Origin of the sequence: uncultured Winogradskyella sp. (assembly GCF_947498005.1) — a bacterium.
Taxonomy (GTDB): Bacteria; Bacteroidota; Bacteroidia; order Flavobacteriales; family Flavobacteriaceae; genus Winogradskyella.
The window spans coordinates 692059-793130 of sequence record NZ_CANMIW010000001.1 but is presented as its reverse complement, the minus strand read 5'-3'; the positions used below and the strand labels follow the sequence as shown (position 1 = coordinate 793130).

Genomic DNA, 101072 nt, shown 5'->3' with positions numbered 1-101072 from the left:
TCAAACAAGGCCGTTGCTGACGCATTATAACAACTTGAGTCTCCTGAACTCTCTACTCTTACAAATATTGGCTCTGGGTTAACTGTATTGGTATATAATAATGGTAAAGCATTATCGCCTGAATCTGCATCTTCAAAATTTAAATGGTAACTAACCGTGAAATCTGTAGACGATTGACTTCCTAATATTAACGCCGTCTGTGTGCTTAAATCAAATTCTTCAAAGCCATTATTACTCGAATCATCACATAACTCTAAGTCTGAAACTGGATTGATTGTGGGTTGAAAAGCAGCTGATAACGTAAAGGATGTAAAGTCTACACAAGTTGCCGAATTATCCGATAGTCTTGCCCAAATAGTCTGTGGGTTAGATGTATTTGTATAAGGACTTGTTAATGCGCCAACATTATCAATAGCGTCTTGTTCTGTTAAAAAATAAGACACCATAAACTCTGTTGGATCTTGATCTCCTATAATATCATCATCATTATCCGTTAAATAAAATTCGTCTGTACCAGTTGCACTACAAACTACTAAATTTGAACCTGGATTAGCCGTTGGATTTTCTCTAAATTCTATTAAAATTGGATCCGCAGAACCAGTACAAACACCTGAAAAATCAAAATCAGCATAATAAACACCAGGTTCAGTAACCGTAATAATTGAAGTAGTTTCACCATCAATTACAACATCATCTTTATACCAAACATGCACTGCTGCATCTAAACCAGAATCCAATACAATTTCTGAACCATAACATTCCGCGGTATTAGCAGCAATAGTAATATCATCACCTAAATTACCACCTAAATTAAAACTACCTGCCTTAATGAACACGCCTGAATCATAATTGTTATCTCTATCATCGCCAATCACTAATTTAATAGTATAACTTTCTCCAGGAACAACAGCTGATTGAGCTGTAAAGACTATAGTCCTTCCATCAAACGAAATTGGAGGTCCATTATTTGGTGTATAAGCACCAAAATACTGATCGTTTATTCCTCCACACGAGGCTCCATTATCTGGATGAATATTAGTTACTAATATTGGCGTTGTAGAATTGGGAAGTACAGCTAAGTTTGTTGTATTTCCTGATGAATCGGTCAATAAAAAAGCAAAGGCATCAGAAAAAGTGCACTCAAAACTTCCCATATCATATTCTTCAGAAGCCATTAGAAAATCAAAACTAATGCTATTGGCAGTAGGTATAAAATCAAACTGAATAAATGATGCGTTATTTGAGTTAATACCAACTGCAGTATCTAAATCAGCATCACCTGGCCATGCTCCAGATCCATCTCCTAAAAAGGTATTTGGTCCTCCTGCTTGACTAGCATCTCCACTTGTAAGTAAAATTCCATCTTCAAACGGAAAATCTAAGCCATTACTATAAAAATACCCAATACCATTAGGCTCTGTGTTGCTATAAGTTGTTCCTGTTGATGATATAATATTTGATACAGCAGCACAAGGGCTATCAATTAAAATATCCTCTACTAATTCTTCTGTTGTAAAAGTATCTTGATCCACAACAACATTTGGTCCCAAAACAAAAACTAACATTGAAGCTGTATCGCTACAACCTTGCGGATTAGTATCAGAAACAGTAAGTGTCACTGTGTAAGTTCCTGGTGACATAAAAAGATTAGAAACATTTTCACCTGTTGCTGTATTTGCATCTCCAAAATCCCATGTGTAAGTTGCACCTGTACCATCTAAAGAAAAAATGGCACTACCAGAAAAATTAACTGTTTCGCCTGGCAAAATCCCAATAACTCCAGAGCCATTTGGTGCTGGAGTTGTACTATCTATAGAAGCCATAATATCTTGACAAGGTGCAGCACAGAATATTTCTGCAATCCACCCTGTAATATTACCTGAACCATTACTGGTAAATACAAATGTTAAACACCCTGACACATTTGTATCTGATGCAGACACGCTACCAGGAGAGACAACTCCAGAATATGAGCCGATTAAGTCAGCGGTTATATCATCTCCATCATAAATAGATAAAATATCTTGATTAAGTTGTGTACTGAACTCTAAAAAATTTACAATAATAAATTCATCGTCATTCTGAGGGCAAATTGTAATAGTATAATCCTCATCATTTGAATAATTACCAAATTCTCCCCCAGAATCGAAAAACCTATCAGGAGCACACTTGCTTACAGTTCCATTTTGCATCGAAATATCTTGGGCATAACCAAAAAAAGAAGATAAAATTATTATGAGATATAGTATTTTTTTTACCATGAATTGAATTTTAAAAAAATAATTGTTTCTTTTTAGAACCTATAAAACACTCTGTAAAGTGTTAAGTTGGGAATTTAACCAAAATACATGAATCAAGACTAATTTTTCAATTGACAAGAATGTTAATAAAGTTTAACTACAAAAAAAGCCGACATACTGAATATTAGTTTAACATTATCTACAGTATTTTAACTTCAAATTCTACAAATCCTATTAAATATTAACAAAAAACCTAAAAAAGGTATACAGATCTAAAACATATAGACCTGATACCTTATCTATTTTTAAGTTCTTTAATTTAGATAATTTTCTTAATTGTACGACGCTTATTTTTAAGTGAAGTCAGCTTTGTATCGTCTTTCATTTTTTTATCTAAAAAACTTTTTATTCTCTGTTTTAAACAATCTTTACTGCCTTGCGTTGACAATCCATTTTCTTTGCAAAACTCTATTAATTCAAATTTTAAGCAACAGCTGTAATTAAGGTTTGTTTTTAAAACCTTATTATCAGGTTGCTCTGTTTGATAAAACATAATTACTTAATTTTATAATTTAAACAAACGCATATGCTTTAAGAACTATATCCTAAGCGTTACTAACATTTTTTACTTCTCACTCTCATTAATATTGTTGCTGTACTGCATCCGTTACAATTAAGAATTCCGAACGTCTATTTTCAGCATGTTGTTCTTTTGTACAACCATTAGAGCAATCTACTTTAGGTTCAGATTCACCTTTACCCATACCTGAGATACGCGCTTCTTCAATCCCTTGAGAAATCACATACTGTACTGTAGTTTTTGCTCTTCTATTAGAAAGGTTGGCATTATAAGATTCTGGCCCTCTACTATCTGTATGAGACGTTGCTTGTATAACCATTTCAGGATACTTTTTCATTACTTGTACTAATTTATCCAATTCAAATGCGCCTTGCGCAGTGATGTTAGATTTATCAAATTCAAAGTAAATAGGAGCGAGAACAACTTGTTCTGGTTCAATAATTTTCTCGATAGGGTCTAATGAAATTTGTACATTATTCTCTTCATCTGTAGTTCCTTTTACTTGTACTTTTTTACTTTCAAAATCTTCCATTACCACTTCTAGTTCCGTGTCTTTTTCACACTCCACAATAAATTCAGCAATACCTTGGTCATTCGTTGTTTTAGAAACTACTTTATTACCTTCATCATCGTATAATGAAACAGCAGCACCACTAATTGGTTCTCTTGTTTTATCATCTAAAACAGTAGCTGTAATCATCACATCACATAAAGGTTGTAATTTTTTGAACGTATAGATATCATCACTTCCTTTACCACCTTCTCTGTTAGAAGAGACAAACCCTTCACCAGTTTCTTCATCAATGATAAACGCAAAGTCATCTGCATTACTATTAATAGGAATACCAACATTTCTAATTGGAGCAACCTTACCATCAATCTCTTTAGTGTAAAACACATCTAAACCACCTAATCCTAAGTGACCGTTAGAAGAAAAATAAAGTGTATTTGTACTGCTTACGTATGGAAACATTTCTTGTCCTTCCGTATTTATTTTCTGACCTAAATTTACAGCCTCACCTAAAGTACCATCGTTATTGATTTCAGCGTTGTAGATATCAAAGTCTCCATAACCACCTGGTTTGTTTGATGCGAAATATATTGTTTTACCATCTGCACTAACCGCTGGGTTTTTAACAGAATAGTTTTGACTGTTAACTGATAAACTTTCTATAGTATCCCAATCATCACCAAGTTTAGTGGCTTTAAATAAATACAATTGGCTATAACGTGTATTGCTTAAAGAATCTTTTTCATAAGTTTTTTCAAAATAACTTTCTCTAGAGAAATACATAGTGTTGCCATCTGGAGAAAATGACACTAAACCTTCGTGAAATCTTGTATTTACTTTGTTATTGGCTAAAACAGCTTCTTGGTAAGTATCATCTGTATTTTTAGTAATCGTATAGATATCTAAAAACGGCTGATCATTCCAACCATAGGTTTTACGACTATCATTACGTCCCGAAGTAATGTATAATTTATCACCTTGAAGTGTTCCACCAAAATCAGATTGAGTAGAGTTAAAGTCAGCATTCTGAACATTAAACTTTTTACCTTGTTCTAAAATCTTAGGAAGGTAATCTGGATTTTTTCTATATGCCATAGCTCTATCATCTGCAGGACGCATTGTCGCAAATTTGTCCATTTGTGTATTAGATTCAGCGTATTTGCCATTTGCTTTAAGCATTTGAGCATACTTATAAACCATCTCTGGTTTTTCTGAAGTTTCTAATGCTTTAGCGTAGTAACGCTCCGCAGATTCTGTATCAAAGATGTTATAATAACTCTCTGCAAGCTGACCGTAAACGTAAGCATCAGCTTTACCGTCTTCAACTAATTTATAATAGCTTTCAGCCGCTTTTACGAATTCAAATCTTGCAAAATGCTTATCTGCTTTTTTAGTGTTGCTATTTTGAGCAGTTAAGCAAAAGCTACTGATCAACGTAATCAATAATAATGTTTTAAAGTTTTTCATAATTGTTTAGCTTAACTGATTAAAAGTATCTTGGTGAACGAGAAACACGTTTCGGGAAATTAAGGTCGAACAATAAGAAGACCTCATGAGATGCAGGTGCATAGGCTTTAATATCCGAAGAAATAAAGTCATGAGCATAACCCACTCTTAAAGATGGTGTTAATGCAAAATTCACCAATGCAGAAAAGGAATCATCTAATCTGTAAGAAGCTCCTATTTCAAACTTTTTATAAAATCTAGCATTAACGTTAACATCAAAAGATGTTGGTGCATCAAAGGCAGATTTAATCATTACAGAAGGTTTAAGTTCTGTATTCTCAGATAAATCAAACACATAACCACCAGTTAAGAAATAGTGTTGTGTTTCAGAGCCAATTTTAAGACCACTATCATCTAAGTGTACTGAAGATAATAGATTAGGTACAGATAAAGACACATAGTATTTGTCTGTATAATAAAAGAAACCAGCACCAATATTAGGGGTTGTTTCGTTAATATCTTGATTTAGGAAAGGGTCAGTTGAATCAATAACATCAATACCTGCTAAACCAATATCGTGAAATGTTGCACCAGCTTTAATACCAAATGCCAGTCTGTGTTCACCACCTAATTCTAATGTATATGATAAATCTACATAAGTATTCGTTTCTTTTACTGGTCCTATTTGATCTGCAATAACAGATAAACCAAGTCCGAGGTTATTACCTATTGGTGCATGCCCAAAGAACGTTCCCGTTTCTGGTCCGCCATCAATTTTAGACCATTGGTTTCTGTATAATAATCCAAAAGAAAGATTTTCTTTTGATCCTGCATAAGCAGGATTAATGATATTCATATTATACATGTACTGCGTGTACTGAGGGTCTTGTTGCCCATGCATTTGAAATGCTAAAAGCAAAACCGCTATAATAGAGAGTTTTTTCATTATATTAAGTTGATTCTGTTAGTTGATTATCTGTTAATATATACCCAAGAACTTTTTGACTTAGCGCCTCCTTCGTAAATAACAGTATAGAAATAAGTTCCTACAGGAAGCTCATCTCCATCATCTGTTTGGCCATACCATTCATTAGTGTAATTGTCTTTAGAATATACTAATGTTCCGTTTCTATTGAATATTTCCAGTTTTGTAACATTGAAACTTCTTAAATCGAAATTATCATTCTGTCCTGGTGAAACACCTGGTGATATGCCTTGTGGGAATACACAAATACCTGACTCAGTAACTGTCACTTCACTCAAACCAAAACATCCTGTATCATTAAAAACAACCTCAACCTCATACAAACCTCCCTCCAACACGGGAAGACTTAAAGTGTTCTCATCTAAAATAATACCGCCATCACGATACCAATAAACTGTCACTTCAGATGCAGCATAATTTTCTGGAATTGCATCAATAATAAATGGTGAAGATGCATTAGGACAAATTTCATATTCAATATCTAAAGAAAAACTTGTAATAGGATCTACACCTATTATCAAATTAAAACTATTAGTAACAAAACAATCTGTAAAATCAACAGACTCCATCCTAACATATAAAGTTTCGCCAGAACTATCATATAAATCAGGCAAAGCTCCTATTGCAGCAATAGCATCCGCCTCTGAGAGGTAATAAGAAACTAAAAACTGTGTTTCATCTTGACCATTTAGGATATCAACATTATGTGCTTCTAAATCAAAACTCGCAACGCCATCACCATCATTATCACATCCAAACAAATCTACACTTTCTGCTATATGACTAGGATTAGTAAGTATTATAAAAAATGACGTAGTAGCAAAACAACCAGAAGTATTACTTTCTATTCTTGCATAAATAATTTGAGGGTCTGAAACATTTTCATAAACAGTAGGTAATGGACTAGAATTAGCTATAGCATCTTGCTCATTTAAATGGTATGTAATAGTATATTCTGAAGCAATTTGATTACCTAAAATATAAGGGTTATTTTCTGTAAGATCAAAGAATGCTTGGTTTGTTGCGGAACACTCTAATAAATCATTCGCCGGATTTGCAATAGGAGTTTCTAAAAACTCTACAGTAATTTCGTCACTTATAATACATTGATTAGAAAATATTACTTGAGCTGTATAAACACCTGGCTCACTAACCGTTAAAATAGAACTTGACTCTTCAGAAATAAGTAATCCATCTCTATACCAAACATGCTCTAAATTTGGAGCTTGTGTATCTAAAACTACAGGCTCATTTAAACAACTTGCGGTACCTGCGTCTATTGTAAAATCATCTCCTAGAGTTAATTCTCCAATTTCAAAACTACCTGCTTCAATAAAGATCCCAGTATCAAATTGTGAGTCTGAATCATCAGCAACCACAAGTTTTATATGATAAGTTTCTCCAATATTAACTGCGGATTGAGCTGTAAAAACTACCGTTCTACCATTATAATCCATTGGTGGTAAATTGTCAGGTGTATATTCCCCAAAATATGCTTCGTTAATAGCAGGACAATCATCATTACTAGGATGAACCGTTGTTACTAAAATTGGTGTTGTAGTATTTGGAATAACGGCCAGATTAGTTGTGTTATCATTAGAATCCGTTAAGAAAAAAGCAAAAGCATCTGAATACGTACACTCATAACTACCACCATTGTATTCTTCCGATGCCATTAAAAAATCAAAACTTATATTTTGAGAATATGGCACAAAATCAAACTCTATAATCGTAGCGTTTCTAGAATCGACTCCTAAAATAGTATCTAAATCAGTATCACCAACCCATTGGCTACCTGATGAATTTATTGTATCATCATTGGGGCCTGCCGCATCTTCCGCATGCCCAGTACTTAGCAATAACCCTTCGCTAAAAGGAAACTGATCACCATCCATTGAAAAATAACCTATTCCGTTAGGGTTAAAAGGGTCAAAGCTTGTACCTGTTGTAAAGGTAATATTTGATACGTTAGCACAATCACTAGCGAATAATACATCTTGCACCAATTCTTCTATAGTGTAAGCACTATCACTTACTTCAATACTATTAAATCCAGGTCTAATGCATAAATCAAAACTTACATCCTCATCCTCAGAACCTTCTGAAAATACTCTTATATAATAAGTATCACCAATGACTAATTGTGGTGTTACACTAGGACCACCATCCATACAATATAGCTCATTTAGAGCACCACAAGAACCTTCATAAACAGCATGATTGAGACCTGACGCCACATCATTTTCAACAATATTTAAAAACTCAATTATTTGCGTATCATTAATAGCAACAAACTGAAACCACACATCATCATCTGCATCACCATCACAAGAAACCGCTGCCACATTAGAAGGGCTTGCCGATAAAATTGTACCATAAGCCAGCTCTGTGCATGAGTCATCTGTATTAACAGTTACTATTGTTGCCGAATCACAATCATCATTATCAGGAATACAACTCCTAACTAATATTGGCAAACTATTAAAAACACAATTAGCATCTTGATTATTAGTTAATGTATATATAATATCTGTGAAGAAAGGGAAAGGACCAATTTGATAGGTACCAATAGCATTAATAGTAGCTGTATTGGTATCGACATTATTAGATATAGTAAGTGATGTAGCACTACCTAAAGACGTAACGTTAACATCTATTAGAAATTGACTACCGTTATCACAATCATCAACAATAGTGTATGTCGCTTCTGAATTGGTACATGTTGCACAAGCAACTGTATAAGTAATTCCACCATTCATAGGAGCATCTCCATTTGCACAACTACTTGGCACAAAATCATCTGACGCAATATAAAATGATATGGTATCTCCTGTAGATGTGTATGAAAGACCTGAAAGATTACCTTCATTACCGAAAAAATAATCATCATAAGGCACAATAAAAGTTCCATCAGTATCTATAACAACAAGTGGATCCCAACCTTCATCAATAAATCCTGAATAAAAATTCAATGTTAATGCTGAACCATCAATACTGGTAAATGTGAAAATTTCAGGATTAACAACACCATTATCTCCATAACACATTGTTTCTGTTATAGGACCAGCTGAACAATCTATAATAAAATCTGTTTTTATTGGTGTCGTAAAAAGTAAAGGACCTGCCCAAATACTATTTCCATTGGTACAATTTGCCCTAACATAGACTTCATAATCTGTACCAAATAACAATCCGTTTTCTGTAACATTTTGCACTAATGATGTTGTACCTGATGTTGGTGTACCAGTACCTTCAATTTGTATTGCATATTCCCATGACGTTTCACTGTCATTAGCAATCCAAGAAAAATCTACTGATGCACTTATATCATCAGAGTCTACGCCATCAACAGATACTGTAGGAGAAGCACAGATTGAACCACACGTTTCCACACGCACTAAATCAATTGACATATCCCCTCTAAAATTATCTGTTCTAGTTTGTTTAAACTCTAAATATATGGATTGCCCTAAATATGAATCTAAATTAACACCTACTGGCACCCATGGTTCGCCACCTGAAGTTTGTAGCTGACCACTCCATGTAAATAGATTAGTAAATGGCCCAGAAATTGAATTAGAAATTCCAACTTCTAAAGTTCCCATACCTTCACCATAGGCATGCATATAAAAAGAAAGTTCTGCCTCATCTGTTGCAGTTGTAAGATCAATAACAGGACTAATTGCTGAAGCGGATAAAAGTTGTGCATTACCCGAAGCTTCATAATTCATATAATTAGCACCACTATACGCAGAATCTGGTCCTGTACCTGAACTATTTGCATTACCTGGCACTTCCCATTGTCCTCCGTTGTTTGTATTTGTTAAATCACCTGTCCAACCATTGTAATCATCAAATTCTGCTTCAAATACAAAAGAAGAATTATTAGAGGGACAAGTTACACCTACTGGAGGATTGATTGTTTGACTTAAAGCTTTTGTGCTACATAGCATACACACAATAATTAAGCTAAATGTTAGGATTAAATTTTTCATTTCATTTTTTTATTAATTCAACAGAAATAATATAATTAACACCTTCTTTAAGGTGTATTTATTAATAAGAAAGCCACCCAAAAAATCAGTGGCTTTCCGTTATTGATTTCAGCAATATTTAATCTTTTATTACTCTAATAGTCTTAACAACACCAGCAATAGAAACTTTTACAAAATAGGTACCTGTTTGTAAACCTGATAAATCTAACTCGCTATTAACTGCATTAGGCATCTTTTCTAATACTTGTTGCCCTAACATATTGTACACGTTTACAGTATCAATAGTATTTATAGCATTTAATGTTAGCGTATTTTTAACTGGATTAGGATAGTAAGTGAATGTGCTTTGATTATCTATATCGTCAATTCCTAAAGTAGCACAAGTTACATCAGCTACCCATCCACCATATTCAATACCACCATCAGAACTAAACTCAATAGTTAATGCACCAGAGACATCTGTAGACGTAAAAGAATCACCTACACTAAGCACACTAGATGCTACAGAAGGTAAAGTTCCGTTTCCACTTTCTTGACCACATAATGTCTGCGCTAAAACAGGATATGTATTATCGGGACCGTTATATATAGTTAAGTAATCATAACATCCTCCTTGATCTCCAATATCAAAATCATCTGCTTCTAAATCGACAAAAGTAAATGTAATAGTCACTGCCTCACCTGCAGTATCTGGCATAATTGTAGTTGTTGTAAACTCTGAACTAGAATAATCATTACTAGCTCCACCTGAATCAGTAAAATTACCACCACAAGAAGGCGGAATAATTGCTGTCGCAAAAGCATAAGGACCAACCCATGAAGAATTACCATCTACACCACAATCTGTTTGAACGTAATACTCGTAATTATTATCAGCAACTAAACCTGTTAGGTTATAAGGATTGGAAATTCCTGTAGCTGTAGCAACACCAGTTACGGTTTCTCCTGCAGTAACATCTACAACCTCAATATTCCATGATGTTGCTGTACCACTAGCCCAACTTAAATCTGCTGTAGTCGTTGTAATATTTGATGCTGCAAGCGTTGAAGGCGGTATACAGGATGGCGCTTCTTCAAAAGAAACATCATCAATTGCTAAATCATCATCAAAATCACCTGGATCTAAAACTTCAGAAAACGTAAATCTAGCTTGTGCTGGACCTGTAAATGTTAAACCAGCTATATCAATAATTTTTAATTCCCAACCAACTGTATTTGTGTTATAAGTAGCCATGAGATTCCAAGAACTTCCATCCCAAACCTCAACATCTAATTGTGCATTTAGAGAATCTTCAGAATCACTTATTTCGTAAAAACTTAGAACCGGTGCTGCAAGTGTACTTACATCAACAAATGGACTAACTAAATACCTAGGACCATGATTACCTGACGCATCACAAGCTGCATAATAACCGTTACTAGCTGTACTTCCTGTTATGACACCATCATTTCCAACGTGTCCCAATCCTGATGTTTGAAAAAACCATTCTTCTTCTCCTGAATCACTAGACATTCTCCAGCAATCTGGAATATCACCTCCATTATCAAAACCTTCAGTATATGGTGCAGTAAATGCATTACACTCTGTAGTAAACTCAATTGGTCCAATCCAGAAAGAAGTACCATCAGAAACACCACAATCTGCCTGAACAAATATCTGATAAGTAGTATTAGACTGCAAACTTGATAACCCAAATGGATTTGTAACAACTGAATCTGTAGCCACACCAGTTACAGTTTCACCAGCAGTAACATCAACTACTTCAATATTCCAAGAAGCAGCTGTACCATTCTCAGTCCAAGCTAAATCTGCAGTAGTCGTTGTAATATTAGAAACCATTAAAAACGATGGAGCTACACAAGATATAGGCTCATCGAAAGTAACATCATCAATAGCGATATCATCATCATTACCTCCATTAGGTTCTGAAAACGTAAATCTAGCTTGTGCTGGTCCAGTAAATGATAAACCACTTAGATCAATTGATTTTAATTCCCAACCTAAAGTATTACTGTTATAGGTGGCCATAAGATTCCATGCAGCACCATCCCAAACTTCCACATCTAATTGCGCATTGTCAGAATCCTCTGCATCACTAATTTCATAGAATCGTAATTCTGGCGATGCAAGTGTACTTATATCTACTAAAGGACTCACTAAGTACCTTGGACCATGATCACTAGAAGCATCACATGCAGCATAATAACCATCAGAAAATGTATTCCCTGTTAATGTGCCACCATCACCAACATGACTTGGACCAGACGTATTAAATTGCCAATCTTCACCACCACTCATTGACCAACAATCTGGAATGGCATCAGCATTATCAAAACCTTCAGAAAAAGGCGCAGTAAAAGTATCACAAGCAGTAGTAAGAGTAAGAGGACCTACCCAAAAAGATGGTCCAACAGTACCACAATCTGCTTGTACATAAAATTCATATTCATTATTAGCCATTAAACTAGTTACCATATAAGAATTAGTAACTCCAGTAATTGTTGCAACTCCTGTTGACGATTCTCCAGCCGTTATATCAACAACCTCTATATTCCAAGACGTAGCTGAACCATCTTCAGTCCATTCTAAATTAACGGTTGTACTACCAATACTCAAAGCATTAAATGCTAAAGGCTCTCTACAAGCAGGAAATGTATCGTTAACAAAATTATCAACATGTAACTCCCATTCATCGTATGATTTAGCTCTTACTGCCACATATATTGACTGACCTACATATGCTGTTAAATCAAAAATAACATTGGTCCATAATTCAGGCGCAAGGCTTTCTGCTTGTAAAACCACTGTAAATTCAGATGCTGCAGCTGTCGTAGTAGATAACAATACCTCATAAGATTCTAAAAAAGAACCACTTCTTGAGCGTACATAAAACGACAATCTATCATTTACACCTGAATTAACAGTGATTTGAGGTGTAATTAAATAATCATCGTTAGCACTGTCAGTACCAGCAGAAATTCTGGCAATAGCAGAACCATCTTGTGCACCATCGCTTTCTGGTGTATCATCCCAAACCCATGTATTGGTACTTGCTTCATCTAAAACGGTCCAACTTGCGGGAATTTCTGTTTCAAAGCTTTCTGTAAATTGTGCATTAGATTGCCAACAAAAAGCAATCATTACAACAAATAGTAACGTAATTTTTTTCATAAAGGTTAGAATTAATTAATTAGTGTTTTTTTTGTTAAAAAGATGAAGGAACTTCAGCTAAAAAGCCTAAACCTTTAAAACTTGAGAAGCTAAAGTTGATAAATATGTTTTATATTACACGTTTTTTAAGGTTATCAAAAGGTAATCACCTAATAACATAAACAATAAAATACTATTAGTCAGGGCGTTATTTATTAACCCTGAATATTTATAATATTTAGAGTATTACCACAAATACAACCTGAATTCAATGATTTTTTTTAAATAATAAAGCGCAATTATGTTTACAAAAGCTATAAAAAAAATAAGCATACTAATATTAACTATTACATTTAGCACAACATTATATGCGCAAGAAAAAGACCTTAACACGCATGAATTAGACAGTCTTCACAGACGCTATTATGGTCAACATTCTGAAGAAGCATTTGCAGTGCATCATAAAGTACTTAAACAATCCATTAAAACTAAATATGAAGAAAAAATAGCCGCGACTTACAAAGCGTTAATGTGGCTACATGGTGCAAATAAAAATGCGAATTTGGATAGTGTTTTATATTACGCAGATCTATTTGAAACAAAAATAGCGACATACAATAAACCGAAAGACACTGTAATGCTGAAAGAATTAGAACTCCCTAATTACTATTTAAACAAAGGACAATTATTAGCAAATGCATTTGGCTTACCAGAACAAGGATTAGAAAGCTATTTTAAAGTACATCCACTAATACCAGAAGGGGATATTAAATTGACCTTTGCATACTACACTTCGATTTCTGAAATATATTATCAAAAATCACAATTTGATAAGGCTCTCGAGGTTTTAACACCACTTTTAAAAGACACCACCAACATAGGTGCTTTCACAAAAGTTAGACTGCTTCAAAATATTGCAGGTAATTATGTACAAAAAGAAATGCCAGAAAAAAGTTTTCCAATTCATAAAGAAATTCTAAAACTAGCAAAGAAAGAAAATGATATAAAAGAGATTTGGTGGACAAAAAATAGATTAGCTAATGATTATTTTCGATTAGGCGACGCACATAAAGCAATAGATTCTGCTTTAGCTGTTAGAGAATTTTGCATTAAAAACGACCTACATCAGCTCCTGTTTAATAACACCATTAATTTAAGCACTTATTACCATGCTATTGGTGATATAAAAAATGCTATTACATATAGAAAAAATGCCCTAGAATATTCTACAGGATTAGAAACTAGAAAAGACGTGTATGACAGACTTGCTTTGTATTATACAGAAAATAAACAGTATCTACATGCAACAGAAATCTATAAAAAGAAGAGCAGTTTAGTTGACAGCATTCGTTCAAATGAAAAAAAGGCCGTAACTAACTACATAGAATCAAACGTAAAACTTCTTAATGAAAAACAAAAAAACCAACAAATGCTTTTTGACGTGCAACTTTTGGAGGAAAAAAACAAAAAGCAAAGACTTTACCTTTATAATATTAGCACAGCCCTAATAAGTATAATTCTATTACTTGGAAGCATCCTCATTTTTAGAAAGTATAGAAAAGGTGAGAAAGTAATTGAGATACTAAAAACGAATGAAAAAAAATTATTAGAAGAGAAAATAACACTTAGAGAAAACGAATTGGAAGCATCTGCAATTGCGGTTTCTCAACGCTTAGAAACACTAAACACAATAAAAGACGAATTAAACCTTATTAAACACCCTAAAATCCCAAAACTAGAAGAAGCTAAATCAAAAATAAACGACCTTATTAGATCCGCTTCAGATATGTCTATTATAACAAAAAGAATAGAATCTGAATATCCAACAATGGCTAATAAATTAATGGATAAATACCCTAATTTATCAGACACTCAAATAAGGTATTGTCTACTGACAAAATTAAACTTATCAATAAAAGAAACAGCTAGCATTTTAAATGTAACACCAGATACAGTAAAAGTGGCAAGAAGTAGATTAAAGAAAAAGCTAAACATACCTCCAGAAATGTCATTTAAACTATTCTTAGACCAGTTAGCAAAAGAGTAAACTATATTTAAACAAAAAAAGAATATGTTAATTGTACTATCTCATTAAAACTAAGTTAAAAGTCTAATCACATCAGTGTGATATTTCATATTTTTGCAAATAAAAGATGTCACAGACTAAAATATCTATTATTCCGACTTCAAACGACACGATCTTAAAGTTTGAAGCAGACCGATTTTTAACCAATCACAATAGTTTCGAATTTAACAATATAGATGACGCTAAGCACTCTCCATTAGCACAACAACTATTCTATCTACCTTTTGTAAAAAAAGTATATATCGCTTCAAATTTTATTGCTATTGAACGCTATAACATTGTGGAATGGGAAGATGTGCAAGACGAAGTTGCTACTCAAATAGAAGACTATTTATCTAATGATGGTGTTGTTGTTACTGAAGAGGCCTTTAAACCAAAGGCAGCCGTAACAGTATATGCTGAGAGCACGCCTAATCCTGGAGTATTAAAATTTGTTTGCAATAAAATTTTAGTGCCTAGTTTATATGAATTTACGTCTATAGAAGACGCCAAACCTTCACCACTAGCTACTGCTCTTTTTCAATTTCCATTTGTAAAAAATGTATTTATGGAAAAGAACTTTATATCAATTACTAAGTTTGATATTATTGAATGGGAAGATATTACAATTCAGTTAAGAGAGTTTTTAAAATCTTATGTTGAAGAAGGAAAAACAATTTTAAACGATAACGCACCTCAACAACTTAACAAAACTGAGGAAGCTGTAGAGCAAAAATTTGAAGCTTTAGATGATGTTTCAAAAAATATTGTAAACATTCTTGAAGAATATATTAAGCCTGCAGTTGAAAGTGATGGTGGAAATATTGAATTTAAATCTTACGACGAAAACACAAAAAAGGTAGAAGTATTATTACAAGGTGCATGTAGTGGATGTCCATCATCTACATTCACACTAAAAAATGGTATAGAAACTATGCTAAAAGATATGCTAAATGACAACTCTATTACGGTAAATGCCATTAATGGTTAGAATTTTTTAATAATTAAGTGACATCATCTAAATTTTAGTGTCTTAATTGTAGAAACCTTAAAAATTTAAAAATAATGGCAGTATTAAAAGTAATTGAAGTTTTATCTAACTCAAATAAAAGTTGGGAAGATGCAACCAAAAAAGCGGTAAAAGAAGCGTCTAAAACAGTAAAGAATATTAAATCTGTATATGTACAAGATCAAAGTGCTATTGTTAAAGATGATACTGTAACTGAATTTAGAGTCAACTTAAAATTAACTTTCGAGGTTAAATAATATAAGATGTTATTAACCCTTAAAATACAACTCGGACAATCACTTTTCCGAGTTTTTTATTAACTAAAATTAATTAAACCAACATGGACACACAAAAATGGATTGACGTAGGCATAAAATTTGTTATTGAATATGGACCTAAAGTAATAGGCGCTATAGCAATATGGATTATTGGTAGCTGGGTAATTAAAATTCTCCTTAAAGGCGTTAAAAAAGCATTAAACAAAGGAGATTATGACGAAAGCTTAAAGAAATTCCTAACGAACTTAATTAGTTGGATTTTAAAAGTTGTATTAATTATAGTTGTATTAGGTACAGTAGGTGTAGAGACAACATCATTTGCTGCTATTATTGCTGCAGCAGGTTTAGCGATTGGTTTAGCTTTACAAGGTTCATTAGGTAACTTTGCTGGAGGTGTTTTATTAATGATATTTAAGCCTATTAAAATAGGAGATTTAATTGAAGCGCAAGGAGAGCTTGGTGTGGTTAAAGAAATTGAAATTTTCACTACTAAACTTTTAACTCCAACAAATAAGGAAGTCATTATACCAAATGGCGCTCTATCTAATGGTAATATTGTAAATTATTCTACCGAAGGTAAACTGAGAGTTGATTTAACATTTGGTGTTGGTTATGATTCTGATATCAAACAAACCAAAGACGTTTTAATGAAAGTATTAACCTCTAATCCAAAAGTACTTCAAGATCCTGCTCCTTCGGTAAATGTATCTGAATTAGCAGATAGCTCAGTAAACTTTGCGGTAAGACCATGGGCGAATGTTGCCGATTATTGGGATGTGTACTTTGAAACACATGAAAACGTAAAAATTGCATTGGATGCTGCTGGTATAGAAATACCTTATCCTCATGCTGTAGAGATTCAAAAAGAAGGTTAATTATTTCTTCTTTTTTAAAGCTACAAAATCCTTTAAATAATAAGGTTCAAAATAAGCGACATCTTCGGTGTCGCTTTTTTGATGCTTTATTTCGGCGAGTAAAGACATTTCATTAGCTGAAGGTAGTTTACCTTCTATAAAAACAGCATTAGGATGTTTAATAAGCGCTTTTGTTTTCTGAACACCGTTCCCTATAAAATACACTTTCTGCTTTTCAAGACGTTCAGAATAACTATTTTCATCAAGTATTTCTGCTTTAATTTCTCTTACCAATTCTAAATCCTGATTATAAATAGCCGAATATACTTCCATTCGTCTTGCATCTAACATTGGTATTATTAAACCATCATCGATTTTCACTTGATTGGCTAAACTCTCTAATGTAGAAATTGATATCAAAGGTTTATTTAAAGCAAAACACAAACCTTTTGCAGAAGACACACCAATACGTAAACCTGTATAAGAACCTGGTCCTTTACTAACTGATACTGCATCTATATCTGAAGGATTTAGTTTTGCTATTTTAAAAACCTCATCAATAAAGACATGCAAAGTTTCTGCATGTGAATAGCCTAGACTATTATCTTCTTTTAAAACTAAAGTCTCTCCATCCTTAGAAAGAGAGACTGAACAATTGGTAGTTGCCGTTTCTATATTTAGCACTAATGCCATGTTAGTTGTATTGGTTGTTGGTAAACTATCTAGATTACAATAATAATAAATTATTCTTCAGAACGCTTCTCAGAACTGCCTTCGGATTTCTTATTTGTTATTTCTAGTAAATCCCCAGGATTCAAGTTTTTAGACACCATGTTATATGGTCCTGTGATTATTTTATCATCTTTACTTAAGCCCGAAATAATTTCAATATTTGTATCATCTTGAATTCCGGTAGTCACAACTTTTAACTTTGCTTTTCCATTATTATTGACAAAGACACATTCAAATTTTTCTTCTTCATCAGCAGAATCACCTGTATTAACCTCAGTCATTTTATCAAAAGGTTTTTTAGTAGAACTTGTATCCGATTTTATAACAATAGCACTAATTGGCACCGAAATAGCATCGCTTTGTTTTTTAGTTATAATATCTACTGTAGCTGTCATTCCAGGTCTAAATGGCGAATATGTTTCAGGTTTACCTTCAGTTAATTCTTTATAAGACTCTTCAATAATTCTAACTTTTACTTTAAAATTAGTCACCTGATCTGCTGTTAAAGTTCCTTCTGCTGAATTTGCAATTTCTGTTACAATACCCTTAAATTCTTTCTTTAAATATGCATCTACTTCAACAATTGTAGAATCACCAATATTTACTTTTACAATATCATTTTCGTTAACATCAACTTCAACTTCCATATTGTTTAAGTTAGCGACTCGTAAAATCTCGGTTCCTGCCATTTGCTGAGTTCCTACTACACGTTCTCCTAACTCCACGTTTAAACGGGAAATAGTCCCACTCATCGGCGCATAAATTGTAGTTCTATTTAAATTATCTTTAGCCTCATTTACAGTTGCGGCCGCACTTTGCACATTATAATACGCTGAGTTTTTACCAGCAACTGCTGTTTCATATGTAGCTATAGAACGGTCCCAATCTGCTTTAGAAATTACACCTTTATCAAAAAGTGTTTTGTTTCTATCATAGTCTGCCTTAGATTGCTTTAAGTTTGCTTCAGCTTGTTCCAAACCTGCTCTTACATTTTGGTAAGATGCCTGAGAACGACTCACTGCAGATTGAATTAAATCTGGATTGACACGCACCAATAAATCTCCTTTTTTAACTTCTTGCCCTTCTTTAAAAGGAAGCTCTAGTATTTCACCAGAAACTTCTGAAGAGATTTTCACTTCAACTTCTGGCTGAATTTTTCCAGTTGCAGATACGGTTTCTATAATATCTCTAAGTGTTACCTCTTTTTCTGTAACTGCTTTAAAATTGCCTTTTTTACCAAACAAGCCCATTTTAGATCCTGCTAATAAACCTAAAAGCAAAACAACTACAACTACTAATATTATTTTTACATTCTTACTCATAATTAAAACTTTAATTCAGTTGCAGGAATTCCGAAATACAATTCCAGAACCTTCAACTTAAAAATATAATCATATTTTGCCTGGTTGACTTGAATTTTTGCATTATCAAATCGCTGTTTAGATTGACTAAAATCAAAGGCATTTGTTAAACCAACATCATATCGCTCTTTTGCATAATCATAAGCCAATGCTTGTGACTCTAATGATTTTGTTGCAGCTTCAAATGATTTTAAAGCACCTTTAGCATCAACATAGGCTTGATATACTGTAGATTCTAAATTTAATTCTTCTTGCTCTAATTGATATTCTGCACGCTTCAAATTAATTTTACTTCGCTGTACACTTCCTTTAACAGAAAATCCATTTAAAATAGGAATATTAAGACTTAATCCATAACCAATACCATCATTTAAATAGATCTGCTCATTAAATGGTATTGCGCTTGCATCAGTATATCTTGTATCATATCCTAAAAAAGCTCTCAATGTTGGCCAATAAGATCCCTTAGCTATTTGAATATCTTTCTCTGCTAATGCAACAGATTGTTCTGCTATTTTAATTTCAGATCTATTGGCTTTAGCATTTTCTATAATTTCAGTAGCCGATTTATTAGAAATACCTTCATCTACAATATCATAACCTTCATCTTCAATATCAAAATTCTCATAGTCCTTAATTAATAATAACTGTGCTAAGTTTATTAATGAAATCTGAATTGTATTTTCTGCATTTACAATATTTTGCTTTTCTGTAGCATCTGTAGCTTGAATTTCTAAAAGATCACCTCGAGGTAAAGATCCTGCTTCTACTAATTGAGTTGTACGCTCAATTTGCTCTTGAGTTACAGCATTTTGAGATTTTAAAACTTCTAAATTCGCTTTGTTTAAAATTACTGTGATATAGCCATTTGCAACAAAAAGCGAAATGTCATCTTTCATTTTTGACAAACTATATTGAGCCGCTAACTTTGAAATTTCGGCGCGCTGTACTTGTCTAATATTCTGCAAACCGTCAAATAAATTATACCCTAAATTCACACTGGCAGAAGAAGAGAGAAACGTCGTTGTAGATGAATTTCCTGTTGTAGGATCAAAACTCAAACCTGTGTTTTTTGAAACACTACCGCTTGCATTGATACTTGGTAAAAAATTACCAACGGCAGTTAATTTTTCTATGTCAGTAGCTAACAAATCTAACTCGCTTTGCTTAACTGAAATATTATTTTTTAGCGCATATTCTACACATTCCTTGAGCGTCCATTTTTTATTTTGTGCTTGTGCAAAAACGCCACAAAGAATTAAAATTATTACGATTGATTTTTTCATGATGCTTATTTGTCTATATAAAACTTAAAGTGTTACACAATTAATGTAATTTATTCTTGAGCGTATTTTGGAATACCTTGTATTTGATTCCAAACCTTTATTTTATCGTCTTTAGTGATACCACTTTTCACTTCAACAAAAATGCCATCACTTACGCCTAACTCTACGTCTTTTCTATCGAATTTTTGATCTCCAACTTCAATCTCTACGTAAGGCTTTTGAGTATCTTTATCATATTGAACTAGTGCTTCCTTTATTGCTAAAACTTTTTCTGCTTTTTCTAAAATAATAGATGCGTTGGCACTTAAACCTGCTCTAATAAATGTAGAATCGATTTTTTTAAGAGAGCCTTTTATTTCAAATTGAATAGCACCATTTTCCGCGACACCTTTTGGCGCAATATAATCTAAAATAGCATCAAATTTTTTATCTTCAATGGCTCCAACTGTTATCTCTAATGGCAAACCTTCTTTTATTTTACCAACTTCACTTTCGTCTACTTTACCTTCAAAAATCATTTGTTGTACATCTGCTAAAGATGCTATTGAGGTTCCTTCGTTAAAATTATTAGCTTCGATAACTTGGTTACCTGCTTTTACCGGAACGTCTAATACCATACCAGAAACTGTAGCTCTGACTTGAGTTTGAGCTATGTTACCCAATCCTGAAGTCGTTCCTGTTTTTATAATATCGTAATTCTGATTTGCTGAATTGACATTAATTTTGGCTTGCTCAACGCTTTGTTTTGTTTGTAAATATGAATTCTTTACACCTTCAAAATCATTCGCAGATATTACACCTTTATCAAATAAAGCTTTTTGCCTATCGTAATTAGATTGCTGTGTTTGTAAATTAATCTTTGCTGTTTGTAATGCCGTTTGGTTAGTCGCAATATTATTTTTTGCACTTGTTAAGCTCGAAGCATTTGGTATAACTTTAATTTGAGCAATTAAATCACCTTGTTTTACATATTCGCCAGCTTCTATAAACACCTCTTCAATCACACCAGAAATATTTGGCTTAATTAATATTTCTTCCTTCGGCACAATACTTCCTGTTGCCACTGTCTTTACAATAATAGTTTCTTCAGTTGGTGTTTCTGAAGTATACGTGATTGGGTTTTCTTGATTCTTCTGCCACAAATAAAATAAGGCAGCTCCAAATACAACAACAATTAATATTAGTAAGATTACGGTTTTAGTTCTTTTCATGATTATTGATTGATATAAATTTATTCTATTCTTAACGCGTCAACTGGTTTCATTTTTGTTGCGCTATTGGCTGGTATTAATCCTGCTAATACGCCAGACACTACGAGTATTATTAGCGCTGTAAATACAACTTGCATACTCACACTAGGATTGGCAAAATTATCTACTGGACCAGCATTATCTAAAATGGTATTCATTACCCAAATGACTAAAGCTGCAAACGAAATTCCAACCATACCAGACAGTATTGTTAGTATTAAACTTTCTTGTAAAATTTGTGATTTTATAGTCCAAGGACTCGCGCCCAATGCACGTCTTACACCTATTTCTTTGGTGCGTTCCTTTACAACAATGAGCATTATATTACTTATACCAATGATACCAGACATTAAAACTAATGCGCCAACAAAATAACCTACAAAGGAAAGTATTGTGAATAGCCCATTTACACGTTCAAATTGTTCTGACAAATCAAAATGACCAATAGCCCTTTCATCTGTAGGATCTACTTTATGCCTAGACTTCATTAAAGTGAAAATCTGATCTTTTAAGGTTGTAATACTTACACCATCTTCAGCTGTAATTGCCATCCAGCCTACGCTTTCGCCTCTATTAAATGCTTGACCAAAAGTTGTAAAAGGCATGTAAATTGTACTCGCATCTTGCTCACCATCACCTTGGCTATTACTCATTTTAAAAGTACCAACAACTAGAAAATTTACGCCATTTACTTTTATATATGTCCCTAAAACATCTTCCCCTTTATCATATAGCCCATTTTCTACTCCTGTGCCAATGACACAAACTTTACGTTTTGCATTGATATCTGAATAACTTATAAAACGGCCTTGAATAATATCCATAGGTTGTTGCTTTATATATTCAGGATAGTCTCCATAAATTTCGTAAGCTCCAGTTTTTGTACCTCTTGTCACATTGTTTGCTCCATTATAGCCACCTAACTGGTTTCTAGGCGATACATATTTTATATCTGGAAATTCTGATTTTATAGCTGCAACATCGCCAATTTTATAATTAAAGTAACGGCCTTTTGGTAAACCTTTGTAAGGTTTTGAAGTACCTTGAGTCCACATAAACATGGAGTTGGTTGCAAAATTCCCAAAATCTGCTGTTACACCATTTTTAAGCCCATTGGTTAATGCCAACAATAAAACTAATATGGTTATGCCCCAAAAAACTCCAAACGCAGTTAAAAACGTTCTAAATTTATTAGCATTTAGCGCTTCTAATATTTCATCCCAACGGTCTCTACTAAACATATTATTCGTCTCTTAATGCATCTATTGGTTTAATCATTGCCGCTCTATAAGCAGGTATGAATCCCGCTAACGCACCTGCAAGTACTAATAAAAATACTGTTGTAATTGCAATATTGAAATCTACTTGTGGATACTTTATAAAATCACTTTCTATCTGAGGACCAACCAATTCTAACAATCCAAGTCCTAGAATTAATCCAAACAATCCTGAAAACATTGTTACAAAAACAGCTTCTTGTAATATCATACCAACAATAGACATTGGTAGAGCTCCTAACGCCTTTCGTATGCCTATTTCCTTAGTTCGTTCTTTTACTATAATTAACATTATGTTGCCTACACCTACAATACCAGCTATAATAGTTCCTATACCTACAAACCAAAATACAGCTTTTATAGTAGCGACTAGCGAGTATATTTTCTCAGCTTGTTCTAACGTATTTCTAACTCTAACTGCACTTACATCATCTGGTGCTACGGTATGGATTTCTTTTATTTTTTGTTCTATTCCTAAAGCAATAGCATTAGACATCGCTACGGCCTCATCAAAATCATCTGCCATTTTTACGGTAAAAGCCATATTTCTGATGTCTTCTCCACCATTAAAAACCGCTTGTGCTGTAGATACAGGAATATAGACTTGGCTTTCTTCTCTATCGCCTCCTGGATCAAAGAAAACACCAACGACTTTAAAATTCATTCCATACACTTGAATGTTTTTATTTATAGGATCTTCATCTTTAAAAAGATCTTTCTTCATTTTATTGCCAATAACAGCTATTTTTTTTCTCTGCAAAATGTCTGACTGACTAATAAAGCGACCAGATCCAATATCAGCGTTTTCAATAAATTGGTTATCTGGCATTGTTCCGCGAACACGATAGTTTCCGGTTTCATTTTTATATGATACCGTTCCTCCCCAAATCATGTAGTCTTTTGTACCATATACTAAATAGTCGTCATACTGATTTTTCACAGCCTCAAAACTAGAATTTTTCAGTTGAATGTATCGCCCAGGATTTAAGCCTTTGTAGCCCTTTGTAGTAACACCTGTCCAAACGGAAACTCTATTAGTTGCATCTTGTTCAAATTGAGACTTTACGCCATTTGCTATTCCTTCGCTAAATCCAAGAAGAATTACGAGTATAAAAATTCCTGAGGCTACCGAAAGACCTGTTAAAAAAGTACGTAATTTGTTTTTACGTAGCGTTTCAAAGATTTCTTGCCAACGTTCTATATCAAACATGTGCTGAAGCTCTAACTTGATTTACTACACTATCGTCTATAATTAATCCATCTTTAAGATTAACAATACGTTTGGTCATATGCGCAATATCATCCTCGTGAGTGACAACAAGAATCGTTTTCCCTTCATCATTAATACCTTGAATGAGTTCCATAACCTCGTAGGACGTTTTAGTATCTAAGGCTCCTGTTGGCTCATCAGCCAATAAAACCTTAGGGTCACTTGCTAAAGCTCTTGCGATCGCAACACGTTGTTTTTGTCCTCCAGAAAGCTCACTCGGTAAATGATGAGACCATTGTGCCAAACCTACTTTTTCGAGATAGTGCATCGCTTTTTCAGTACGTTCTTTTCGCTTAACGCCTTTATAGTATAATGGCATAGACACATTGTCTAAAGCACTTTTATAATTTATAAGATTGAATGATTGAAAAATAAAGCCTAGAAAATCATTTCTGTATTTAGCTGCTATTTTTTCGTTAAGATTTTTTATAGGAACATTATCGAGAATGTATTGGCCTTCATCTGCTTCGTCTAACATACCAAGTATATTTAATAACGTAGATTTCCCTGAACCTGAAGACCCCATTATTGAAACTAACTCACCTTCTTTTACATCAAAATTAATACCTTTTAACACATGAAGCGAGTTGCTACCCATGTGATAAGATTTGTGCAAATCTTTTATCTGAATCATAGTTTGGTTAGTTAGTTATAGTCCAAAAAAAATCTGGTCTATTGCAATTTTAAGAAAAACTTAAGTCATTTTATGCCAACAAATTGTTAAGACCCTAAATATAACGGTTATAACTAAGACTATGCAAACGCAAAAATGTTACAGTTTCTAACTTAAATTTTTAGACTTATCAGGTTTATTAAATTTTCTGTAAACGATGTAACCTAGTGTAGCCACCAAAATATATGGCACAGCCATTAAAAACATAATACCATCATTTATTCCCTCTGCTGCAGATTGATCTTCACCACTTTCTAAAACTGCTCTACACATGGCACATTGCGCATTTGTATTCACAAAAAAGAAAAGTGAAAATATGAGGTAGATGAATTTGTTTTTCATTTTAAGGGTTCTTTAAATCTGCCAATTAATAACTCTAGCAAATTAGTAAACTATGCGTAATACGGCGAAATCATTAAATACACCACTACACCTGTTACAGCAACATAAAGCCACAACGGAAATGTAATTTTAGCAATCTTTCTATGACGTTCTATATTATTTGTAATCGCTCTTACATAGGTAATTAAAACAAATGGAATTACTATTACAGACAATGCTATATGTGTAATTAAGATAAAGTAATAGATGTACATAACAGCACCTTCTCCACCAAATTTTGTAGAATCACTCGTCATGTGATACGCTATGTATAATAACAAAAATAATACTGAGAGTACAATTGCAAACTTCATTAACTTCTCGTGTAGCGTTCTATTTTTATTTTTAATTGCTACCACTGCGAAAATTAAAACAACGGCTGTTAATCCATTAATCACAGCATAGATTGGTGGTAAAAACATTAATGGCTTAACATCAAAACCTAACTCACGAAGATTAATACCAAATAAAGCAGCAACGGCTACAGGGATAATTACAGATAATGCAATGATCCATTTATTATATTTTTTTTCTTTTTCAATATCTACTACACTCATATTACTCGTTCAATAATTTTTGAATATCTTCTTTTAAAATTGTTATTTCTTGCGGAATTCCATCCTCATCTACACCAACAGCTTCTGGTACTAAACCATTGTAAAATATCATTGGATTTCCAAAGTTATCTTGCCTAGATCTAATGTAACCTTCTTTATCAATAAGCGCAAAATTTCCGGAGTGTTCAAAGCCGCCTTCTACACTTTCGTCTTTTGCTGTGTATAGATTAAAACCTTTATTAGCTAGTTTGTAAATCTCAGATTCATCACCTGTCATTAAATGCCAATTAGTATTTGTGATTCCATATTTTTCTGCATAAGCCTTTAACACTTCTGGTGTATCTATTTCTGGCGTTATAGTAAACGATGCTAAACCAAAATTCTCTAAATCCTTAAACTGATTTTGAACCTCTACTAAGTTTCTATTCATTATTGGGCAAATGGTAGGACAGGTAGTATAAAAGAATTCTACCACATAAACTTTACCTAAATAATCTTTATTGCTAATAGTTTCACCGTTTTGATTTATAAAACTAAATGCAGGCACCTTTTTAGGTTCACCATTGATTTCTAAATATTTTAAGTCGCTTTTACTTTTCTTTGTAATGGTAGCATTAGAGACATCTTCGCTTCGGCTTTCATCTCTTGTTACATCGCCTTCACTAATTCTATCAATTATTTTAGGCACAAAAATAATTCCAAACAATAAAATAATAAACGCAATACCAACGTACGAATAATTTGATTTTTTACTCATAACTCTGTTTTAATTCTTTTTCTCTTCGTGTGTTTGAATCATCAAATTTACCTTGTCTTTTTTGTCTATACTCAGTAAACAAGATCCTTACATCATCATTCATCATATTCTTTATTTCTGCTACTTCTATAGTATTGTATTCATACACACTAAACTTAGGCTTATCATCTTCTACTTCCCTTTCTGATCTTCCATCAATTCGTCCTCTTTGATTAAGATCTTTATCTATTATATAGACATTATTACTGGATAAATCATTCTGTAGCTTATCTTCTGTTATTAAAGAATTATATAACAGTTTTATTTCACCTTCAGTAGCAAATGCATAATGCCAGAATTTTAAATCTTCGTAAGTATTGATTTCTTTTTTAAGAAGCTCTACTTCATCTTCAGTGCCTTTTGGCACTACGATTATAATCTGAAAGTTTTTAAAGCCCTTAAATTTATCGTAGACTAACTCCTTAAGATTTAAGGCTGCTATAGTATTATTTAATGGTGTTTTTCCTAAAAAACCTAAAACAGTTATATTGTCTTTTAGTTGTAATGCTTCTGAAGTATCTGAGCCGAAGGTTTGAATATCAGATACGTTTTCATTTACAATATTTAATGGCTCGTAATTATGTTTTGCTGGATAGAGCATTAACAAAAAAGCTACAGGCAAAAAGAATAGAATACCGAGAACTATATATCGCTTTGTGTTATTTACTTCCATATGTAATGCAATAAAAACTCAGTTAATAAAAGGGTTAATTTTCGAATTGCAAAAATAAAAAAGGTGGTTTAGAAAAACCACCCTTTATTTATATTTAACACTTAGGTTTCTACTATAAATTCTAAGTAAAAACCTTTAAGTTATTCACTTATGTAGTTAAAAATCTTTCTTTATTAATGCGTCTTCTGCGTTGTAAACATTAAAAACGTATCCACCTTCTTGTAATAAGATGAAAATTAAGTAACAGATTAAGAAAACACCAGTCCAAACAACCATCTTTCTAAAGCTACCAGTTTCATCTCTCATGTGCATAAAATCCCATGTGATGTAATAGGCTTTTACAATTGTTAATACAATGAAGATTAAGTTTAAAGGTTTCATGTATACAATAGGAGACAATAATACATTACCAACTGTTGAGAAAAAACCATTCCCTTCAATAGGATCTATCCAAGTGCTCATTAAAAATTCTGGTTTGTATATACCTAAAACAACTTCTACTGCTGTTACAATAGTTAGGAATATTAAAACACCCCAAATCTTTTGAGTATTAGATTTGAACTTTAAACGTCCTCTAAATATTTCTAATTTATGCTCGTGTGCCATAATTTAATCTTAATTTCTTAGTTTATACTAAATAAAAGAATGTGAATACAAATACCCATACTAAATCGACAAAGTGCCAGTATAATCCCACTTTCTCAACCATTTCATAACTACCTCTTCTTTCGTAAGTACCTAGAATAACATTAAAGAAAATAATGATATTAATAACTACTCCAGAAAGTACGTGAAATCCGTGAAATCCAGTAATAAAGAAAAAGAAGTCAGCAAAAAGCGTTGTTCCATATTCATTAACATGAAGGTTAGCTCCTTTAACAACTAGTTTTCCGTTTTCTTTTATTTGTTTTAACGATTCTTCTCTTGACAAGATGGTTTTATGACCATGTTCATCAAGAAGTTGATTTCTCACTAAAATATTTTCGTTTGCAGCTAAACCTGCATAAATTTCATTAACAGTGTAAGGAGGCAAAGTACCTTCGTCTACAAACCATAGACCGTTTTTGCGTTCATGCGCTTCACGCTCGCCTGGTTGTGCAATTGCAATATCATCTATAGAAACACGCTTAAACTTCTCTACGCCATCTACGGTTACATTTTCACCAAATTGTAAGATGTTTCCACCTTTAGTTTGTACAGCTCCATAATCACCTTGAATAAATGTTGCCCATTCCCATGCTTGCGAGCCAACAAATATGGCACCACCAATTATGGTTAAAAACATATATATAGTCACTTTAGACTTATTCATATGATGACCAGCATCAACAGCTAACACCATTGTCACTGAAGACATAATAAGAATAAAGGTCATAAATGCCACATATATCATTGGCAATTCTTGTCCATGTAAAAATGGCACGTGTGTAAACACCTCGTCTGCAATTGGCCATTCATTAATGAACTTAAACCTTGAAAAACCATAAGCGGCTAAAAAGCCTGAAAATGTTAATGCATCAGATACAATGAAGAACCACATCATCATTTTTCCGTAACTTGCTTTTAGTGGCTGGTTGCCGCCTCCCCAAGTTTTTTCTTCTGTACCAGTAGCTACTGTAGAATCCATAGAATTTATTTAAATTTTAAGATTGGACAAAAATAATCAAATTATATATCTAAAAAAATATAAAAACAAAAAGAGCACAAGCCAAAGCACATCTACGAAATGCCAAAAATTTGCTGCTAGTTCAAAACCCAACATATTGTTGGCATTATACTTTTGTTTAAAATGATTATAAATTACAACAATAAGACATATTAGGCCAGCAATAACGTGCCCTATATGCAATACTGCTATTATATATATGTAAGACATTGTGATATTACTTGTTGGTCCGGCGAAGTGATAACCAGATGCAATGATCTCGCTAAAACCAGCAAATTGACTATAAACAAATGTAATACCCAATACTAATGTTACTAATAACCAAATGGTTACCATTTTCATTTTATTTTCACTCAACGCCTTCTTGGCTAAAATAAAAGTAAGACTACTAAGTAAAATAAGAACTAAACTAATTAAAAAGGCATTTGGTAATTGATAATCTACTAACCAATCTTCATTTAATCGTTGTTTACTACTTACAATAAATGCACTTACTAAACCTGCAAAAGACATAATCAATGAGCCAATACCAAACCAAAGCATCATTTTTTTTGACCTAGCCGTTTTCTCTTTCTGTGTTCCTTGTGTTAAATCCATTTATCTCAAAAATTTATCTGCAACATATATGATTTGCAATAATGTGATATAAAAAACGCTTGATAACATTAACTGTTTAGCTGCCTCTACAGTTCTTAACTTAAATAATTTTAAAGCATAAACCAACATTACCATACCAAGTATAAAAACAATAACAGCACCTACTATAGACAATTTTAAATCACCAGTAAAACCAAACACTGGCAGTATAGACGCAATAACAGTCCATACACTATACATTATAATTTGTACCGCTGTACCTTTATCTGGTTCTCCTGTAGGCAGCATGTGAAAACCACCTTTTTTATAATCGTCGTGCAAAAACCAGCCAATAGACCAAAAGTGCGGAAATTGCCAAAAAAATTGAATAGCAAACAACATACCTGGCTCTATACCAAAACTACCTCTTGCGGCAACCCAACCCAACATAAAGGGAATTGCACCTGGTAAAGCACCAACAAAAACAGAAAGTGACGTTTTAGTTTTTAATGGCGTGTAAACACTTGTGTATAAAAATATTGAAATAGCACCATACATGGCGGTTTTGGGATTAATTATATAAAGCGTAATTAACCCTAAAATGGTAAAAGAAGTTGCAATTATAAAAGCTGTATTCACTGACATGCGACCAGCTGGTATAGGTCTATTTTTGGTTCTATCCATTAGCGCATCTAAATCGCGCTCAATAATTTGATTATATGCATTTGAAGCACCAACCATAAAATAGCCACCAACGGCTAATAAAAGAAGTGTGGTAATACTAATGGTTTCAGCACCAAGAAAATAACCAGCAAGTGAAGAAAACACCACACTTAAGGATAAACCCATCTTTGTGATTTCCTTAAAATCTGTGACAACAGAAGCTGTTGATACTGATGTTTTTGTGGTACTCAATTTTAATTATTTATATTCTTTTATAAGCGAGTGCAAAGATAGTTTGAAAAATACTTGTAAACAATGTAAAATCTTATTTTTAAAATTAGACAATATTGCACATACTATTTATTACAATAACCATATTTGTATAGGTTATACTGCAATATAACATGGTCTTCATAAAAAGTCACAACAATAAAATTTACCCAATAATAACCTTTGTGGTTTGCTTACAACATTCTACATAGAAGCGGATTAAACAAAAATTGAAGTGACACAACATCTTTTGCATACAACAATATTTAATCTATATTTACGGGATAACAACAACGATAAACTTTTCATAACCCGATTATTTTACGGGATATCGACAATAAAAGTTTTTATATAAGGAGTTGTGTGTCATTTAAGGCACGTTAATCATAATATTTTAAACTTATGAAAATAACAATACAAGATTTAGAACGAATTGAATCTAAAATAGACGGAAACAATACAACTGTTCGTGGTACGGAAAAAATACCATCAATGAGTATAACCGAATATATTGAATCAAAAGACAAACTAAATAAAGTTCTATCAGAATCTGATTTTGAATTCTTTTATAATATTAAGATTGGAAATTTGTTAATCTACAAAACAAAAGAAGAACTTGAAAAATTACACATAGTTACGATGTCTTTTCTGAAAGCTCTTCCTCAATCGCATCGTTCATCGCTTCTACAAGGGAAATTCTTGTCGGTTGACCTGAATTTTCTCGCTTTTCTGAACGCTCTAATATACGCTGACAAAGAACTTGGATTTCTTTAATATCATTTAATTGCTGACTTATATAAAATAAATCATGCTTATCTTGAATTGTACCTGACATAAAAACGTCACACAACAACGGATATAACATATTAAATTAAGAAAAATCTAACTTGCCTTCTTCACCTAAAAATCATTATACCAATTAAATAAATCTGTTCTTACACCAATATTAAACCAAACAGATCCATTTCTAACTGTGGTTGCATTTACAGTATCAGGATTATAATCTCTATACATTATATTGGTAAATAGTTTAAGATTAGTCGTTGGGTTAACTACATAACCCGCTTGTAGTTCTGCCATAAAACTATTGGTTTTATTGCCTTGCCCTATTATAATGCCTGTATCAGCATTTCTATCATTATAATTTCTGTAAATATCGCCACCATATGAAAACGAATCTTCATCTGTATTATAATCTAAACCTCGTTGACCAATAATCATTTTGGCATCGCCAAACCAACGTTTATAATTATAGCGACCAATTAAAACAAATTCTCTAAAGTTTGCTCCCCAAAGATGTGCCATTGGCTGATTAAAATGTGCGTAGTTTAACGTCTGCGTATTATGCGAATAGGTATATGGTCTTACTTGATTATATTCCGCCTGTAAGAGTAAATTATCTACTTTAAATGCGTTATAATATTTTGCGCCTAACTGAAACCCAAATTTGTTCTTCCAACTTTTATTTCCTCCTGTTACGTCACTTAATGAAAATTCATCTAATATAAATTGGCCATACAGATTTACCTTGTTATTCCATTTGTATTTTGAACTTAAACCCAATATGGCATTACCTGCTCCTTGCCCAGTTTGAAACTCTATGGCTCTAAAAAATATAATAGGATTTAAATAATTAACATCAAAACCTCTTCCATTAGAATCTTCCCAAATAACCGATTCAAATAAACCTATATTTAATCGTTTGTTTACATTCCAACTTAAATAATGATTAGCCATATATTTCGTTAAAAACGCTTTATCTACTACAACCTCTGGCCTTACATCTTTTAACCACATCCATGTACTTGTATATTTTATTTTCCAGAAGGTGGTGTTTAGTTTTAAAAAGGGATAAGGACTAGCAACATCACTTTGCAATAACGAACGGTAACCATCACCAATAAAGTTCTTTCCATGACCAAACTGTACATTTAAAAAATCTGCTGGTGTATAAGACAAATAAGCCTCTGCAACTGGATAATCGTAAGCGTTACCCTTGAAGCGTTTAGCGATTCCACGACCAGGAATAATTGCAGGATCTGGACCAAAAGCCTTTAAACTTTCAGCATACGCATTAAAATAATCTGCAAACCTACCTTGACTTTCATAAACCGAAGTTGTAAAATTAAAGCGTTTACCTATACCTGCTTGTATAAAAACACCGCGCGTATTATTCCATGTAGAACCAATATCAGAACCCGTATCCTTTCCTACCTGTAAATCTAAAATAGGATCTACTGTAAACCAATAATCTTTACCTTGCACCTCTACTAAATGTTCATTCAAGGTTTTTCTGCCTAACCAAGTGTCTGTATCCTTTTCTAAACTTTTATTTTCAGCTTTTATATCGTAATATCTCGCTACATCACTATAAATAAAAGGTTTTGCTCCTGTATGACTGTTTGTACCTATAGCATTCATTTCTGCATCAAAACGCGCATAGTAAGAATGTGTAAACGGAATGTTTAATTGACTTGAATATTCTAAATCTTCATATGGTTTGATTTCTTTTTCAAGTTTATCTAATTCATCAGACAAGGTAGCGTTAAGACTATCCTGCTGTATGGTATTAGTTTCTGCAGTTGATTGATTATTTTCCTTCACTGGCTGCGTTAAAGGAATAGCTATACTAAGACTGTATTGTGTAAATGTTGGATTACCATTATAAGTCGCTGGTTCTATCTCTGGAAGCAAATTGAATATACGTTTGCTTTCCGTCTTTAACTCATCATATATAGCATCTGCATATATTATTTTGAATTTCCCTGTATTGGTAACCTCAAACAACAACTGTACATTACCATTATAAGATTCATCTGTTACAATTTGAGGCACTTTAAAATTCTCATAAATAAAAGAATTTAAAGTAAAGTTGAAGCAAGATTTTAATTGCTCCACAGCCATGGAATCACATTCTTTAAATACTGGTGGTTTTTCATATGAAGATAGGTTTTGCGCATAACCCAAGCTATACACAAACAGAAAAACAAATAGCACAATGCGCTTCATAAAGGACTAATTTTTAATGTGCGAAAGATACTTAATTTTTTTAGTAACCTTAAACCCAAATAACGCATAAAAAAAACCGTTATTTTAAAATAACGGTTCTTATTTATAATTGTACAAATGTATTAGTCTCTAACATCAAATACTATTGGTAGGTTATAAATGACACCAACAGGAACTTTACGTTGCAAGCCTGGTTCCATATGAGGAATTTTATTAATAACACGTTTTGCTTCACTTTCTAAAACAGGATGTGGCGCTCTAATTTTTACATCAGCTATATTGCCATTTTTATCTATAGTAAATTGTGTATGTATTTTTTGTCTACCAGAAAGACCATACTTAGTACCAAGACCCGTATTAAATTTTCTATTAATTAATTTTGAAATGCGTTCTGACATACATTTTTTACGATCATCGTTAGTTTTATACTTTTCACAACCAGGATAAACAGGTACTTTTTCAATGAGTATAAAAGGAATGGTTTCTAACACATCTGGCTCATCAATAACCGTTATATCGTCAACTTTAATAGGATCGTTTGTAGTCATTGGGTCATCTGGAGTTTTAATAATCTTTTCCTCAACAGGTACATCATCCTTAACAACCTTAAATACATCTTTTAGTTCTGTTGTTGGTGCTACTTCTACAACTTTAAGTTTTACCACCTCAACGACAAAAGGCGGCACATGATCAATAACAATGGGTTCTACCGAAGCGGTGTCTTCAGCTAATTTGAATTTTGTTTCTTGAAATTGCATTTCAAAAAGTGCATATGTACCCAATAAACAAAGAATCAACCCTATTTGAAAATAAAGGGTTGAGTTTTTTTGTAAATTTGCATCATGCTTTTGTGATTTCTTTGCTTCAGTAGTGCTCTGACCAGCAATACCGAAGTCTTTTTTAGAATTGTTCATAATACTATTATTTAAATGTTAATATTATGTCAAAGTCACAATAAGCGTACCAAAACGAAAATCCCGTCCAATTAATTTTGAACGGGATTTTTTATTACTTAAAAAAGTATCTATTTCTTAGTCTTGTACTTGGAATACAATTGGAATAGAGAATGGCATAACCACAGCTTTTCCTCTTTGTTTTCCAGGTTTCATTTTAGGTAATTGACCAATAACTCTTTTTGCTTCTTTCTCTAATCCTGGATGCGGACCACGAGCTACAATACTAGTAATGTTACCAGATTTGTTTACTTTAAACTGAACAAAAATTCTCTTTTTACCTGGAGGCAATCCTAAATCACTAGCTAAGTCTGTATTAAACTTTTTACCAATGAATTTATTTACCTTCTCATTCATACATTCTTTTTTAGCTGCATTTCCTTTCTTCTTTTCACATCCTGGAAAAACGGCTACATTTTCAATTACGTTAAAAGGGACTTCTAAGTCTTCTTCAACTTCTACAACCTCTACTTCTTCAATTTCAACAATTTCTGTTTCCATTTCAGTTTCTGTAGATTCTATTACCGTTTCTTCTACCTCTACTTCATCTTCTACAACTTCAATAATTTCTGGAGCAGCAGGTGGTGGTGGAGGTGGAGGTGGAGGTGTTACAATTTGTTCTGTAATTGGCACTTCTTCCTCTAATTCATCATCTAAATTAAGTGAATCTGCAACAATTGCACTTTTATCGTAAGTTTTATAATTAATTGCCATGTACGTAATACCCAACATTAAGGCAAGACCAACAGCAAAGTACAGCGAGCTGTTACGGCTAACGTCTGATTTCGGATTCTTTTTAGGTTCCATAGTGTCTTAGTTTATTATAACATCGCTAATTTAACTAATTTATTGTAAAATAAGCAAGGCTTTAAGTTATTTTAATTTATCAATATTTAATTGTAATGCAATTAACGTACCAAACATAGCTCCAATACTATTAGCTATTAAATCGTAAGTATCATAAGTTCTATTTGGGTTTACCGCATATTGAAGTAACTCTAGTATAAAGCCTAGAAAAGCAGCGCAGAAAAAAACGTAAAAAGGTGTATATTTTGTTTTAAATGGTTTGAAGTAATTAGCCCATAAAAATGCTAAACCAGCATAAGCTATTACATGATAAATTTTATCATCAAACGACGACCCTAAACTTGGTACACCTTTTAGCGTTATTAAACTTGCTATTATTAGTGCCAATGTATACGTTACAGAGAGCGCTAACAGTACTTTTTTAACCACTAATTAAAGCTTTATAATCTTCTGCAGATAATAAACCTTCTACTTGTGAAGCATCTGTGAATTTCAATTTAATCATCCAACCATCACCATAAGGATCAGAATTTACTTTTTCTGGCTCATCCTCTAAACCTTCATTAAATTCTATAATCTCTCCTGTTAATGGCAAAAATAAATCTGAAACTGTTTTTACAGCTTCAACTGTACCAAATACTTCTTCGATGTCTAAAGTTTCATCTAAGGTATCTACTTCTACATATACAATATCACCAAGTTCTCCTTGTGCAAAATCAGTAATTCCAATTGTGGCAACATCGCCTTCAATCTTTACCCATTCGTGATCTTTTGTGTACTTTAATTCTGATGGTATATTCATTTTTACTCTATTATATAATTAATGGAACAAATGTAATTTTTTAATGGTATCAATTCAAACTTAATTTCCAAAATTATAGCGCAGAGTAATTCCTGACCTAACTGAGGTTTGCGGAAAAGAAGTAGAAATTGCAAAATCTGAAAAGGTATAATCAAAATAGAAAATAGCCGTTAAGTTTTTACTAAATGCATAATCTGCTGTATACTTTAAGCCCCAAATTGTTTGACCAGCAGTAATTTGATTGTTTTCTAAATCTAAATATCTAATAATAGTTTTATTATCTCGCACAGAAATATCTGCTCGCATATTTAAATCACTTACCACAATTTGTTTTGGTCCTGCTAATTGCGATCGAATTCTCAAATCTTTTATTCGGTATCCCAATCCTAATGTATATTCTTTACCTTGAATTTCAGTTAATAGGTTATTATCAAAACTTAATGACAACATTCTATCCGTTTTTACTTCTGCCAAGACTTTAATAGAATTTTTCATTTCAAAATCTAATCGGATTAATGGACTAAATTGCTCTTCAAGATTTATATTACTGTAAAGCGTTTCATTTTTAAAATTACCCGAAGCATCTAATGATTCATCTAATTGATCAATATATGCTTGGTTACCATCTCCTGCTGTGTAATCTAAGTTGGTTCTAAATTGATTAATTGTATAACTTGACCTATAGCCATGCTGAATAGAAAAACGTCTAAACGTCTTTTTAAACCATGGAATTTTCATTAGCCCTGTATATTTCAACGTCCAATTTGGTATTGGTATGTCTCTAAATGCGTCTGTACTTACTTTATCTGGATTGGTACCTTGGTATGCCGACAAAAATGCTGGCAATAAAACGCGCTGACTGTTTTTACCAAAACCTTCGGGATAACCTTCAGCATCCGTAGAATAAGGTGTGTCTCCATAAAACTCTTTAGCTAAACGATTTGCAATGATTAATCTATTTGCTCTAAAATCATCAAATGTTGCAGATTGATTCTCATCACTTGCATTAAATGCCGTTTTTATCAATGCTGTGGAAATATTGAAATTTCCAAAAGAATTGGTTAGCAAACTTTCATATCTATCACTAAATCCATCAAGATCATCATCTGGAGCTTCAAAGTTTTCAGAAATATTTTCTGCAAAAGTTCTATTACCCGTTAGGTCTATTTTTAGATCTTGCATAGGTTCTAAATTAGCAGAAAACACCAACGATGTATTTTTCACTTCTGTATATTGTTGGTTGAGATCTGGAAAAACAGTTAACCAACCATTTCTTGCTGCGAGTTCTCTAATATCTCGCTGGCTACCAAAAGTGTAACCAACCGTTGGCTTTAAAGTACCCACAAAACCAGGTGTTTGCATATATCCTGGTAAAAATGTTCCATTGTTTTCAGTGTAACCTAACTGAATTCGTTTTACCATAGTTACGATATCTACAACGGTATTATACGCTTTTTCTCCTGTACTTAATTTGTTTGGGTCTTTAGCTTTATCCTTAGTATCCTCATTGGCATTGTCTCTTGTAGATCTGCTTCTAGTAGTTGTAGTACGTGTACGCCCTCGACTTCTCTTCTTACCTTTTCTTACCAATCCTACGGTCTTATATAATGTTTCCATATTTAAGGTAGAGTTAAGACTATGTGTATTAGAGTTCTGTATAGAATGTCCTAAATTATAAGTGTTATAAACGCCTGGATTATCAGGATCTTCTACTTCCAAGCCTTCATTTAAATCAGATCCTTTTTGCCATTGAAAAGCACCATTATAAGAATATGTTGCTCTTAAAAAGCTTAACGCAGGAATTTTATATAATGGCAATTCATAATTAACTTGAAGCTGTTGTGTTTGAAAATTTGGATCTCCAAAATCGAAAAAACCATCCCAAACATTTAAATCCGGATCTTGTAAACCGCTAATACGATCATCAATAAAGTAATTTCGAACGATATTAGTATTTGAAGCTGAAAAATTTAAACTTAAAGCATCAGTTAAATTGTAATTAATCGCATACTGAAAATCGAAAGTATAGTTTCTTCTGAACAACTCTTCTATGCCAATATTATCGCCTCCTAGTTCTACTTCTCTAAATTTTTGTTTGCTAAATTGTCTATTAATATCTGTATTTACAGAGAAACTCGATGGTAATAAATTAAGATTAAAATCTTTTAAAATCTTCCAATACTTCCCAGTGAATAGAGAATCGTTCTTTTTAAATGGTTCTACTTTTAAAGGCTCAAAAGCATAATTATAATTTGCACCAGCTCTTACGGTTTGATCTAATGAATTTTCAATTTCAAAATCTCGATGCTCAACTTTGTTGTAAGAATAGTTTAAAGTTACATTTTCTACATCGTAGAAGTGCTTCTCTGCATCACCAGTTTTTTGCTTTCTAACACCAATAAAATTAATACTCTTACGTTTGGTATAATCTTCTGATTGCTCTCTAATTCTATCTTCATCTGCACTAGTTTCGGCAGCATCTAATCTAGACTCTAATGTAAGATCATTATAATATTGATCAAACTTAGGTGTTACTAATTCTTCACTTTGTGCATAATTAAATGGAATCTGCACACCCCATTTTTTAGGCAATAATTGCCCTAACTGTACATTGGTTACTACATCATATTGTTGCACGTCTTCTAAACTACGTTCATTTGGTCCTTGTTCTATACCTCCAAAACCTACAGTACTTCTTCTTCCAGTTGCACTTATATCTGCAAAGTCTGCAAGATTAGTGTCCATACTTACAACGGCTGCCCATCCACCTTCATTTTCTAGACCAGACATTCGTAATTCATTAAACCATACTTCACCACAGACATTTTCCATAGTGGTTGCCGCATTACTGTTTTTAACACCAACCATTAACACTCTAATATCTCCAAAATTTGGATTTCCTTTTATGGCTACTCTCTGCTGACCAATTGCAAGTGGAGAAAACTCATCTACAGCATTCTCACTAACTGTACCATCTATAACATTATAAAAGGTTGGATCTTCATTAGTAAGGGTTTGATCAAAAATACCTTTTGACTTTATTTGCTGAAAAGCTTCAAGTGAAATATTAATTTCATTTTCATCTGGCCAAATTTGTTCAGCACCTGTTCCATCTGCTAAATCTGATGGTAATAATGGTACTTCAACTTGATAAAAGTTCTCAGTTAAATCGTTACCCATTCTTATAAAAGCAGTCATTTCGCCTTCTTCAAGAATTTGACCTTCTTGCGCTTCAGCATGCAAAAACATTCTTAGACGTTTGTACTGACGCATATCAAGACTTATATTTTTATAAACCCCTTTTGAATCTGTTGGTTCTAAGTCACAAGCTTGTAAGACTAATGATTGTTCATTTTGTCTTATAATAGTATTGTTATTGTTTAATTCTTCTCTTACAATTCCTGGTGGTGTTTCATAATTCCCGTTATTTTCCTGAATACCAACGATACCAACGTTAAAATCTGGATCTGCACTGTTGTTTGTATCGTCGTTATCTAAATCTAATCCATAACGTCTCCAATCACTACGTACCAAATCTAATGTTGCAAAACGTAGTACTGTTTTTTCTGTAAAATCCGTAACGTATAATCGAGCAAAACGTACAGATCTAATATCTGTAATACCACCTATTCGCCTAGTTTCTTCATTAATAGGAATTCTGAATTGATACCATTTAACATCAGTTCTCACATCACCATTTGGCAATGTTACAGAACCACTTGGCGCTGGTGTTTTTATATCATTGATATATGGATTGTTAGGGTCTGCAAGACTAGCAGGTGTAATTTCAATTTCGTACTCAAAATAACTATCAATGGTATTCATTGTGTTATCTCTATTGATATCTTCTACATCTGGTAAGGTTGTAGAACCTCTATTGGTATCTGTAAATGTATCTGGTGTATTCCCTTGCAAACCGTTATACTTTTTATAACGCTCAAAAATGCCTCCTTCCTCGTTTAAATAATAAGAATAGTTATCATTTGCTGGATCTTCACCAAAATCATTTTGACCATAAATGGTCGTCAACATCTGTCCTTCTTCAACATCATCATAACCATCAAAACCAACATCTTGATTGGTTCTTTGGTCTCCTGTTGTTGCAAAGGTGTATATTAAAGATTGGTTTTGCGGAACTACATAAGGATTCTCTTCTGTAATTGGGTTTTGAAGAAGTAAATCTGAAATATCACCATCATCTGGCAGACCATTTTCGTATTGCTTTTTTCCATCTTTTAATACATCTTCAGAAATATTTCCAAGATTTATAAAAAGCTTACCTCCTGTACTTGTTGTAGTATCTAAAAAAGGATCTTGCACCCAAAATTCGATATATTCTACGTTAGCTTGTTCAAAATCTGTGGATGTAATTTGTCTTGTAATCCCTGCCCAACTATCACTAGGCGTATCTAATACATTATCCGCAGCATCAGAATCAAAATTATAAGGTCCACGTTCCGTTGGATAATAAGCTAAATCTAAAGTGTTTATTACTGAGGTTTGTCCTTGTACAATATCTTGCAAAGGAAAAATTTCATCTATAAATACGCGTCTTGTATAAACATCAGAAACATCATCATCTGTCATACCATCAGGTCGAAGATTACTGAAAAAAATAGGATCAATTGTGTACCAGTTTAAATGTGCTCTATCAAAACCATTTTGAATCCCTTGTTTATCTTCACTATCAAAACCAGCATATGTTCTACCTAAACCTACAGGACGACTAGATAGCGTCCACGAAAGTGGACTTAATAAATCTATTGAACCTTGTGTGCCTTCAAAATCATCAATGTAAGCTGTAGCTTCACCGTTTAAATCAGTACCATTTGGTGCACCTGGCAATAAATAAGCAAACTCACCTCTTACTGAAAGATTACTCGGTACATCTGTGTCTATATTTGGAAGTTTATTAGCTAACCTCGTTAAAAAAGGAACCTCAGTTGAGTAATTTCCGTTAAAACCGAAAATGGTGTTATTTATTGGCTCTGAGTTATAATTGGCTTTTTGAGTTATTGGTCGCTCATTTAGATTTAATAAAGTAGCTCCTAAAACAAAATTTTCATCAAATTGGTGTTCTATGTTTATACCTGTAAAACGTTTGGTTTGTTGCCCAAAAACAGCATTATTTTCAACAGAAACGTTTATAGGTGTATTAGATGCTTTTAATGCTTCATCTAAAATTTCTACACGTCCTAATTGATAGTTTACCGTATAATCTACGCCTTCAACTAACACACGTCCACCAGCAGTAACAGTCACAGATCCTCTAGGAACATTAAACGCACCTATAGGAATACCAGAATCTCCTCCACTACTTGTATAACGTCCTTTAATTTGAAATTTATTCTTCTCAGCTTCATCTAGTGCTGCCGTTTTGGTAGACTTATAAAGAATATCGTAAACATATTTTTTCTGGTTATCATTATAACCACTTTGCGTGTCAGTTATATCTTCGTAATCTGTCTCGTTATTATTTGGGTTACCGTCATCATCTAACACATCGAAGAGATATCGTCCAAAAGGCTCTGTTTTTGTAAATATTATCTTTCCGTTTTGAGATAAAACCGTTTGTCCTTCTACGTAATCAAAGAAACCATCTCCTTGTTCTTGAGGGTCATTATTATAGTTAAGTTGGTCTAAATGAAAAAGTCTTATTAATGGCGTTTGGTTTATTTCAGAATCGTCACCTGTGTAAGGCGTATTATTATCAAATGTAGGAAATACAGTGCCTTCAACCGGATTTATATAGTTAAGTGCAGAGGCTTCCGTGTAAAATATGTTTAATTTAAAATCTTCTTGACTTAATTGAAAAGCGCCTGTATCATAAATGTTTTTCATCATTAAATCCCAAATAGGTTGATCTACAGCAGTAACTGCACTTTTCAACATTTTTAAGACTAAACTTTGATTATTTACAACTTGACTTCCTGATGAATCATCTACGGTTGTTGCTTCTACACCATCATTAGCAAATTCACCAACTTGAAAAACTTCGCCGCCTATTGTATATTGGAATGCTACTGCCAAAACTTCATCATTAAGTAAACGCTGATTTAACGACACATATCCTAAGTCTGCATTTAATACATATTCTTGTCCTTCTGTTAATTTTCTTGCAGATTCTAATTTTCCGTAATCAAATCCTTCATTAACAGCCACATTAATGCCGTTTTCTACTGAGGTAATATTTCTAACAGCTTCTGTTAATAGCGAGCCACCAACACCTATACTTGTAGGATCAAAATCATTATTTTTATTATTTGGTTTGGCACCTGGAAAATTCACAAAACCAGCCGGAACTGGGTCTAAACCAATATTATCTGCAGAAGACTCTCCTAAATCTTGAAAAGCAACAATATTTCTTACATTCTCTGTTTGGTTATTTCTATTAGTAACCCAAAGTTCTACTCTTGTAATTTGAAGGCCTTGATTATCTATAAACGGATATTGTAATAGTGCTTTATCGTAAGTTTCTTGAAAATACTGCGCAAGAAAGAAGTGTCTATTTTCATCATAGTCTCTTGCGAAAAACTCAAACTCTTCTACCGTTCCTCCGCCTTCAGCTATGACAGATTTAGCTTGAGATTGTTGCTCAGAAAAAACAGCTGTCACTCTTGTTTTACCAAACTGTAATTCTGTTTTTACACCAAACAAACTTTGCGCACCTGTTATAAGCGAACTATTTAGTGGCATGTTTACATTACCAACCTCAATTTTTCTAATAATATCATCTTCGGTTGGTGTGTATTCTAATTTTACAACTTGTTGAAAATCGAAAGTCGCTTCTGTATCATAATTTGCGGTTACCTGAAGCCTTGTTCCTACTTTGCCTAATAAACTTAAACTTATTCTTTGATCAAAATCAAAAGTAAAATTGGTTCTGTTTCTGGGAGAAAATGATGGGTTATCTTGTTTAGAAAACAGAACCCCTAAATCTACCTCTACTGATCCTTGCGGAATTACATTTATGGTATTCCCACCAAAAATAGATTCAAATAATCCTGAGTTAACGTAAAACTCTGGTAATAAATTTTTCTGATCTTCTTCAGAACCTTCTTTTTGTCCAGCTTTGGCATCTGCCATTTTCTTATAGTAAGCCTTAAGTTTTTCTTCTAAAACAAGTTTCTGATATTCTTCTGGTGTTAATATAAGCGGGTAATTAATATTAAAACTTCCTATTTTCTCTGTATAGATATAACGATCTAATATAGGATCATATTCATATTTTGAAACGATACTGCTAGGATTTGGCATGTTTAATTTTCCAAAAGAAAACGTCGTAGCGGTACTATCTTGTTCTGTTTCTGTTTCCGTCTCTTGCGCAAATAACGAACTGCCAATTAGCATCACAAATGCCAAAACACAATAAAACCTATTGGAAAATGGATGATTATTATTAATATTATTTAATTGCATTATAAGTTTTTTAGAGCTTCTTTAATAATTTGCTCTACAAGGGCATCTGGTTGGGCTTGTAAAATTTTATCGACAACTTTTTCGGACTGTTTTTTGTTAAATCCTAAAACTTCTAAAGCAGATAACGCTTCTTCCTTGTCTGTATTGTTTGTTGACAAAGAAAGTTCGTCTAATCCATAAACTTTTAACACTTTATCTTTTAAATCTATAATAACGCGTTGTGCTGTTTTAAGTCCAATTCCTTTTACGCTTTGTATTAGCGATACGTCTCCACCTGCAATCCCTTCCTTAACTTGGTCTGGTGTTAACGAAGATAACATAGTACGTGCCGTATTTGCACCAATACCACTCACTGAAATTAATAATTTAAATATTTCGCGTTCCGTTTTCGAAGAGAAACCATAAAGACTGTGAGCATCTTCACGCACTTGTAAGTGCGTATAAAGCCTTAAATGCTCTTTATCCGGAATTTGAGAAAATGTGTGAAAAGATATATTTATAAAGTACCCAACACCATTGCAGTCAATTACAACATCTGTTGGATTTTTTTCTACGAGTTTACCCTCTATATGTGTGATCATTTATAACAAAAAGTTAAAAAACCAAATGTAATAAAATTATTTGCATTTATTAGGATAAGATAAACACTTAGAACATTACTACACGTGCTGCTTTCTATCGCGCTCTTGCGCATCTATAACGGAAATTGCAGCCATATTCACAATTTCATCTACACTTGCTCCTAATTGTAATATATGTACTGGTTTAGCCATACCCATCATTATTGGCCCAATTGATTCTGCATTATTTAACTCTTTCAATAGTTTATAAGTAATATTTGCTGAATCTAAATTCGGAAAAATAAGCGTATTCACTTTACGACCAGCTAATTTTGAAAACGGAAAAATATCCTGCAACATTTTTGAGTTTAAAGCAAAATCGGTTTGTAACTCTCCATCCACTAACATTTCTGGATAAGCTTTATGCAAATAAGCAACCGCTTCCCTTACTTTCTCAGCCCTAGGATTTTCTGAAGACCCAAAATTAGAATATGAAATCATTGCGGTTACAGGCTCTATCCCAAACATTTTTGTGACTCTAGAGGTCATCCTAGCAATCTTTGCTAAATCTTTAGCTGTAGGATCTATATTTATAGAAGTATCACTTAAAAACATTGGTCCGCGTTGCGTCATCATAACGTTTGTAGTAGCTACTCTGGCAACACCTTCTGCCATCCCAATTAACTCTAACATTGGTTTTACAACTGAAGGATAATTACGAGAATAACCGGTAATAACAGCATCTGCATCACCTTCATTTACCATCATTGCAGCATAATAATTACGCTCGCGCATTTTCTTTTCTGCTGAATAGATGGTTACACCTTGTCTTTTTCGTTTTTCCCAATAGGCTTTTGCATATCGATTTTTACGCTCTAGTTCTTCATCAGACTTAGGGTCTATGATTTGTACATCAGCATCGAACTCAATTTCATCCATCAGCTTAACAATCGCATCTTTTCTACCTAGTAATATAGGAATAGCGACACCTTCATCATGCGTAATTTGTGCTGCTTTTAAAACATCTAATTGATCTGCTTCTGCAAAAACGACTCTTTTAGGGTTTGTTTTTGCTCTACTTAAAAGCATTCTCACCAATTTATTATCAGAACCTAAACGCTCTAACAACGAATTTTTATAACGGTCCCAGTCTTCAATTGGCTCTTGTGCCACTCCACTTTCCATAGCTGCTTTTGCTACTGCAGGTGGAACTTCTGCAATTAATCTTGGATCAAACGGTTTTGGAATTATATAATCTTTACCAAACGTTAAGCGAGTTTCTGCATACGCAATATTCACTTGTTCTGGCACTGCTTCTTTTGCTAATTTAGATAACGCTTTTACAGCTGCCATCTTCATTTCTTCATTTATTTTAGTAGCTCTTACATCGAGAGCTCCTCTAAAAATAAATGGAAATCCAAGAACATTATTAACTTGGTTAGGATGATCACTACGACCAGTTGCCATAATAATATCTTCTCTTGTATCAATTGCTAACTGATAATTTATCTCCGGAACCGGATTTGCCATTGCAAATACAACAGGATTAGCAGACATTGATTTTAACATCTCTGGAGTAACTATATCTGGTTGAGATAAACCAATAAACACATCAGCATTTTCCATAGCCTCAGTTAACGTATCTATTTTACGATCTGTAGCAAACTCGGCTTTTTGAGTTGTAAGGTTGTCTCTGTCATCTCTAATAACACCCTTACTATCTAGCATTACTATATTTTCGCGACGCGCACCACAAGCTTGATATAATCTTGTACAAGAAATAGCTGCTGCACCAGCACCACTAACTACTATTTTTACATCCTCAATTTTCTTTTCTGCAATCTCTAATGCATTTATTAATGCTGCCGCAGAAATAATGGCTGTTCCATGCTGATCATCATGCATTACAGGAATGTCTAATTCTTCCTTTAATCTACGTTCTATTTCAAAGGCTTCAGGCGCTTTAATATCTTCAAGATTAATACCACCGAAAGTTGGTGCTATATTTTTTACAGTTTCTATAAACGCATCTACATCTTCTGTGTCTACCTCAATATCAAAAACATCTATATCAGCAAAAATTTTAAAGAGCAAACCTTTTCCTTCCATTACTGGCTTAGAGGCTTCGGGTCCAATGTTTCCTAACCCTAAAACAGCTGTTCCGTTAGAGATCACAGCAACTAAATTTCCTTTAGCTGTGTATTTATAAACATTATTAACGTCTTTTTCAATTTCTAAACAAGGTTCTGCTACACCTGGTGAATAAGCCAAAGACAAATCGCGTTGCGATGCATACTTTTTTGTAGGTACTACTTTTATCTTTCCAGGAGTTGGTTTAGCGTGATATACTAAAGCTTCTATGCGTTTGCTTTGTTTGCTCATAATCAAAAAGAATTAAGCTACAAATATAAGTAAATGAATGTCGGCTGTAATGGTCAATACTTATAAAAATTGTTTAATTTTCTAGACCTATTTCAAATTCAATAAATGAAAAAGTTATTAATTTTATTTGTCTTTTTTGTAAGCTTAGCTGCAAGTGCTCAAACTTTAAAGAAATTTAAACTGATTGATAGCGCCACAAAAGAGGTCATTCCCTTTGCTAATATTCTTTTTAGTAAAACGGATTTTAAAGGAACATCTTCAGATATTGATGGCGTTTTTTACATTCCGTCTCATCTTAAAACGATAACGATAAGTTATGTTGGTTATGAGACCAGAGTTGTTAATGTAGCGCAATTAAGGTCAGAATTGATAGAACTGACCTCAAAAGTTAGTCGATTAGATGAAGTATTTATAGATAGTGAAAACCCAGCACATAGAATTATTAAAAATGTAGTCAGCAACAAAGCGCTAAATAATCCTGAAAATTTAAACTCATTTACATATATCTCTTACGACAAAATATATGTTGACATGGATGATACCAAGCCACAAAGTGATACTTTAAAAACGACACAATCGGCATTTAAAGATTCTTACTTATTTATAACTGAAACAATAGCCAAACACAAATATTTAAAACCAAGGTTTACTGAGGACAGTATTATTGCGACTAGAACATCTGGTTTTAAAAACCCTAATTTCGCTCTATTAGCGAACAGCTTACAACCCTTTTCTTTTTATAAAGAACATCTTAATTGGTTTGAAATAAATTATCTCAATCCTATTTCTAAAGGAAGCACCAAAAAATATAAGTTTCGTCTAAAGGAAGAATTTATAAAAAATAATGATACCATTTTTGTAATTTCTTTTGAACCTAAAGCCAATCGAAATTTCGATGGATTAGAGGGTTTACTCTATATCAACTCCAACAAGTATGCTTTAGAAAGTGTAGATGCTAGAACCGTAAATTCCGGTAAAGTTGAGTTTAAACTACAACAAAAGTATAGTTATATCGACGGGAATTATTGGTTCCCAGAACAACTAAATTTTGAAATTGTTATTGGCGAAGGGTTTGGTAGTTTTAAATACATAGGTAAAAGTTACTTGTCAGAAATTAAACCAAATGCGTCATTATCTAAAAAAGATTTCCCTTTAGTTTCTCTTACATTATCTAAAAATGTTGGTAATAAGAATTCTAAATATTGGGATGAATATAGAAAAGGAATATTAGATAAAAAGGAATTAAGAACCTATGTATTTATTGATAGCATTGGAGACAAAGTAAATTTAGACAAGGTATTGGCTTTACCTCAAAAGTTACAAAAAGGACGCTTCCCCTTAAAGTATATAGATATTGATTTACTCAACATTTTTAGAGCTAATAAACATGAAGACACAAGACTAGGATTGGGTGTCTATACCAACGATAATATTCTTAAAAATATTTCTTTCGGTGCCTTTGCTGGCTACGGAATTAAAGATAAAGAATGGAAATATGGTGGATCTATTGCATTTGATGTCCCAGGAAAAAAAGATATTTCTATAGCTTTAGACTATAAAAATACAATTAGAGAAGTTGGTACGTTCTCTGGTAATGAAATTGAAAACCCATTTAATCCTCGCAATTGGATTGCTCGTGAAATGGATGCTGTAGAAAGCATTAGTTTTAGAACTGACATGAAATTGTTAAGAAACATTAACTGGTTTATTGGCTTCAATACAGCAGAAATTAAACCGCTCTATGATTATACTTTTAACCAGAATAATATATCAATTACTAACTACAATAACACTGAAGTTAATATTGGTATTAGTTACCATGTCAATGAAAAATTAATCAATAATTTTGGCATTATAACTCGTCTACCAAGTAATGCACCAATTTTAAATTTAATGTATTCAAGAGGGTTAAATGGCGCCTTAGATGGAGATTTTAATTATAACAAATTAAAATTTACACTTGATGATAGTTTTATAATTAAAGGCATTGGGGAAACCACTTATAAATTAGATTTGGGTTATATAGATAGCACTCTTCCATTTGGTTTATTGTTTACAGGAGAAGGCACTTTTGATAAAAAACTACCATTTATCGTTGAGAATTATTTTCAAACTGTAAAGCCTTATGAATTCTTGTCAGATAGATATGCACATTTATTTACAACACATAATTTTGGTAGATTATTTAACAACAAGGGCTATTTTCAACCAGATGTATTATTGCACAACAATATTGGGATTGGTAGCTTAAAAGCAGCTTCTGATCATCAGTTCATAGATTTCTCAACAAAGGAAGAGTTGTTTTTAGAAACAGGTTTAGAACTTCAAAATATCTTAAAAATCCCTTATTTAAATATAGGTTATTTAGGACTAGGGTTTGGTGCTTTTTATCGTTACGGTTATCATCATTTAAATAATTCTAATGATAACCTTGCATTAAAATTATCTTTTGGGTTTAGCTTTCGATAGAAATTATTTTAAAAACTTAATATTCCTTTCTAAACCAGAAAACTTAGTGCGTTTCACTGCAGATTTCTGAAATACTTTTTTAAACGTATCTTCTGTGATTTCCTCCCAATCCTTTTTAGTCATATCTAATAACTCAGGATGTGGATTAAACAAAGGTTCGTTATGCGATTTAGAAAAACGATGCATAGAGTAAAATTAATGCTAATCGCTACTTAATATTATACAGTTAACGTTTTAAAACTTCTCTAAACTGATAAAAAAAACGTTCTATCAATCTCAAATCTTCTGTAATAATTTCGGCTGAACCACGCATTTCATGTTTGAAGTCTATTTCCTTTTTATAAGAAGTTATCATTTTTTCAGGAAGATTAACATCAACAAAGTATAATCCGTCTTTATCTGGTATAAGAGATATATTTTTAACTGTTCCATTCAACACACCAAATTCAGTATCTGGATAGTTTTCTAGTTTTATATTTACACTTTGTCCTGCTTTAATTTTACCAGAATTTTGAGATGGTGTAGTAAGCTTCGCAATATATGAACTATTCTCACTCGGAATTATAGTAAACACTAAATCTCCTTGATTAACCGTTTGATTAATATTCCAGTAATTTAAGAAAGAAACCTTGCCATTAATATTTGAACTTAACACAAATTGAAATTCCCAATCTTTAATGGCTTTTTTGAGTTGATTAAATGATTGAATCACATTTTTAAGCAATATCATTTCTTCCTTAACACGATTGATTTCTGTTCCTTTTGAAGTCATGTTGGCATTACTAATTCCTTCTCGAATTTGGGATATGGAAGCTTCAAAGTTTTTATAATTACGCTCTGCTTGTGCGTATTGCAATTGCTTATTTTCATAGTCTTGTGCCGAAATCACACCTTTTTCGAATAATGTGGTTTGTCTGTTTAGATCTTTTAAATTGAATTCTAATTCTGTTTTATTAAGATCGCGTTGTGATTTTAGACTTTGTAAACGTCTGTTGAGTTCTGATATGGAATATCGATTTGCCAAAGCTTCATTAGAAAACGGTTCTAATTCTTTATTTAATTTATATTGAATATAACTATTCTCAAACAAGGCAAATTGAGATTCTATATCTCCTAAAAATAAAATGGGTAAACTATCTATTGGAAAGTAAAAAGATTTACTATTTACTGTAATAGTGTCTATTATAGATTTTAGCTTAAAAACATCTTTGTAATTGGCTGTATTCTCCAATATCGCTAGTGGTTGATTATCTATTACACTTTCATTATCTGTTACTAAAAGCGTATTCAATTTTCCAGTAATTTTCGCATATTCTTTCTGCGGTGGCACTTGGGTTGTTACCAACGCTTCAGAAGCTATAATATCTGGGTATTTTACAAACCAAGACAAAAACAATACCATCAATATTAAAGATAAGAACAACACATTTCCCCAACGTATCATCCAATGTGGTACTCTGGTAAGTATTTCTTGTACTTCTTCGCTTCTCAGCTCTATATTATCTAGTTTGTTTTCCATTTATTCCTTTTTGACCTATCAACAAGCACCACTAATGTCCCCTCAAGGGGACAATCCTCCGTTTCAACTTCCATCTTATGCCTTCAAGCTTCCCTCGATTAACCAAATAATTAATTTCCAAGTTCTAACTGATTCTTAACTAAATGAAAGTAATTTCCTTTCTGCTTCACTAAAGCATCGTGATTACCTACTTCCACAATTTTTCCTTTATCTAAAACTACAATTTGGTGTGCATTTTTTACTGTACTTAAGCGATGGGCAATAACCACAACCGTTTTATCTTCAAAAAAGGTATTAAGTTTTTCCATAATCACTTTTTCGTTATTAGCATCTAAAGCTGATGTAGCTTCATCAAAAAACAAAAAATTAGGGTTTTTATAAACCGCTCTAGCTATTAACAATCTTTGTTTTTGTCCTGTGCTCACGCCAACACCTTCCATTCCAATTTTGGTATTGTAGCTTAATGGTAAGTTTTCTATAAATTCTTTTATATTGGCAACATCTACCGCATGTGCTAATTTTTTTTTATCTACGTAATCTTCGCCAACCGCAATATTATTAGCAATAGTATCATTAAAAATATAGCCTTCTTGCATTACCACACCACACTGGTGCCTCCATGTTTTTTGAGATACGTTTTGCAAATCGTGATTACCTATTTTAATTTGTCCACTGTTTGGATCATAAAACTTTAATAGCAGTTTCATTAAGGTGGTTTTACCGCTTCCACTCACACCAACAATTGCCGTGACTTTATTGGATGGAATGGTTAAATCTAAATCTTGTAAAACCATTTGGTCTGAGCCAATATAACGAAATGATACTTTAGATAATTCTAAGTTAGCTTCTAAAGGAATGTCTGTAATCTTCTCAGTATCTTGTTGTTCTTCATCTTCTTTATTATGGATTTCCGATAAACGGTCTAAGGATATTTTAGCATCTTGGACTTCTCTAATGAAGTTAATGAGTTGTGCAATTGGCGAGTTTAATTGCCCAACGATATAACTAATGGCTAACATCATACCCAAAGTTATATCACCATCAATAACCAACTTTGCAGATAATACCGTAATTAGTATATTCTTAACCTCATTTATAAAACCTGAGCCTACACTTTGGTATTGTTCTAATGCCAAACCTTCTATAGAGACTTTAAACAAACGTGCTTGCACAAACTCCCAAGACCAACGCTTTTGTTTCTCTGCATTATGCAACTTTATTTCTTGCATACCATTGATGAGCTCTATGACTTTACTTTGTTCTTGGCTAACTTCTGAAAAGCGTTTATAATCTAAATCTCTACGCTTTTTTAAGAAAATGATAATCCATAAGAAATACAAAAAACTACCAAATAGAAATATCCCAAACAGAATTAGATTATAATATGCTAATACAAAACTGAATACCAATAAATTTACCATTGAAAACAACACATTTAAAGACGATGTAGTTAATATCTGCTCAATACGTTTATGGTCATTGATGCGTTGAAGAATATCACCTGTCATACGCGTGTCGAAAAACGCAATAGGTAAATTCATTAGTTTAATAAAAAAATCTGAAACTAAGGAAATATTAATACGTGTACTGAGGTGCAATAAAATCCAACTTCTAATAACTTCAATGGCTGTTCTACCAATAAATAACGCTAATTGTGCAAATAGGATTAAATAAATAAAATGAATATCTTGGTTTTCTATACCAACATCTACAATACTTTGGGTTAAGAATGGAAAAATAAGTTGTAGTAAACTGGCTGCTATCAAGCCGATTACTAATTGCCATAAAAAGCGTTTGTATTTGAATAGATATTTTGAAAGAAACTTAAAACCAAATTCTGTTTTGTCCTTGTCAAAATCTGTTTCGTAAAATTTTGCTGTGGGCTCTAATAATAATGCGATGCCCTCCTCTGTATCTTCTGTAGCGTTATTACCAATCCAATGTTTTAAAAATTCTTTTTGGTTGTATTTTAAGAGGCCGTGAGCTGGGTCAGAAATATAAAAGGTGGAAGTTTTAATTTTATAAATAACTACATAATGGTTTTTATTCCAGTGAAGTATGCAGGGGAGTGGGGCTTCTTTAAGGTCATTAATAGTTATTTTAACACCCAAACTTCTAATTCCTAATTTTTCTGCTGCATTACTTAAATTAAGTAAACTACTACCGCTTCGAATTGTTTCAGAAATGTTTCTAATGTATTGTACAGAAAGAGTCTTTTTATAATGCTTTGCAATAATTTTTAAACATGTAGGGCCACAGTCTTTAAAGTCCGGTTGTTTGTAGTGAGGAAAATTTTTAATCATTCTTTTTCACTAATTCTTGCATTTCATAATGTTTAATAGCTTTTTGTTTTAATGGACTTGTGCTCCACTCTTTCCCCTTATTTGCATAAGGGCTATAACCACATCTTAAAGGTTTAGAATAAGTATTTTTAGGATTTTCTTTATACGCCCTGAAATCTGTACTAAAATATCTAATCTCGCAGTCATTGCAAACATCAATTTGATCTTTGGTTATATTCCAATATTTTTTAAAGTTTTTGATTAACACCTCATAGAGATTAGTTTTTTCAATATGTCCAAAATTTTCTTTCATTGATGGACAGTTTTTAATAATTCCATTTTTTCTATTGAAACTTTACGATTTAAACAGAAATTATGTTTGCCTAGTTAAATTCAGCTTTTAGGGCTATATTGTTCTGATTCAATATGACAATTTCAAAGTCGGATTTATCTAAAACTAATGTAACTTTTTTATCATCAGTCTCTTGTATATCATAAGGAACGGCTTTGCCGATTTTCTCACCTTTTTTGTAGGCAAGTACCAAACATGGGCATTGGATATTTTCTTCAACAAATGATATTTCGACTTCTTTACGATCACCATACACCATCCATTGCGGACGATCGTACTTTTTACTTCTTGGATGGAAAACTGCTATGTCATACCTGAATGTGCCCATAGGAGGTAAATCAATAGAGGTTTTCTTTCGTTGCTGACCAAATAGCTCACCAGATTCATTGACAAAAACACTAGGTCTTTCTAGATCTGTAATCTGATAATACGAGTTTTCGTAATCCCTATTACCCTTTTCAGAATAAATTGTCTGATTTATGGTTAATGGGTCAATTCCTGTAAATTCCGTCAATCTCCCTGCCATCGCCCTTCCCCAATCCATGGAATTGTTAGGCATATCTCCTTCGTACACATGATCAAAACCGCAATGAATTAATATCTTTTCGTTAGGGTATCGATTTAGATAGGATTCAATATTTCTGGCTTGATTAATTTCTCTTTCTTTCCCATTAGCATGTCCACTGCTTTCGTACCCAAATATATTGAACCCCATATCAAAGGCAGTTCTTATTAAATTGCCAAATTGAGGTTCTTGTGTATAATACCCGGAATCAAGAATAGGATAACCATTGGCTTGCATAATTGAATCTGCATGAGGCGTATTAAAATATCCTTCCATTCCTAAGTGCTTAAAGCCTCTTCTTTTTAGTCCTTCAAGTAGTCGAGTGGTAAAAATTCGATGTTGGGGCATTTGATGAGCTTCATTTATGATGACTACTTGGTATTCTTCAGCTTCATTTAATATGTAATCTATTGCATTCATTGGTTTGTAGGAGCCAAAACTATCTCGTTGTTTCTGCGTAAGTTCAACTTCAATTGACTCTTTCGTATCCCAAAACTCATGCATCCTTTTTATGTTTCCGATTTTGGCAAATTCCCATGCTGTTCTATCGACAATTGTAGGAAAGGTATCCCAATATGAAGAAAAATTGTACGGCATCTCATTTGACTCTGTATCAAAATGAAAGTCAAACTCCACAAAATCTAACTTTTTCTGATCTTCGTTTTTCATATTACAGGCAATGCATAGCAAAAAAATAGCAATAATACATAAGTGTTTCATTAATTAGTATTTTTATGTCCTATAAGTTAAATATATTCTCCTTGACTAAGATAAATACACATTAGAAAATGTCTAAAAATATATTAAATTACATAAAATTGATGCACAGTCATGTTCCAGCACGTCTCTTATGATTGTTCTAAAACACCAAAAACTAAATCCATACATTTTGATAAGGATCAAAATTACAAGAATCAATTTTAAAATATTTACCCTCAATTTCTTTAATATTCGAATTGCTTAAACACTGATAGCGGTATTGACAATCTTTGCACTTTTCTATTTTATCGTTTTTAATATACCATAACTTCTTAAAAGATTCGTCTTTCAATAGGTCATGAAAAGATCGGGTTTTAAAATTTCCAAAAGACTCATCAAAGGCAAGATCATTCTTGAAGTTGCCTGCCTTATCAATACAAACTTTTAAATTAAAAAAAGGGTTATGATTTTGAGATTCCAAAAATACATCTTGAGTCGGATAAAAATGTTCTATTCCGTACTTGGATTTAATGCGTAAATCAAAAGAGTCCGAAATATACTCAACAATATCAAATTTATGAGGACTCTCCTCAAGCCACCACCTATCTTTGATTGTTTTATCTTTAGGGGCATCGTAAATTTTATAAACAATTCTCATATCATGCGTTACCTGTTTCAATTCTTTAAAATCTAAATATGGCCTTTTCATTATTACTTGTACCCATTTAGCACGACTCTCTTTAAATATCCCCAATAGTTTTTCAAATTCCTCATGATCGTAAACATCTTCACTTACTATTAGACAAAAAAATTGACAATCAAAAGATAATAAATTTTCAATCAAAGCTTCATAGAGTTGAAGAGATTTAGTATCAAGTTCAATAACAGAACTATATATCCTCTTTACGTTGTTAAACTTTATGTCTAACTGAGGGAAGTTTTCTGGTTCATGAGTGAAAAAGGCGAAATCATTATCAATTAAAAAATTAATGAGTTTAATTATTGGCTCTTTCCATTGTTTATGGCTTTCCAAAACCTCATCATATGTATCAATTAAAAACCGAGATTCATATAGCATAGCAAATTGTAGCGAAATATCAATGGTTCTACTCTTAAACAAATCATACACTAATGCTTGAGTTGCTCCTTTTACAATAAAACAATTGCCATGGAATCTAAAATATTTCATATTTAATATTCTATTATTTTCTTATAAGGGTTTCTTACGAACATGTCTGCATTATATATCTTACAAAATTCTACAGGTATCATGCCCTCACTAATATCTTTTTTAGATTGATCTTCCTCCACGGAGATCAACGAATAGTTCAAGGGCAGTTCATTGCCCTTTTTTAGTGTAAGTTTACTGTCTTTCATGAAATTGTATCATTTTTTTAGCAATATCATCAGAAATTTTGAAATTGCACGCGCTATTAATAAAACCATATTGTCCGACTGGATTAACCTCAAGGAAATAAGTCTTACCATCTTGCCCTATAATAAAATCCAAAGATCCTGTATTTAGACCCACGACTTTCATCAATTTTATGATTTGCGATTTTGTCTTACTATTTAGATTATATGGTACAATCCGGCTTGGGTTTTCCATATCCTCACGTCGGTAATCTACATGTGAGGTATTGTTAGTTTGAGATAAGATAGCAGCGGAATAACATTTTCCGTCCAAGAAAAAAACGCGGACTTCGTAAGCTTTTTCTATGTTCTGTTGAAAAAAAGCAGGAAAGCAATGTTCTGGAATCATTTCTACGTCTTCTACTGGTTCAGTGTAAGACTTCAATATGAATCCTTCATCATTCCCATTATAACTTGGTATTATTGCATACAAAGATTTTGTTATTATATTCTCGTTACATTCTTGAAAAAATTTAATTATCTCTTCTCTATCGCCTGAAACTAGTGTATTAGGTACGTCCATTCCCAATTCTGACGCTTTTATAAGCACATCCAGCTTGTTAACTCTATGATCAATTTTGCAAATGGTATAATTGGGATTATTTAGAACTATCTCATAAAACCTACTTTGGTGTGTTAGGTAATTAGTTTTGAGTAATCGAAAATACCTTGAATCTTTTTTGAAGTTTGGATAAACTATATCTGTTTCCACTAATTCCCTTTCTAAAAGAAGGCTTATTAGTGTAGGTATGGGCCTGCGATGATAGATAGCTAATTTATTTCCTTTTATAGAAAGTTCAGAGTTTATAGTAATTTTCAGGCTCCGAAAAAAACCTGAAAGCTCTTTAAGTTGCGTTTCGTTAAAATCTTCGTTATAGCGGTTAACCTCTTTGTCATAAAAGAGAAGTCGATCTATAATCTCGTTTGTCTGTTTATCATCTTTTTCAGAAAATATAATATACATATCTTGGTTAATAAATGATCAAAAATTATAAATAATTTTAAAAAACATTACACTATCTAGAATACTAAATTGACTGCTAAGCATCTTAAACCACAAGAAATAGTATCCAATTAATTAGCAGTCAACATAAGTAAGATTTATATAGTCAAAAACTACATAATTTACGCCATAGCTAATTCGTTGCTACTTCTGTCATCCCAACTCCAATCATCATCACACCCTCCATTACTAGCTGAAGCATGAGATGCGGTTTTACAGTCACTTGCTCCTCCTACAACTTGACTAATCTCGGTAATTTCACAAATCTTAAAATCGTCTAATTTAAATTTCATAATATTTAATTTTGATTTTACCTACTCTATTTAATGGCTTTTCGGTTAACGCCTATTTATTGCGCAATAAATATTTTTAATTTTGTTATATTTTACCTTTGAAATATTAATTAACAGTCTCAAATTCATTCAAATTGAATACATTTTTTGTGTTAAGAAATATTTAACCCTAAACCAGGACAGTACTGAATTTTATTCTTTATTTGTTCTGTAAATGTAGACATTGCAGCTTAAATAAAACTACATAAATCCTCACATAAAGTAAGCAAAAACGGAAATCTAAATAAACCCCTTAGCTCTAGCGGCCAAAACCAAATCACGGTCACTATTAGTATCCATACCAAACTTTACTTTCAAAAGACGTTTTCGCTTATCTATACCTGATTTAGATAGATGAATTAATTTTAATAAGTCATTCATCTTTGCGCCATTAGCAAGTTCTTTTAAGATAAGAATATCATAATCGTCCAGATTGATTTGATTTGAGGATTTTTGCTTAATGGCATTAATAATGGTCTGACTGTAATGTAGTTTATTGTTCAAGACATCATTAATAGCGGCTACAAAACCCTGAAAATTAACGTCTGCTTTATTAATAAACCCTAAAGGGTCAAACGCATTGAGTATTTGCCTTAACTTATAGCTATTGACATGCATAGTACAAACCAGAATTTTAGTATTTGGCAACCACTTTCTTATTAAGATACCTAAATCTTTACCACAACTTATTTTAAGACTCTTATCCATAGGTAAACTAATATCTAAAATTACCAAATCCAAATCTTGACTCGTAGTGTAATTTTGTAATTTATCATAAGCTGTTTTGCAACAAGTTGAGCTATGCGTTCTAAAACTCATAGTACCAGATTGATTAGCAATGAAATGTAATGCACGTTCAAAACCGTCAATAACAAAAGGATGATCGTCTATAATTAAGACGTTGTAAGTTTTGTGCATAGCAAAGTAGTTTAGGTCAAATTAGGGTTTGACAAGTTTTAACGATTAAGGATTCGTTACAATAAAGGGATAAAAAGCTACTAGAGGGTATTCAAAAATATATTTTTATTTTAACAAAAAAAATAATTTTACATTAAAAAAAAGTATTTTCTGACAACAAAATAACTTTTAATTACATTCTTTATTGTTCTTCAACAACATAATTAATCCTTCAAAAACTCAACATTCCGCCCCAAACCAGAAAACTTAGTTCGTTTCACTGCAGATTTCTGAAACACTTTTTTAAACGTATCTTCTGTTATTTCCTCCCAATCTTTTTTGGTCATATCTAATAACTCAGGATGTGGATTAAATAAGGGTTCGTTATGAGGTTTAGAAAATTTATTCCAAGGGCAAACGTCTTGGCAGATATCACAGCCAAACATCCAATCGTTAAATTTTCCTTTAAATTCTGTTGGAATATTTTCTTTTAGTTCTATAGTAAAGTACGAAATGCATTTGCTACCATCTACCACGTATGGTTCTGTAATGGCTTCAGTTGGGCAAGCATCTATACAAGCCGTACATGTTCCGCAATGATCCGTAACTGGTGTGTCATAGTCTAGTTCTAAATCAATAATTAATTCGGCAATAAAATAGAATGAGCCTACTTGTTGTGTTAAAAGGTTAGAGTGTTTTCCAATCCAACCCAAACCAGATTTTGCAGCCCAAGCTTTATCTAAAACTGGAGCAGAATCTACAAATGCGCGTCCTCCAACCTCACCTATTTCATCTTGAATGAAATATAACAGCGACTTTAGCTTATGTTTTATAACATGATGGTAATCGTTTCCGTAGGCGTATTTAGATAATTTATAAGAGTCCTCTCTTTGAAGCTCTGAAGGGTAATAATTTAACAATAGAGACACCACACTTTTAGAGCCTTCTACTAATAAGGTTGGATCTAAACGCTTGTCAAAATGGTTTTCCATATAACGCATTTCTCCATTGTTATTTTTATTTAACCAGCGCTCTAGCCTTGGTGCTTCTTCTTCTAAAAAGCCAGCTTTACTTATACCACAAGACAAAAATCCGAGACGCTTGGCTTCGGATTTAATTAACTCAGTGTATTTGGCTGTATTATTATGCATTAGGTGCGCTCTTCAAACTTTAAAAAAGCGTTTTTTGGTTTTAGTGTAATTAAAGGCGTTATTTCTATGGCTTCAAAATCTGGAACAATTTTATAGTTTGACACTAATTCCGAAATGGCAATTATCATCTCAAACATGGCAAAATTGTTTCCAATGCATTTTCTTGGTCCTGCTCCAAAGGGAAAATATTGTGATGAAAACTTTCGGCTTCCTTCATTAAATCGTTCTGGTAAAAATGTATCTGGTTGTTCCCATAATTTTGGATTACGATGCATTTCGTAAACTGAAAATAGTAAATTTGACCCAGCTTCAAATTCCAAATCATTAAATGTATCTGGTGCTTTATTTACGCGATCTATAAAGTAAGCTGGTGGATACAATCGCATAGCTTCTTCTATAACTTGTTGACAAATTTTAGACTTCGTTACTACATCCATTAAGTCATCCGATTCTTCTTCTATTACCTTACGTTCGTTATAAATTTTGTCTTGCCATTCTGGATGCAATGCTAATAATTGTGTTGCAAACGTTAATGCGTTAGATGTGGTTTCATGGCCTGCTGCAAACAAGATTAAAATTTCGTCTACAAGCTGCTCTTCTTCCATAGACGAACCATCGTCGTACTTTGCATCTAACAGCATGTCTAACAAATCGTGCTCTTTTGTTTTAGAATCACGTCTGTCGTTTACAATACGTTTTAAAATTTGTCTGGCTTGGTCTGTTAAATCTGTATGCTTTTTAATTTCTCCACTTAAACTAAACCACCAACCCAAATAAGGTTGACGCAATTCCTTAACCAACATTTTTTGTGTTTCCTCAGTTATATTTTGAAGGTCATTAATATCTTGCTTTTTTACAGCGATACTAAATAAAGACTTCACAACCGTTTGAAATGCTAAATCATTAAGGATTGGAAAAATGTCTATTACAACATTAGGTGTAATTCTTTTATATTCCGTTTTAATAGCATTTTCTATATTATTTAATAGATTTACTAATTGTTTTTTATGAAAAGCAGGTTGAATTAGCTTCCGTTGTTTTTTCCAATGCTCACCTTCAGAGGTTAACAATCCTTTACCAACATACTTGACTAAATCTTCAGTTTGAATTTTAGATTTTGTATAATTCTTCTGATTTTTTTGAAGTACATATTCTGCCAAAGACGCATCTCGAACAAAAATTACACTATTTTTAAATCCTATTTTTAATCGAAAAACATCACCTTGTTCTACAAAGTTCTGATGATGAAACGGCAGAGGATTCTTTAATATTTCTAAAGAATGTTTGAAGAATTTACTAAGTGGAACTGCTGGTATATTTTGTTCTTTTTTCAAATTGAGGCTTTATTTTAAAACAAACCTCCTTGCGTTGGTCCTTTAATTTTTCCTAAATGTTTGTACGCTTGTTCTGTTACTTCGCGTCCACGAGGTGTTCGCATTATAAAACCTTGTTGTATTAAAAATGGCTCGTAGACCTCTTCTACCGTTTCTGTACTTTCACTTACCGCTGTCGCAATTGTACTAATACCTACAGGTCCTCCTTTAAATTTTTCAATGATTGTGGTTAAAATCTTGTTATCCATTTCATCTAAACCGTAGGCATCTACATTAAGCGCTTTTAATGCAAACTTGGCAATTTCGATATCTATTTTGCCATTACCTTTTATTTGCGCAAAATCTCTAACACGTCTCAATAAAGCATTCGCTATACGAGGTGTTCCTCTACTTCTACCTGCAATTTCTATAGCAGCTTCCATAGTAATTGGCATATTTAAAATAGAGGCACTACGCTGTACAATAGTCGTTAATAATTCCGTTTTATAATACTGTAAACGACTACTAATACCAAAACGCGCTCGCATTGGTGCTGTAAGTAAACCAGACCTTGTGGTTGCACCAACTAAAGTAAATGGATTTAGATTAATTTGAACAGTTCTAGCATTTGGGCCAGACTCTATCATTATATCAATCTTATAATCTTCCATTGCAGAATATAAATACTCTTCTACAATTGGACTTAATCGATGTATTTCATCTATAAATAAAACGTCACGATCTTCGAGATTGGTAAGTAATCCGGCTAAGTCACCTGGTTTGTCTAAAACAGGGCCTGAAGTCACTTTAATACCAACATCTAATTCATTAGCTAAAATATGCGCTAACGTAGTTTTACCTAAACCTGGCGGTCCATGAAATAATGTATGATCTAAGGCTTCATTTCTAAGATTTGCCGCTTTCACAAAAACCAGTAAGTTTTCTAATACTTGATCCTGACCTGTAAAGTCTTCAAAAGTTAAAGGTCTTAATTTTTTTTCAACATCTAATTCTTCAGGTGTGAAGTTGTCGTTGTTTGGATTTAGGTTTTCGTTCATCTTTAGTTCCCTCGAAAGTTGGAATCTTATTTAATTAATATAAAGATTCTGAAACGAGTTCAGAATGACAACATAGTCAAAACAAATATAACGAAAAAGCCTTTCTGAAAACAGAAAGACTTTGATATTGTGAATCTCTATTATGAGATTTATATTCTCTTGAGAATATTAATGTTGTAATTCCTCTTCTCCTTCTTTTAAAGGCACATTTTGAGGTACAAAATCTACATCATGTCCTGGCTTACTATAGTCATAAGACCAACGGTAAACATGAGGAATAGCTCCTGGCCAGTTACCATGTATATGCTCAACTGGTGTAGTCCATTCTAAAGTTGTAGACTTCCAAGGGTTTTGTTCTGCCTTTTTACCAAAAAACATACTTGCAAAGAAATTGTATAAATATACTATCTGAGCAACACCACCAATGATTGCAAAAATTGTGATAATGACGTTTGCATTAGCTAAATCATCAAATAATGGGAAGTTTGAATTTGTATAATAACGTCTTGGTAAACCTGCCATTCCAATAAAGTGCATTGGGAAGAAAACTCCATAAGCACAAACTGCAGTAATCCAGAAATGTAAATAACCTAAGTTTTTATTTAACATACGACCAAACATCTTAGGGTACCAGTGATAGATACCAGCAAACATTCCGTAAAGTGCAGATATACCCATTACTAAGTGGAAGTGAGCAATTACAAAGTATGTATCGTGTACATTAATATCTAATGCTGAATCTCCTAAAATAATTCCTGTTAATCCACCTGTAATAAATGTAGATACAAAACCAATAGAAAATAACATGGCGGGATTCATCTGGAGATTACCCTTCCAAATAGTCGTTATCCAGTTAAATGCTTTTACTGCCGAAGGTATTGCAATCAATAATGTTGTAAATGTAAATACAGATCCTAAGAAAGGATTCATACCTGAAATAAACATATGGTGACCCCAAACTATTGTAGATAAGAATGCAATTGCTAAAATCGAAGCAATCATCGCTCTATAACCGAAAATCGGTTTACGCGAATTAGATGCCATAATTTCAGACACTAATCCCATTGCAGGTAATATTACAATATATACTTCTGGGTGACCTAAGAACCAAAATAAGTGTTCAAATAATACAGGAGAACCACCTTGGTAGTGTAATACTTCACCTTGGATAAAAATATCTGATAAGAAGAATGACGTTCCAAAACTTCTATCCATTATTAATAATAAAGCCGCCGATAATAATACTGGAAACGAAATTACACCAATTACTGCTGTTACAAAGAATGCCCAAATTGTTAAAGGTAATCTTGTCATTGACATACCTTTTGTTCTCAAGTTAATTACTGTAACAATATAATTTAGTGAACCCAATAATGATGATGCAATGAAAATAGCCATTGACACTAACCATAATGTCATACCCATTCCAGAACCACCTGATGCCATTGGTAATGCAGATAACGGAGGATAAATTGTCCATCCTGCTGCTGCTGGTCCAGCTTCTACAAACAACGAAATAACCATGATTACACTAGACAAAAAGAATAACCAATAAGACACCATATTCAGGAATCCTGAGGCCATATCTCTTGCGCCAATTTGAAGTGGAATCAATAAATTACTAAAGGTACCACTTAAACCTGCCGTTAATACAAAGAATACCATTATTGTACCATGTATAGTAACTAATGCCAAATAAATATCAGCATCCATTACACCTCCTGGTGCCCATTTTCCTAATACTGCTTCAAAAAGTAAGTTAGGCTCTTCTGGCCATGCAATTTGCATACGGAACATAATAGACATCAGTACACCTATAACTCCCATTATAGTACCAGTAATTAAATACTGCTTAGCGATCATTTTGTGATCAATACTAAATATATACTTAGTTATAAATGTTTCTTTATGATGATGTACGTCGTGATCTTCTTCGTGACCGTGTGTATCTATAGTTGCTGACATAATCTCTAATTATCTTTTTCTTAAAAAAATTGTATTAATTTAATGAGTTTGGAAAGGTTTTCTGTTCTTTCAACCATGCATCATATTCCTCTTGTGTTTCAACAATTATCTTCATCTGCATGTTATAGTGAGACTTACCACATATTTTATTACATAATAAAAGATAATCGAACTCATAAACAAGATCTTGACCTGCTTCCTCTATTTCTGCCTTTCGTTCCAATCTTAAAGCATTAATATTTTTTACCTTTTCAACCATATCAGGACTCTGTCTCATATCTGCAGTTGTAATTGTAGGTGTAAAACCAAATTGAGTTACCATACCAGGTACACAGTTCATCTGAGCTCTAAAATGAGGCATATAAGCTGAGTGTAAAACATCTTGTGATCTCATCTTAAAAACAACTGGCTTACCAACTGGTAAGTGAAGTTCTGTAACGATAACATCATCTGCAGCATTAGGATCATCTTCATCGACACCTAATACGTTCGCACGATCAATATCAATTAATCTTACATTAGCTTTACCTAATACATTATCTGCACCACTGTAGCGAGCTTTCCAACTAAATTGTTGTGCATATAATTCAATTACCATAGGGTCTTCATCCTCATCGATATTCATAATATCATTCCACGTAAATAATCCATAAATAATTAAACCTGCTAATACAATTACAGGAATCACAGTCCATATAAACTCTAAAGTTGTATTGTCTGCGTAGAAAAGGGCCTTTTTACCTTTTTCTCCTCTATACTTATAAGCAAAATAATGCAATATAAATTGAGTTAAGGTTTGAACTATAAAAATGACAACCATTGAGATAATCATAAGATTATCTACCTCTACACCATGTTCTGATGCAGCGTTTGACATTAGAGGTAAATCTCCTAAATACCAAAAACTAAGAATAGTTATTAGATAAATAAAGATTAGGAATCCTATCATTAAATAGCCATTGATTTTATTATCATGGTCGTCTGCAACTTGAGAATTTGTTGTGCCAACCTGAGCCAAATCAAAAATCTTTACCATTTGCCATAAGGCAACAGCAACAAAGAGTACAATTATAATCGTTAATAAAGCAGTCATTATCGTTTCTGTTCTTATTTAAAATTAATAATGGAAATGTTCACTTTCCTTAATGAAAGGGTTTCCTTTTGCTAATAATGGGTATTTACCAAGTGCTGTAAAAACAACCAATAGAAATAGTCCACCAAATAATAAAATTGATCCAATTTCTGGAATTCCAATAAACCATCTATCGCCAACAGTTGCAGGCATAATCATATTGAAAATATCTATATAGTGACCACATAATATTACAACTCCAGCCATAACTACAAACCAAGGAATACGTTTGTAATCGCTATTCATTAATAATAATAAAGGGAATATAAAATTAAGTGCTAACATACCAAAGAATGGTAAGTTGTAATCTTGAATTCTTGTTACGAAGTAAGTTACCTCTTCCGGAATATTAGAATACCAGATTAACATAAATTGAGAAAACCATAAATAGGTCCAGAAAATACTAATACCAAACATAAACTTAGCTAAATCATGTATATGGCTATTATTTACAAATGTCAACAGACCCTTAGACTTTAAGTATATTGTAATTAAAGCTATTACTGTAATGCCACTTACAAACATACTTGCAAATACATACCATCCAAATAAAGTACTAAACCAGTGAGGATCTACACTCATTATCCAATCCCATGACATCATTGATTCAGTATAAATATAAAATACTAGGAAACCAGCAGAAATTCTAAAGTTCTTTTTGAAGTTTCTGTTATCATTAATATCAGCATTATCTTGAGCAACTGAAAATTTCCTCGCGAAGATACGGTAAACCGACCAACCAGCTAAAAATATTAAACCTCTAATCATGAAGCCAGTTTTGTTTAACCAACCTGCTTTTCCTTGAATAAGTGCATCATGTGCAACTACGTCTTCATCCATCCATATAAAAATATGACTATCGGCAAAAAACGCAATAAGTAAAACAATTAAACCACCAGGTAGAACATATGCAGTAATTCCCTCCATAACTCTAAATAAAACTGGAGACCAACCTGCCTGAGCAGCATATTGAATAGCATAAAAAGCTAATACTCCTAAGGCAATCATAAAGAAAAAGAATGCCGCAACATATAAAGCTGACCATGGCCTATTATGTATTTGGTGTAATACATGCTCTTCATGACTCATTGAATGATCTTCTTCTGCATGCGCAGCTCCATGAGCTTCCTCTCCATGAGTATCTAATTCATGATGAGTAGCAACATCTTCATGAGCTTTACCATGACCTTCTGTAGCATGTGCACCATGATGATCTTCGTTTGCTAAAAATTCAGTTATATTCTCTTTAGTGACACTACTAGCATCCATAAAGCCGTAACCTACTCCTAGCACTCCTAAGACTATTAAAACAATAGCACCTATTTTTAATCGATTTGAAATTTTATATTCCATTTATATAATCTTTATCTAAATCTTATTTTTCTAAATCAGCCTTTAGCTTTTCAACATAAGCAACCACTTGCCAACGTTCTTGTTCGTTCAATTGATTCGCGTAAGAACCCATAGTATTTTTACCATAATACAAAGTATGATAAATACTACCAGTTGTAATAGCTCTACCTACATCTGCATAACTAGGAACACCTAGTATCTTTTCGCGTTGAACCAACTTTCCTTTACCATCTCCTTTATTTCCATGACAAATACCACAGTAAATTTCATATAGTACTTTCCCTTCAGCATAATTTACTTGAAGTGAATCTAAAGGATTTTTAAGGTTTGCTTTCGCGAATGCATAACCTTCATTTGTGTTTTCTATCTCAAAAGGCATAAAATCACCTCTTGGAATTGATCCCTCAGCAGGTAATTGCGCCTCTAGTCCATTACCAAATGCATCAGATTCTTGGTAGGTTTCATAACCAACAGACTCATACATATTTGGCATGTATTGATAATTTCGACTAGAAGTCTTTTGGCAAGATACAAGACCTACCAATAGGACTAATACTGCGCTATATTTTAAGGATGTCTTCATATTAATGTGCATCTTCATCGTTATCAACAATATTTATCTCAACTGCTCCTGTTTCTCTTAACAGGTTAGTTAATGATTCTTCATTATTATGTACTGCAATTTCCATTAAGAAATGGTCATCTGTAGTTCTAGGATCTGGATTTTCAGCTTTTTTAAATGGCCACATTCTACTTCTTAAGTAAAACGTAATTACCATTAAGTGTGCCGCAAAAAATACCGTTAACTCAAACATAATTGGAACGAACGCAGGCATATTTTCTAAATAACTAAAACTTGGTTTACCACCAATATCTTGTGGCCAGTCTTTAATCATTATAAAATTCATCATTGTAATGGCCACTGTTATACCAACGCATCCATATAAAAATGCTGTAATTGCTAAACGTGTAGGTGCCAATCCCATTGCCTTATCTAGTCCGTGAACCGGAAAAGGAGTGTATATTTCTTCAATGTGATGCTTTTGTGCCTTTACCTTTTTAACGGCTGACATTAATACATCATCATCTGTATAAATAGCATGAATTACTTTCGAAGCTTCCATAGACTATATTAGTTGTTTAATAAGTTTTTAGCTTGTCCAGACCAATCATCACGTTCTGCTCTTCCTGGGAAAGAACCTGTAATTGAATCTAACAAATCATATTCTTTTTTCGTCATTTTACTTACCTGAAGGAAAGTATAAATACCTATACTGTTAAGAACTTCTTCCATTTTAGGACCAATTCCATTTACAGTTTTTAAATCGTCAGCTGTTTGTGTTGACGCATCAAATTTACCGATACCTTCAAATAAACTATTGAGCTTTTCATCATTACTACTTGGTAATTCTGCCGGCTTTTCTGTAGTTGTTGTAGCAGTCGATTTAAAAGCTACAGGATGCGATGTTCTAGCATCTGAACCTGTACCGACTAAACTATCGCCACGCTCTCTAATATTTTTGTATCGTTCACCAGAAGATTTCAATATTGTTTTAACCTCTGCTTGCGCAATAACGGGGAATGTACGTGAGTACAATAAAAACAATACAAAGAAGAAACCAATTGTTCCTATAAATATTCCGATATCAACAAACGTTGGAGAGAACATAGACCAAGATGATGGTAAATAATCTCTATGTAATGATGTTACAATAATTACAAAACGCTCAAACCACATTCCGATATTTACTACAATTGAAATAAAGAAAGAGAACATAATACTCGTTCTTAATTTCTTAAACCACATAAACTGAGGAGAGAATACATTACAAGACATCATTGCCCAATAAGCCCAAGCGTAAGGCCCTGTTGCTCTATTTAAAAATGCATATTGTTCATATTCTACACCAGAATACCATGCAATAAATAACTCAGTAATATATGCCACACCTACTATAGAACCTGTAAGCATAATTACAATATTCATTAATTCGATGTGTTGAACTGTAATATAATCTTCTAGGTTACACACTTTTCTCATGATGATAAGTAAAGTGTTTACCATTGCAAATCCTGAGAATATAGCTCCTGCCACAAAATACGGTGGAAAAATCGTTGTATGCCAACCAGGAATAACTGAAGTCGCGAAATCAAAAGATACAATAGTGTGTACTGAAAGTACTAATGGTGTTGCTAAACCAGCAAGTACTAAAGATACTTCTTCAAAACGTTGCCAATCTTTAGCTCTACCTGACCAACCGAAACTTACTAAAGCATAAATTTTCTTTTGGAAAGGTCTAACTGCTCTATCTCTTAACATTGCAAAATCTGGCAATAAACCAGTCCACCAGAATACTAATGAAACAGATAAATACGTTGAAATTGCAAATACATCCCAAAGTAATGGTGAATTAAAGTTTACCCATAACGAACCGAATTGATTTGGAATTGGCAGTACCCAATACGCTAACCATGGTCGACCCATGTGGATAATTGGGAATAAACCTGCTTGAACTACAGAGAAAATTGTCATTGCTTCTGCAGAACGGTTAATTGCCATTCTCCATTTTTGACGGAATAATAAAAGTACCGCGGAAATCAGTGTTCCTGCGTGACCAATACCAACCCACCAAACGAAGTTAGTAATATCCCAAGCCCAGTTTACAGTCTTGTTAAGACCCCAAACTCCAATACCAGTAGATACTGTATAAATAATACAACCTATTCCCCAAAGGAATGCTACCAAAGCAATACTGAAAACAATCCACCATGCTCTGTTGGCTTTGCCTTCCACTGGTCTTGCTACATCAACTGTAACATCGTGATACGATTTTTCTCCAGTTACTAAAGGTCTTCTAATAGGTGCTTCGTAATGAGACGCCATAATTATATACTTGTTACTTTAAATTATTTATGCTTTTGATGTGTTTCTCACCTTTGTTTGATAGATAACGTTAGGCTTTGTTCCAACGCTTTCTAACAAGTGATACATACGATCATCTTCTTTTAATGCTGCTATTTTACTGTCTTTATCATTGACATCTCCAAATATCATTGCGCCATTTCCACATGCTGCAGAACATGCAGTTTCAAACTCTCCATCTTTAACTAAGCGTCCATCACGTTTAGCATCAAGGATTGTTTTTTGAGTTTTCTGGATACACATAGAACATTTTTCCATGACACCACGAGAACGAACAGTTACATCTGGGTTTAATACCATTCGACCTAAATCGTCATTCATGTAATAATCAAACTCATCATTCTTGTTATATAAGAACCAGTTGAATCGACGTACTTTATAAGGACAGTTGTTTGCACAATACCTTGTACCTACACAACGGTTATAAGCCATATGATTTTGACCTTGACGACCGTGTGCAGTTGCTGCAACAGGACAAACTGTTTCACAAGGTGCGTGATTACAATGTTGACACATTACAGGTTGAAAAGCTACTTGTGGATTATCTGCAGGATTTTCCATTTCACCGAAACCTCCTAAAGATCCATTATCTCCAAATAAACCTTCAAAACCATCTTTCTTTGCATCATCAGCTTCAAATGAATCTTGATGAGAGTAATATCTATCAATACGCAACCAATGCATATCTCTACTTCTTCTCATTTCAGATTTACCAACAACTGGAACGTTATTTTCAGCGTGACATGCTATAACACAAGATCCACATCCAGTACAAGCATTCAAATCAATTGATAAATTGAAGTGATGACCAACCGAACGGTCAAACTCATCCCATAAATCAACATCTGGTGATGTTACTGGTGTCTCAACATGATTAAGTGATACTTGAGGAATTGCATTCCAATGTTTCTTATCCTTAGTATTGAATACTTCTAAAGTAGTTTCTTTAATGATGTCACCACGACCCATTAGAGTATTATGCAACTGAACACAAGCAAACTCATGTTCTCCAGCAGCTTTTTCAATAGTAACAGATTGTATTGTATTAAAATTTTGGTATAATGGGTAAGCATTAACACCGGTTTTCATTTCTTCTTTTAATGCCTTAGACGTTCTTCCGAAACCAAAAGATAATCCAACTGAACCTTTTGCTTGACCTGGCTGAATGATAACTGGTACTGTAACAGCTTCTGCTCCGTTAACCGAAACTTTAGCATAACTACCATTTAATCCACCATTAGCAACATTCCAGTTTTTTAATTCTAGTTTATCGGCATCAGCTTGAGACACTGTTAAGTAATTATCCCAAGTTGTTCTTGTTATAGGATCAGGAAATTCTTGTAACCAAGGGTTATTAGCCTGCTGACCATCTCCCATTCCCGTTTTTGTATAAAGTGTTAACTCCATACCATCAGAAACTTTAGTTTTAGCTAAAGCTCTTGCCGCAGCTCCTCCAGTCAATACTGAAGTTACGTCAGCATTATTAGTTCCTGCATTATTTACTGTTGTAGACGACGTAGTTGTTACATATTCGTCTTTATCTTCATCTTTAATACCAACACCTACAGCTACGTCATGTATTACGCCACCTAAAAATGTTCTATCTTTTTTATCTTTTAATTCAGTCGAAGACGTTTCAATAGTTGTAGAAGATCCACCAACACCTTTACTACTTCCAGCAGAACGTGTTACAAATACACCATCTTGAACGGCTTTATTGAACGAAGCGCCATTTAAAATGTCTTTTGTCCATACTGATTTTAAATAATCTCTGTAAGAACCTGTAGTTCCTACCCAACTCATAAGTATTTCTTGAAATTGTTTAGTATCAAACAACGGACGAATAGTAGGTTGCATCATAGAATAATGACCTGACTTCAATTCGTAATCTCCCCAAGACTCTAAGTTGTGAGGTGCAGCAGCAATATATTGACAAACTGATGAAGTTTCATCTTGCTTCATTGAAAAAGCAACTGACAATTCTGTTTTAGCTAATCCTTCTTTAAAATCTGAAGCATTAGGTAATGTATACACCGGATTTACACCTGCCATAATAAGTGCTCCCACTTTACCAGCCTTCATATCGGCCACTAATTGAGATACAGCTTTGTCGCTACCTTGTCTTGTATTAATAGTTGTATTAGGATCAAAAGCAACACTTCTAAGGTGTGCATTAATTTCTAATACTGCAGTCTGCGCATTAACATCTTGAATGCCTGTAACTACAACAGCATTTCGTCCAGCTAAACTAATTTCTTTAGCTGCTGCTTTTACCGCTGCATTTAATCCATCAGAAAGTTTTACACCTCCTGCAGAATTACCTGTTACTTCACTATATAATTTAGCTAAAGCTAATTTTTGTTCGCTTGGCGTTAATGGTACACGCTTATCAGCATTAGCACCAGTTAATGACATATTAGATTCAAACTGAATATGTCTAGACATTTTGCCATGATCAGGAATACGCTTTGTAGCATATCCAGATTCAAAACCTCCACCTTGCCAATCTCCTAAGAAATCTGCACCAATAGAAACTATAGTCTTTGCTTTAGAGAAATCGTAGTTAGCCATCCCTCTTTTACCATACTTCGCCTGATAAGCATCTAATGTAGCAGATTCAGAAATTGCATCATAAGCAACATGTTTTACATTACCATACTTAGCTTTAAATTCTGCTATTAATTTATTAGTAGAAGGACTAGGCATTGATTGTGTCAATAACACAATGGCTTTACCATTTAATCCTTTTAAAGTTGTTGTTGTTTCAGATAAAAAAGTACCCCAAGTTATTTTAGAACCATCTTTCATTGGTGCTTTAACTCTAAGGTTATCATACAATCCTAAAACTGAAGCATTCACTCTCGCATTAGCTATACCATTGGTAGCCGCATCAGTATTGTTTTCAATTTTAATAGGACGTCCTTCTCTAGTCTTTACTAAAACACTAGCAAAATCAAAACCATTAGCTATTGTAGTAGCATAATAATTTGCAACACCTGGAATAATTTCCGTTGGCTGAACAATATAAGGTATCGATTTAATCACAGGTCCTTCACAAGCAGCTAACGAAGCGGCAGCAGTACTAAAACCAACGTATTTTAAGAAATCACGACGCGAAGTTGACGAAGACTCTAAAGATTCTTTATCTCCTAAAAACTCATCTGTTGGAATTTCTTCCACAAATTCATTTTGTTGTAGCGCCTCAACAATAGAGCTATTTTCGTTTAGCTCTTCAACACTTTTCCAGTATTTCTTGTTTGATGACATAGTGTTTATTTATGATTTTTTTGACTTACGACCTACTCTAAATAAAAGCTTTTAAATGAAGCTTGTCGTATTTCTTTAAATTTATTCTATTTAATTAATAATGACACTTACCACATTCTAAACCACCCATTTGTGCTGCAGTTAACTGCTCAACACCATACTTTTTAGATAGTTCCTCATGAATTTTAGTGTAGTACTCGTTATCCTTAACTTTTACATTAGTTTCTCTGTGACAGTTAATACACCATCCCATAGTCAATGGCGCATGCTGATACATAATCTCCATTTCCTCAACTGGACCATGACATGTCTGACATTCTATACCACCAACAGTAACGTGTTGTGAGTGATTAAAATAAGCAAAGTCTGGTAAGTTGTGGATACGAATCCATTTCACAGGTTGTGCTTCTCCAGTATAAGCTGTACCATCCCATCCTACTGCATCATATAATTTCTGAATTTCAGCATCATAATTAACTCCAAACTCTTCACCTTCAGCTAAAGTTTCTGGTGCTACTTCTGAAATTGATTTATGACAGTTCATACATACATTTAAAGAAGGAATACCTGAAGTTTTACTAACTCTTGCAGAAGAGTGACAGTATTTACAATCTATACCATTATCACCAGCATGTATTCTATGTGAATAATGAATTGGTTGCACAGGCTCGTAACCTTGATCTACACCCACTTGCATTAAATAACCGTAAACAAAGTATCCACTAGCTAACAAAAAGAAGATTGAAGTCACTAATACCAAGAATTGATTTTGAGCGAAAGCCTTCCATATTGGTAGTCTTTTATTTTCCGTTACAACATCGATACCTTTAGCATCTGCGAAACGATTTAAAGTACGTCTCACTAACACAAGAGCCATTGCCAATAATGCAAACAACAATGCCAAAGCACCTAGAATAAGATTATTTGAAACCCCTCCTTGATCCACAGGTTCTCCTTTTGGACCATCTACCACAACAGGAGCAGGAGCTGGAGCAGCAGTATAAGCTAAAATATCAGAAATATCTTGATCACTTAATTGCGGAAATGCCGTCATAGCAACTCCATTATACTCATTGTAAATTTTATTAGCATATGCATCCCCAGCTTTGATAAGCGATGAGCTATTTCTAATCCATGCAGAAAGCCATTCTCTATCTAAACCTTCCTCATCAGCTAACCTTGCCTCAACATTACGTAAAGCAGGACCAGTCATCGGCTTATCTAATTTATGACATGCAGCACAATTTGAATTGAATAGCGATTTACCATTAACTGGATCACCTTCTTGAGCTATAAGTGTAGTTGAAAACGTAAGTAAAAGTACAATACAAAGACTATATATCTTTGAGGTTAAACCACAGTAAATCACCTGTTTCATATTATTAGTTGGATTATCTTCTAAACTTTGGTACGATTTTTTCATTAAAAATGTAAAAAAAGATCTTTATAAAAACTCAGGCAAAAGTAACATTTAAAGTCGATTTTGAAAATCTTAGAGAACTGTTAATATATAATTTATACCAATTCTAAATAATGTAAATGTAAAATTTTCATGTATGAATTTTCGTTATTTATATATCGACAACTTGAAGCGCAATTAATTACAATTAGAATGTCTATAATATTTCAGAATAATTTCTGTGAATACTTTACATTTGCAATAAATACTAATCCATGAAAATTAACAATAAAACCATTTTTCTTATAATTTTAAGTCTATCGTTAGGATTATCATTAAACGCTCAAGAAGGCGAAGTTAAGGTAAGCCAAGACAGCGACATAGACAAATTATTAGAGTACAAAAAAGATATTAAAACGTCTAAAACTTATACTATTCAAGTGTATAACAGCACAGATCCTGATAAGGCAAAACGCGAAAAATCTAACTTTCTTAATTCTTTTGGTGAGTGGAAAGTAGAAATTGTTTGGAATACGCCTAATTATAAAGTTTGGGTTGGTAATTTCGCAACCCGATTAGAAGCTGATCGTGCTTGGGCCAAAATAAGAAAGAAATACATGAATGCTAATGTTATTCAGCCTCGATTAGATTAAGTATTCATTTGAGCATATAAAAAAACCGACAATTTCTTGTCGGTTTTTTTTATATCAATACGTTGCTTTTATTTCAACTTTTTCTTGACTTCTACTTCTTGGAATGCTTCTATAACATCGTTAATTGCTATATCATTATATCCTTTAATCTGCATACCACAATCGTATCCTTTTGCAACCTCTCTTACATCATCCTTAAATCGTTTTAAAGCCTCAAGAGAACCTGTATGCACTACAACACCATCTCTAATAATTCTAATACCAGAATTTCTAAAGATCTTACCATTCATAACCATACAACCTGCAATATTACCAACTTTAGATACTTTGAATATTTCTCTAATTTCAGCTGTACCAGTAACTTCTTCTTTAACCTCTGGAGATAACATACCTTCCATGGCATCTTTAAGATCGTTAATAGCTGCATAAATAATTGAGTACGTTCTGATATCAATTTCTTCCTTATCTGCAATCATTCTTGCATTACCTACAGGACGAACATTAAATCCTACAATAATAGCATCTGATGCTGTTGCTAATAACACATCACTTTCTGTGATGGCACCAACACCTTTATGTATAATATTAACTTGAATTTCTTCAGTAGATAACTTCTGGAAAGAATCTGTTAATGCTTCTACAGAACCATCTACATCACCTTTAAGAATAATATTAAGCTCTTGGAAGTCTCCAAGTGCAATACGTCTTCCAATTTCATCTAATGTAATATGACGTTGTGTTCTTACAGATTGCTCACGTTGTAATTGTGTACGTTTAGTCGCAATTTGTTTAGCTTCTCGCTCGTCTTCAAATACATTGAATTTATCACCTGCCTGAGGTGCTCCGTCTAAACCTAAGATAGATACTGGTGTTGCAGGACCAGCTTGAGCAACATCGTGCCCTCTCTCATCTTGCATGGCTTTTACCTTACCACTATTTTTTCCTGCCAATACGTAATCTCCAACTCTTAAAGTACCTGCTTGTACTAAGATCGTTGACACATATCCTCTACCTTTATCTAAATAAGCTTCCACAACTGTTCCGCTTGCCGCTTTGCTAGGATTAGCTTTTAATTCTAATAATTCAGCTTCCAGTAATACTTTTTCAAGTAATTCCTTAACACCTGTTCCCATTTTAGCAGAAATATCATGTGATTGAATTTTTCCACCCCAATCTTCTACTAAAAGATTCATTTGTGCCAACTGCTCTTTTACCTTCTCAGGGTTAGCATCTGGCTTATCAATTTTATTTATTGCAAAAACAATAGGTACTCCTGCTGCTTGTGCATGAGAAATTGCTTCTTTAGTTTGTGGCATTATAGCGTCATCAGCAGCTACTACAATAATTGCAATATCTGTTACCTGAGCACCACGAGCACGCATCGCTGTAAAGGCTTCGTGACCTGGTGTATCTAAGAAGGCTATTTTTTGACCATCTGACAATTCTACACCATACGCTCCGATGTGCTGAGTAATTCCACCAGATTCACCAGCAATTACATTTTCTTCACGTATATAATCTAATAATGATGTTTTACCATGATCAACGTGTCCCATTACAGTAACGATCGGTGCTCTTGGTTCTAAATCTTCTGGTTTATCCTCTACTTCTTCTATTGATTCTTCAATACCAGCTGTGATAAACTCTACATCGTAACCGAATTCTTCAGCAACTATAGTTAAAGTTTCTGCATCTAGTCTTTGGTTCATGGTTACCATCATACCTAGAGACATACATGCTGAAATAACTTGTGTTACACCAACTTCCATCATAGTAGCAATTTCACTAACAGTAACAAATTCAGTTACTTTAATAGTTTTACTTTCTGCTGCAGCAATTTCTTGATCGATTTCAGATTGTTCTCTGTGTTGATCTCTTTTATCTCTTCTGTATTTAGCACCTTTACCTTTATTAGATTTACCCTGTAATTTCTCAAGAGTTTCTCTAATTTGTTTTTTCACATCTTCTTCAGTAGGCTCTTCCTTAACAACTTTTGGTCTCGTATTACCTCCACGTCCTTTTCCTCCTCTTCTATTATCAAACTTAGGTTTTCCTCCAGAGTCATTGCCTCCTTTACTAATTCTACGTCTTTTACGTTTATTAGCATCACCACCTGTTGATTTTTCTTCTTTCTTCTTTTTAGGCTTATTGAATTGCGATAAATCAATTTTCTTACCAGTAATATTTGGTCCTGATAATTTTTTGTATTGTGTTTTAAGTGTTTCTTCTACAGGCTCAGATGGCGTTGTTGCTTCTGGTTGCTTTTTAGCTGGTGCTTTAGTTTCGGTTTTTTCAACTTTATCTGTCTTAACAACCTTTTCTACTTTAGCTACTTCTTCAACCTTTTCTACCTTCTTAACCTCTTCCTTTGCTGGCTTTTCTTCAACCTTAGGCGCTGCCACTTTAGGCTCTTCCTTTACCTCAGGTTTTTTAGGTGTTTCCTTTTTCTCTACTTTAGCCTTTTTATCTAAGTCTATCTTACCAACTTGTTTTGGCCCACTTAATTCAGCTTTTGCCTTAACGATTGATTCTCTTTCGGCTTTTTGCTTTTGCTTTTCTTCAATTTCGCGTTCTCTTTGTTCACGAAGCTCTTCTTTTTCCTTAAGTTTTGCTTCACTAACCTCTTGAGCTTTTTCACGTTTAGATGCATCCGTCTGAAATTCATCAGAAAGCGTATCATAAACATCTTGCGAAATTTTAGTATTAGGACTTTTCTCTATCTCGATACCTTTGGATTCTAAAAAATCCACAGCACGATCTATAGAGATGTTTAATTCCCTTAATACTTTATTTAATCTTGTCATTTGAGCCATAAACTGCCTGTAAAATACTTAAATATATGTTATACCAATTCAACTTCAAAATGAATCCTAAAATTCATTAAAAATTTAACTGATATTTAATCTTCAAATTCTTCTTTTAGAATTCTGATAACGTCTAAAATCGTTTCTTCTTCTAAATCTGTACGTTTCACTAAATCGTTAACGTCTTGTTCTAAAATACTCTTAGCTGTATCTAAACCAGCTTTACTAAATTCTGATATTACCCAACCTTCAATTTCATCAGAGAACTCTTTTAATTCAACATCTTCCTCTGCACCTTCTCTAAACACATCAATTTCGTAACCTGTTAATTGACCAGCCAAACGAATGTTGTGACCACCTCTACCAATAGCTTTAGACACCTCTTCTGGTTTTAATAAGACCTCAGCACGCATGTTTTCTTCATCTAACTTTAATGAAGTTACTCTAGCTGGACTTAAAGCTCTTGTTACAAAAAGTTGAACATTGTTAGTATAGTTAATTACATCAATATTCTCATTTCCTAATTCTCGTACGATACCATGAATTCTAGAACCTTTCATACCCACACAAGCACCTACAGGATCGATTCTATCATCATAAGAATCTACTGCTACTTTTGCTTTTTCTCCTGGAATACGAACTACTTTTTTAACCGTAATTAAACCATCGAAAACTTCTGGTATTTCTTGCTCAAATAATTTCTCAAGAAATATTGGAGAAGTTCTAGACATTATAATTGCTGGTTTACTTCCCTTTAATTCTACACTTTCAATAATTCCTCTTACGTTTTCTCCTTTTCTAAAGAAATCTGAAGGAATTTGTTTGTCTTTAGGTAAAATAATTTCATTACCATCATCATCTAACAAGATTATTGCTCTATGGCGAATATGATGTACTTCTGCTGTATAAATCTCACCTTCAAGCTCTTTAAAGTGCTTGTAAATGTTTGTATTATCGTGCTCATGAATCTTAGATATTAAGTTTTGTCTTAATGCTAAGATAGAACGTCTTCCAAGATCAATTAACTTCACTTCTTCTGCAACGTCTTCACCTACTTCAAAATCTGGTTCTATTTTCTGCGCCTCTGTTAATTCGATTTCTTGGTTTGGTTCTTCAACCTCACCATCAGCAACAACGATACGATTTCTCCAAATTTCTAAATCACCTTTATCTGGATTTATAATGATATCAAAGTTATCATCATCACCATATTTCTTCTTCAATGCATTACGTAATACATCTTCAAGAATAGCCATTAGCGTAACTCTATCTATTAATTTGTCGTCTTTGAATTCTGAAAATGACTCAATTAACGCTACATTTTCCATAATTGATATGAATTAAAATTTTATTTTAACTTTTGCTTCTTTAATATTTTGAAAGGCAACAGTTGCCGTTTTAGTTACTGTTACTTTTCCTTTACCTACCGGTTTTGGCTCTCTTGCTTTCCAGCTTAGCACCACTTCTTCGTCATTTACCTCTTTAAGCTCACCCTCAAAATTCTGACTATCTAAAGTTTTAACTTCTAAGCTTCTACCAACATGTTTAGTATATTGCCTAGGCAACACTAATGGTGTTGCAGCACCTGAAGATAATACCTCCAATGAAAAATCGTGTTCTTCTCTATCAATGTTGTGTTCTATTGCTCTACTTATAAACATGCAATCCTCTACTAAAACTCCATTATCTCCATCGATAATAATTTTAATAGCATTATCACCAGAAATTATAAAATCTATTAAAAATAAATCTTGCCTCTCTTCTAGTGCTGTTTCTAATAAGTCTTCTACTATTTTCTTAAACATTTTTTGATATAAAAAGAGAGGACTTTTCGTCCTCTCGCTTATTCATTTTTAGTAAATAACTGTGCAAATATACGACATTTTTATTAAATTATCCAAGCTTCGTAATGTGGAATTATTTTCTTAAATTTATTACAACTAAATAAACCAATTACATATGAACAAAATATTAGTTCCAACGGATTTTTCGGAACAAGCCGGAAATGCATTAAAAGTAGCTGCTATGCTCGCTAAAGCGCATAATGCTGAGATCTATTTATTGCACATGATGGAGATTCCATTGCAACATAATGACCAAGGTAGTTCACAAAGTGATATTCCTGAAACCTTATTTTTTATGAAATTAGCTCAGAAAAGATTTGAAAATTTAATGGCTGAAGACTACCTAGAAGGCGTTACTGTGCACGAAACTGTAAAGGCAGATGTGACATTTAATGAAATTAAAGATTCTTGCAAGGAATTTGATATTGATTTAATTGTAATGGGCTCGCATGGCTCATCAGGTCTTATGGAAATGTTTGTTGGTTCTAATGCCGAAAAAGTAGTAAGGACTTCTGATGTACCTGTATTAGTTATTAAGAATGAACATGAAAGCTTTGAAGTATCGGATTTTGTGTTTGCTTCAGACTTTAAAAATGACAATAGAGAAACCTATAAGCAAGCTGTTAAATTCGCAAAAGCTTTTGGTGCAAAAATTCATTTACTTTTAGTTATTACTTCCAGTAACTTTATGACAACTTATGAGGCTAATGTTAGAATAAAAGATTTTATTTCTGGACAAGATTTTGACAACTACACTATTACCATTCATAACGATACGACAGTAGAACACGGCATTCTAAATGTTTCAAAAGATATTGATGCAGATTTAATAGGAATAAGCACACATGGTAGACAAGGTATTGCTCATTTCTTTAACGGAAGTATTAGTGAAGATTTAGTTAATCACGCCAAACGACCAGTAATTACTTTTAAAATTTAGAACTAAGAATATGTATATAAAAACAAAAAATCCTAATCAGTTTTGATTAGGATTTTTACATTTTAGTTGGCCTACTAGGTTTCGAACCTAGACTCTTCGGTACCAAAAACCGATGTGTTAGCCAGTTACACCATAGGCCAATCTCTCAATTGAGGCTGCAAATTTAATACAAAGTTTCATTTAGACAAAAAAAAATGACAAAATTATTTAAAATACTTAACGTTAACTTAAAACTGTAGGGTTTTAGGTAATAATTAGTAAATTCGCCAGCATTATTAAGCAAGGTTTTCATGACAGATTTTAACTTTAAAAAGTGGAACAACATCTTAGGATGGTTTGTTTTTGCAGTAGCAGTTGTAGTTTACGGACTCACAATAGAACCAACCGTTAGTTTTTGGGATGCTGGAGAATATATTTTAACTTCATCAAAACTTCAAGTAGGTCATCCACCTGGAGCACCATTGTTTCAAATGTTTGGAGCTTTTTTCTCCATGTTTGCTTTAGAGCCTTCGCAAATTGGAATGATTATGAATATGATGAGTGGTGTTGCTAGTGCATTCACTATTCTATTTATGTTTTGGACCATTAGTTTATTATTGGTTAAACTCGTAAAATATCAAAAAGAAGATAGCCCAAGCAAGGCTTATGCTATTTTAGGAAGTGCTTTAGTTGGTAGTTTAGCTTTTACGTTTACTGATTCGTTTTGGTTTAACGCCGTTGAAACTGAAGTATATGCGATGGCTACGTTAATAATGGCCGTATTATTTTACTTAGGACTTCGTTGGGAGCAAGAAATGAACCAACCTAGAGGAAATCGTTGGTTAATACTTATTGCTTTTGTAATTGGTTTATCTTTTGGTGTTCACTTTATGGGTTTACTTACCATACCAGCAATAGGGCTTTTATATTATTTTAAAAACTACAAAACCATTACGGTCAAAAATTTTATTATTGCTAACATAGCTTCTGCAGCTATTCTACTCTTTATTTTTAAATTATTATTGCCTTCTACGCTTAAACTTTTTGGTTACCTAGAAGTGTTCTTTGTAAACTCTATTGGCTTACCTTTTAATTCTGGTACAATAATTACTGGGTTAATGGTTATTGGTTTATTCTATTTTGGACTGAACTATACAAGGAAAAAAGATTACAAACACGTGAACACCTTAGTACTCAGCTTAATGTTTATTTTTATTGGTTTTTCATCTTGGATGATGTTACCAATTCGAGCAAATGCGCAAGTTGTTATTAATGAAAATAACCCTTCAGATGCTAGAGAACTTTTAGCCTATTATAATTTAGAGCAATACCCAGAAACACATCTTTTCTATGGTCCTCAATTTACTGAAGCCTATTCTGGTGCAGATAAAGACGAACCTTTTGTTGACGACAAGAAGAATTTTGAAAAAGACGAAGAAAAAGGTGAATATGTCATTATCAATGACTGGGAAAAAAGTAGACAAAACTACAACCATGAGCATGCTTCTATTTTACCTAGAATGTGGAGTTCAGAACATGCTGAAAACTATATGATGTTTACTGGTTTAATAGACTTTAAAGCAGATCCTTCCTTACAATCTCGTGCTTATAATGAAGCGATGAATGCGGGCTTATCGGAAGAACAATCTTCTCAATATGCATTGCAAGAAAAACAGCAGATAGATCAATTAGTTAATGACTTTAAAATGCGTGTTGCCAATCATGAGATTGATTATGAAGATTACCATCAGTTCTTAAGTCGATATGGCCAACAATATTTAGAGATTGAAAAACCTTCATTTTTTGATAACACAATGTATATGTTTCAATACCAATTTGGTTATATGTATTGGAGATATTTTATGTGGAATTTCACAGGAAGACAAGACGATATACAAGGAAGATATACTCACAAGAATGGTAATTGGATTTCGGGCATTAATTTCATCGATTCAATTCATATAGGAATGTCTCAAGACAACTTACCAACTGATGTTTTAGAAAATAAATCTAGAAACACTTATTATTTTTTACCACTCATTTTAGGATTAATTGGGTTTTTCTTCTTGATGTATTCAGATTTAAAACGTTTCTGGGTTTTACTAGTATTCTTTCTACTAACAGGACTAGCAATTCAATTCTATACCAACATTAGACCTTTTGAGCCTCGTGAAAGAGATTACTCTGTGGTTGGTTCTTTTTACGTGTTTGCAATCTGGATTGGCTTTGGCGTATATGCCATTTATGATTTATTAAAATCTAATTTTAAAACGAAGCTATTAGCACCAATCGTCACTTTAGTTTGTATAGTATTGGTACCTGGTATTTTAGCTGCCAACAATTGGGATGATCACGATCGTTCTGGGAAATATACCACAAACTCTATGGCTCGCAAATATTTAGAATCTTGTGCACCAAACGCTATTCTATTTACTATTGGAGACAACGATACTTTTCCGTTGTGGTATTTACAAGAAATAGAGGGTGTTCGAAGAGATGTTCGTGTTGTAAATACAAGTTTATTTCAAACCGATTGGTATATAGACCAAATGAAGCGTAAAGCTTATGATAGTGACCCAATTCCTTCGCAGCTTACACACAAGCAATATAGAGGCGGAACCAGAGATGTGGTTGCCTACAAAGAGATTAATGAGAGTATTGCAAGAGACACATTAGATATTAAACAATTTATGGATTTTGTATCGAGTGAGAAACCTAATACAAAACTAAAATTCGTGGTTGAAAACCAAGGTGATGACCCAAGTCGTTACCCAAAACACTTATTAAATTCTAATTACTACCCTTCTCGTAATATTAGTATACCAGTTAATAAAGAAATGGTTTTAAAGAATGGTATCGTAAAACCAAAAGATGCTGATAAAATAGAAGATTATTTATTTACAAGAATAACTGGAGGCTATCTGTATAAGAACCGACTTTTAATGCTAGATATTCTTGCAAACAATAATTGGGAACGACCAATTTATTTTACAGGTGGTGCTTTTGGTGCAGAGGACTATGTTTGGTTAAAAGATTACCTACAATTAGACGGTATGTGTTATAAACTGGTACCAATAAAGACAGCTGTTGACCAAGCGAATCCTTATGACATGGGAAGAGTAGATCCTGATTTAATGTACGACATGGTTAAGAACTGGGAATGGGGAGGAAGTGGAGAAGATATGTACTATGACATTGAAACTCGAAGAAATGGTATTACGTATAGAGGAAATTTGGCACGTTTAATAGAACAACTTATTAATGAAGACCAATTGGAGAAAGCAGAAGAAATTGCAGACATAGCTATGGAAAAAATGCCTGTAGATAAGTTTGGTTTTTACTCTTTACTTGAGCCTTATGTTAGCGCATATTATGAAGTTGGAAACAAGGACAAAGGCCGTATGCTCTATAAAGATGTTGCTAAAAAATATCAAGAAAACTTAGCCTATTATAGTAGTTTACCATTAGAAGACCAAGATAAGGTTGTAGGTGAAGATATTTACTTAGATATTCAGCGCTATCGATCTTTAATAGATATTTTGGTAATATATAATGATCAAGAATTTGCCTTACAAGAAACGAAGACCTTTAATAGCTACCTTAGCTTATTTGATGATTTAATGGCATTATATGGTAATGACACATCACAAGACATACCTAATGATATAGATATTCAGCGCGCAATTAAAGATACTATTGATAAAATTGCTCCTGAAAATTAAAATGGTATGCAAATTATTCCAGCTAAAACACCAGACTTTGTAAAAGCATTGTTCCCAAATTTTATCTGGAATATTAACACCAAGAACAAGGAAATCTATTTAACTTTTGATGATGGCCCTACACCAGAAATTACAAATTGGGTTCTAGATCTGCTGAATAAGTTTGATGCGAAAGCCACGTTTTTTTGTATTGGTAGCAATATTGATAAACATCCTGATATTTTTAATACCATAATTAAAGAAGGGCATTCTATCGGCAACCATACTTACAATCATTTAAAAGGCTGGAAACATAAAACGAAAGTATATCTTAATGATATTGAAGATACTCAAGCTTTAATTAATAGAAACATTTCTTTAATTACTAATAAGGATGCTAATTCCCTTTCACGTGTAAAACTATTTCGCCCTCCATACGGCAAGTTTAAGTCTAAACAGAGTAAACTCATTCAAAATCTGGGTTATAAAATTATTCTTTGGGATGTATTATCTTATGACTGGGACAAGTCTATTTCTGAAGAAGCTTGTTTAAATAATGTGATTACAGCAGCAAAGGAAGGTAGTATTATTGTTTTTCATGATAGTATAAAGGCTTTTCCAAATCTAAAATATGCCCTTCCTAAAGTTTTAGAGCACTTTAGTAATCAAGGCTTTAGATTTAAAAGAATTAACGAAGCTGAATAGATTAAGCAAATTCTTGAATAATTTCAATAAGTCTATTGGTGTTTTCCTTTCCACTATGACGCCATTTCATTTCGCCATTTTTATAGATAATAAGTGTTGGTAATCCTCTTACACGCAAGGCTTCTGCGAGTTCTTGGTTTTTATCCACATCTATCTTTATTACTTTGGCCTTATCTCCTAGCGCAGCAGCAACATCACGTAATATAGAATGCATGGCTGTAGATTCTTCATTCCCTTCGGTATAAAAATCCAAAAGAACAGGTATTTCAACATCTATTAATTCTCCAAATTTTGACATATGCTATCAGTTTTAGTCAAACAAATAAGTACTTCAAACAACTAATTTTAAAAGCTTATCGGTTTTAATAAAGTACGTTCTATTATAAAAATACGGAATTCTTTACAATTAAGCACTCTTAGATCCTTTTTTGAGTTCAATAACTGTGATTTCTGGCCAAATACCTACGCGTCCTGGATAACCTAAATAACCAAAACCTCTATTGACGTTGATGTGCTGACCAAGTTCTGTATAAATCCCAGCCCATTGTTTGTACCTCCATTTTGCAGGACTCCATTTTATCCAACCTGGTATTTCAATTCCAAATTGCATACCATGCGTATGTCCACTGAGTGTTAAATGATAATGATTAGGATCTTTTAGAACTTCTGCTTCCCAATGACTTGGATCATGAGTCATTAAAATCTTAAAATCATTTTTTTCAATTAGCTTGGTTGCTTTGTTCAAGTCGCCCACTTGTTTAAATCCACCAGTGCCCCAATTTTCTACACCAATCAATGCTAATCGTTCTCCATTTTTTTCAAGATAACGGCTTTCATTCAGCAATAAATCGAAACCAATATCTTTTTGAATTTGTTTTAAATCTTCTAGATTTTGAGATTTTTCTTCTGGCGAATTCCAATCCACATAATCACCATAATCATGGTTTCCTAATACCGAAAATTTACCATCCTTAGCTTTAAGTTTGCTAAAAGATTCTTTCCATGGTATCATTTCAGAAGCTTTATTATTTACCATATCTCCTGTAAACAATAGCACATCAGATTTTTGTTCATTTATAAGATCTATTGCATATTCTATTTTCTCTTTATTATCAAAACTACCAGAATGAATATCACTAATTTGAGTTAGTCTGTAACCGTCAAAAGCTTCAGGTAAGTCATCAAAATGAAGCGTATAATTAAGTACTCTAAAATTATATTTTCCACGATACATGCCATACAACAATGACGAAAACGGAATAGCAGCCAAACCTAATGCTATTTGGCTAACAAACTTTCTGCGCGATGGCAAATGAAAATTAGCATCTTTAGTGGTTAGCTTTTCATATAAACCAATGGCAGATCTTATAAGGTCTTCACCTAATAATATTGGCACTAAAACAACATTAAAAGCCATAAAAGTGAGTAAAAAACCGAAAGCATAACTTTTCTCTAGTGTTAAAGTTCGTCCTTCACTGCTAATTGCAAATTGATACAAGAAATTACTTACGACTATAAAAGCGACTATAAAAAATACGTAGTAAACCCAAGTTTGTTTGGTTACTGTTTTTATAGCTTGAAAACCATAAATAGTTAATACTATAAAAAGAACAGCAAATATTATCCAACGAATCATGTAAATTATTTAAGGTCACAAATTTAACGATATGTAATTCTAGTTATCTTATGAAAGTGTTAAAGGTTACTACACATTGAAGAAATTAAGTCTTAACGTTTTCGTTATGTAGCGTCCTCAAAATCTATTTAATAAACTGAATAGCAACTAATACTACATTTTAAAATACCACAGAAAATATGTAAATTGTAGGAAACTAACTAATAATTCCTTGCTATCTTGAAATATTTTTACTTCATTTTATTGCTAAGCCTCTCCTGTGTTTTACATTCTCAATCAAATTCTAATCAACATAAAATTATAGATTCCTTAATTAACATTGTAGACACTTATGATGATGATTTTGAAAAAATAAGAGTGCTTACCAGTAATGCAGGTCAGCTTCGATACTCTAAAGATACACGTGTTTTAATTGATAAGGCTATTGAGATTTCTAGGCTGAATAACAATTCAATAGAATTATCTAACAGTTATTATGCCTTAGGAAATTACTATTACTTCAATACAAAATTAGATTCTAGCATTTATTATTTAGATAAGGCATCGCATTATCTAAAAGATCAAAACGATCCCATGTTATTAGCGACCATATTAAACACAAAAGGAGGTGTTTACAAAAAGCAAGGCAAGTTACCCTTAGCGACTGAAATAAATGTAGAAGCCAAAAAAAAATTAGAATCAATTGACACCTTAACATTGTCAAATGATGATATGTACCAATTAAAAAGGAGATTGGTAATTGTCAATAATAGCTTGGCTATTTTGTGTATTAATACAGAAAATTTTGAAAAAGCTTTACAATATTTTGATGATGCTATTGAAACCTCTAAGACTTTAAAGGAATTTTCTAAAAATGTACCTGTACTTATGTCCAACAAGGGTGATTTGCTAATGAACATGAACAAGTTAAATGAAGCCTTATCAGTTCTAAAAGAAGCAAAAGCTTTAAAAGTAAAAAATGAATTTCCATTACGATCCATAGCAACCACCGATTTAACCTTAGGACAAGTTTTAATTAAATTGAAAAATTATGATGATGCCCTTATTTATCTAGATGATGCATTAATAAATTACGAAAAAAGTGAACATCAATTTGGCATCACTAATACGCTACAAGAAAAAGGGAATTTATTATTAATTACAAATAAAACAACAGAAGCAAAGAAAGCTTGCGAAAAAGCAAAATCTATAGCCGATTCAATAGACGATAAAGAGTTTATTATGAAAAGTTGTGATTGCTTATATAAAGTAGAAAAAAAATTAGGCAACTTTAAACAAGCCTTGTCTTACTTCGAGACGTTTATTACAATTGAAGCTGAATCCTTTAATAAAGAACAGAACGAAAAAGTAGAACAACTAATTACTAAATATGATTTCGAAAAAAAAGAAGCCGAATTAAAAGTTCTAAAGCTAGAAGCCGAAAAATCAGAACAACAAAAATTAGCCTATACAATTGCTGCTTTAATAGGTATGATAATCGCTCTTATAATAGCCTATTTTCTTTATAAAAATTATAAAAAAAATAAACTCTTAGCTAAACAAACTAAACTATTAGAAACTTCGATAGACGAAAAAAATGTACTATTAAAAGAAACTCATCATCGTGTAAAAAATAGTTTTCAGATTGTGTCTAGTTTATTGTACTTACAGTCTGAAAGTGTAGAAGACAAAGAAGCTAAAATTGCTATAAAAGAAGCCGAAAACAGAGTCCGTTCTATGGTTTTAATACATCAAAAATTATACAATAAAGATGAGCTCGTGGGCATTAATACTAAAGATTATTTTAGCGACTTAACACATGATATTTTTGAAAGCCATCAGTTTAATGGAGAACCCATAAATTACGAGCTCCAAGCAGAACCTTTAGTATTAGACATAGAATCCATTACTCCAATTGGCTTAATATTAAACGAACTCATAACAAACACTTTAAAACACGCTTTTAATGATAATTCCAAAGGGCATACAATACAAATAATCTTTTATAGAGAAAACCAAAATCTTATTCTCAAAGTTATTGACAATGGACAAGGATTTGAAGGCGAGATAAAAAGCACATCATTTGGGATTACACTGATGAAAGCCTTATCTAAAAAGCTAAACGCAACTTTAAATTATAACTCTAAAAGAGATAGTGGAACAGAAGCTATATTAACTATAAAAAAGTTTAACATACTCTAGGTATTAACTCATAAAGGTGTTTTATTTACTAAAAATAAATGAGCTTTCACTAAAAAAAACAGTGATAAAAATTAGTTTTCTATAGTTTAAAAAATCTAAATCAATATTATTTTGAAATCCCTAAATATATTTATAGTAGAAGACGAACCCTTAATAGTTTCCACCATTGAAGTAGCATTACGTAAACAAGGTTTTTGCGCCATTGGAGATGCTGAAGATTTTACTACTGCGCTGCGTGACATAGAATTGCTAAAACCCGATTTAATACTCATTGATATCCAACTCAACGGAGAAAAGGATGGTGTGGATCTCGCTACAGAATTAGATAAAAAGAACTTGCCCTATATGTTTCTTTCTTCACAAACGGATCCCAATACTATTGAACGCGTAAAGTATGTAAACCCGTTAGGTTATATTGTTAAACCATTTACCGAAACTAGTTTAAGAACTAATATTGAATTAGCTTGGCATAAGTACAGTGAATCTAAGCAACATTTTATTGTCATTAAACACGAAGGCAGATTACATAGAATAAATCAAAACTCCATTAGTTATCTAAAGGCCTTTGACAATTATTGCTATATCATCACAAATACAAAAACTTATTTAGTTCCGCATACTTTAAAGCACATTTCAGAGCAACTAAAAGGAGATAACTTTATAAAAGCACATCGTTCTTACGTGGTAAATTTAAACCACATTCTTAGTGTTGATAAAAACACTATTACACTTAAAAATGATAGTATTCCTGTAAGTGCGTCGCAAAAAAGCTTAGTGGTAAGTAAACTGAAAACTTATAAATAAAATTTTACTCCATTCACTAAATAAAAGTGAGCATTCACTAAAAAAACTCTTTTACCAATAGTTATAAAAATAGCTTTACACTGCTATTAATTAAAGATATACCATCAATTAAAAGATGGTAATCTGACGTAAAATTTAACTAAAATGAAAGTATGTTTTTATGCAATTGTGTCATTGTTTATGGCATCATTAAATGCTCAAGATACCGTAGATTTCACAAAAAAAGGACGAGATTGGTATGTTAGTGAGTCTACAGGGTCAGGTAAACTTGGCACAAAAGAACAACCAGCCAAAGACTTAGGCAATATTATCTACTTATTAAAACCAAACGATATTATTCATATTGCAGAAGGCGTTTACAAGAGCAAAGGTAAGCGTGGTTCAGACGAAATAAATGTTCCTGTTCAAATTTATGGCGGTTATGATGTTACATTCACCAAACGTGCGCCTTGGACAGATCACAAAACCATATTTACGGGTACAAACGAATACAAAAAACTAACAACACCTCGGCTTTACATTCGTACAGACCAACAACGCGCTAAAAACGGACAACTCGCAGAAGGCGGATTAATAATAATCGATGGTATCATTGTAGACAATGGACCTAGAAATCGTTATCATCATGATAAGGACTTAGCCATCCGCAGAAAAGCAAGTCCTAAGAGCCAACAAAATCCATCGCCAGAATCTGGCGGTATCGTTGTTGTGGCAAGTCATTATATGAATGTTGGTGTGCAAAATTGTGTCGTTATGAACACAGCACCAACGGAAGGCGCCATTTCCGTACGCGTAAAAAAAGGAGGAAAAGGTTACATTCGCAATAATTTATCAATAAATAACACAGGTTATGGTATCCATGCGCGCACAGGATATGTTGGCAATGACCCAAAATTAGTTCCGCAATTTGTCATTAGTAATAACACGTCTTTATTTAATTGGAAACACGATCCTGTTGCCTCATATGGAGGGAACGCTTTGGCTTTAGATAAAGAATTAACTGCCACTATAACCAATAATGTTTTTGGCTTTGGACACTTTGGTGGCATTTACAATAAAGGTGCAAATATTGTGCTGAGTAATAATCTCTTTACAGGAAACTCTAAGTACGATTATAAAGAAATAAACGACGAAATGATTGTAGATGATATTGTGGACGAAGCCGAACGTATAGATGCAAGCTCAACTGGAAATAGCACTGCTCTACTGCAAATTTCGGTAGCTGAACGTTGGGCCAAAATCTATGGTAATCGTAAGGAGTTAAGCAGAGAAGCTGTTGACGCCTCTGTAAGTGCCGCAAACTCGGGTGCAAATCAATTGCGAGGCATGCTAGGTCTTAATCTTCAAGGCAATACTACTACAATGGATGCAGAAATATTTTTACCACGTCTTCAGATTGACGAAGCCATACCTGTAGGCCTTAAAAACTGGAATGGCATTGGCTGTGCAACACCTAGATATAAATAAATCAATTACAGTAAAAGAATATAATATATCAGAAAGACAAGACTAGTTGATTTCATTTATAAATCTATCAATTACAGTTCTGCAATTAACGCTTATGCATGCAACCAAGCTAGAGATGTAGCAGATAAACTTATTGAGGCTTGAGAAAGAGAAAAATCTAAGCGCAAACAAAAATCAATCAAATTCTCTGCTTCTGAGACAGTTCAAATTGTAAAAAACAAACGGAACATTATTGCAAGAATTAGTACTACGAAAATGGAACCTCTAAAATGTTTCTTAACAAAAGCACAGTAAAATATTACTCAATAAAAAGCTTATAATCGAGGTTGAAATGTATTCACTAAAGAAAAAAAACCGTTTACTAAAAAACAATGACTAAAACAATGGTTTTGAGCTAGTTTTACGAAGCTATTAATCAGTCATTACGCTTTTTAAAACAACTTCTCTACAGATTATATACCTTAAGTTGTTTTGAAGCGGACTTCTCAAAACATATAAATTATGACCGTTCTAAACCTACGTATAAGCTTATTGTTTTCTGTTATTATTTTTACCATAAATGCCCAAGTAGGTATAGGTAACACAAACCCACAAGCTACACTAGACATTGAAGCGACTAGCCCTACAAGTCCTGCTAACAACGATGGTATTTTAATCCCTCGAATGAGTGTTTTTCCTAGTGCTCCAGGCACAACTAGAGATGGTTTGCTAATCTTCTACACTGGAGCTTCAGCATCTGGCAAAGGGTTTTATTATTGGAATGATGGTACAGGTTGGACATTCCTTACTGGTGCAAAAAATATAAATGATCTTGAAGATGGAAAATCTGACACTGATGGCTCACAAGATGGATCTTCTATATTCCTAGGTATCAATTCAGGAGCCTCAGATGATAGCTCAGATAATAGAAATGTGGGTATTGGGTATCTCGCTTTAGAAGACAATACTATAGGTTCACAAAATACAGCAATTGGTTACAACGCTCTTTTAAATAACACGGAAGGAGATTCCAATACAGCAATTGGCTCGGCAAGTTTAGATGCAAACACAACAGGCATTTGGAACACTGCTGTAGGACAAGGCTCACTTACCAACAATATTAGCGGATCCTATAATACAGCCTTAGGAAGAGGCTCACATGTTAGTAATAATTCTGGAAGTTCAAATGTAACTATTGGAGTTTGGGCATTGGGTAATAGCGCCTCAGGTAATTTTAATACTGTTATTGGTTCGGAAGCTGGAAATGCTTTATCCGGAGAAAGTAACAATACAATCATAGGTAGAAGAGCAATGAACTCATACTCCGCAGGAGGCGAAAATGTAGCCATTGGTGCTGCAACCGGGTATTATGGTAACGGCATTCAAAACACGTATATTGGAACTTCCGCAGGCAACAGTGTAGGCACAGGAGAAAGGAATGGGAGCGTTTTTTTAGGCTATGCCGCTGGTTCTTTAGAAATGTCTAGTAATAGATTATATATAGAAAATAGCTCGAATATAACACCGTTAATTTACGGTGAATTTGATAACGATATTCTTCGTGTCAATGGAGAATTACAAATAGGAGATCCTACTGCTGGAGGTTATAAATTACCAACAACAGATGGCGCGAATGCTAGCGAAGTATTAACAACTGATGGTAATGGCACACTTACATGGTCTACTCCAACGGCTACCGAATTAGATGGTGACGTAACTAATGAGCTTCAAGATCTCACTTTAGTTGGCGACGAACTACAAATCTCTAGTGGTGCACCTGCAAGTATGCGCGCTTTTATAAACCCTAAATATCCAGATGGTTTTGAAAATATAGATCCTATATCACGTGGTAGTCTCGCAACTTTATCAGGAAGTCCATACACTGTGCCTACAGGTAAAAATTTATACATTACGAATGTTTTTATGCCATATATATCAGCTCAATTAATAGTTGATGGCATAACCGTTTTAAGAGGACGACAAAATGCAAATAATTATCAAACATTGACTAGCCCTATTATAATAAGTGCTGGTAGTGTTGTAGAATCTGGTAACACAACGATTATCAATGGTTTTTTAGTAGATGCCTATTGCGAACCAGCTACATTTAATACCTCTTTCAATGTACCTTCTGATAAGATTTTTGTACTTCTCAACTTTTGCCCAGTATCGCCGTCAACAAGTAGTTACATACGAATTTCATCACGCACAGTGTACAGAGGAAATGGGTTATATACTGCCAATCCATCATATTCATCATTTTTAAACCCAATATTTGTGGACTCTGGAGAAACCGTCATGCCGGATGGAGTTGTAAATGGTTATTTTATAGATAAGTAAAAGTATTAATTTTTTAGTAATAATTATTATGTTTTTGAGCCTGACTACGCCATGGCTATGTCAGATAATAGAAAAAGCCGCTGTAGGGAGCGGCTTTTTTTCTTTCACTAAAACCACTTCACAGTAATCCTAGCCAACTTCTCTTTAAAACTAGTGTAAGGTGGAAACAACAATTCTGTAACACCAAACGTGTGTTGTTTTAAAACCGATCGTTCATTACTGAACGCTTTAAAGCCAAAAAATCCATGACTTTTGCCAATACCGCTATTATTTGTACCTCCAAACGGTAAATTGTGATTTGCATAATGCAACACACTATTATTAATACAAGTCCCACCTGCTCTTGTGTTATTCATTATTTTCTTAATATTGGCTTTACTTTTACTATAGATGTAAAGTGCTAAGGGTCTCGATTTTGAATTGATATATGCAATTCCCATATCTAAACTCTCATAAGTTACAATAGGCAAAATAGGCCCAAAAATCTCCTCGTTTAGCAATTTTGCTTCAGGTTTTAAATCTGAAATGATAGTAGGTTCTATATATTTAGTCGCGCTTTCTGTTTGTCCTCCGACTTCAAATTTGGCTTCAAGTATTTTTGCGTTTTCGAGATAAGCATTTAATCTTTTAAAGTGCTTGTCTGTGACAATTCTTCCGTAACTATTTGACGCTTTCGGATTATCAGTATAAAAGGTTTTAAGCCATTTTTTACAAGACTCAATAAATTCTACTTTCACACTTTTATCAATCAACACATAATCTGGAGACACACATATTTGGCCTGTGTTCAAAAACTTTGCCCACATTATTTTCTTTGCCGCTTTATCAATATTTGCTGTTTTATCTACGATAGTAGGCGACTTCCCTCCTAACTCTAAAGTTACCGAAGCTAAGTGATTAGATGCTGCTGACATCACAATTTTACCCACTTGTGGTGAGCCTGTAAAAAAGATATGATTGAAAGGTAATTTTAATAATTCAGTAGAAACCTCAACTTCGCCTTCTACTAAAGCCACCTCATGTTCAGTAAAAACGTCTGCAACTATTTTAGCCATTAACGCTGAAGAATTCGGTGTCATTTCCGAAGGCTTTATAATCGCAGTATTTCCTGCTGCAATTGCAGAAACTAATGGACCAAACGTAAGGTTGAAAGGAAAATTCCATGGCGAAATTATTAAACAAACACCTTTGGGTTCGTACGTAATGTAAGAACTAGAACCCAACATAGATAATGGTGTGTCTACACTTTGCTTGCGCATCCATTGCTTTAAATGTTGCTTTGCAAATTTAATATCTCCTATTATAGCAAAGATCTCTGTGAGCTCGGTTTCTACTACTGGCTTGCCTAAATCTTGTTGTAAGGCATTTTGTATTTCTATTCTATACGTGGATTCAATTGCGGTTTTTAATGCATTCAGTTTCTGTATACGTTGTTTATAAGTACTATTCCCAATGTTATATTGATTCTGATATTGCTTAGAGAATAACTTAAAGTATGGATTATTTACAAATTCTTTCATAAAAAAGTACTGTTTACAGGTCTTTGAAGCTGTTTTTGTGTCGTTCGTCGATAGTTAAAAAATTAACGTGTTTTTCATCCTATAAAATTCAACTTTTAGCACAAATAACATTGATTCTAAAGGGCTAACGAGCCATTTTACGTATTTAGTCGATGATATTTACAAATAGAATCCTGTTATCCATTTATCGACCTGTTTCATCTAAAAATTTTAGTCACATTTAGAATCATCCGTTTCTTTGACTCGAAGTTAAAACAAATTAATTTCTTACTATTATGAAAAAAGGTTTAGTCATCATATTATTTTTAACAATGTCTCTAGCAGGTTTTGCTCAGCAAGATGCAGTTACTAACAATGAAACTGAACTTATTGAAACTGTTAAAGTTGAAAAAGTAGAAGCGAAAACAATTAGTATTTCTGCTGAAGTTAAGGCTAAGGTTTTAAAAATGAATCGTAAAAAGAGTAACGAAATTATCAGTATTAAAGCTTACAGAAAAAGTCTTCAAATTAAAGTTAAGACAGTAAAGCTTTGTTAAGAAAATGAATTAAGACGCTATTAACTATATTTTATTAAAAGACCGAAACTTATGTTTCGGCTTTTTTTTTGATTATATCAGAAACTACAATGAATAATTTATTTATAAAGCACTGATTTATAAATTATAACAAAAAAAATCACTAATTTAGTATCAGCTATTAATCATTGATGACAAATAATCTAAACATTTATTTTTCTAGATTAAGTACTACTATTCTCTTCCTACTATTGTGTTTAGTCAGTTTTAATTCTAGTGCACAAAAACTAACATTTTCTCATTTAGGTCTAAAAGAAGGTTTACCACAAGAAACTATTATTTGTATTACTGAGGACAAAAAAGGCTTCTATTGGTTTGGTACTTCAGATGGTATTGTGCGCTATGATGGTCATGATTTTTATATACCTCAGCCAGATAAACATTCAGGATTAGATATTGGTGGTTTTAGAATTGGTGCTATTTTAGCTAAAGACAATAACATATATATTGGTACTGGTCAAAATGGACTAGTAGCTTACAATATAAGTACTGAATCTACTACACAGCTTGGAGAACCAAACACTAATTGTACACGATTAATTGACTACAAGGGCTTAATAATCGCTGCTAATGCGGACAATGGTATTGGTATTATTGAAAACAACACATATCATAAAACTCATTATTTTAAAGATTATCCTAAAAAAATCACAGGTGTCTCGGTAATGAATGATCAACTTTATATTGGCAACCTTGATGGCGAAATTTATGTTGCATCCTTAAATGGTATAGGCGATTCTGGTTACGACTTATTCTTTAAAAAACTAACGACTATTGAGGCCAGCATTAATAACTTAAAAACAATTTCAGATACATTATGGATTACTACAGATAGTGGACTTTACAATTTAACTAACACTAATTTAGAGGCAAAACCTGTTCAACTTATTGAAAACCAAAGTGCCGTTAAGTATAATGTAAATACACTCATTTATGATAACAGCAGTTATTATATAGGAACAAATTCTGGATTATTAGTGGCAACATATAATAATAAAGACCTAATTGTAAATACACACTACAGAGCTAATAAAAAAGAAAACTTAAACACCGTTTCATTTGATAATATTAATGATCTGTATGTAGACAATAATGGCAACCTAATGATTGGAAGTTTTAATTTAGAAACCACTTCTATTATTAAAGATGCCGTTTTTAAAAACCCAACGCACGTTTTTAATGTAAATGATCCTTCCGTATTTGCTGTTATTGATACAAAAGATTATCTATTTACAGCAACCTCAAGCGGACTGGTTATTTCTAGTAATAACGATCAATCAATATTTAAGGTTTTTCCTAATCATAGAGTAAGAGGTTTTGTAAAAGATACCCATAATAATCTTTGGTGTGCTACTGGTAAAGGCCTATTTATCTTAAATCTCAACACATTAGATATAGAAAACCCAAATTTTATTGCAGTTCCTTCTGAAACCGATTACGCTAATCATCTCCCTTCTCATAACATAAGAAGTATTTTTAAAGATTCTAAGAATACTATTTGGGTTACCTCCTACAATAAGGGTTTTAGTAAATTTATTGGAAATGTTGAAAGTGAAAACTATGACTTTTTAAATTATAGTGCAGAGCAATTTCCTTCAAGACTAACCATTTCAATGCTTGAAGATCATCAAGGCATGTATTGGATGACAACACAAAAGGGACTAAGTGCTTTTAATATTAAAGACAACAAATTTAACCTTATAAAAAACTATGATGAAACTAACGGCCTAGCAACTAGAGGTGTTCTAAGTGCTTTTGTAGATAGTGACAAAACATTATGGATTGCGACCAGAAAAGGACTAAGTAAATACAATAGAGAAACAGACTCGTTTACATCTTTTGGTAAACGCGATGGTTTAACTAACACTTTTATATATAATATTAATGAAGACAATTTAGGGAATTTATGGCTTTCTACTAATGGTGGACTTTTTAGATTTCATAAAAACACACAAGAATTTACCAATTACAACCCTAAAGATGGTGTACAAAGTACGGAGTTTAATCTTGGAGCTGTTTACAAAAACTCAGGTAATGAAAATCTTTACTTTGGAGGCATAAATGGTGTAAACATTTTTAATCCTAATGATATTAATAAGTTAGATAAAGAAGGCCAACTTAGTTTTACACAACTAAAAGTTAAAGATACGCTTGTAACTCCGAGTGAAACTTCAATTTTATCTACAAGTATTATCAATGCAAAACAAATTGAAGTTAACCATAACGATTTTCCTATAAATTTAAGTTTTTCTGGATTAGATTTTAGACCCAATAGCAATGTAAAATACGTTTATAAACTATTACCAGACGACAAGGATTGGAATGCTTTAGACTACAAAAACTATATTCAACTTCTTACCTTATCTCCTAAGGAATACACATTGCAAATACAAGGTAAATCTAGAAACAACTTATGGCAAAAACCGCCTTTAGAATTAAGAATAAATGTAAAACCACCATGGTATAAAAGTAATTTAGCATACCTATCTTATCTGTTGTTGTTTTTAGGTATTGTTTACGCTTTTTATAGAATTAGTTTGCAACGACAAATTGCAGGTCAAGAATCTAAACGCTTACAAGAGTTAGATGATTTAAAATCGAGATTCATTACCAATATTACCCACGAGTTTAGAACACCACTTACCATAATACTTGGTTATCTTGGTAATTTAAAAGAACGATTTTCTGAAAAAGACGATGTCAATTCTTCATTAAATACTATTGAACAAAACAGTAATAGTTTACTGAATTTAGTAAATCAAATGCTGGATTTAGCGAAGTTAGAAAAAGGACAACTCAACCTCAACTTAATTCAGAATGATATTGCAAGCTATTCAAAATATATCGTCGATAGTTTTTTAAGTATTGCTTCAGACAAGAAAATAGATTTAAAATTTAACGCTGATCCAAAGAAAATCGTAATGGATTATGATGCCGAAAAATGGCGTCAGATTCTTACCAACCTTATTTCAAATGCCTTAAAATTTTCTCCAGAAGATTCTCAACTTCAAATTAACTTAAAACAACAAAACAATACACTTTTGGTTGAAGTTGCAGATCAAGGCTATGGCATATCAGAAGCAGAGCTTCCTTATATTTTTGATCGTTTTTATCAAGTAGAAAATACCGAACATAAAGTGTCTCAAGGTACAGGCGTTGGTTTAGCGTTGACAAAAGAATTGGTAGCATTGTGTAAAGGCACAATAAAAGTGCAATCTAAAATTAGTGTTGGTACAACGTTTACGCTTCAATTGCCTATTACTAATAACGCTCTTCATCAAGATTCAGATCTCAAAATTAATCCAATTTCAATCGGAACCGTTGTGCCAGATTTAGATGACGTAATTATTGATGACGATGCTAACACCGTTTTAATTGTAGAAGACAATGCAGATATGGCAAGTTACATTGCCTCTTGCTTACAACCAGATTATAAAGTGAGCTTCGCAAAAGATGGTAAAGCAGGTTTAGAATGGGCTGAAACTAACATTCCAGATATTATAATCACTGATGTTATGATGCCAATAATGGACGGTTTTGAGTTGACGCAAAAACTACAAGCCAATACCAACACCAACCACATTCCTATTATAATGCTAACTTCTAAAGCCATGCAAGAAGATAAGATTGAAGGCATTACAAGTGGTGCAGATGCGTATTTAACCAAACCGTTTCAAAAGGCAGAATTAAAACTCCGTATGCAAATGTTAATTGCTAAGCGGAAAAAGCTTCAGAACAACTATGCAGTAAATACGGTTGTAGAAAAAACCGAACAGAAAAAACCAACAACAGACAAAAAACTCATCTTTTTAAATTCAGTTATAGATGCTATTCATCAGCATTTAGATGACTCTAATTTTGGAGCCACTGAACTCGCAAAATTTATGCTAATGAGTGACTCGCAACTCTACCGAAAACTAAAAGCTATTTCTAATACAAGTACAGGAATTTTTATTAGAAAAGTACGACTAGAAAAAGCTAAAGAATCACTAAAAACCACCGATTTATCCATTTCCGAAATTGCCTATGCCTCAGGATTTAACGATCCTAATTGGTTCAGCAAAGCTTTTAAAGACGAATTTAACCAAAGCCCAACTGAATTTCGTAATTAACTGATAATCAATATTAATACATTCGTTCTGACAAAATAATACTTGTCATTTTTCTTCATTTTGAAGAAATACTACCCTCTTTTGAAAAAATAATCAAGACCGTTTTTTAAGTATAACAATAAGTTTGTGAAGCTATTAATCATTAACTCATTGTATTATGAAAACTTCAACACTTCTCGTTGCTTTACTCATTATTAATTCCAGTTTTTTAGCTGGTCATATTTCCATACAACTCATTGGAAATATTAATCCTTTTATTCTTGGTGGTTCTGAACTCGTTCTTGGCATCTCTTATTATATCCACACCATTTTTAGAGATGTGAGAAATGCCTTTGACGTCGATGTAAAATTATAATCTTAATAAATATTCAAAATCCAACATTATGAAAAACATTACAATCACCATCATATTACTTACGCTTTGCTGTCAACTTTATTCACAAACTACAGCGATTCCAGATGCCAACTTTGAGCAAGCTTTAATTGACGAAGGAATTGACACCAATGGACTTAACGGAAATATCTTAAATGTTGATGCAGAAAACACAACATCTTTAATTTTAACTAATCGAAATATTTCTGACGTATCAGGTATTGAAGCTTTTACCAACCTTACCACATTATATCTTAGCCAAAATAACCTAACTACTTTAGATGTCACTAACAATTTACTATTAGGTAACCTTGTATGTTGGGATAACAATTTATCGAGTATCACTTTTGCAGCTAATACACAATTGTATAATCTGGCTTGCGAAGAAAATAATTTAACAAGTTTAGATGTTAGCAGTCTCACTAGCCTATCAAATTTATATTGTGGTGATAACGCCATTACAACTCTAGATGTTTCTGCAAATACGGCATTGTTAAAATTAGATATTTACAATCTAGCATTAACAGAATTAGATTTATCTAGTAACAATAATTTACAAGATCTGTACTGCGATAATAATCAGCTAACAACGCTAAATCTAAGTGACAAACCTAGTTTTAAAAGATTGTCTTGTAAAAACAATGCCTTAACTGAACTTAATATTAGTAATGGCAATAATACTAATGTCACTTTATTTAGAACGGACGGTAACTCAGAACTTAATTGTATTACTGTAGATGACGAAGCATACAGTACTTCAAATTGGGCAAATATCGATGATCATACTAGTTTTAGCGTTAGTTGCGATGGGTCACTTTCTACAACCGAAATTAATAATGACACATCTATTTCAGTTTACCCAAACCCAGTAAAAGACCAATTAAACCTGTCTTTTCCATCTACAGTAGATTCAATTGTAATTTTCAATAGTCTAGGAGAATTGGTTGCCAAAACTTCAAATGAAAACCACATCGATCTCACAGATTTAAAAACAGGTTTATATGTGGTAAAAATTCAAGTTGAAAACAAAACCATAACGAAGAAAATCCTACACGACTAATCTCAATTGCACAACCTCAAAAATCCAATTATCATGAAAATTATACAATACACAATTATACTTTGTCTAACTTCATTCGCATGTTTTGCTCAAGTAGGTATTGGTAACACAGACCCTAAAGCCAGTTTAGATATTACAGCATCAAACCAAGCTGCACCTGCAAATACAGATGGTATTTTAATACCACGAATAGATGCATTTCCGTCAACAAACCCTACTGTAGACCAAAAAGGAATGTTGGTTTATTTAACAACCTTTGATGGCACTAATCCTAGTGGGTTTTATTACTGGACTGGCGGAGCATGGACAACTACTAAGAACATTTATACCTCATCTAATGGCATAATTGAAAGCAGTAAGAATTTTCGCTTAGGAGGCTCACTTACTAGTGACACTGCTATAAATTTTGATACGCGTTCACTCACTTTCAGAGTCGGTACTTCTTCTAGTAGTTTTAATGTAAGTTCTAATGGACCAACTGTTTTTAGAATAGGGAATGGTTATTCTAATAATACTACATTTGGGCAAGACACGTATTGGAAAGACGGTTCTACATCTGGCACAACATTAGGTCGGTTTTATGGTTCTAGTTCAGGAATTTTTGAACTCTATAATTCAGGATCTCCTTCTGTTCGCCTAATAACTTCAGGAACTTCTTATTTTAGCAATTGTAACTTAGCTATCGGAACAACTGGTAGTGGATCTTCCTACAGGTTAAATGCACATGCATCATCTACTAATTATGTCGCTAATTTTCAACAATTAGGTACTGGTAGTTCGGCTGAAGGAGTAAGCATCAGATTAACAGATATTTCACCTATGACAAACCA

General features: G+C 33.0%; 73 protein-coding genes, 1 tRNA gene and 1 pseudogene (1 of these 75 running past the window's edge). 19 read left to right on the top strand and 56 right to left on the bottom strand.

Annotation, left to right across the window (positions count from 1 at the left end; genetic code table 11):
- The 6 genes from Q0891_RS03405 to Q0891_RS03380 form a co-directional block, all read right to left on the bottom strand.
- Window positions 1-2261, bottom strand: a 2261-nt coding sequence (locus Q0891_RS03405; RefSeq protein ID WP_299098752.1) for a choice-of-anchor L domain-containing protein, incomplete at its 3' end; no start/stop codon positions are given.
- Window positions 2262-2559: 298 nt separating this feature from the next.
- Window positions 2560-2793 carry an SAP domain-containing protein gene (locus Q0891_RS03400; RefSeq protein WP_299098750.1) on the bottom strand — a complete coding sequence of 78 codons (234 nt, stop codon included), beginning with the start codon at window positions 2791-2793 and terminating at the stop codon, window positions 2560-2562.
- Between the two features lie 88 nt (window positions 2794-2881).
- Window positions 2882-4798: an OmpA family protein gene (locus tag Q0891_RS03395; protein ID WP_299098748.1), complete on the bottom strand. Its 1917-nt coding sequence runs from the start codon at window positions 4796-4798 to the stop codon at window positions 2882-2884.
- Between the two features lie 19 nt (window positions 4799-4817).
- Complete coding sequence (locus Q0891_RS03390; protein ID WP_299098746.1) at window positions 4818-5723, bottom strand: type IX secretion system membrane protein PorP/SprF; 906 nt, start codon at window positions 5721-5723, stop codon at window positions 4818-4820.
- Window positions 5724-5749: 26 nt separating this feature from the next.
- Window positions 5750-9757, bottom strand: coding sequence for a choice-of-anchor L domain-containing protein (locus Q0891_RS03385; RefSeq protein WP_299098744.1), 4008 nt, complete (start codon window positions 9755-9757; stop codon window positions 5750-5752).
- A gap of 118 nt (window positions 9758-9875) precedes the next feature.
- Window positions 9876-12929, bottom strand: coding sequence for a choice-of-anchor J domain-containing protein (locus Q0891_RS03380; RefSeq protein ID WP_299098742.1), 3054 nt, complete (start codon window positions 12927-12929; stop codon window positions 9876-9878).
- Between the two features lie 280 nt (window positions 12930-13209).
- Here Q0891_RS03380 and Q0891_RS03375 point away from each other — a divergent pair, with 280 nt between their 5' ends.
- The 4 genes from Q0891_RS03375 to Q0891_RS03360 all read left to right on the top strand — a co-directional run bounded on the left by Q0891_RS03375 (window position 13210) and on the right by Q0891_RS03360 (window position 17135).
- Window positions 13210-14955: a hypothetical protein gene (locus tag Q0891_RS03375; RefSeq protein ID WP_299098740.1), complete on the top strand. Its 1746-nt coding sequence runs from the start codon at window positions 13210-13212 to the stop codon at window positions 14953-14955.
- A 106-nt stretch (window positions 14956-15061) separates the two neighbouring features.
- Window positions 15062-15964, top strand: coding sequence for a NifU family protein (locus Q0891_RS03370; RefSeq protein ID WP_299098738.1), 903 nt, complete (start codon window positions 15062-15064; stop codon window positions 15962-15964).
- A 74-nt stretch (window positions 15965-16038) separates the two neighbouring features.
- A complete protein-coding gene (locus Q0891_RS03365; RefSeq protein ID WP_299098736.1) occupies window positions 16039-16239 on the top strand; it encodes a dodecin family protein in 201 nt (66 codons plus the stop codon).
- An 83-nt stretch (window positions 16240-16322) separates the two neighbouring features.
- Window positions 16323-17135 (top strand): mechanosensitive ion channel domain-containing protein, encoded by an 813-nt coding sequence (locus tag Q0891_RS03360; protein WP_299098733.1) that lies wholly within the window; start codon window positions 16323-16325, stop codon window positions 17133-17135.
- Here Q0891_RS03360 and tsaB read toward each other — a convergent pair whose 3' ends face one another.
- From tsaB to cyoE, 15 genes are all read right to left on the bottom strand, one after another.
- The gene (tsaB, locus tag Q0891_RS03355; RefSeq protein WP_299098731.1) at window positions 17136-17807 is read right to left on the bottom strand and encodes a tRNA (adenosine(37)-N6)-threonylcarbamoyltransferase complex dimerization subunit type 1 TsaB; all 672 of its coding nucleotides are present in this window, start codon (window positions 17805-17807) and stop codon (window positions 17136-17138) included. It abuts the gene before it with no gap.
- 50 nt (window positions 17808-17857) lie between these two features.
- A complete protein-coding gene (locus Q0891_RS03350) occupies window positions 17858-19168 on the bottom strand; it encodes an efflux RND transporter periplasmic adaptor subunit (RefSeq protein ID WP_299098729.1) in 1311 nt (436 codons plus the stop codon).
- Between the two features lie 2 nt (window positions 19169-19170).
- A complete protein-coding gene (locus Q0891_RS03345; protein ID WP_299098727.1) occupies window positions 19171-20493 on the bottom strand; it encodes a TolC family protein in 1323 nt (440 codons plus the stop codon).
- A gap of 50 nt (window positions 20494-20543) precedes the next feature.
- Window positions 20544-21704, bottom strand: a complete 1161-nt coding sequence (locus Q0891_RS03340; RefSeq protein ID WP_299098724.1) for an efflux RND transporter periplasmic adaptor subunit — start codon at window positions 21702-21704, stop codon at window positions 20544-20546.
- Window positions 21705-21724: 20 nt separating this feature from the next.
- Window positions 21725-22984 (bottom strand): ABC transporter permease, encoded by a 1260-nt coding sequence (locus Q0891_RS03335; RefSeq protein WP_299098722.1) that lies wholly within the window; start codon window positions 22982-22984, stop codon window positions 21725-21727.
- A gap of 1 nt (window position 22985) precedes the next feature.
- Window positions 22986-24230, bottom strand: coding sequence for an ABC transporter permease (locus tag Q0891_RS03330; protein WP_299098720.1), 1245 nt, complete (start codon window positions 24228-24230; stop codon window positions 22986-22988).
- Window positions 24223-24924, bottom strand: a complete 702-nt coding sequence (locus Q0891_RS03325; protein WP_299098718.1) for an ABC transporter ATP-binding protein — start codon at window positions 24922-24924, stop codon at window positions 24223-24225. The genes Q0891_RS03330 and Q0891_RS03325 overlap by 8 nt, the downstream gene beginning before the upstream one ends.
- Window positions 24925-25071: 147 nt before the next feature.
- A complete protein-coding gene (locus Q0891_RS03320; protein ID WP_299098716.1) occupies window positions 25072-25305 on the bottom strand; it encodes a hypothetical protein in 234 nt (77 codons plus the stop codon).
- A gap of 50 nt (window positions 25306-25355) precedes the next feature.
- On the bottom strand, window positions 25356-25901 hold the full coding sequence (locus Q0891_RS03315; RefSeq protein ID WP_299098714.1) for a DUF420 domain-containing protein: 546 nt from the start codon (window positions 25899-25901) through the stop codon (window positions 25356-25358).
- Window position 25902: 1 nt separating this feature from the next.
- Complete coding sequence (locus tag Q0891_RS03310; RefSeq protein ID WP_299098712.1) at window positions 25903-26658, bottom strand: SCO family protein; 756 nt, start codon at window positions 26656-26658, stop codon at window positions 25903-25905.
- Complete coding sequence (locus Q0891_RS03305) at window positions 26651-27370, bottom strand: hypothetical protein (protein WP_299098710.1); 720 nt, start codon at window positions 27368-27370, stop codon at window positions 26651-26653. The genes Q0891_RS03310 and Q0891_RS03305 overlap by 8 nt, the downstream gene beginning before the upstream one ends.
- 156 nt (window positions 27371-27526) lie before the next feature.
- Window positions 27527-27976: a cytochrome C oxidase subunit IV family protein gene (locus Q0891_RS03300; RefSeq protein ID WP_299098708.1), complete on the bottom strand. Its 450-nt coding sequence runs from the start codon at window positions 27974-27976 to the stop codon at window positions 27527-27529.
- A gap of 22 nt (window positions 27977-27998) precedes the next feature.
- On the bottom strand, window positions 27999-28997 hold the full coding sequence (locus tag Q0891_RS03295) for a cytochrome c oxidase subunit 3 (RefSeq protein ID WP_299098706.1): 999 nt from the start codon (window positions 28995-28997) through the stop codon (window positions 27999-28001).
- Window positions 28998-29033: 36 nt separating this feature from the next.
- On the bottom strand, window positions 29034-29633 hold the full coding sequence (locus tag Q0891_RS03290; protein ID WP_299098704.1) for a cytochrome c oxidase subunit 3: 600 nt from the start codon (window positions 29631-29633) through the stop codon (window positions 29034-29036).
- Window positions 29634-30527 carry a heme o synthase gene (gene cyoE / locus Q0891_RS03285; RefSeq protein ID WP_299098702.1) on the bottom strand — a complete coding sequence of 298 codons (894 nt, stop codon included), beginning with the start codon at window positions 30525-30527 and terminating at the stop codon, window positions 29634-29636.
- A gap of 420 nt (window positions 30528-30947) precedes the next feature.
- Here cyoE and Q0891_RS03280 point away from each other — a divergent pair, with 420 nt between their 5' ends.
- Window positions 30948-31319, top strand: a complete 372-nt coding sequence (locus Q0891_RS03280; protein ID WP_299098700.1) for a hypothetical protein — start codon at window positions 30948-30950, stop codon at window positions 31317-31319.
- Between the two features lie 126 nt (window positions 31320-31445).
- Here Q0891_RS03280 and Q0891_RS03275 read toward each other — a convergent pair whose 3' ends face one another.
- From Q0891_RS03275 to Q0891_RS03240, 8 genes are all read right to left on the bottom strand, one after another.
- Window positions 31446-33554 (bottom strand): gliding motility protein RemB, encoded by a 2109-nt coding sequence (locus Q0891_RS03275; RefSeq protein WP_299098698.1) that lies wholly within the window; start codon window positions 33552-33554, stop codon window positions 31446-31448.
- A 122-nt stretch (window positions 33555-33676) separates the two neighbouring features.
- A complete protein-coding gene (locus Q0891_RS03270; protein WP_299098696.1) occupies window positions 33677-34468 on the bottom strand; it encodes an energy transducer TonB in 792 nt (263 codons plus the stop codon).
- A gap of 117 nt (window positions 34469-34585) precedes the next feature.
- The gene (locus Q0891_RS03265) at window positions 34586-35314 is read right to left on the bottom strand and encodes an energy transducer TonB (RefSeq protein ID WP_299098694.1); all 729 of its coding nucleotides are present in this window, start codon (window positions 35312-35314) and stop codon (window positions 34586-34588) included.
- Window positions 35315-35380: 66 nt separating this feature from the next.
- A complete protein-coding gene (locus Q0891_RS03260) occupies window positions 35381-35743 on the bottom strand; it encodes a VanZ family protein (protein ID WP_299098691.1) in 363 nt (120 codons plus the stop codon).
- Window positions 35736-36116: a glycine cleavage system protein GcvH gene (gcvH, locus tag Q0891_RS03255; protein WP_299098689.1), complete on the bottom strand. Its 381-nt coding sequence runs from the start codon at window positions 36114-36116 to the stop codon at window positions 35736-35738. The genes Q0891_RS03260 and gcvH overlap by 8 nt, the downstream gene beginning before the upstream one ends.
- Window positions 36117-36176: 60 nt before the next feature.
- Window positions 36177-43535: a cell surface protein SprA gene (gene sprA, locus Q0891_RS03250; protein ID WP_299098687.1), complete on the bottom strand. Its 7359-nt coding sequence runs from the start codon at window positions 43533-43535 to the stop codon at window positions 36177-36179.
- On the bottom strand, window positions 43535-44116 hold the full coding sequence (gene ruvA, locus Q0891_RS03245) for a Holliday junction branch migration protein RuvA (protein WP_299098685.1): 582 nt from the start codon (window positions 44114-44116) through the stop codon (window positions 43535-43537). Before ruvA ends, sprA begins: the two co-directional genes overlap by 1 nt.
- Before the next feature lie 78 nt (window positions 44117-44194).
- Complete coding sequence (locus tag Q0891_RS03240; RefSeq protein WP_299098683.1) at window positions 44195-46477, bottom strand: NADP-dependent malic enzyme; 2283 nt, start codon at window positions 46475-46477, stop codon at window positions 44195-44197.
- Window positions 46478-46582: 105 nt separating this feature from the next.
- On the opposite strand from Q0891_RS03240, the gene Q0891_RS03235 reads away from it, so the two are divergent.
- Window positions 46583-48946, top strand: a complete 2364-nt coding sequence (locus Q0891_RS03235) for a DUF5686 family protein (RefSeq protein WP_299098681.1) — start codon at window positions 46583-46585, stop codon at window positions 48944-48946.
- Window positions 48947-48949: 3 nt separating this feature from the next.
- Here Q0891_RS03235 and Q0891_RS03230 read toward each other — a convergent pair.
- From Q0891_RS03230 to Q0891_RS03135, 20 genes and pseudogenes are all read right to left on the bottom strand, one after another.
- Window positions 48950-49129: pseudogene (locus tag Q0891_RS03230) on the bottom strand (tRNA epoxyqueuosine(34) reductase QueG); the annotation flags it as partial.
- Window positions 49130-49172: 43 nt separating this feature from the next.
- On the bottom strand, window positions 49173-50465 hold the full coding sequence (locus Q0891_RS03225; RefSeq protein WP_299098679.1) for an HlyD family efflux transporter periplasmic adaptor subunit: 1293 nt from the start codon (window positions 50463-50465) through the stop codon (window positions 49173-49175).
- A 110-nt stretch (window positions 50466-50575) separates the two neighbouring features.
- Entirely contained in the window at window positions 50576-52765 is a 2190-nt protein-coding gene (locus Q0891_RS03220; protein WP_299098769.1) for a peptidase domain-containing ABC transporter, read from the bottom strand.
- Window positions 52761-53060, bottom strand: coding sequence for a hypothetical protein (locus tag Q0891_RS03215; protein WP_299098677.1), 300 nt, complete (start codon window positions 53058-53060; stop codon window positions 52761-52763). Before Q0891_RS03215 ends, Q0891_RS03220 begins: the two co-directional genes overlap by 5 nt.
- A 70-nt stretch (window positions 53061-53130) precedes the next feature.
- Window positions 53131-54333, bottom strand: a complete 1203-nt coding sequence (locus Q0891_RS03210; protein WP_299098675.1) for a hypothetical protein — start codon at window positions 54331-54333, stop codon at window positions 53131-53133.
- A gap of 205 nt (window positions 54334-54538) precedes the next feature.
- Window positions 54539-55552 (bottom strand): hypothetical protein, encoded by a 1014-nt coding sequence (locus Q0891_RS03205; RefSeq protein WP_299098673.1) that lies wholly within the window; start codon window positions 55550-55552, stop codon window positions 54539-54541.
- Between the two features lie 174 nt (window positions 55553-55726).
- Window positions 55727-56740, bottom strand: a complete 1014-nt coding sequence (locus Q0891_RS03200; protein WP_299098671.1) for a hypothetical protein — start codon at window positions 56738-56740, stop codon at window positions 55727-55729.
- Window positions 56741-56901: 161 nt separating this feature from the next.
- Window positions 56902-57072 (bottom strand): hypothetical protein, encoded by a 171-nt coding sequence (locus tag Q0891_RS03195; protein ID WP_299098669.1) that lies wholly within the window; start codon window positions 57070-57072, stop codon window positions 56902-56904.
- A gap of 279 nt (window positions 57073-57351) precedes the next feature.
- On the bottom strand, window positions 57352-58029 hold the full coding sequence (locus Q0891_RS03190) for a response regulator (protein WP_299098667.1): 678 nt from the start codon (window positions 58027-58029) through the stop codon (window positions 57352-57354).
- Between the two features lie 203 nt (window positions 58030-58232).
- A complete protein-coding gene (queG, locus tag Q0891_RS03185; protein ID WP_299098665.1) occupies window positions 58233-59159 on the bottom strand; it encodes a tRNA epoxyqueuosine(34) reductase QueG in 927 nt (308 codons plus the stop codon).
- On the bottom strand, window positions 59159-60493 hold the full coding sequence (locus tag Q0891_RS03180; RefSeq protein ID WP_299098663.1) for a cytochrome P450: 1335 nt from the start codon (window positions 60491-60493) through the stop codon (window positions 59159-59161). Before Q0891_RS03180 ends, queG begins: the two co-directional genes overlap by 1 nt.
- A 14-nt stretch (window positions 60494-60507) precedes the next feature.
- Window positions 60508-61530: a Holliday junction branch migration DNA helicase RuvB gene (gene ruvB, locus Q0891_RS03175; protein ID WP_299098661.1), complete on the bottom strand. Its 1023-nt coding sequence runs from the start codon at window positions 61528-61530 to the stop codon at window positions 60508-60510.
- A gap of 168 nt (window positions 61531-61698) precedes the next feature.
- A complete protein-coding gene (locus Q0891_RS03170; protein WP_299098659.1) occupies window positions 61699-63495 on the bottom strand; it encodes a cbb3-type cytochrome c oxidase subunit I in 1797 nt (598 codons plus the stop codon).
- Window positions 63496-63529: 34 nt separating this feature from the next.
- Entirely contained in the window at window positions 63530-64588 is a 1059-nt protein-coding gene (locus Q0891_RS03165; protein WP_299098657.1) for a cytochrome c oxidase subunit II, read from the bottom strand.
- A gap of 24 nt (window positions 64589-64612) precedes the next feature.
- Window positions 64613-65980, bottom strand: a complete 1368-nt coding sequence (locus Q0891_RS03160; RefSeq protein ID WP_299098655.1) for a quinol:cytochrome C oxidoreductase — start codon at window positions 65978-65980, stop codon at window positions 64613-64615.
- Between the two features lie 22 nt (window positions 65981-66002).
- Window positions 66003-66563: a cytochrome c gene (locus Q0891_RS03155; protein ID WP_299098654.1), complete on the bottom strand. Its 561-nt coding sequence runs from the start codon at window positions 66561-66563 to the stop codon at window positions 66003-66005.
- 1 nt (window position 66564) lies between these two features.
- On the bottom strand, window positions 66565-67104 hold the full coding sequence (locus tag Q0891_RS03150) for a DUF3341 domain-containing protein (RefSeq protein ID WP_299098652.1): 540 nt from the start codon (window positions 67102-67104) through the stop codon (window positions 66565-66567).
- 8 nt (window positions 67105-67112) lie between these two features.
- Complete coding sequence (nrfD, locus tag Q0891_RS03145) at window positions 67113-68864, bottom strand: NrfD/PsrC family molybdoenzyme membrane anchor subunit (protein ID WP_299098650.1); 1752 nt, start codon at window positions 68862-68864, stop codon at window positions 67113-67115.
- A 27-nt stretch (window positions 68865-68891) separates the two neighbouring features.
- Window positions 68892-72170 (bottom strand): TAT-variant-translocated molybdopterin oxidoreductase, encoded by a 3279-nt coding sequence (locus tag Q0891_RS03140; RefSeq protein WP_299098647.1) that lies wholly within the window; start codon window positions 72168-72170, stop codon window positions 68892-68894.
- 94 nt (window positions 72171-72264) lie between these two features.
- Window positions 72265-73548 carry a c-type cytochrome gene (locus tag Q0891_RS03135; RefSeq protein WP_299098767.1) on the bottom strand — a complete coding sequence of 428 codons (1284 nt, stop codon included), beginning with the start codon at window positions 73546-73548 and terminating at the stop codon, window positions 72265-72267.
- Window positions 73549-73844: 296 nt separating this feature from the next.
- Here Q0891_RS03135 and Q0891_RS03130 point away from each other — a divergent pair, with 296 nt between their 5' ends.
- Window positions 73845-74222, top strand: coding sequence for an SPOR domain-containing protein (locus Q0891_RS03130; protein ID WP_299098645.1), 378 nt, complete (start codon window positions 73845-73847; stop codon window positions 74220-74222).
- A gap of 68 nt (window positions 74223-74290) precedes the next feature.
- Here the strand turns inward: Q0891_RS03130 and infB are convergent, their stop codons facing one another.
- The 3 genes from infB to rimP all read right to left on the bottom strand — a co-directional run bounded on the left by infB (window position 74291) and on the right by rimP (window position 78831).
- Window positions 74291-77035 (bottom strand): translation initiation factor IF-2, encoded by a 2745-nt coding sequence (gene infB / locus Q0891_RS03125; protein WP_299098643.1) that lies wholly within the window; start codon window positions 77033-77035, stop codon window positions 74291-74293.
- 86 nt (window positions 77036-77121) lie between these two features.
- Window positions 77122-78354: a transcription termination factor NusA gene (gene nusA, locus Q0891_RS03120; RefSeq protein ID WP_299098641.1), complete on the bottom strand. Its 1233-nt coding sequence runs from the start codon at window positions 78352-78354 to the stop codon at window positions 77122-77124.
- 12 nt (window positions 78355-78366) lie between these two features.
- The gene (gene rimP, locus Q0891_RS03115; protein ID WP_299098639.1) at window positions 78367-78831 is read right to left on the bottom strand and encodes a ribosome assembly cofactor RimP; all 465 of its coding nucleotides are present in this window, start codon (window positions 78829-78831) and stop codon (window positions 78367-78369) included.
- Between the two features lie 154 nt (window positions 78832-78985).
- Here rimP and Q0891_RS03110 point away from each other — a divergent pair, with 154 nt between their 5' ends.
- Window positions 78986-79810 carry a universal stress protein gene (locus Q0891_RS03110; RefSeq protein WP_299098637.1) on the top strand — a complete coding sequence of 275 codons (825 nt, stop codon included), beginning with the start codon at window positions 78986-78988 and terminating at the stop codon, window positions 79808-79810.
- A gap of 66 nt (window positions 79811-79876) precedes the next feature.
- Here Q0891_RS03110 and Q0891_RS03105 read toward each other — a convergent pair.
- A tRNA-Gln gene (locus tag Q0891_RS03105) sits at window positions 79877-79950 on the bottom strand.
- 150 nt (window positions 79951-80100) lie between these two features.
- Here Q0891_RS03105 and Q0891_RS03100 point away from each other — a divergent pair.
- Both Q0891_RS03100 and Q0891_RS03095 read left to right on the top strand, forming a co-directional pair.
- Window positions 80101-83511, top strand: coding sequence for a DUF2723 domain-containing protein (locus tag Q0891_RS03100; RefSeq protein ID WP_299098635.1), 3411 nt, complete (start codon window positions 80101-80103; stop codon window positions 83509-83511).
- Between the two features lie 6 nt (window positions 83512-83517).
- Window positions 83518-84195 carry a polysaccharide deacetylase family protein gene (locus Q0891_RS03095; protein ID WP_299098634.1) on the top strand — a complete coding sequence of 226 codons (678 nt, stop codon included), beginning with the start codon at window positions 83518-83520 and terminating at the stop codon, window positions 84193-84195.
- Window position 84196: 1 nt separating this feature from the next.
- On the opposite strand, the gene Q0891_RS03090 is transcribed toward Q0891_RS03095, so the two are convergent.
- Together Q0891_RS03090 and Q0891_RS03085 are read right to left on the bottom strand one after the other, a co-directional pair.
- The gene (locus tag Q0891_RS03090) at window positions 84197-84493 is read right to left on the bottom strand and encodes a co-chaperone YbbN (protein ID WP_299098633.1); all 297 of its coding nucleotides are present in this window, start codon (window positions 84491-84493) and stop codon (window positions 84197-84199) included.
- Window positions 84494-84601: 108 nt separating this feature from the next.
- Complete coding sequence (locus Q0891_RS03085; protein WP_299098630.1) at window positions 84602-85831, bottom strand: metallophosphoesterase; 1230 nt, start codon at window positions 85829-85831, stop codon at window positions 84602-84604.
- A gap of 243 nt (window positions 85832-86074) precedes the next feature.
- On the opposite strand from Q0891_RS03085, the gene Q0891_RS03080 reads away from it, so the two are divergent.
- From Q0891_RS03080 to Q0891_RS03065, 4 genes are all read left to right on the top strand, one after another.
- Complete coding sequence (locus tag Q0891_RS03080; RefSeq protein WP_299098628.1) at window positions 86075-88012, top strand: histidine kinase dimerization/phosphoacceptor domain -containing protein; 1938 nt, start codon at window positions 86075-86077, stop codon at window positions 88010-88012.
- A gap of 111 nt (window positions 88013-88123) precedes the next feature.
- A complete protein-coding gene (locus tag Q0891_RS03075) occupies window positions 88124-88816 on the top strand; it encodes a LytTR family DNA-binding domain-containing protein (protein WP_299098626.1) in 693 nt (230 codons plus the stop codon).
- Window positions 88817-88960: 144 nt separating this feature from the next.
- The gene (locus tag Q0891_RS03070) at window positions 88961-90283 is read left to right on the top strand and encodes a hypothetical protein (RefSeq protein WP_299098624.1); all 1323 of its coding nucleotides are present in this window, start codon (window positions 88961-88963) and stop codon (window positions 90281-90283) included.
- Window positions 90284-90784: 501 nt separating this feature from the next.
- Entirely contained in the window at window positions 90785-92602 is a 1818-nt protein-coding gene (locus tag Q0891_RS03065) for a hypothetical protein (RefSeq protein WP_299098622.1), read from the top strand.
- A gap of 107 nt (window positions 92603-92709) precedes the next feature.
- Here Q0891_RS03065 and Q0891_RS03060 read toward each other — a convergent pair whose 3' ends face one another.
- Window positions 92710-94122 carry an aldehyde dehydrogenase family protein gene (locus Q0891_RS03060; RefSeq protein WP_299098620.1) on the bottom strand — a complete coding sequence of 471 codons (1413 nt, stop codon included), beginning with the start codon at window positions 94120-94122 and terminating at the stop codon, window positions 92710-92712.
- Between the two features lie 275 nt (window positions 94123-94397).
- Here Q0891_RS03060 and Q0891_RS03055 point away from each other — a divergent pair, with 275 nt between their 5' ends.
- The 5 genes from Q0891_RS03055 to Q0891_RS03035 form a co-directional block, all read left to right on the top strand.
- A complete protein-coding gene (locus tag Q0891_RS03055) occupies window positions 94398-94658 on the top strand; it encodes a hypothetical protein (protein ID WP_299098618.1) in 261 nt (86 codons plus the stop codon).
- A gap of 170 nt (window positions 94659-94828) precedes the next feature.
- Window positions 94829-98809: a hybrid sensor histidine kinase/response regulator transcription factor gene (locus tag Q0891_RS03050; RefSeq protein WP_299098616.1), complete on the top strand. Its 3981-nt coding sequence runs from the start codon at window positions 94829-94831 to the stop codon at window positions 98807-98809.
- A gap of 157 nt (window positions 98810-98966) precedes the next feature.
- Window positions 98967-99164: a hypothetical protein gene (locus tag Q0891_RS03045; protein ID WP_299098614.1), complete on the top strand. Its 198-nt coding sequence runs from the start codon at window positions 98967-98969 to the stop codon at window positions 99162-99164.
- Window positions 99165-99192: 28 nt separating this feature from the next.
- Window positions 99193-100242, top strand: a complete 1050-nt coding sequence (locus Q0891_RS03040; RefSeq protein WP_299098612.1) for a T9SS type A sorting domain-containing protein — start codon at window positions 99193-99195, stop codon at window positions 100240-100242.
- A 33-nt stretch (window positions 100243-100275) separates the two neighbouring features.
- Window positions 100276-101072: the 5' portion of a tail fiber domain-containing protein gene (locus Q0891_RS03035; RefSeq protein ID WP_299098610.1), read on the top strand. The gene runs 463 nt beyond the window's last position; only the first 797 of its 1260 coding nucleotides appear in the window; the start codon lies at window positions 100276-100278; its stop codon lies beyond the right edge, outside the window.

Excerpts from the sequence above, each read along its gene's own strand:
- Q0891_RS03400 (WP_299098750.1), bottom strand. The coding sequence starts at position 2,793 with ATGTTTTATCAAACAGAGCAACCTGATAATAAGGTTTTAAAAACAAAC.
- Q0891_RS03395 (WP_299098748.1), bottom strand. The coding sequence starts at position 4,798 with ATGAAAAACTTTAAAACATTATTATTGATTACGTTGATCAGTAGCTTT.
- Q0891_RS03390 (WP_299098746.1), bottom strand. The coding sequence starts at position 5,723 with ATGAAAAAACTCTCTATTATAGCGGTTTTGCTTTTAGCATTTCAAATG.
- Q0891_RS03385 (WP_299098744.1), bottom strand. The coding sequence starts at position 9,757 with ATGAAAAATTTAATCCTAACATTTAGCTTAATTATTGTGTGTATGCTA.
- Q0891_RS03380 (WP_299098742.1), bottom strand. The coding sequence starts at position 12,929 with ATGAAAAAAATTACGTTACTATTTGTTGTAATGATTGCTTTTTGTTGG.
- Q0891_RS03375 (WP_299098740.1), top strand. The coding sequence starts at position 13,210 with ATGTTTACAAAAGCTATAAAAAAAATAAGCATACTAATATTAACTATT.
- Q0891_RS03370 (WP_299098738.1), top strand. The coding sequence starts at position 15,062 with ATGTCACAGACTAAAATATCTATTATTCCGACTTCAAACGACACGATC.
- Q0891_RS03365 (WP_299098736.1), top strand. The coding sequence starts at position 16,039 with ATGGCAGTATTAAAAGTAATTGAAGTTTTATCTAACTCAAATAAAAGT.
- Q0891_RS03360 (WP_299098733.1), top strand. The coding sequence starts at position 16,323 with ATGGACACACAAAAATGGATTGACGTAGGCATAAAATTTGTTATTGAA.
- tsaB (WP_299098731.1), bottom strand. The coding sequence starts at position 17,807 with ATGGCATTAGTGCTAAATATAGAAACGGCAACTACCAATTGTTCAGTC.
- Q0891_RS03350 (WP_299098729.1), bottom strand. The coding sequence starts at position 19,168 with ATGAGTAAGAATGTAAAAATAATATTAGTAGTTGTAGTTGTTTTGCTT.
- Q0891_RS03345 (WP_299098727.1), bottom strand. The coding sequence starts at position 20,493 with ATGAAAAAATCAATCGTAATAATTTTAATTCTTTGTGGCGTTTTTGCA.
- Q0891_RS03340 (WP_299098724.1), bottom strand. The coding sequence starts at position 21,704 with ATGAAAAGAACTAAAACCGTAATCTTACTAATATTAATTGTTGTTGTA.
- Q0891_RS03335 (WP_299098722.1), bottom strand. The coding sequence starts at position 22,984 with ATGTTTAGTAGAGACCGTTGGGATGAAATATTAGAAGCGCTAAATGCT.
- Q0891_RS03330 (WP_299098720.1), bottom strand. The coding sequence starts at position 24,230 with ATGTTTGATATAGAACGTTGGCAAGAAATCTTTGAAACGCTACGTAAA.
- Q0891_RS03325 (WP_299098718.1), bottom strand. The coding sequence starts at position 24,924 with ATGATTCAGATAAAAGATTTGCACAAATCTTATCACATGGGTAGCAAC.
- Q0891_RS03320 (WP_299098716.1), bottom strand. The coding sequence starts at position 25,305 with ATGAAAAACAAATTCATCTACCTCATATTTTCACTTTTCTTTTTTGTG.
- Q0891_RS03315 (WP_299098714.1), bottom strand. The coding sequence starts at position 25,901 with ATGAGTGTAGTAGATATTGAAAAAGAAAAAAAATATAATAAATGGATC.
- Q0891_RS03310 (WP_299098712.1), bottom strand. The coding sequence starts at position 26,658 with ATGAGTAAAAAATCAAATTATTCGTACGTTGGTATTGCGTTTATTATT.
- Q0891_RS03305 (WP_299098710.1), bottom strand. The coding sequence starts at position 27,370 with ATGGAAGTAAATAACACAAAGCGATATATAGTTCTCGGTATTCTATTC.
- Q0891_RS03300 (WP_299098708.1), bottom strand. The coding sequence starts at position 27,976 with ATGGCACACGAGCATAAATTAGAAATATTTAGAGGACGTTTAAAGTTC.
- Q0891_RS03295 (WP_299098706.1), bottom strand. The coding sequence starts at position 28,997 with ATGGATTCTACAGTAGCTACTGGTACAGAAGAAAAAACTTGGGGAGGC.
- Q0891_RS03290 (WP_299098704.1), bottom strand. The coding sequence starts at position 29,633 with ATGGATTTAACACAAGGAACACAGAAAGAGAAAACGGCTAGGTCAAAA.
- Q0891_RS03280 (WP_299098700.1), top strand. The coding sequence starts at position 30,948 with ATGAAAATAACAATACAAGATTTAGAACGAATTGAATCTAAAATAGAC.
- Q0891_RS03275 (WP_299098698.1), bottom strand. The coding sequence starts at position 33,554 with ATGAAGCGCATTGTGCTATTTGTTTTTCTGTTTGTGTATAGCTTGGGT.
- Q0891_RS03270 (WP_299098696.1), bottom strand. The coding sequence starts at position 34,468 with ATGAACAATTCTAAAAAAGACTTCGGTATTGCTGGTCAGAGCACTACT.
- Q0891_RS03265 (WP_299098694.1), bottom strand. The coding sequence starts at position 35,314 with ATGGAACCTAAAAAGAATCCGAAATCAGACGTTAGCCGTAACAGCTCG.
- gcvH (WP_299098689.1), bottom strand. The coding sequence starts at position 36,116 with ATGAATATACCATCAGAATTAAAGTACACAAAAGATCACGAATGGGTA.
- sprA (WP_299098687.1), bottom strand. The coding sequence starts at position 43,535 with ATGCAATTAAATAATATTAATAATAATCATCCATTTTCCAATAGGTTT.
- ruvA (WP_299098685.1), bottom strand. The coding sequence starts at position 44,116 with ATGATCACACATATAGAGGGTAAACTCGTAGAAAAAAATCCAACAGAT.
- Q0891_RS03240 (WP_299098683.1), bottom strand. The coding sequence starts at position 46,477 with ATGAGCAAACAAAGCAAACGCATAGAAGCTTTAGTATATCACGCTAAA.
- Q0891_RS03235 (WP_299098681.1), top strand. The coding sequence starts at position 46,583 with ATGAAAAAGTTATTAATTTTATTTGTCTTTTTTGTAAGCTTAGCTGCA.
- Q0891_RS03225 (WP_299098679.1), bottom strand. The coding sequence starts at position 50,465 with ATGGAAAACAAACTAGATAATATAGAGCTGAGAAGCGAAGAAGTACAA.
- Q0891_RS03215 (WP_299098677.1), bottom strand. The coding sequence starts at position 53,060 with ATGAAAGAAAATTTTGGACATATTGAAAAAACTAATCTCTATGAGGTG.
- Q0891_RS03210 (WP_299098675.1), bottom strand. The coding sequence starts at position 54,333 with ATGAAAAACGAAGATCAGAAAAAGTTAGATTTTGTGGAGTTTGACTTT.
- Q0891_RS03205 (WP_299098673.1), bottom strand. The coding sequence starts at position 55,552 with ATGAAATATTTTAGATTCCATGGCAATTGTTTTATTGTAAAAGGAGCA.
- Q0891_RS03200 (WP_299098671.1), bottom strand. The coding sequence starts at position 56,740 with ATGTATATTATATTTTCTGAAAAAGATGATAAACAGACAAACGAGATT.
- Q0891_RS03195 (WP_299098669.1), bottom strand. The coding sequence starts at position 57,072 with ATGAAATTTAAATTAGACGATTTTAAGATTTGTGAAATTACCGAGATT.
- Q0891_RS03190 (WP_299098667.1), bottom strand. The coding sequence starts at position 58,029 with ATGCACAAAACTTACAACGTCTTAATTATAGACGATCATCCTTTTGTT.
- queG (WP_299098665.1), bottom strand. The coding sequence starts at position 59,159 with ATGCATAATAATACAGCCAAATACACTGAGTTAATTAAATCCGAAGCC.
- ruvB (WP_299098661.1), bottom strand. The coding sequence starts at position 61,530 with ATGAACGAAAACCTAAATCCAAACAACGACAACTTCACACCTGAAGAA.
- Q0891_RS03170 (WP_299098659.1), bottom strand. The coding sequence starts at position 63,495 with ATGTCAGCAACTATAGATACACACGGTCACGAAGAAGATCACGACGTA.
- Q0891_RS03165 (WP_299098657.1), bottom strand. The coding sequence starts at position 64,588 with ATGACTGCTTTATTAACGATTATAATTGTACTCTTTGTTGCTGTTGCC.
- Q0891_RS03160 (WP_299098655.1), bottom strand. The coding sequence starts at position 65,980 with ATGGAATATAAAATTTCAAATCGATTAAAAATAGGTGCTATTGTTTTA.
- Q0891_RS03155 (WP_299098654.1), bottom strand. The coding sequence starts at position 66,563 with ATGAAGACATCCTTAAAATATAGCGCAGTATTAGTCCTATTGGTAGGT.
- Q0891_RS03150 (WP_299098652.1), bottom strand. The coding sequence starts at position 67,104 with ATGGAAGCTTCGAAAGTAATTCATGCTATTTATACAGATGATGATGTA.
- nrfD (WP_299098650.1), bottom strand. The coding sequence starts at position 68,864 with ATGGCGTCTCATTACGAAGCACCTATTAGAAGACCTTTAGTAACTGGA.
- Q0891_RS03140 (WP_299098647.1), bottom strand. The coding sequence starts at position 72,170 with ATGTCATCAAACAAGAAATACTGGAAAAGTGTTGAAGAGCTAAACGAA.
- Q0891_RS03135 (WP_299098767.1), bottom strand. The coding sequence starts at position 73,548 with ATGAAACAGGTGATTTACTGTGGTTTAACCTCAAAGATATATAGTCTT.
- Q0891_RS03130 (WP_299098645.1), top strand. The coding sequence starts at position 73,845 with ATGAAAATTAACAATAAAACCATTTTTCTTATAATTTTAAGTCTATCG.
- infB (WP_299098643.1), bottom strand. The coding sequence starts at position 77,035 with ATGGCTCAAATGACAAGATTAAATAAAGTATTAAGGGAATTAAACATC.
- nusA (WP_299098641.1), bottom strand. The coding sequence starts at position 78,354 with ATGGAAAATGTAGCGTTAATTGAGTCATTTTCAGAATTCAAAGACGAC.
- rimP (WP_299098639.1), bottom strand. The coding sequence starts at position 78,831 with ATGTTTAAGAAAATAGTAGAAGACTTATTAGAAACAGCACTAGAAGAG.
- Q0891_RS03110 (WP_299098637.1), top strand. The coding sequence starts at position 78,986 with ATGAACAAAATATTAGTTCCAACGGATTTTTCGGAACAAGCCGGAAAT.
- Q0891_RS03100 (WP_299098635.1), top strand. The coding sequence starts at position 80,101 with ATGACAGATTTTAACTTTAAAAAGTGGAACAACATCTTAGGATGGTTT.
- Q0891_RS03095 (WP_299098634.1), top strand. The coding sequence starts at position 83,518 with ATGCAAATTATTCCAGCTAAAACACCAGACTTTGTAAAAGCATTGTTC.
- Q0891_RS03090 (WP_299098633.1), bottom strand. The coding sequence starts at position 84,493 with ATGTCAAAATTTGGAGAATTAATAGATGTTGAAATACCTGTTCTTTTG.
- Q0891_RS03085 (WP_299098630.1), bottom strand. The coding sequence starts at position 85,831 with ATGATTCGTTGGATAATATTTGCTGTTCTTTTTATAGTATTAACTATT.
- Q0891_RS03070 (WP_299098624.1), top strand. The coding sequence starts at position 88,961 with ATGAAAGTATGTTTTTATGCAATTGTGTCATTGTTTATGGCATCATTA.
- Q0891_RS03065 (WP_299098622.1), top strand. The coding sequence starts at position 90,785 with ATGACCGTTCTAAACCTACGTATAAGCTTATTGTTTTCTGTTATTATT.
- Q0891_RS03060 (WP_299098620.1), bottom strand. The coding sequence starts at position 94,122 with ATGAAAGAATTTGTAAATAATCCATACTTTAAGTTATTCTCTAAGCAA.
- Q0891_RS03055 (WP_299098618.1), top strand. The coding sequence starts at position 94,398 with ATGAAAAAAGGTTTAGTCATCATATTATTTTTAACAATGTCTCTAGCA.
- Q0891_RS03050 (WP_299098616.1), top strand. The coding sequence starts at position 94,829 with ATGACAAATAATCTAAACATTTATTTTTCTAGATTAAGTACTACTATT.
- Q0891_RS03045 (WP_299098614.1), top strand. The coding sequence starts at position 98,967 with ATGAAAACTTCAACACTTCTCGTTGCTTTACTCATTATTAATTCCAGT.
- Q0891_RS03040 (WP_299098612.1), top strand. The coding sequence starts at position 99,193 with ATGAAAAACATTACAATCACCATCATATTACTTACGCTTTGCTGTCAA.